At 60.9% G+C, this 113,511-nt stretch carries 106 protein-coding genes, 1 other RNA gene and 1 pseudogene (2 of these 108 only partly in view); 36 read left to right on the top strand and 72 right to left on the bottom strand.

The genetic code is table 11. The features are described 5' to 3' along the window. The 18 genes from serA to rcdA form a co-directional block, all read right to left on the bottom strand. Window positions 1-65: the start of a phosphoglycerate dehydrogenase gene (serA, locus tag IEX27_RS07215; protein ID WP_188720275.1), read on the bottom strand. 1,534 nt of this gene lie to the left of the window's left edge; only the first 65 of its 1,599 coding nucleotides appear in the window; its start codon is at window positions 63-65; the stop codon falls past the left edge of the window. A 119-nt stretch (window positions 66-184) separates the two neighbouring features. Continuing rightward, window positions 185-1,357, bottom strand: coding sequence for a phosphoserine transaminase (locus IEX27_RS07210; RefSeq protein ID WP_188720274.1), 1,173 nt, complete (start codon window positions 1,355-1,357; stop codon window positions 185-187). 149 nt (window positions 1,358-1,506) lie between these two features. Beyond that, window positions 1,507-2,304: an outer membrane protein gene (locus IEX27_RS07205; protein ID WP_188720273.1), complete on the bottom strand. Its 798-nt coding sequence runs from the start codon at window positions 2,302-2,304 to the stop codon at window positions 1,507-1,509. Window positions 2,305-2,488: 184 nt separating this feature from the next. Further along, a complete protein-coding gene (locus IEX27_RS07200) occupies window positions 2,489-3,367 on the bottom strand; it encodes an outer membrane protein (RefSeq protein WP_188720272.1) in 879 nt (292 codons plus the stop codon). A gap of 237 nt (window positions 3,368-3,604) precedes the next feature. Beyond that, window positions 3,605-4,957 (bottom strand): phosphoglucosamine mutase, encoded by a 1,353-nt coding sequence (gene glmM / locus IEX27_RS07195; protein ID WP_188720271.1) that lies wholly within the window; start codon window positions 4,955-4,957, stop codon window positions 3,605-3,607. A gap of 179 nt (window positions 4,958-5,136) precedes the next feature. Then, a complete protein-coding gene (ftsH, locus tag IEX27_RS07190) occupies window positions 5,137-7,074 on the bottom strand; it encodes an ATP-dependent zinc metalloprotease FtsH (RefSeq protein ID WP_188720270.1) in 1,938 nt (645 codons plus the stop codon). A gap of 118 nt (window positions 7,075-7,192) precedes the next feature. After that, window positions 7,193-8,518: a tRNA lysidine(34) synthetase TilS gene (gene tilS, locus IEX27_RS07185; protein WP_188720269.1), complete on the bottom strand. Its 1,326-nt coding sequence runs from the start codon at window positions 8,516-8,518 to the stop codon at window positions 7,193-7,195. Further along, window positions 8,512-9,435, bottom strand: a complete 924-nt coding sequence (ybgF, locus tag IEX27_RS07180; protein ID WP_188720268.1) for a tol-pal system protein YbgF — start codon at window positions 9,433-9,435, stop codon at window positions 8,512-8,514. The genes tilS and ybgF overlap by 7 nt, the downstream gene beginning before the upstream one ends. A gap of 152 nt (window positions 9,436-9,587) precedes the next feature. Then, window positions 9,588-10,115, bottom strand: coding sequence for a peptidoglycan-associated lipoprotein Pal (pal, locus tag IEX27_RS07175; RefSeq protein WP_188720267.1), 528 nt, complete (start codon window positions 10,113-10,115; stop codon window positions 9,588-9,590). Window positions 10,116-10,278: 163 nt separating this feature from the next. Continuing rightward, window positions 10,279-11,589 (bottom strand): Tol-Pal system beta propeller repeat protein TolB, encoded by a 1,311-nt coding sequence (gene tolB / locus IEX27_RS07170; RefSeq protein WP_188720266.1) that lies wholly within the window; start codon window positions 11,587-11,589, stop codon window positions 10,279-10,281. A gap of 21 nt (window positions 11,590-11,610) precedes the next feature. Next, window positions 11,611-12,687: a cell envelope integrity protein TolA gene (tolA, locus tag IEX27_RS07165; protein ID WP_188720265.1), complete on the bottom strand. Its 1,077-nt coding sequence runs from the start codon at window positions 12,685-12,687 to the stop codon at window positions 11,611-11,613. A gap of 5 nt (window positions 12,688-12,692) precedes the next feature. Continuing rightward, window positions 12,693-13,142 carry a protein TolR gene (gene tolR / locus IEX27_RS07160; RefSeq protein ID WP_188720264.1) on the bottom strand — a complete coding sequence of 150 codons (450 nt, stop codon included), beginning with the start codon at window positions 13,140-13,142 and terminating at the stop codon, window positions 12,693-12,695. Further along, the gene (gene tolQ / locus IEX27_RS07155; RefSeq protein WP_188720263.1) at window positions 13,142-13,870 is read right to left on the bottom strand and encodes a protein TolQ; all 729 of its coding nucleotides are present in this window, start codon (window positions 13,868-13,870) and stop codon (window positions 13,142-13,144) included. Before tolQ ends, tolR begins: the two co-directional genes overlap by 1 nt. Window positions 13,871-14,100: 230 nt before the next feature. Continuing rightward, window positions 14,101-14,574, bottom strand: coding sequence for a tol-pal system-associated acyl-CoA thioesterase (ybgC, locus tag IEX27_RS07150; protein WP_188720262.1), 474 nt, complete (start codon window positions 14,572-14,574; stop codon window positions 14,101-14,103). A 21-nt stretch (window positions 14,575-14,595) separates the two neighbouring features. Then, window positions 14,596-15,639 (bottom strand): Holliday junction branch migration DNA helicase RuvB, encoded by a 1,044-nt coding sequence (gene ruvB / locus IEX27_RS07145; RefSeq protein ID WP_188720261.1) that lies wholly within the window; start codon window positions 15,637-15,639, stop codon window positions 14,596-14,598. A gap of 67 nt (window positions 15,640-15,706) precedes the next feature. Further along, the gene (gene ruvA / locus IEX27_RS07140; RefSeq protein ID WP_188720260.1) at window positions 15,707-16,327 is read right to left on the bottom strand and encodes a Holliday junction branch migration protein RuvA; all 621 of its coding nucleotides are present in this window, start codon (window positions 16,325-16,327) and stop codon (window positions 15,707-15,709) included. Continuing rightward, complete coding sequence (ruvC, locus tag IEX27_RS07135; RefSeq protein ID WP_188720259.1) at window positions 16,324-16,839, bottom strand: crossover junction endodeoxyribonuclease RuvC; 516 nt, start codon at window positions 16,837-16,839, stop codon at window positions 16,324-16,326. Before ruvC ends, ruvA begins: the two co-directional genes overlap by 4 nt. Before the next feature lie 67 nt (window positions 16,840-16,906). Next, window positions 16,907-17,401 carry a protease adaptor protein RcdA gene (rcdA, locus tag IEX27_RS07130; protein ID WP_188720258.1) on the bottom strand — a complete coding sequence of 165 codons (495 nt, stop codon included), beginning with the start codon at window positions 17,399-17,401 and terminating at the stop codon, window positions 16,907-16,909. A 506-nt stretch (window positions 17,402-17,907) separates the two neighbouring features. Between rcdA and IEX27_RS07125 the strand changes: the two genes are divergently transcribed. From IEX27_RS07125 to IEX27_RS07110, 4 genes are all read left to right on the top strand, one after another. After that, window positions 17,908-18,561 carry a thiamine phosphate synthase gene (locus tag IEX27_RS07125; RefSeq protein WP_188720257.1) on the top strand — a complete coding sequence of 218 codons (654 nt, stop codon included), beginning with the start codon at window positions 17,908-17,910 and terminating at the stop codon, window positions 18,559-18,561. A 1-nt stretch (window position 18,562) separates the two neighbouring features. Beyond that, entirely contained in the window at window positions 18,563-19,546 is a 984-nt protein-coding gene (locus tag IEX27_RS07120; protein WP_188720256.1) for a tetratricopeptide repeat protein, read from the top strand. A 109-nt stretch (window positions 19,547-19,655) separates the two neighbouring features. Next, complete coding sequence (gene efp / locus IEX27_RS07115) at window positions 19,656-20,219, top strand: elongation factor P (protein ID WP_188720255.1); 564 nt, start codon at window positions 19,656-19,658, stop codon at window positions 20,217-20,219. Between the two features lie 134 nt (window positions 20,220-20,353). Further along, window positions 20,354-21,145: an inositol monophosphatase family protein gene (locus IEX27_RS07110; RefSeq protein WP_188720254.1), complete on the top strand. Its 792-nt coding sequence runs from the start codon at window positions 20,354-20,356 to the stop codon at window positions 21,143-21,145. On the opposite strand, the gene IEX27_RS07105 is transcribed toward IEX27_RS07110, so the two are convergent. Continuing rightward, entirely contained in the window at window positions 21,142-22,056 is a 915-nt protein-coding gene (locus IEX27_RS07105) for an NAD-dependent epimerase/dehydratase family protein (RefSeq protein ID WP_188720253.1), read from the bottom strand. The two genes, IEX27_RS07110 and IEX27_RS07105, sit on opposite strands and share 4 nt — an antisense overlap. A gap of 202 nt (window positions 22,057-22,258) precedes the next feature. On the opposite strand from IEX27_RS07105, the gene IEX27_RS07100 reads away from it, so the two are divergent. Both IEX27_RS07100 and IEX27_RS07095 read left to right on the top strand, forming a co-directional pair. Continuing rightward, window positions 22,259-23,242, top strand: a complete 984-nt coding sequence (locus IEX27_RS07100; RefSeq protein ID WP_188720252.1) for a MotA/TolQ/ExbB proton channel family protein — start codon at window positions 22,259-22,261, stop codon at window positions 23,240-23,242. Continuing rightward, window positions 23,242-24,267, top strand: a complete 1,026-nt coding sequence (locus IEX27_RS07095; protein WP_188720251.1) for a peptidoglycan -binding protein — start codon at window positions 23,242-23,244, stop codon at window positions 24,265-24,267. The genes IEX27_RS07100 and IEX27_RS07095 overlap by 1 nt, the downstream gene beginning before the upstream one ends. Before the next feature lie 17 nt (window positions 24,268-24,284). On the opposite strand, the gene IEX27_RS07090 is transcribed toward IEX27_RS07095, so the two are convergent. Continuing rightward, entirely contained in the window at window positions 24,285-26,090 is a 1,806-nt protein-coding gene (locus IEX27_RS07090) for an ABC transporter transmembrane domain-containing protein (RefSeq protein ID WP_188720250.1), read from the bottom strand. A gap of 190 nt (window positions 26,091-26,280) precedes the next feature. On the opposite strand from IEX27_RS07090, the gene rpmE reads away from it, so the two are divergent. Beyond that, window positions 26,281-26,502 carry a 50S ribosomal protein L31 gene (gene rpmE / locus IEX27_RS07085; RefSeq protein ID WP_188720249.1) on the top strand — a complete coding sequence of 74 codons (222 nt, stop codon included), beginning with the start codon at window positions 26,281-26,283 and terminating at the stop codon, window positions 26,500-26,502. Window positions 26,503-26,631: 129 nt separating this feature from the next. Here rpmE and IEX27_RS07080 read toward each other — a convergent pair whose 3' ends face one another. Further along, window positions 26,632-27,381 carry a YebC/PmpR family DNA-binding transcriptional regulator gene (locus IEX27_RS07080; RefSeq protein ID WP_188720248.1) on the bottom strand — a complete coding sequence of 250 codons (750 nt, stop codon included), beginning with the start codon at window positions 27,379-27,381 and terminating at the stop codon, window positions 26,632-26,634. 175 nt (window positions 27,382-27,556) lie between these two features. Between IEX27_RS07080 and IEX27_RS07075 the strand changes: the two genes are divergently transcribed. Beyond that, a complete protein-coding gene (locus IEX27_RS07075; RefSeq protein WP_188720247.1) occupies window positions 27,557-28,357 on the top strand; it encodes an MBL fold metallo-hydrolase in 801 nt (266 codons plus the stop codon). 11 nt (window positions 28,358-28,368) lie between these two features. On the opposite strand, the gene IEX27_RS07070 is transcribed toward IEX27_RS07075, so the two are convergent. From IEX27_RS07070 to hemC, 10 genes are all read right to left on the bottom strand, one after another. Further along, window positions 28,369-29,136, bottom strand: a complete 768-nt coding sequence (locus IEX27_RS07070) for a TerC family protein (protein WP_188720246.1) — start codon at window positions 29,134-29,136, stop codon at window positions 28,369-28,371. A 108-nt stretch (window positions 29,137-29,244) separates the two neighbouring features. Continuing rightward, on the bottom strand, window positions 29,245-30,069 hold the full coding sequence (locus IEX27_RS07065) for a TIGR00282 family metallophosphoesterase (protein ID WP_188720245.1): 825 nt from the start codon (window positions 30,067-30,069) through the stop codon (window positions 29,245-29,247). Window positions 30,070-30,078: 9 nt separating this feature from the next. Continuing rightward, the gene (locus IEX27_RS07060; protein ID WP_188720244.1) at window positions 30,079-30,666 is read right to left on the bottom strand and encodes a 5-formyltetrahydrofolate cyclo-ligase; all 588 of its coding nucleotides are present in this window, start codon (window positions 30,664-30,666) and stop codon (window positions 30,079-30,081) included. Between the two features lie 175 nt (window positions 30,667-30,841). Continuing rightward, a non-coding RNA gene (gene ssrS / locus IEX27_RS07055) (6S RNA) lies at window positions 30,842-30,997 on the bottom strand. 78 nt (window positions 30,998-31,075) lie between these two features. Then, window positions 31,076-31,861 (bottom strand): glutamine amidotransferase, encoded by a 786-nt coding sequence (locus tag IEX27_RS07050; RefSeq protein ID WP_188720243.1) that lies wholly within the window; start codon window positions 31,859-31,861, stop codon window positions 31,076-31,078. Window positions 31,862-31,867: 6 nt separating this feature from the next. Then, window positions 31,868-32,338 (bottom strand): tellurite resistance TerB family protein, encoded by a 471-nt coding sequence (locus tag IEX27_RS07045; RefSeq protein WP_188720242.1) that lies wholly within the window; start codon window positions 32,336-32,338, stop codon window positions 31,868-31,870. A 170-nt stretch (window positions 32,339-32,508) separates the two neighbouring features. Continuing rightward, window positions 32,509-34,137 (bottom strand): heme biosynthesis protein HemY, encoded by a 1,629-nt coding sequence (locus IEX27_RS07040; RefSeq protein WP_188720241.1) that lies wholly within the window; start codon window positions 34,135-34,137, stop codon window positions 32,509-32,511. Window positions 34,138-34,148: 11 nt separating this feature from the next. Beyond that, a complete protein-coding gene (locus tag IEX27_RS07035; RefSeq protein ID WP_188720240.1) occupies window positions 34,149-35,576 on the bottom strand; it encodes a hypothetical protein in 1,428 nt (475 codons plus the stop codon). Between the two features lie 84 nt (window positions 35,577-35,660). Next, window positions 35,661-36,368: a uroporphyrinogen-III synthase gene (locus IEX27_RS07030; RefSeq protein WP_188720239.1), complete on the bottom strand. Its 708-nt coding sequence runs from the start codon at window positions 36,366-36,368 to the stop codon at window positions 35,661-35,663. Window positions 36,369-36,383: 15 nt separating this feature from the next. Beyond that, window positions 36,384-37,313, bottom strand: coding sequence for a hydroxymethylbilane synthase (gene hemC, locus IEX27_RS07025; RefSeq protein ID WP_188720238.1), 930 nt, complete (start codon window positions 37,311-37,313; stop codon window positions 36,384-36,386). A gap of 96 nt (window positions 37,314-37,409) precedes the next feature. On the opposite strand from hemC, the gene tsaD reads away from it, so the two are divergent. The 7 genes from tsaD (at window position 37,410) to IEX27_RS06990 (ending at window position 43,035) form a co-directional block, all read left to right on the top strand. Beyond that, the gene (gene tsaD, locus IEX27_RS07020) at window positions 37,410-38,498 is read left to right on the top strand and encodes a tRNA (adenosine(37)-N6)-threonylcarbamoyltransferase complex transferase subunit TsaD (protein WP_188720237.1); all 1,089 of its coding nucleotides are present in this window, start codon (window positions 37,410-37,412) and stop codon (window positions 38,496-38,498) included. A 2-nt stretch (window positions 38,499-38,500) separates the two neighbouring features. Then, a complete protein-coding gene (locus tag IEX27_RS07015) occupies window positions 38,501-39,481 on the top strand; it encodes an NAD(P)H-dependent glycerol-3-phosphate dehydrogenase (protein WP_188720396.1) in 981 nt (326 codons plus the stop codon). 11 nt (window positions 39,482-39,492) lie between these two features. Next, window positions 39,493-39,783: a YciI family protein gene (locus IEX27_RS07010; RefSeq protein ID WP_188720236.1), complete on the top strand. Its 291-nt coding sequence runs from the start codon at window positions 39,493-39,495 to the stop codon at window positions 39,781-39,783. Window positions 39,784-39,790: 7 nt separating this feature from the next. Further along, window positions 39,791-40,219: an EVE domain-containing protein gene (locus IEX27_RS07005; RefSeq protein ID WP_188720235.1), complete on the top strand. Its 429-nt coding sequence runs from the start codon at window positions 39,791-39,793 to the stop codon at window positions 40,217-40,219. A gap of 12 nt (window positions 40,220-40,231) precedes the next feature. Further along, entirely contained in the window at window positions 40,232-40,882 is a 651-nt protein-coding gene (locus IEX27_RS07000) for a class I SAM-dependent methyltransferase (RefSeq protein WP_188720234.1), read from the top strand. Window positions 40,883-40,989: 107 nt separating this feature from the next. Next, entirely contained in the window at window positions 40,990-41,262 is a 273-nt protein-coding gene (locus tag IEX27_RS06995) for a helix-turn-helix domain-containing protein (protein ID WP_188720233.1), read from the top strand. Window positions 41,263-41,313: 51 nt separating this feature from the next. Then, complete coding sequence (locus tag IEX27_RS06990) at window positions 41,314-43,035, top strand: SulP family inorganic anion transporter (protein WP_188720232.1); 1,722 nt, start codon at window positions 41,314-41,316, stop codon at window positions 43,033-43,035. Here the strand turns inward: IEX27_RS06990 and IEX27_RS06985 are convergent. The 5 genes from IEX27_RS06985 to IEX27_RS06965 all read right to left on the bottom strand — a co-directional run bounded on the left by IEX27_RS06985 (window position 43,005) and on the right by IEX27_RS06965 (window position 47,358). Beyond that, window positions 43,005-43,655 carry a septation protein A gene (locus tag IEX27_RS06985; RefSeq protein WP_188720231.1) on the bottom strand — a complete coding sequence of 217 codons (651 nt, stop codon included), beginning with the start codon at window positions 43,653-43,655 and terminating at the stop codon, window positions 43,005-43,007. The two genes, IEX27_RS06990 and IEX27_RS06985, sit on opposite strands and share 31 nt — an antisense overlap. Then, entirely contained in the window at window positions 43,656-44,951 is a 1,296-nt protein-coding gene (gene ftsY / locus IEX27_RS06980; protein ID WP_188720230.1) for a signal recognition particle-docking protein FtsY, read from the bottom strand. 12 nt (window positions 44,952-44,963) lie between these two features. Then, a complete protein-coding gene (gene mtaB, locus IEX27_RS06975; protein WP_188720229.1) occupies window positions 44,964-46,241 on the bottom strand; it encodes a tRNA (N(6)-L-threonylcarbamoyladenosine(37)-C(2))-methylthiotransferase MtaB in 1,278 nt (425 codons plus the stop codon). Beyond that, the gene (gene dapF, locus IEX27_RS06970; protein ID WP_188720228.1) at window positions 46,241-47,122 is read right to left on the bottom strand and encodes a diaminopimelate epimerase; all 882 of its coding nucleotides are present in this window, start codon (window positions 47,120-47,122) and stop codon (window positions 46,241-46,243) included. Before dapF ends, mtaB begins: the two co-directional genes overlap by 1 nt. Before the next feature lie 74 nt (window positions 47,123-47,196). Continuing rightward, window positions 47,197-47,358: a DUF1328 family protein gene (locus tag IEX27_RS06965; protein ID WP_188720227.1), complete on the bottom strand. Its 162-nt coding sequence runs from the start codon at window positions 47,356-47,358 to the stop codon at window positions 47,197-47,199. Between the two features lie 184 nt (window positions 47,359-47,542). Here IEX27_RS06965 and IEX27_RS06960 point away from each other — a divergent pair, with 184 nt between their 5' ends. The 8 genes from IEX27_RS06960 (at window position 47,543) to lpdA (ending at window position 58,836) form a co-directional block, all read left to right on the top strand. Next, window positions 47,543-48,079 (top strand): AprI/Inh family metalloprotease inhibitor, encoded by a 537-nt coding sequence (locus IEX27_RS06960; RefSeq protein ID WP_188720226.1) that lies wholly within the window; start codon window positions 47,543-47,545, stop codon window positions 48,077-48,079. Between the two features lie 190 nt (window positions 48,080-48,269). Next, complete coding sequence (zapE, locus tag IEX27_RS06955; protein ID WP_188720225.1) at window positions 48,270-49,442, top strand: cell division protein ZapE; 1,173 nt, start codon at window positions 48,270-48,272, stop codon at window positions 49,440-49,442. 248 nt (window positions 49,443-49,690) lie between these two features. After that, window positions 49,691-50,656 (top strand): malate dehydrogenase, encoded by a 966-nt coding sequence (gene mdh, locus IEX27_RS06950; RefSeq protein WP_188720224.1) that lies wholly within the window; start codon window positions 49,691-49,693, stop codon window positions 50,654-50,656. 12 nt (window positions 50,657-50,668) lie between these two features. Further along, window positions 50,669-51,862: an ADP-forming succinate--CoA ligase subunit beta gene (sucC, locus tag IEX27_RS06945; RefSeq protein WP_188720223.1), complete on the top strand. Its 1,194-nt coding sequence runs from the start codon at window positions 50,669-50,671 to the stop codon at window positions 51,860-51,862. A 105-nt stretch (window positions 51,863-51,967) separates the two neighbouring features. Then, window positions 51,968-52,870, top strand: a complete 903-nt coding sequence (sucD, locus tag IEX27_RS06940; RefSeq protein WP_188720222.1) for a succinate--CoA ligase subunit alpha — start codon at window positions 51,968-51,970, stop codon at window positions 52,868-52,870. Window positions 52,871-53,022: 152 nt separating this feature from the next. Then, window positions 53,023-56,004 (top strand): 2-oxoglutarate dehydrogenase E1 component, encoded by a 2,982-nt coding sequence (locus IEX27_RS06935; RefSeq protein WP_188720221.1) that lies wholly within the window; start codon window positions 53,023-53,025, stop codon window positions 56,002-56,004. A gap of 31 nt (window positions 56,005-56,035) precedes the next feature. Beyond that, on the top strand, window positions 56,036-57,295 hold the full coding sequence (odhB, locus tag IEX27_RS06930; RefSeq protein WP_188720220.1) for a 2-oxoglutarate dehydrogenase complex dihydrolipoyllysine-residue succinyltransferase: 1,260 nt from the start codon (window positions 56,036-56,038) through the stop codon (window positions 57,293-57,295). Window positions 57,296-57,423: 128 nt separating this feature from the next. Further along, complete coding sequence (gene lpdA / locus IEX27_RS06925; protein ID WP_188720219.1) at window positions 57,424-58,836, top strand: dihydrolipoyl dehydrogenase; 1,413 nt, start codon at window positions 57,424-57,426, stop codon at window positions 58,834-58,836. A gap of 76 nt (window positions 58,837-58,912) precedes the next feature. Here the strand turns inward: lpdA and IEX27_RS06920 are convergent, their stop codons facing one another. The 10 genes from IEX27_RS06920 to IEX27_RS06875 form a co-directional block, all read right to left on the bottom strand. Next, a complete protein-coding gene (locus IEX27_RS06920) occupies window positions 58,913-59,323 on the bottom strand; it encodes a hypothetical protein (protein ID WP_188720218.1) in 411 nt (136 codons plus the stop codon). Window positions 59,324-59,402: 79 nt separating this feature from the next. Continuing rightward, window positions 59,403-60,434 (bottom strand): TraB/GumN family protein, encoded by a 1,032-nt coding sequence (locus IEX27_RS06915; protein ID WP_188720217.1) that lies wholly within the window; start codon window positions 60,432-60,434, stop codon window positions 59,403-59,405. Next, complete coding sequence (locus IEX27_RS06910; protein ID WP_188720216.1) at window positions 60,415-61,356, bottom strand: tyrosine recombinase XerC; 942 nt, start codon at window positions 61,354-61,356, stop codon at window positions 60,415-60,417. The genes IEX27_RS06915 and IEX27_RS06910 overlap by 20 nt, the downstream gene beginning before the upstream one ends. A 63-nt stretch (window positions 61,357-61,419) precedes the next feature. Then, window positions 61,420-63,231 carry an ABC-F family ATP-binding cassette domain-containing protein gene (locus IEX27_RS06905; protein ID WP_188720215.1) on the bottom strand — a complete coding sequence of 604 codons (1,812 nt, stop codon included), beginning with the start codon at window positions 63,229-63,231 and terminating at the stop codon, window positions 61,420-61,422. 1 nt (window position 63,232) lies between these two features. Next, window positions 63,233-63,883 (bottom strand): thiamine diphosphokinase, encoded by a 651-nt coding sequence (locus tag IEX27_RS06900; RefSeq protein WP_188720214.1) that lies wholly within the window; start codon window positions 63,881-63,883, stop codon window positions 63,233-63,235. Between the two features lie 57 nt (window positions 63,884-63,940). Further along, complete coding sequence (locus IEX27_RS06895) at window positions 63,941-65,164, bottom strand: argininosuccinate synthase (RefSeq protein ID WP_188720213.1); 1,224 nt, start codon at window positions 65,162-65,164, stop codon at window positions 63,941-63,943. A 145-nt stretch (window positions 65,165-65,309) separates the two neighbouring features. Then, the gene (locus IEX27_RS06890; RefSeq protein WP_188720212.1) at window positions 65,310-65,810 is read right to left on the bottom strand and encodes an invasion associated locus B family protein; all 501 of its coding nucleotides are present in this window, start codon (window positions 65,808-65,810) and stop codon (window positions 65,310-65,312) included. A gap of 250 nt (window positions 65,811-66,060) precedes the next feature. Further along, a complete protein-coding gene (locus tag IEX27_RS06885; protein WP_188720211.1) occupies window positions 66,061-66,444 on the bottom strand; it encodes a YkvA family protein in 384 nt (127 codons plus the stop codon). Between the two features lie 110 nt (window positions 66,445-66,554). Further along, on the bottom strand, window positions 66,555-67,154 hold the full coding sequence (thpR, locus tag IEX27_RS06880) for an RNA 2',3'-cyclic phosphodiesterase (protein WP_188720210.1): 600 nt from the start codon (window positions 67,152-67,154) through the stop codon (window positions 66,555-66,557). Between the two features lie 173 nt (window positions 67,155-67,327). After that, the gene (locus IEX27_RS06875) at window positions 67,328-68,002 is read right to left on the bottom strand and encodes an arylesterase (protein ID WP_188720209.1); all 675 of its coding nucleotides are present in this window, start codon (window positions 68,000-68,002) and stop codon (window positions 67,328-67,330) included. Between the two features lie 59 nt (window positions 68,003-68,061). On the opposite strand from IEX27_RS06875, the gene IEX27_RS06870 reads away from it, so the two are divergent. The 3 genes from IEX27_RS06870 (at window position 68,062) to IEX27_RS06860 (ending at window position 72,284) form a co-directional block, all read left to right on the top strand. Beyond that, window positions 68,062-68,760 (top strand): ABC transporter ATP-binding protein, encoded by a 699-nt coding sequence (locus tag IEX27_RS06870; RefSeq protein WP_188720208.1) that lies wholly within the window; start codon window positions 68,062-68,064, stop codon window positions 68,758-68,760. Window positions 68,761-68,792: 32 nt separating this feature from the next. Further along, window positions 68,793-71,351: an ABC transporter permease gene (locus tag IEX27_RS06865; RefSeq protein WP_244630278.1), complete on the top strand. Its 2,559-nt coding sequence runs from the start codon at window positions 68,793-68,795 to the stop codon at window positions 71,349-71,351. 189 nt (window positions 71,352-71,540) lie between these two features. Next, a complete protein-coding gene (locus IEX27_RS06860) occupies window positions 71,541-72,284 on the top strand; it encodes a Bax inhibitor-1/YccA family protein (RefSeq protein ID WP_188720206.1) in 744 nt (247 codons plus the stop codon). A gap of 282 nt (window positions 72,285-72,566) precedes the next feature. Here the strand turns inward: IEX27_RS06860 and IEX27_RS06855 are convergent, their stop codons facing one another. From IEX27_RS06855 to IEX27_RS06825, 7 genes are all read right to left on the bottom strand, one after another. Beyond that, entirely contained in the window at window positions 72,567-72,968 is a 402-nt protein-coding gene (locus IEX27_RS06855; protein ID WP_188720205.1) for a F0F1 ATP synthase subunit epsilon, read from the bottom strand. Window positions 72,969-73,060: 92 nt separating this feature from the next. Continuing rightward, window positions 73,061-74,518, bottom strand: a complete 1,458-nt coding sequence (gene atpD / locus IEX27_RS06850) for a F0F1 ATP synthase subunit beta (RefSeq protein ID WP_188720204.1) — start codon at window positions 74,516-74,518, stop codon at window positions 73,061-73,063. Between the two features lie 21 nt (window positions 74,519-74,539). Next, on the bottom strand, window positions 74,540-75,415 hold the full coding sequence (locus tag IEX27_RS06845) for a F0F1 ATP synthase subunit gamma (RefSeq protein ID WP_188720203.1): 876 nt from the start codon (window positions 75,413-75,415) through the stop codon (window positions 74,540-74,542). A gap of 13 nt (window positions 75,416-75,428) precedes the next feature. Continuing rightward, window positions 75,429-76,955: a F0F1 ATP synthase subunit alpha gene (atpA, locus tag IEX27_RS06840; protein WP_188720202.1), complete on the bottom strand. Its 1,527-nt coding sequence runs from the start codon at window positions 76,953-76,955 to the stop codon at window positions 75,429-75,431. Beyond that, on the bottom strand, window positions 76,955-77,515 hold the full coding sequence (locus tag IEX27_RS06835; RefSeq protein WP_188720201.1) for a F0F1 ATP synthase subunit delta: 561 nt from the start codon (window positions 77,513-77,515) through the stop codon (window positions 76,955-76,957). The genes atpA and IEX27_RS06835 overlap by 1 nt, the downstream gene beginning before the upstream one ends. A 217-nt stretch (window positions 77,516-77,732) precedes the next feature. Continuing rightward, a complete protein-coding gene (locus IEX27_RS06830) occupies window positions 77,733-78,128 on the bottom strand; it encodes an AGROH133_08824 family phage infection protein (protein WP_188720200.1) in 396 nt (131 codons plus the stop codon). 80 nt (window positions 78,129-78,208) lie between these two features. Next, a complete protein-coding gene (locus IEX27_RS06825; RefSeq protein ID WP_188720199.1) occupies window positions 78,209-80,392 on the bottom strand; it encodes a primosomal protein N' in 2,184 nt (727 codons plus the stop codon). A gap of 107 nt (window positions 80,393-80,499) precedes the next feature. Here IEX27_RS06825 and fsa point away from each other — a divergent pair, with 107 nt between their 5' ends. Next, window positions 80,500-81,153 (top strand): fructose-6-phosphate aldolase, encoded by a 654-nt coding sequence (fsa, locus tag IEX27_RS06820; protein ID WP_188720198.1) that lies wholly within the window; start codon window positions 80,500-80,502, stop codon window positions 81,151-81,153. Between the two features lie 47 nt (window positions 81,154-81,200). Here the strand turns inward: fsa and IEX27_RS06815 are convergent, their stop codons facing one another. The 3 genes from IEX27_RS06815 to leuS all read right to left on the bottom strand — a co-directional run bounded on the left by IEX27_RS06815 (window position 81,201) and on the right by leuS (window position 85,555). Continuing rightward, a complete protein-coding gene (locus IEX27_RS06815; RefSeq protein ID WP_188720197.1) occupies window positions 81,201-82,115 on the bottom strand; it encodes a GNAT family N-acetyltransferase in 915 nt (304 codons plus the stop codon). Window positions 82,116-82,391: 276 nt separating this feature from the next. Further along, window positions 82,392-82,928: an LPS assembly lipoprotein LptE gene (locus IEX27_RS06810; protein WP_244630260.1), complete on the bottom strand. Its 537-nt coding sequence runs from the start codon at window positions 82,926-82,928 to the stop codon at window positions 82,392-82,394. An 8-nt stretch (window positions 82,929-82,936) separates the two neighbouring features. Next, entirely contained in the window at window positions 82,937-85,555 is a 2,619-nt protein-coding gene (leuS, locus tag IEX27_RS06805; RefSeq protein WP_188720196.1) for a leucine--tRNA ligase, read from the bottom strand. A 113-nt stretch (window positions 85,556-85,668) separates the two neighbouring features. Between leuS and IEX27_RS06800 the strand changes: the two genes are divergently transcribed. Then, the gene (locus IEX27_RS06800; protein ID WP_188720195.1) at window positions 85,669-86,346 is read left to right on the top strand and encodes a YggS family pyridoxal phosphate-dependent enzyme; all 678 of its coding nucleotides are present in this window, start codon (window positions 85,669-85,671) and stop codon (window positions 86,344-86,346) included. Window positions 86,347-86,433: 87 nt separating this feature from the next. On the opposite strand, the gene IEX27_RS06795 is transcribed toward IEX27_RS06800, so the two are convergent. Beyond that, complete coding sequence (locus IEX27_RS06795; RefSeq protein WP_188720194.1) at window positions 86,434-86,718, bottom strand: usg protein; 285 nt, start codon at window positions 86,716-86,718, stop codon at window positions 86,434-86,436. Window positions 86,719-86,966: 248 nt separating this feature from the next. On the opposite strand from IEX27_RS06795, the gene acs reads away from it, so the two are divergent. Then, entirely contained in the window at window positions 86,967-88,922 is a 1,956-nt protein-coding gene (acs, locus tag IEX27_RS06790; protein WP_188720193.1) for an acetate--CoA ligase, read from the top strand. Window positions 88,923-89,418: 496 nt separating this feature from the next. Further along, entirely contained in the window at window positions 89,419-89,982 is a 564-nt protein-coding gene (locus IEX27_RS06780) for a GNAT family N-acetyltransferase (protein WP_188720192.1), read from the top strand. 181 nt (window positions 89,983-90,163) lie between these two features. Here IEX27_RS06780 and IEX27_RS06775 read toward each other — a convergent pair whose 3' ends face one another. From IEX27_RS06775 to tesB, 7 genes are all read right to left on the bottom strand, one after another. Beyond that, on the bottom strand, window positions 90,164-90,550 hold the full coding sequence (locus IEX27_RS06775; protein WP_188720191.1) for a DUF2794 domain-containing protein: 387 nt from the start codon (window positions 90,548-90,550) through the stop codon (window positions 90,164-90,166). A gap of 329 nt (window positions 90,551-90,879) precedes the next feature. Beyond that, entirely contained in the window at window positions 90,880-91,563 is a 684-nt protein-coding gene (locus IEX27_RS06770; RefSeq protein WP_188720190.1) for a DUF1223 domain-containing protein, read from the bottom strand. Between the two features lie 172 nt (window positions 91,564-91,735). Beyond that, window positions 91,736-92,533: an exodeoxyribonuclease III gene (gene xth, locus IEX27_RS06765; protein ID WP_188720189.1), complete on the bottom strand. Its 798-nt coding sequence runs from the start codon at window positions 92,531-92,533 to the stop codon at window positions 91,736-91,738. Between the two features lie 197 nt (window positions 92,534-92,730). Next, window positions 92,731-93,387, bottom strand: a complete 657-nt coding sequence (locus tag IEX27_RS06760; protein ID WP_188720188.1) for a LolA family protein — start codon at window positions 93,385-93,387, stop codon at window positions 92,731-92,733. 179 nt (window positions 93,388-93,566) lie between these two features. After that, window positions 93,567-96,155, bottom strand: coding sequence for a DNA translocase FtsK (locus IEX27_RS06755; RefSeq protein ID WP_188720187.1), 2,589 nt, complete (start codon window positions 96,153-96,155; stop codon window positions 93,567-93,569). Between the two features lie 191 nt (window positions 96,156-96,346). Then, complete coding sequence (locus IEX27_RS06750; RefSeq protein WP_188720186.1) at window positions 96,347-97,696, bottom strand: ammonium transporter; 1,350 nt, start codon at window positions 97,694-97,696, stop codon at window positions 96,347-96,349. Window positions 97,697-98,110: 414 nt separating this feature from the next. Next, complete coding sequence (gene tesB / locus IEX27_RS06745) at window positions 98,111-98,977, bottom strand: acyl-CoA thioesterase II (RefSeq protein WP_188720185.1); 867 nt, start codon at window positions 98,975-98,977, stop codon at window positions 98,111-98,113. A 91-nt stretch (window positions 98,978-99,068) separates the two neighbouring features. Between tesB and IEX27_RS06740 the strand changes: the two genes are divergently transcribed. Together IEX27_RS06740 and IEX27_RS06735 are read left to right on the top strand one after the other, a co-directional pair. Continuing rightward, window positions 99,069-100,316: a ubiquinone biosynthesis hydroxylase gene (locus tag IEX27_RS06740; protein WP_188720184.1), complete on the top strand. Its 1,248-nt coding sequence runs from the start codon at window positions 99,069-99,071 to the stop codon at window positions 100,314-100,316. Window positions 100,317-100,387: 71 nt separating this feature from the next. Then, window positions 100,388-100,831: an OsmC family protein gene (locus IEX27_RS06735; protein WP_188720183.1), complete on the top strand. Its 444-nt coding sequence runs from the start codon at window positions 100,388-100,390 to the stop codon at window positions 100,829-100,831. 78 nt (window positions 100,832-100,909) lie between these two features. Here IEX27_RS06735 and IEX27_RS06730 read toward each other — a convergent pair. The 6 genes and pseudogenes from IEX27_RS06730 to IEX27_RS06705 all read right to left on the bottom strand — a co-directional run bounded on the left by IEX27_RS06730 (window position 100,910) and on the right by IEX27_RS06705 (window position 105,746). Continuing rightward, window positions 100,910-101,645, bottom strand: a pseudogene (locus IEX27_RS06730) (succinate dehydrogenase iron-sulfur subunit). After that, a complete protein-coding gene (locus IEX27_RS06725; RefSeq protein ID WP_188720182.1) occupies window positions 101,638-102,513 on the bottom strand; it encodes a glycosyltransferase family 25 protein in 876 nt (291 codons plus the stop codon). Before IEX27_RS06725 ends, IEX27_RS06730 begins: the two are co-directional and overlap by 8 nt. 3 nt (window positions 102,514-102,516) lie before the next feature. Further along, window positions 102,517-104,328, bottom strand: coding sequence for a succinate dehydrogenase flavoprotein subunit (sdhA, locus tag IEX27_RS06720; RefSeq protein WP_188720181.1), 1,812 nt, complete (start codon window positions 104,326-104,328; stop codon window positions 102,517-102,519). Window positions 104,329-104,335: 7 nt separating this feature from the next. Next, the gene (gene sdhD, locus IEX27_RS06715) at window positions 104,336-104,716 is read right to left on the bottom strand and encodes a succinate dehydrogenase, hydrophobic membrane anchor protein (protein ID WP_188720180.1); all 381 of its coding nucleotides are present in this window, start codon (window positions 104,714-104,716) and stop codon (window positions 104,336-104,338) included. Continuing rightward, window positions 104,716-105,123, bottom strand: coding sequence for a succinate dehydrogenase, cytochrome b556 subunit (sdhC, locus tag IEX27_RS06710; RefSeq protein ID WP_188720179.1), 408 nt, complete (start codon window positions 105,121-105,123; stop codon window positions 104,716-104,718). Before sdhC ends, sdhD begins: the two co-directional genes overlap by 1 nt. A 164-nt stretch (window positions 105,124-105,287) precedes the next feature. After that, entirely contained in the window at window positions 105,288-105,746 is a 459-nt protein-coding gene (locus IEX27_RS06705; RefSeq protein ID WP_188720178.1) for a GNAT family N-acetyltransferase, read from the bottom strand. Window positions 105,747-105,904: 158 nt separating this feature from the next. Between IEX27_RS06705 and IEX27_RS06700 the strand changes: the two genes are divergently transcribed. Continuing rightward, window positions 105,905-106,219 (top strand): hypothetical protein, encoded by a 315-nt coding sequence (locus IEX27_RS06700; protein ID WP_188720177.1) that lies wholly within the window; start codon window positions 105,905-105,907, stop codon window positions 106,217-106,219. 2 nt (window positions 106,220-106,221) lie between these two features. Here the strand turns inward: IEX27_RS06700 and IEX27_RS06695 are convergent, their stop codons facing one another. Together IEX27_RS06695 and IEX27_RS06690 are read right to left on the bottom strand one after the other, a co-directional pair. Further along, a complete protein-coding gene (locus IEX27_RS06695; protein ID WP_308642606.1) occupies window positions 106,222-106,605 on the bottom strand; it encodes a Crp/Fnr family transcriptional regulator in 384 nt (127 codons plus the stop codon). 127 nt (window positions 106,606-106,732) lie between these two features. Then, complete coding sequence (locus IEX27_RS06690) at window positions 106,733-107,416, bottom strand: response regulator transcription factor (RefSeq protein WP_188720175.1); 684 nt, start codon at window positions 107,414-107,416, stop codon at window positions 106,733-106,735. Between the two features lie 62 nt (window positions 107,417-107,478). Between IEX27_RS06690 and IEX27_RS06685 the strand changes: the two genes are divergently transcribed. The 3 genes from IEX27_RS06685 to IEX27_RS06675 form a co-directional block, all read left to right on the top strand. Further along, window positions 107,479-108,102, top strand: coding sequence for a L,D-transpeptidase family protein (locus IEX27_RS06685; RefSeq protein ID WP_188720174.1), 624 nt, complete (start codon window positions 107,479-107,481; stop codon window positions 108,100-108,102). 157 nt (window positions 108,103-108,259) lie between these two features. Beyond that, on the top strand, window positions 108,260-112,963 hold the full coding sequence (locus IEX27_RS06680) for an NAD-glutamate dehydrogenase (RefSeq protein ID WP_188720173.1): 4,704 nt from the start codon (window positions 108,260-108,262) through the stop codon (window positions 112,961-112,963). Then, window positions 112,960-113,511: the start of an MFS transporter gene (locus tag IEX27_RS06675; protein WP_188720172.1), read on the top strand. 834 nt of this gene lie beyond the right edge of the window; only the first 552 of its 1,386 coding nucleotides appear in the window; its start codon is at window positions 112,960-112,962; the stop codon falls past the right edge of the window. Before IEX27_RS06680 ends, IEX27_RS06675 begins: the two co-directional genes overlap by 4 nt.

Below are 113,511 nucleotides of genomic sequence, written 5' to 3'. Positions count from 1 at the left end.
TTCTTGCGGAAGATCTCAACGGCGGTTGGCGACAGTGCATCGGAAACGAGAACGCGAGGTGCCATATCAGGGCTCCTTCTGAGCATCCATCATGCCGGGAATAGCCGGATGTACCTGGATGCGGTTTGACAACAGCAGAATTGCGAGGAGTTGATGGGGCTGCGTCGCTACGCAGCCCTCTGTATCAAGCGGCCTGCAGAGCGGCCTTCTGTTCCTGGAATGCCCACTCGAGCCATGGCAGGAGTGCTTCCAGATCAGACTTCTCGACCGTAGCACCGGTCCAGATGCGCAGACCGGACGGTGCGTCGCGGTATGCGCCGATGTCGTAGGCGACCTTTTCCTTCTCGAGGCGGGAAACGATGCCCTTGGCGAAAGCGGCCTGTGCGTCGGCGTCCAGCTTGTTGACGGCTTCGTCAACGATCGTCAGGCAGACCGACGTGTTGGAACGGGTGGCCGGATCCTGAGCAAGGTTTGCGAGCCAGGTGCTGGACTCAACAAAGTTGTTCAGCACAGCAGCGTTTTCGTCGGCACGAGCGACCAGAGCGTCGAGGCCACCGAGCGACTTCGCCCACTCAAGCGCATCAAGATAATCTTCCACGCAGAGCATGGACGGCGTGTTGATCGTCTCGCCCTTGAAGATGCCTTCGATCAGCTTTCCGCCCTTGGTCATGCGGAAGATCTTGGGCAGCGGCCAAGCCGGCGAGTAGGACTCGAGGCGGGCAACCGCGCGGGGCGAAAGGATCAGCATGCCGTGACCGCCCTCTCCGCCGAGAACCTTCTGCCAGGAGAAGGTAACGACATCGAGCTTGGAGAAGTCGAGACGCTGAGCAAATGCAGCCGAGGTGGCGTCGCAGATGGTCAGGCCCTGACGGTCAGCCGGGATGAAGTCAGCGTTCGGAACGCGAACGCCGGAGGTGGTGCCGTTCCAGGTGAAAACAACGTCGCGGTTGAAGTCGACCTGCGACAGGTCGGGCAGCTTGCCGTAGTCAGCCTCGAAGCGGCGGACGTCAGCGAGCTTCAGCTGCTTGACAACATCGGTAACCCAGCCAGAGCCAAAAGACTCCCAGGCGAGCATGTCGACACCGCGTTCGCCAAGAAGCGACCACAGAGCCATCTCGACAGCGCCAGTGTCAGAAGCAGGTACGATACCAATACGGTAATCAGCGGGGACCTGCAGAACTTCACGGGTGAGTTCGATGGCGCGGGCAAGCTTTTCCTTGCCGACCTTGGCGCGATGCGAGCGGCCAAGGGGAGCGTCTTTCAAAGCATCCAGCTGCCAGCCGGGGCGCTTTGCGCAGGGTCCAGAAGAAAAATTGGGATTTGCCGGGCGCGAAGCCGGCGCAGCGAGCGTAGTCATGTTGAACCTATCCTTTCAGATAGCACGCTCCTCGGTGGGGAGGAGTGGCCCGCCGCTGGAAATATAGGAAGGCAGAAATCGGCGCAAGGGCAAAAGTTGAGCCGCCCGAAAATCGCTATGATTTTTCAGAAATGCGCGCAGCGACGAAATCAGAAGGCAATGCGCAGGCCGAGACGGATCTCGTGCGTGGAAATATTGTCGTGCTCAGCCTGTAAACCGGTTGCGCCTGCACTGGCGACGTCCCAGCCGTACATGCCACCGCCGTCGATGTTCAAGTAGCGGTAGCCGATGTCGAGCTTGAGGGTGTCAGTGACGTCGTAAGCAACGCCGGCCATCAGCGCGTAGGTCGGACGCCAAGCTGATTCGCCCGGATGAGACGTTACCGCGCTGCCGTCACAAAGGATGCCGCCGCAGCGATTCTGCGTCTGGATGTCGTCCCATTTCAGATACGTATAACCTACACCCGCTCCTACATAGGGCGTCAGGCCGATGATGGTGCCGAGGTCGACATAGGCGTTGGCGAGGACGGAATAGCCTGCGAAGTCGGCCCGAGCGGTCCGCTCGCAGTCGACGGGGGCGGAAGGATCGCAGGCGCCGCTGCCATCGAAGGCCGCGGAGATACGGCCGACAGTCACATCGGCACGAAACATGTCGGTGAAGGTGTAGCCGACGCCAAGGTTGAGGCTCACATCCTTGGAGAAGTCCCCTGCCCCGGATTGGGTCGTGTAGCTGCTGCCGTCGAATGTGCGATAGCTGGTGTCGGCATTGACCCCAGCGTTATAGCCAATGTCACCGCGCGCGTACCAGCCGGTCACCGTTTCGATGCCGGCAAGTTCCGGAACGTCTTCCATCTCGATATCGGCTACAAGGTCCGCCGCCATGGCCTGTCCGGCCAGCAGAACTCCCCCAAGCACAACAGTTACACCGACATTTCGAAGATAACGCATCCCAAGACTCCACAGCGCGGCAGAGCGCACTTACTGGTTCTGCCGACACACGCAGTGTTAACCATGAGCGTTAATGCACGGTTAAGGATAATAATTCGTTACCAGGCCGAGGACGATTTACGCGCAAAAAAGCCGCCGTGCTGAGAGCACGGCGGCCTTGGTGAGATGCAGATAACGGTAAGTGTCAGTACTTGTAGACCGGAGCCGGCGCTTCGTAGGAAGGCTGCTCGAAGGCAACTTCCTGCGGCTGGGCCGCGCAGTTCAGGCTCGGTCCGCCGAACGAGTAGCGCAGGCCAGCGCGTGCCTCATGGACATTGAAGCCCCTGTCGAAGCCCGGGCCTACCGCGCCAGCAAGGTCAAACGTCCTGCCGCCATGGATGCGGGTGAACCGGTACCCGGCATCAAGCTCCAGCGTGTCGGTGAGGCAGTAAGATGCACCGGCCATCAGCGACCAGGCGAAACGCCAGCCCTTGCCGCCGCGATGCACCCACGAGCCGTCCTCGGTCTCGTTGGTCAGATCGTTCCACTTGACCCACGCGCCGCCGATACCGCCACCGACATAGGGTGTTACGCCAGCATAAGTGCCGAGATCTACGTAAGCGTTCGCCATCACGAGCAGCGCACGATAGGAAGACCAATCGGACGAGGTGCATGGGTCGCCGGAAGCACATGTGCCCGAGGTCGAGCCGCGGAAATCAGACTTGAACCAGTAGTCGGCCGTCAGATCCGTACGCAGGTGGCGGTTGATCTGGTAGCCGACGCCAGCGCCGAGCGACCATGCGCCACTCAGATCGGTCCAGGTGAACTGGTTCGTGCCTGGGGCAACCTCACCGGCGCCATAGGTGATGTATTCGATCCCGCGCACCTGCGACCAGTGATGGTTGAGGTCTCCACGCAGATACCAGCCGCCGGCGGTTGAGTAGCTGTCCTGCACCGATGACTGTGCGAAGGCCTGCGGGGGTACGTCAACCGCCGAATACTGCACCGGAATATCCGCGGCCAGCGCGCCGGATGTTCCCAAGAGCAATGAAGCAACAACGAAGAGTTTGAGTTTTCTGTGCATGTCCTTTTCCCCACGGGGCATGCGCCTACCCAGCGCCCCAAGCCGGTCTGTTATGGTTAATCGTCGGGTAAAAAGGTTAAGTCCGGATTAACCGTAACCAAAAAGGTTAGTCCACGGTCGTCCTTTCGCGGTATACGGGTAAAATTACGGAAGTCGCTCGTGCTAGTCGAGCCGGCACAAAAAAGCGGACCAACCCATCAAGATTGATCCGCTTGATAGAGAGTGTGGCTGGTTCAATCAGGCGACGTTGCGGGTTTCACCCAGAGCGTCGATGATGTCGTCCACCACAGCATTGACGAGATCGAGATCATCGCCTTCCGCCATGACGCGGATCAGCGGTTCCGTTCCAGACGGACGGATGACCAGACGGCCGCTCTTGCCGAGCTTTTCCTCGGCGGCAGCAATGGCCGATTTGACGTTCGACCGCTCCAGCGGCTTGCCGCCCGAGAAACGCACGTTCTTCAGAACCTGCGGAACAGCTTCAAACTTGCGGCAAACCTCGCTCGCGGGCTTATCCTGATGCTTGATGCAGGCCAGGACCTGCAGGGCCGTCACAAGACCGTCACCGGAGGTCGAGAAATCCGACAGGATCACGTGGCCGGACTGCTCGCCGCCAACGTTGAACCCATGGTTGCGCATGTGCTCAACAACGTAGCGGTCACCGACCTTCGTGCGGTGGAGATCAAGACCACGGCCGTTCAGGAAGCGCTCGAGACCGAGGTTCGACATCACGGTGGCGACAATGCCGCCGCCAAGGAGCCGCTCGTCCTCATGCCAGGATTGCGCAATGGCAGCCATAATCTGGTCGCCATCGATGATCGCGCCATTCTCGTCCACGATCACGACGCGGTCGGCGTCGCCGTCCAGCGCAATGCCGAGGTCGGCACGAACTTCATGAACCTTTTGCACGAGGCTGGCCGGATCGGTGGAGCCGCAGTCGGCATTGATGTTGAAGCCGTTCGGTTCCACGTGAATCGGTACGACTTCGGCGCCAAGCTCCCACAGGGCCGATGGTGCTACCTTGTAGCCCGCGCCGTTAGCGCAATCGACAACGATGCGCAGGCCGGCGAGCGACAGGTCCTTCGGGAGCGTACGCTTGGCAAATTCGATGTAGCGGTCATCCACACCGTCGATACGCTTGGCGCGGCCCAGGTTTGAGGAATCTGCCAGCGACAGCTCGATATCGCGGTCGAGCATGGCCTCAATCTGGCCTTCGATGTCGTCGGAGAGCTTGAAGCCGTCCGGGCCGAAGAGCTTGATGCCATTGTCGTGGAAGGGATTGTGTGAGGCCGAGATCATTACGCCGAAATCAGCGCGCAGCGACCGCGCCAGCATGGCAACGGCAGGGGTTGGCACCGGGCCCAGCAGGAACACATCGACACCGGCGGCGCAGAAGCCCGACACCAGGGCGTTCTCGATCATGTAGCCGGACAGACGGGTGTCCTTGCCGATAACAACGCGATGGCGGTGATCACCGTTCTGGAAGGTGAGGCCAGCGGCCATGCCAACACGCATCGCCACTTCCGGTGTCATTGGGAAACGATTCGCCCGCCCCCGAATTCCATCAGTTCCAAAGTATTTCTTAGCCATATCCTTGGTCTTATTCAGCGGTTTCGCATTCCGTGACACAGAATCGCTTCCTTCGAACCTATCCTGCCCCCCCGGCCACAATCGAAACAATTACACGCCAACTGGGTAACGTTCGGTTAACGGTAAAGGCGAGCATGTTCAACACGCTCGCCTTTTAACTCGTCTAACGATCGACTTTGTCAGCCCTGAGGCTGAGGCTCCATGCCGGCTTCAGGCTCTTCTCCGCCCTTCTTGTCTTCCTTGCGGACGCCGGTCTTGGGAACGGCCGAACCACGGGTGGGCGGCGCATCGTCGCCCGTACCGCGGACCAGCTTTTCGCCACGGATCAGGGCGCGGATCTCTTCGCCGGAAAGCGTTTCGTATTCGAGCAGCCCTTCGGCCACTGCGATCCAGCCATCGTGGTGCTGCGTCAGGATTTCGCGCGCCTTGTCGTTCGCCTCATCGATCAGACGGCGGACTTCGTCGTCGATCCGCTGCTGCGTCTCTTCCGACATGTTCTGGGTGCGGGCAACGGAGTGACCGAGGAAGACCTCTTCCTGGTTGTCGCCGTAGGCAACCTGGCCCAGCTTGTCGGAGAAGCCCCAGCGCGTGACCATGGCGCGGGCAAGCTTCGTCGCCTGCTCGATATCCGAAGAAGCGCCGGAGGTGATGTTCTCCTTGCCGAACTTCAGTTCCTCGGCAATACGGCCGCCCATCATGATCGCCAGACGCGACACCATCCACTTGTAGCTCATGGAGTAGCGGTCGCCTTCCGGCAGCTGCATGACCATGCCGAGTGCACGACCGCGCGGGATGATCGTTGCCTTGTGGACCGGATCAGCAGCCGGAACGTTCAACGCCACAACAGCATGTCCAGCCTCGTGATAAGCTGTCAGAGCCTTCTCCTCCGGCGTCATGGCCGTGGAGCGGCGTTCCGCGCCCATCATGACCTTGTCCTTGGCGTCTTCGAACTCCTGCATGGTGACAAGGCGCTTGTTGCGGCGGGCAGCCATCAGGGCGGCTTCGTTCACCAGGTTGGCGAGATCAGCACCCGAGAAACCCGGGGTACCGCGCGCCAGAACCCTGAGGTCGACGTTCGGCGCCAGCGGAACATTGCGGACGTGAACCTTGAGGATGTGCTCGCGGCCCGAGAGATCCGGGTTCGGCACCACGACCTGACGGTCGAAGCGGCCCGGACGCAGGAGTGCGGGATCAAGGACGTCTGGGCGGTTCGTTGCAGCGATGAGGATAATGCCCTCATTGGCCTCGAAGCCATCCATCTCGACAAGCAGCTGGTTCAGCGTCTGCTCGCGTTCGTCGTTACCGCCGCCGAGACCAGCGCCACGATGGCGACCGACGGCGTCGATTTCGTCGATGAAGATGATGCACGGTGCGTTCTTCTTCGCCTGCTCGAACATGTCGCGCACACGGGAAGCACCGACACCAACGAACATTTCGACGAAGTCAGAACCGGAAATCGTAAAGAACGGTACGTTCGCCTCACCCGCCACGGAACGAGCGAGAAGCGTCTTACCGGTTCCGGGAGGGCCAACGAGCAGCACGCCGCGCGGAATCTTGCCGCCCAGGCGCTGGAACTTCTGCGGATCGCGCAGGAACTCGACGATCTCTTCCAGATCCTGCTTGGCCTCGTCCACGCCAGCGACGTCCTGGAACGTCACGCGGCCGTGGGCTTCCGTCAGAAGCTTTGCCTTGGACTTGCCGAAGCCCATCGCACGGCCGGATCCGGACTGCATCTGGCGCATGAAGAAAATCCACACACCGAGGATCAGGATCATCGGCAGCCACGAGATGAAGTAGCTCAGGATCGAGCCCGATCCATCGCTCTCAGGACGCGCGTTGATCGTTACCTTCTTGGACTCCAGCCGCTGAACCAGGGAGGTATCCCCGGGGGAGTAGGTCTGGAAGGTCATGCGGTTGTCCGAATAGGTGCCGGTGATGCGGTTACCCGCAATCGTCACGCTATCAACACGGCCATCCTGCACGTCCTGAAGGAACTGCGAATAGGCGACCTCGTTAGAGGAGCCCCGCTGCTGAGGTGTATCAAAAAGTTGATAAAGCGCGATCAGCAAAACTGCGATCATCGCCCACAACGCGAAATTACGATAATTAGGATTCATGTGCGTTCCGTGTATGCACCCAGACGGGACTTTCGCTTCAGCCTAACATAGGTACCAAGCGCATCATTGCCAAGTTGCCCGACCAGCCAAAAGCCGATTCCAGGCAGATATGGTTATTTCAACCTTGTTTATGGCGGAGCCAAGGCTTTTTCGGCAAATTCGCAATCCCCACAATGGCTGACATGGCCGACGCAACTTCATAGTCAAAGGACGGAACCAGCGTCACCCAAGGACCTAGCACCCGGTCCAATCCGACGCATATCTCGCCCGCCTTCGATCCGTCGATCGTTTCAACCAGCGGTTCGGCCGCCAGTGCCGCACGCGCGATGCTGTTCGGCAAGCCTGCTTCGGCAAAATCCCGTTGCGATGAAAGGGCTGCACCATGAGGTTTGATGACAAAGTCTTGATCGGAGGGAGCAGCAGCGACGCGGAAACGCAGGTCCCAGATCAGCCCGTCTGCGACATTTTCGTGGGGGAGATTTCTGCTCTCGCGATGCACGTAAAGATGATCGCGATTTCTTGCGACGACTGACCGCGACAGTGTGGCGCGCCGAGCGTCCCCCAGCACAGCCTTCAGGAGCTCCAGCGTACTTGCCTCGTCGGGGAAGTGGGCTGCACCGCCCGCAACCGCCAGAAGAACACGCAGGAGATAGAGGCGCGCGTCCTCAGGCATTTCCCGCAGTTCCCGGAGTGGCAGGCGGAAGAGGCCTTGCGAACAGAGGCTGACATGCTGGCGGATCCAGTCGGCCACCACGGCACCCAATCTCTCGCGTTCGTCGGCAGCGGCTCTCGCCCTGGCCAGCAGATGCGCAATGTCGGCCTCGGTCAGCGCCTGCCGCACGCGGACGCGTTCATAGTGTGGGTCCGTGTTGGACGGATCATCAATCCAGCTCACCGCCCTTGATCGGAGGTAATTGCGAAGCTCTTCGCGCCGCATGTTCAGGAGGGGACGGACGAACCAGACGCGGCGATCGTACAAGGTCGCGGGCGCGATGCCGGCAAGTCCCCTGCCCGTTCCGCGTGCGAGACGCATCTGCGTGGTTTCGGCCTGATCGTCGGCGGTGTGCCCAAGAAGAATGATGTCAGCGCCAGCATCGGTGGCAGCTTCAACCAGCAAACGCTGACGGGCCTGCCGCGCGGCGTCGGAAATGCCTGTTCTGGGCTTGGGTTCATCCCAGCGCATCGTGCGGTGTCGGATGCCAAGTTCGGCACATAGCCTGGCTACCTGGCGCGCTTCATCAGCCGCTTCCGGACGCAGACCATGGTCCACCGTCACGGCGAGAATATCGAGCTTGAGGCTGGGTTGCTGCTCTAGAAAATCGCGGAGAAGCAAAAGGAGCGCGAGAGAGTCTCCGCCTCCGGATACGGCCACCACGGCGCAGGACCTGCCTGCAAGATCAATGGCGGAGAAATCGGTCGTCAGATCAGAGGTGCAGTTCAGCAACCGACGGATGCCTGCTCGCGCTTCACACGTTCCTTGAGAACGTTCGAGAGGTCAGGATAGCGCGTACCTACTTCATCGAACGTCGCACAGGCAATGTCCTTCTGCTTCATCGCGGCGAGCGTCACGCCAAGCTTGAGAAGCATTTCAGGAGCCTTGGGCGAGCTCGGATAATCCTTGTTGGCCTTCAGGAAGATCTCGGCCGCTTCCTGGTGACGTCCCTGCTGAAGCACGGAGTCACCCAGCCAGAAGCTGGCGTCTGGAGCCTGCTCGCCTTCCGGGAAGCGCACCAGATAGTTGCGGAAACCCGTTTCCGCGGTCTTGTAGTCCCCCGCCATCAGGAACTCGTAGGCGTTGCGGTAGGTTTCCTGCGGATCATCGGATGACGGCAGGGCTGCAACCGCGGCGTTGTCGTTCTGGCCTGACTGAGCCTCGCCCGGCTGGGCGCCGACGAGATTGCCATTCTGGTCAAACACGATGTTGCCGAGCGAGCGGGGAGGTTCACCCGTACCCGGCTGAGGTTGCTGTTGCTGGGGAGTTACCCCAGCAACATCAGATTGTGCGCTCGGGTTTGTGGCTGGGGCCGCATCTGACCGCTTCCCACCATTTCCCCCGGCGTTCGATCCGCCACCCTCCAGCTCCTGGAAGCGGAACTCGTTGTCTTCCTGCATCTTGCGGAGCTGATCCTCCATCTGCAGGATGAGGAAGTTGAGCTCCTCAACCTTGCCGTTCAAGCGGCGGACTTCCTCCTCAAGCCCGGTTACCCGGGGATCCGTCGCCTGCGCCAGCACGATTGGCGCCTGCGTTGAAGTCCAACTCTTCACCATGGCCGGCTGCGGGCCGGCATGCGCCAAACCGGCCATTCCCAGCAGGGCAAAAGCCAGGGTGGCCACGCTGCTCAAATGGGTTCGCAACAGCATCCCTTTCTCATCATCAGAAAATTGATAGACGGCAGACAGTACCGTCGCTTCAGATTTATCAGGCATCGCGAGTTCGGCCAAATTTTGTTTGAGCCGATTATGAAAATGGGCGGCCCATGGACCGCCCATACTTCGCTTGCCGATGGCAGAGCTTACATTCCGGCGCCGCCGAGAACGGTTACAGCGCGACGGTTCTGCGACCAGCAGGAGATGTCGTCGCAGACGGCGACCGGACGTTCCTTGCCGTAAGCGATGGTGCGGACCCGGTTTGCCGGAACGCCCTGGGAGATCAGGAAGTCACGCGCAGCGGCAGCACGGCGGGCGCTCAGCGCCAGGTTGTATTCACGCGTGCCGCGCTCGTCAGCATGGCCTTCAACGGTGACCGGGTAGTTCGGGTAGCGCTGCAGCCACTGCGCCTGGCGCACTAGGGTGGCCTGGGCATCTGCGCGGATCACGGAAGAGTCCGTGTCGAAGAAGATGCGGTCGCCGACGCTGACCGTGAACTCCTGCGGAGAGCCGGGAGCAGCAGAACCGAGTGCACCGCCAGCGCCGCCGCCTGCACCCAGCCCGAAGTCAGCCGCACTGTTCGGCACTGCCTTCGACTTACAACCAGCAACCGCCAGAGCGGCAACGATAGCGAGGGCAACCGGATTCCTAGTAAGGGCTGCGATACGGCGCATGCCGTCACTCCTTCAGATTTTGAGTGGATCAATCAATGATGATTAACCATGAATGTCGTTAACAAGCATTCAATGGGTATGGTTAACAATTCGTTGCCTTTTGCCGTATGGCCCAATCAGCGAATCGTAAGCTAACGCTGAATTGGGCCTAAAGGTGGCAAAATTATTTCAAAAGTGGCGACCAGGCTGGGTCGGAACCATAGTTCGGCGTCGGAATACGCTGCTCGTTACGGCCTGTCAGGTCGATCGAATAGAGCTGCGGGTTACCGCCGGAGTTGCGGAAGAAGGCGATGACGCGGCCGTTGGGCGACCAGGTCGGACCTTCCTGCAGGTGGCCGGTGGTCAGGATGCGTTCGCCCGAACCGTCCGTGCGCATCACGCCGATCTGGAACGTGCCGCCGCTCTGCTTGGTGAAGGCGATCAGGTCGCCGCGCGGTGACCAGACGGGGGTCGAGTAGATGCCGTCGCCGAAGGAAATGCGGCGCTGGTTCGAGCCATCCGCGTTCATGGCGTAGATCTGGGCGCGACCGCCACGGTCGGAGGTGAAGACGATCTGGCTGCCGTCCGGAGAATAGGATGGCGAGGTGTCGATCGCGTTGGTGTTGGTGAGGCGGGCCGTTGCGCGGGTGCGGACATCCATCGTGAAGATGTTCGAGTTACCGTCCTGGCGCAGGAGGCTCATGATCACCTTGTCGCCGCCGGGCGAGAAGCGCGGCGCGAAAGTCATGCCGGGGAAATTGCCCACCAGTTCACGCTGACCGGTCTCAAGCTGCAGGAGATAGACCTGCGGCTCACCCCGCTCGTAGGACATGTAGGTGATTTCCTGGCGCTCCGGCGAGAAGCGCGGCGTCATCACGATGGCGCGGCCATCGGACAGGAACTTGTGGTTGGCGCCGTCCTGATCCATGATCGCCAGGCGCTTGACGCGCTGGTTGGCGGGGCCGGACTCGTCGACATACACGATGCGCGTATCGAAGTAGCCGGGTTCGCCGGTGAACTGCTTGTAGATCGTGTCGGCGATGATATGCGCGATGCGGCGCCAGTTTTCGTTGTTGGCGAAGAACTGTTCACCCACCAGCTGCTGACCGGCATAGGTGTCCCACAAGCGGAATTCGGTGCGCAGACGGCCATCCGGCTCACGCGTAACGCGGCCAGTGACCACGCCCTGCGCGTTGATGACCTTCCAGTCTTCAAAGCGCGGCGAAGCATCCGGGTTGGAAATCTTCTCGATGAAGGCCGCCTTGTCGATCGGCGCAAACAGGCCTGAACGGCGAAGGTCGGCAGCGATCACGCTGGCGATTTCAGCGCCGCGGGCATCGGCCGAGATGAAGTCGGTTATCGCGATCGGCACCGGCTCGACCACACCCCGGTTGATGTCGATCTCAACCAAAGCCCGAGCTGGCGTGAGTGTCAGTGCGAAAGTACCAAGGGCCATGCATAGGGTGGCCAGGCTTGCTTTCAGGAATTTCTGCATAAGCTCTTGCCTCTCAAGAGATCAGAACATGTCGGACGGATCGAAGTTCAGGATTATGTCCGCCCACGCTTCATATTTTTCGGCAGGCAGAGTGTAGGGACCGCACTTAAGGATAGCGCGCCGCGCCGACTCCACTGCTGCACGGTAAACGGTTGAGTTGCCATCACCCTTGATGACCTCTGGCCTACCCTCAACCTCACCGCTGGGTGAAAGCTTGAACTGGATGGAGAATTTGATGTTCTCAGCATCCATAGCCCCAGCCGGCACATTCCAGCATTGCTGGATGCGAGAGCGCAGCGCATCCATCTCATTCTGGCTGAGCTTCTGGCCGGTGTTCTTCTTGGTGCTGCCGAGCGCTGCCTGCTCGGTGGAGCGCTTTGCGCCGCCACCAGCCGACTGCTCCTTGTTCAGGAGTGCCGCGACCTCATCAAGGACGTCCTTCTTCTGGGACTCGGCCTTCTGCGTCTGCGGCTTTGGCTTTTCCGCGGGCTTTTCAACTGGCTTCGGCTTCTCGGCAACCTTTTCAGGCTGCTTCTGCGGCTCCGGCTTCGGCCGTGCCTGGGGCACCGGCGCGCTGTCGGGCAGCTGCACGTTTTCAGCCTCGGCGGTCTCCTTCGGCGTAGCCTCAGCAGGCGCTTCCGGAGTGGGCTCCTTGGGCGGCACAGGCTTTTCGGCCGGCTTCGGCGGTTCAGGGGGCGTGGGTGTGGGCTGCGGCGGCTCGACCTTCGCCTGCTCTACCGGCTTTTCCACCGGCTTGGGCGTGGGTTCAGGCGCAGGTGCAGGTTCCTCGGCCTTCTGCACGGGCTTCGGCTTAGGCGCAGGCGTGGGCGGCGCATCGGTGTCGATGTCAGCTTCGCCAACCTTCTGCGCGTCAGGAACAGTTTCAGGCCGCTTGGTCGGCAGCGGCGCAGGCTTCTCCGCCATCGGCGCCTTCTTCTCACCGATCTGGGCCTGGGAAATTTCCTCGAACGGAACGATGTCGACCGGCATCGACTCGATGTCGGCCACCTCAAACGCCTTCGGCGCCGACAGCGAGACCATGCCTACGCCCAGCAGCAATGCATGCAGTGTCACAGAAGTGGCAAAGCCAGCCTTCATGGCAACTAGCTGTCCTGTTCTTGAAGGGTTACGAGGCCAAGGTTGCGATAGCCTGCAGCGGAGATACGCGCCATCACGCGCATGACGGTGCCGTAATCGGCCGCCTTGTCGCCGCGAACGTAGATGCGCTCCTCATAGCCGGTCTTGGAAATCGCCTGCAGCTTGGCCACGACTTCTTCCAGCGGGATTTCCGTCTCCTGGATGAAGATCTGCCCTTCGCTATTGACGGAAACCGTGATCGGCTGCGTATCCGAGTTCATCTCCTTCGCCTGCGTTTCGGGCAGGTCGATCGGCACGCCGACTGTCATGAGCGGAGCGGCCACCATGAAGATGATCAGAAGCACAAGCATCACGTCGACGAGCGGCGTGACGTTGATCTCCGATACGGGCCGCCTGCGTCCTCTACGCCGGCCGCGTCCTCCACCAGATTGCCCGCCGGCAACCGACATCCCCATTATGCATACTCCTCGGCACGAGACTTCGATGCCACCTTTTCATCGATCTGGCGCGACAATATGGCTGAGAATTCGTCGGCGAAGCCTTCCATGCGCGAAGCGATGTTGTTCGCGTCGGAAGAGAGCTTGTTGTAGGCGATGACGGCCGGGATTGCGGCGAGCAGACCAATTGCCGTTGCCAGAAGCGCTTCAGCGATACCGGGTGCGACGACTGCCAGGTTGGTCGACTTGGAACCCGCGATGGCCTGGAAGGAGGTCATGATACCGATGACAGTACCGAAGAGGCCGATGAACGGGCCAGCCGAACCGACGGAAGCCAGGAAGCCAAGGCGGCCCTCGAGACGCTCAACCTCACGCGACAGCGCAAGGTCCATGGCCTTGTCGATGCGCATCTGAAGGCCGAGCGGCGAACGGGCGCCCTTCTCGAAGGACTTCTTCCATTCGCGCATGGCGGCGACGAAGATCGCGCCCATGCCGGTCGTCTTGCGTTCCGACAGGGAGCGGTAAAGTTCTTCCAGTGACTGGCCGGACCAGAAAACCTGCTCGAAGCGATCAAGCGCCGCGCGCATACGCGCAAACGAGATCAGCTTGTCCACGATGATCGCCCAGGTCCAGATGGATGCTGCCAGAAGGCCGAGCATCACCAGCTTAACCACCCACCCTGCCTGCCAAAACAGCGCCCAGATAGACAAATCACCACCCGGCGCGGTGAGCGCTACACTTTCCATGGATAATCATCCTCGTAATTCTTGGGCAGCGTTCTGTGCAGACTTGCCCCGCCCGTGTGGCTGCACCGGCGGTCTTGCCTCTGCAGTCCCCTATGCGCCTTTTTCCGGTTAAATTTGGTCAAAGGAAGGCATCGGAGCCCCGAATGCTTCTGTGATGGTATGGTTATTTATAGTTAAGAAGCCGTTACTGCGGCCAACAATCGCATACGTTCAAGGTGAGGTGTGCGGCCTCAGCTTCCGGGCGCCAAAAAGGCAGCGATCCATTCCTTGGGGAAGCGGCGCGGCTTGCCGCTTTCGCCGATGATCGCAGCTTCCACCTTCGCCTCGACCAGGAGCTCAGTATCCCGCAGGAGTTTCTGGTTCATGCGGATACGCGCGCCGGAGATCTCAGCCACTTGCGTCACGACGGTCACGATATCGTCAACGCGGGCAGGCTGACGGAAGTCAATCTCCATGCGGCGGACGATCCAGGAAAGCGCCTCGCCATGTTTGCCATCGGCAAGCTCGGTGTGATGAACGCCGGCAAGGCGGAGAAAGTCAGAACGGCCGCGCTCCAGAAACTCCAGATAGCGGGCATGGTAGACAACGCCGGTGAAGTCCGTATCCGCAAAGTAGACCCGCGCCTTCAGCACATGGCCTTCTGCCGTGAGCTTGCCGGAGATGCCAGCCAGAAGTTCCGGATCGTTTGCTGTTTCTGCTTCCATCGTTGGAACAGCCTTTCGGCCCTAGCCCTCGTCGTCCTGGAACAGGTTGATCTGCGCGTCGGCAACCGCCTTCGGCATAGGCAGGCCGATATGCTTCCAGGCGCGCGCCGTCAACACGCGACCGCGCGGAGTGCGTTGAATGAAGCCCTGCTGGATCTGGTAGGGCTCAATGATGTCCTCGATCGCATCGCGCGGCTCGGAGAGTGCGGCTGCAATCGTCTCGATACCGACCGGACCACCGCCGAAGTTTTCAGCGATCATGTGGAGGTAGCGGCGGTCGAGCTGGTCGAGACCCAGCGCATCGACATCGAGCCGCTTCAACGCCTCATCGGCGACCTTACGCGTCACTATTTCAGCACCGGCAACGGTCGCAAAATCACGCACGCGGCGCAGAAGCCGGCCCGCGATACGCGGCGTGCCGCGTGAGCGGCGGGCGATTTCCTCGGCACCTTCATCGTCCATCGGCAGGCCCAGGATGCGGGCGCCGCGATTGACGATCAGCTGAAGCTCGTCGACGGTGTAAAAATCGAGCCGGACCGGAATGCCGAAACGGTCGCGCAGCGGCGTCGTCAGCAGGCCCAGGCGGGTGGTCGCGGCGACCAGCGTGAACTTCGCCAGATCGATCTTCACCGAACGCGCCGCAGGGCCCTCACCGATGATGAGGTCGAGCTGGTAGTCCTCCATCGCGGGATAGAGAATTTCCTCGACGGCCGGGTTCAGGCGATGGATCTCGTCGATGAAGAGCACGTCGCGCTCTTCGAGGTTGGTCAGGAGTGCAGCGAGATCGCCCGCCTTTGCGATCACCGGGCCGGAAGTCGAGCGGAAGTTCACGCCGAGCTCACGTGCCATGATCTGCGCCAGCGTCGTCTTGCCAAGGCCGGGAGGACCAACGAAGAGCACGTGGTCCAAAGCTTCGCCACGTGAACGGGCAGCCTCGATGAACACCTTCAAGTTGGCGCGCGCGGCCTTCTGGCCCACAAAGTCGTCCAGCGACTGCGGGCGCATGGTAGTGTCAAAATCCTCTCCACGCTTCTCGGCGGAGATGAGGCGGTCTGCCTCGCTCATGAAAGATGCTCCATGCCTTCAGATACCGCACCTGGCGCGGTTACGCGATGGTTCAGCATGCAAATGCCTATTTCGCCAGTTCCTTGAGACCGAGCCTGATCAGTGCGCCGGTGTCCGCGTTCTCGCCCGCCGCCCTGAGTCCTGCCGCTACGGCGTTAGCCGCGATGTCGCGAGAATAGCCAAGATTGGCGAGCGCCGACACTGCGTCAGCAACCGGTGTGGGGGCCACGCCCTCCCCAAGCTCCTGCTTGAGGCCGATGGTTCCCGAAGCCTCACCTGCAAAGGCCGGAGCTTTCGATTTCAGCTCGGTGACGATGCGTTCGGCAACCTTCTTGCCAACGCCCGGCGCGCGCGAAACCATGGCGATGTCGCGCAGCGCGATTGCATTGGCAAGCTCGGATGGCGAAAGCGTGGACAGCACCGCCAGCGCGACCTTGGCGCCAACGCCCTGCACGTTGCCCATCAGCAGGCGGAACCACTCGCGTTCGAGCGCCGTACCAAAACCGTAGAGCCGGATCATGTCCTCGCGGACATAGGTCTCGATATAGAGAGTGGTCGCGGTTCCGACGCGGTCGAGAGCCGACAGGGTGCGGGCAGAACAATGCACCACATAGCCGACGCCGTTCACGTCAATGATGCAATGGTCTTCGCCGATCTCGTCGATGAGTCCCTTCAGTTTGCCGATCATGCTGCAGATTCCCTTGCAAGACGCCAGGCGGGAGACTGTCGGTGATGTGCGTGGCAGATGGCGATGGCGATAGCGTCGGCCGCGTCATCCGTGTCAAAGGTCGCCTTCGGCAGCAGCACCTTCACCATCATGTGGATCTGCTTCTTGTCGCCGTGGCCAACGCCGATCACCGACTTCTTCACGGCGTTCGGCGCATATTCCGCGACTCGCAGGCCGGCGCGCGCGGGCACCAGCATGGCGATGCCCCTCGCCTGCCCGAGCTTCAGCGTTGCGGTGGCATCCTTGTTGACGAAGGTTGCCTCGACCGCCGCCTCGTGCGGCATATGAAAGTGGAGGATTTCGGCCAGGCCATCGTGCAGCTGGCAAAGGCGGGACGCGAGGTCAGCCTTGTCATCGGAGCGGACCGTTCCGGACGCCACAAAGCGCAGCGAATTTCCGAGGCTTTCCACCACGCCCCAACCGGTGCGGCGCAAGCCCGGGTCAATACCGATGATTCGAATCGTCTCTGCCATGGCTCAACATAGCCATGGAGAATCGTATTGAAAGCAGGAGAACAAAAAATAAACAAACGCGGAGGGATTACCCCCGCGCGAAGGCTGTTTCCAGAAGCATGATCTGGTCGGACACCGGATTGACCGGATAGTCGTTGTGGTACGCCAGGCCGTCGCCGTAGATCTCCTGATCCATGCGGCGGACACGCCCTTCCAGACGAATGGAGCGGCGGATCAGGTCGCAGAATTCGTCCGGCAGCTCTTCCCAACCGGGTGCGCCTTCCTCGGGCTCGGCAGTGTCGAGGCAGACCTTGGCCTTTTCGGCAGCCACCTGCTCGCGGCTCATCTCGCCGGAGTTTGCCGCGCGCTGCAGCAGAAGCCAGGAGGCCAGCTGCATCAGGCGCGTGGTGAGCCGCATCGACTCAGCTGCGTATAGCGATGCAGCCGTGCGGGAGAGGCTTCGCACCAGAATGCGGCCGTCGCCATCGAGGAACTCCGCGGCTTCCTCAACCAGACCCATCCCCTCGTCATAGATCGGCTTGAAGGAATGCGAAAAAACCCGCCTCTCAGCGAGTTTCACCATGTTGAAGCTACCTCTAATTCCCATGGAACCCATGTTTCAGCCGATATCCGTTTGCTGCCCGCAAAGAGCAGAACCAATCCCTGTTCACGTCGTTCCACGCAAAATGCTCTGCGAAAGTGGCGATATCAACCCCCTCGCATTTTCAACTTGCGAGACGAAACTGCAGCACTGGACGCGGAGAAGCTGTGCCATTCGGGACCGTAAAAACAAAAAAAGAGCCGCAAAAGCGGCTCTCAGGAGTTTAAACAGGGAGGCGTCAAACAGAATGGCCGAACCATTCAGTCAGATCCAGACGAACTGGATATGCACAGTAATCACCTATAAAGCTTAATTTATGGTTAATATTAACGAAGTTGGTCTCAGCGCCGTTCATGCATCTTCCAGTTTGGATGCTCGCAAATTCTCATTCGTTCCTGTATCAGTCCGGATGACCACAACAATCCGCTGCCCAAATGCAGCCGGAATGGCGGGGCAATAGCCTTCTACAATGCGAGTTCGTACTGATCATGAGTAGCCCAAAGACACCCAACCGTTGCCGCGTCGTGCTCATTGCGCCCCCCGTTGGTCCGGATATTGATGCGCGTCTGCAGAGCGCCCTTTCCGGCGGCGATGTCGCTTCGCTCATCGTGCCGCAGTACGATGCCGACGATGTCTCGTTCCAGGCTCACGCCGAGCGCCTGACGCAGATCGCGCAGGCCGCCAACGTCGCCACGGTCATCGCTGGCGAACCGCGAATCGCCTCTCGGGTCCATGCCGACGGCATGCATCTGGAGGGCAAGGCTGAGGAGCTTGCCGATGCGATCGCCAAGTATCAGTCGAAGATGATGGTAGGCTGCGGCGGCATCAAGACTCGTGATGAGGCCATGGTGCTGGGCGAGATCGAGCCCGACTATGTGTTCTTCGGCAAGTTCGGTTTCGACAACAAGCCGGAGCCGCATTCGCGCAACCTGTCGCTCGGCCAGTGGTGGTCGGAGATGATGGAGATCCCCTGCATCGTGCTTGCCGGCAATGAAGTCGCTTCCGTTGTCGACGTCGCCAATACGGGGGCTGACTTCGTCGCGCTCAGTGCTGCGGTCTTCGCCGAGGGCAGCGACCCGGCAAAGATGGTCGCGGAGGCCAATGCCTTGCTCGATCAATCAGCACCAGAATTTGAAAAATAGCATGACGATCCTCCGGCTTCCTGTTCCGATCCTAGCAGCCATCCTGCTCTGCGGCGGGCCAGCGTTTGCGCAGGATGACGTCGGCAAAGGCCCGCGCCCCGCGCCGCAGGCCGAAGAAGCGTCGCCCGCCGACGCCGGGGAGCTGGAACTCGATCCCTCACGCTTCGGCGAAGTCATCGACGAGGCGTATGGAGCCTACCAGCGTGGCTACTATCTGACTGCATACCGGCTTGCTCTCCCTCGCGCTGAACGCGGAGATGGGGCAGCGCAAACCCTTGTGGCCGAACTTCTGGCCAACGGCCTCGGTATCCGTCAGGATCTGCGGGAAGCCACCAAGTGGTACGAGAAAGCGGCCAATAAGGGGGTTCCTGACGCTCAGCTTCAATATGCCCTGCTTCTGGTCGACGGCCAACTCGTCAAGCCGGACAGGGAAAAAGCTTTCGATCTGATGCGGAAGGCGGCCGACGCCGGCAAGCCGCTGGCTCAGTTCAACCTTGCGCAGATGCTCGTCGACAGCGGGAAGTTCGCGGAAGCCGTCGGTTGGTATGAGAAGGCGGCAAACGCCAAGCTCGCCGACGCGCAATATGCCATGGCGCAGGTTTACGCAGAAGGCGTTGGCGGCAAGCCGCAGGATCTGGCAGAGGCCCGTCGCTGGCTGGAACTCGCCGCCAAGAACAAGTTCGATACCGCTCAGCTCGACTTCGGCACCTGGTTGGTGGAGGGCCGCGGCGGTCCGGTTGACTTCGCGGAGGGCTTCGCCTGGCTGAAGCGGGCAGCAGATGCTGGCAATATCGCAGCTCACAACCGTGTGGCGAAACTTTACCTTGCAGGCGTCGGCGTCAATGCCGACCCGATTGCAGCGGCGGCGTGGTACATGCGGGCGCGGCAGGCTGGACTTATCGACAAGGCCATGGAAGACTTCCTGGAAGGCCTGACAGAAGAGCAGGTCCAGCAGGCAACAGAGCGAATGGAAACGTTGCGCTAGGAACGCTTTTCTCATCCGCCTAAAGGCTACACATCTTGCCTACGGGCGAGAATTGTGGTGTTGAGCAGACCCAAGCTCCGCGACATCAGTTTTACAACGGAAGATCCGTATGAAAATCAACGGCAACGAAATCCGTCCCGGCAACGTCATCGAACATGACGGCAGCCTGTGGGTGGCAGTCAAGACCAACGCGGTGAAGCCCGGCAAGGGCGGCGCCTACAACCAGGTCGAACTGAAGAACCTCCTGAACGGCACCAAGCTGAACGAGCGTTTCCGCGCTGCCGAGACCGTCGAAAAGGTCCGTCTCGAGCAGAAGGACTTCACGTTCCTCTATGAACAGGGCGAAGCTCTGATTTTCATGGACAGCGAGACCTACGAGCAGCTCGAGCTTCAGAAGGATTTCGTTGGCGAGCGTTCCGCGTTCCTGCAGGACGGCATGACCGTCACGGTCGAGCTCTACCAGGAGAAGCCGATCGGCATCTCGCTCCCGGATCAGGTTACCCTCGAGATCACGGAAGCGGATCCGGTCGTCAAAGGCCAGACCGCAGCGTCCTCGTACAAGCCGGCAGTGCTCGAGAACGGCATCCGCGTCCTAGTGCCGCCGTTCATCACCGCTGGCGAAAAAATCGTGGTGGACACGAACGAACTGACCTATCTACGTCGGGCAGACTAGTAAGCTGGAGCGCGGCCCGTTTTAACATCAGGGCCGCTCCGACATTTGGTCTATTCCATTCTGACAAGGCCGGGCGCATCGCGTTGGCCTTCTCAGACAATAGACATGTTATTTGAAACACAGGATCATCAATCATGGCGCGTTCGGCGATCATCAATGTCATGGTTCAGGCGGCGCTCAAGGCTGGCCGTTCGCTCGCACGCGATTTTGGCGAGGTTCAGAACCTTCAGGTGTCCCTCAAGGGACCTGCCGACTATGTCAGCCAGGCTGACCAGCGGGCAGAAGAAATTGTCTTCACGGAACTTTCCCGCGCACGTCCGGGATATTCCTTCCTCATGGAAGAGCGCGGCGAGGTGATCGGCGACGATCCGCAGCACCGCTGGATTGTCGATCCTCTCGACGGAACAACCAACTTCCTCCACGGAATTCCGGTCTTTGCCGTTTCCATCGCTCTTGAGCGTCAGGGGCAGATTGTTGCCGGCATCATCTACAACCCGGCCATGGACGAGCTCTACACCGCCGAACGCGGTGGTGGTGCGTTCCTGAACGACCGCCGCATGCGCGTTGCTGCCCGCCGTGAACTCGGTCACTCGGTGATCGCCACGGGTCTGCCCTTCCTGGGCCACGGCAACCACGGCCAGGCGCTTGTCGACCTGCGCAATGTGATGGGTGAAGTTTCCGGCATCCGCCGTTTCGGCGCCGCCTCGCTGGATCTTGCCTATGTCGCAGCCGGGCGTTTCGACGGTTTCTGGGAAGAGAACCTGAAGCCTTGGGACGTAGCAGCAGGCATCCTGATGGTACGCGAGGCTGGCGGCTACGTCAGTGATCGTCAGGGCGAGCAGACCATGCTCACCAGCGGTTCCATCGTTGCAGGCAACGAAGAGATCAAGGCAAAGCTGCTGAAGCAGCTGCAGATCAAGCGCTAAGCTACACTTTCAGACGATTTCGCGAAGAGGCGACCGGACTTCCGGATCGCCTCTTTTGCTTTTTCGGGCGGCTTCCAGTTGAAAGCCCGCATGAAGGGCGACGGATCGAGCTGCAGGTCATCCAGCAGGGATTCAACCAGCTTCTTCTGGCCAAGTGCAGCAAGCGCAGCACGAAGAATGGCCACAGGGACGGGCAAGAGTGCAGCCTTCTTCCCCATTGCGTCGCGCAGCAGTTCAAGCGTCTCCGCCAGCGAGACCTGATCCTCATCCGCAATCTCGTAGACACCGCTGCCCTGCACTCCTTCCTCTACCGCAGAGACGATGGCGCTGCAGAGATTGTCGATCGAACAGTGCGAGCGACGGTTGTGCACGCTGCCAAACGGCAAGGGTAGACTACCGGCCGCCAAGCGCTGAAGGCGGTGCCAGTTGCCCGGCGCATCGTGGCCATAGATCATCGGCGGGCGCAGGATGATGCCTGTTAGGGAGCCCAGCTCGGCTGCGTGCAGCACATGACGTTCAGACGCAAGCTTCGAACGGCCATAGGCATTGGCCTCTCGCGGAAGTTGTTCGGCCTTGCGCGCCGCAATGCTGCTCAACAGCACGAAGGCGCCCACGCCCGCGCTGCGGCAGGCGTCCACGAGCCGCTCGGTTCCCTGGTCATTCACGGCATGGAACTGCTCGTCCGGAGCCTTCCGGTGAGCAAGGCCCGCAAGATGGATGACGCAATCCATCCCCTCAAGCTTGCCGGACCAGTCCGTTTCTGGTCCGATGTCAGAGATGGCAACGTGCTGCGCTGCGCCAGACCTCCGCCTTCGTCCCGCTTCGACCACAGCATGGCCGCGCGCCTCCAAAGCCGGAACCAGATGGCGTCCCACGAAGCCGGATGCGCCTGTCACGAGAATTTTTGCCATGCATTCCACCCTGAAGGACGCTAAGTTAATTCAATTTCGTCATATTTCCGTTTAGACTCCTGCCAAATAGCCGATGAAGGTTGTGTTTCGCGGCGCGGTACGGGCAAATGGTGTTTGCTGGTTAGGCGTCTGCGGTTAATAAGCCTGAGTGCGAATAATCCTCAAAGAAATTGGGGTTTCAAAATCCGTGGGAACAGATCGAATGACTGACGAAGAAAGATACGCGCCCATCCGGCTCTCGAGCCCACGCATCTTCTTCTACTCGATGCTTATTTTCCTGGTCATTGTCGGTTTTGTGGCTGCGATCCTTTATCGGCAGATCTCTACCGCGTTCGAAAGCAACCCCGGCCTGAACGGGCTGATCCTCGGCGTTCTGCTGATCGGTATCCTGCTTGCCTTCGGCCAGGTGGTCCGGCTGTTCCGCGAGGTTCGCTGGATCAACTCCTTCCTCGCGGGAACTGAGGCAAGCGACCCCGTGCTGCTCGCGCCCATGAAGGCGCTTCTCAGCCGGTCCTCCGCAATCGCTCTGTCGCCGACCTCCATGCGATCGATCCTGGACTCGATCGCGAACCGCCTGGATGAGAGCCGGGATATCTCGCGCTACCTCATCGGCCTCCTGGTCTTCCTCGGCCTGCTCGGCACCTTCTGGGGCCTGCTGCAGACCATCGGCTCGATCAGCAACACGATCCAGTCGCTTGATCCGGGCACGGGCAGCGCCAATGACATACTGAATTCGCTGAAGGAAGGGCTTTCCGCCCCGCTCAGCGGCATGGGCACGGCCTTCTCGTCATCACTCTTCGGTCTTTCCGGATCGCTGATCCTCGGCTTCCTTGACCTGCAGGCGGGACGTGCCCAGACGCGGTTCTATACGGAACTGGAAAACTGGCTCTCGACTGTCACTGACCTCAGCTCCGATCTCGTGGACGCCAAGGACGGCGCGACGGAAGAGCTGCGGGCGCTAGCCAACCGGTTGCGCACAGGAAGTCAGGACAGCGGCGGCAACAACCAACGCACTGCAGCGGCGATGGCTTCGCTCGCCGAAGGCATCTCGGGGCTGGTGAAGAGCATGCGCAACGAGCAGCAGATGATGCGCGACTGGATGGAGGCGCAGGCGGAAGATCAAAAGCAGCTGCGCAAGACGCTTGAGAACATCTCCGCCTCCCTCAAGAGAACGGATGTGCACTGATGGCACTTGGCCGCCGACGCGACCGTCACGTTGACTACTGGCCGGGATTTGTCGATGCCCTGTCGACCCTGCTGCTGGCCATCATGTTCCTGCTCTCGGTCTTCGTGCTGGCGCAGTTCTTTCTCAGCCAGGAAATCACCAGTCGGGACGAAGTGCTTGATCGCCTGAACAACCAGATCAACGAGCTGACCCAGCTGCTCGCGCTGGAGCGCACTAACAATCAGGACGTCGAGGACCAGCTCGCAAGCCTGCAAGCCTCGCTTGCGGCGTCAGAGGCTGAGCAGTCCCGCCTACAGCAACTGCTTTCCAGTGGGTCCGGCCAGGGTGCCGCCGCCGAGGCGCGCATTTCGTCCCTCACCGGCGACCTGGAAAACGAGCGGCAGGTGAGCCAGCGGGCACTCTCGCAAGTGGAGCTACTCAACCAGCAGATCTCCGCGCTGCGACAGCAGATTGCTGCTCTTGAGTCCGCGCTTGAGGCTTCGGAAGCGAAAGACCGCGAGTCCAACGTCAAGATTGCCGACCTCGGCCGTCGTCTGAACGTGGCGCTTGCTCAGCGCGTGCAGGAACTGAACCGCTATCGCTCCGACTTCTTCGGCCGCCTGCGCGAAATCCTGTCTGATCGCGAAAACATCCGCATCGTCGGTGACCGTTTTGTGTTCCAGTCAGAGGTCCTGTTCGCCACAGGCGCCACGGAGATCAACCCGGCCGGTCAGGACGAGATGCGCAAGCTCGCTTCCGCCATTCTCGAGCTGCAGCAGGAGATTCCGCCGGAGATCAACTGGGTGCTGCGCGTGGACGGTCACACGGACAACGTTCCGCTGTCCGGCACCGGCCGTTTCCGCGACAACTGGGAGCTGTCAGCTGCCCGCGCCATCGCGGTCGTCCGCTACCTGGTCGAGAACGGCGTGCCGACCGAACGTCTCGTTGCCGCAGGCTTCGGCCAGTATCAGCCGCTTGACCCGGCGGACACGCCGGAAGCGCGCAACCGCAACCGCCGCATCGAGCTGAAGCTTACTGAGAGGTAGGCGCTGGTTGGCGGGAGTTATTCCGCCGCCCCGCTGAATGCCCCTGCCCCCGCTTCGAACTGCAGGCTCGCGAGGCGCGAGTAGACGCCACCAAGGCGCACCAGATCATGGTGCGTCCCTTCCTCGACGATCATGCCATCCTCGATGACCAAAATACGATCAGCCTTGAGCACGGTCGCGAGGCGGTGCGCGATGATGATCGTCGTGCGGCCTTCCATCGAGTGCGTCAGCGCCTGCTGCACCAGCGTCTCGCTCTCGGCATCGAGGGCGGACGTGGCCTCGTCGAGCAGAAGGATCGGGGCATCGCGCAGGATGGCGCGGGCGATGGAGAGTCGCTGGCGCTGTCCGCCTGAGAGCGTGACGCCACGTTCGCCCAGATGCGTGTCGTAGCCCTCCGGCAGCGCCATGATGAAGTCATGGGCAAGCGCTGCCTTCGCAGCAGGCTCGATTGCCGATCGCGGCGCATCCGGACGGCCAAAGCCGATGTTGTTGGCTGCCGTGTCGGCAAAGATGACGCTCTCCTGCGGGACAATGGCGATGGTGGAGCGCAGCGCCTGAGGGTCAGCCTTGCTGACATCCACCCCGTCGATCAGGATAGCGCCAGACGTCGGATCGTAGAAACGCAGCAGCAGCGAGAAGATCGTGCTCTTGCCCGCTCCCGAGGGGCCAACGATCGCCACCGTCTCACCCGGCGCCACGCGGAATGAAAGATGGCGGAGCGTCAGGCTATCCGGGCGCCCCGGGTAAGCGAAGCTGACATTGGCAAATTCAACCTCGCCGCGCGAGCGCTTCGGCAAGGCGATCGGGTTGGCCGGAGCCTTGATGGCAGGCTGTTCAGCGAGGATCTCCGACATGCGCTCCGCAGCGCCCGATGCCTGCTGCAGTTCGCCCCAGACTTCCGAGAGTGCACCCAGTGCACCAGCCGCCAGCACGGCATAGAGCAGGAACTGGCCCAAAGTACCGCCCGTCATCGCGCCAGAGAGCACATCCTGCGAACCGACCCAGAGCACCACGACAACCGAGGTGAAGACCGCCAGGATCGCAAAGAAGGTGAGGATCGCGCGCGCGGTGATCGACGAGCGGGCCGCCTCGAAGGCGAAGTCCACCGCATCGGCAAAGCGGCTGTTCGCCCGCTCTTCATTCACAAAGGCCTGAAGGATGCGGATGGCGCCAACCTGCTCTCCCGCCATCGCCATCGCGTTGGCGAGCGCGTCCTGAGCGCTTCGCGAACGGCTGCGCACCGAACGCCCGAACACGATGATTGGTAGCACCACAAGCGGAAACGACAGGAGCGCCAGCAGCGACAGACGCGGGCTGGTCACCACCATCATTGCCACCGCGCCGATGCCCATGATGGTATTGCGGAGCGCGATCGAGGCCGTTGCACCAAGGGCAGACTTGATCTGCGTCGCGTCAGCCGTCAGGCGGGAGACGATTTCGCCTGAATGAACGCCGTCGAAAAAGGAGGGCGAGAGGCGCGTCAGGTGGTTGAACACGTCACGGCGGAGGTCAGCAACCACGCGCTCGCCCAAGGTGACGACGAAATAGTAGCGCATCGCCGAGGCGACCGCGAGAACGGAGCCAACGGCGATCAGGAAGATGAAATGGTCGCGGATGGCCGAACCGTCTTCGTTCGAGAAGCCGTGGTCGATCATCTGGCTGACGGCTGTCGGAAGGACGAGCGTCGCAGCGCTGGCGAGGACCAGGAAGAGCAACGCTCCTGCGACCAGTCCGCGGTAGCGGGCCAGATAAGGCAAGAGGCGTCGGAGCGGCGTCAGTGACCGCCGATTACCCGACCTCGGCCCACTAGCAATCTCCGTCATAGCATTCCTTCCGCTGTTTCGAGATTCGCACCGTACGGCCTTGTAACCTAAAGTAGGGTGATGTATAGGCGCAGCGAACCCGTTCAAAGCCGTAGCCTTGGTTGGCTGCAGCTTCAAGTTTCTCCGCATGGGCGAGATGCCGCACTGTAACGGTCTTAGCCTACGCGAACAGAAGAATCAGGACAAAGTGATGAAGGCTGACATCCATCCCGACTACCACACGATCAAGGTCGTAATGACGAACGGCACCGAGTACTACACCCGCTCGACCTGGGGTGAGGAAGGCGCAACGCTGCAGCTCGACATCGACCCGAGCTCGCATCCGGCATGGACCGGCGGCACGCAGACGCTCGTTGACCGCGGTGGCCGTGTTTCCAAGTTCAAGAAGCGCTACGAAGGCCTCGGCATCTAATCTTCGCGGCTTCAGAACGCTTCAATGACGAGGGCCCCGTTTGGGGCCTTTTTCATGCCTATATGCTTTAAAGGAAAACGGCGCAGACCGTGATCTGCGCCGTTTTCGTAAGTCTCTTGAATCTCGATTTTAGGAAGCGCTGAGCTTCGCCATCGTCTCTTCGTCGACTTCGAAGTTCGCGTAGACGTTCTGCACGTCGTCGTCGTCTTCGAGAACGGAAATCAGCTTCAGGATCGACCGGGCACGGTCCTCATCGACCGGCGCGCCTGTCTGCGGACGCCAGACGGTCTTAGTGGACTCGGCTTCGCCAAGGGCCTGCTCGAGCGCCGCAACGACCTGTCCAACATCCTCGAAGGCGCACGTGATGACATGGCCTTCTTCGTCCGATGCAACATCATCGGCACCGGCTTCAATCGCCGCTTCCATGACCTTGTCGGCATCGCCAACAGAAGCCGGGTAGACGATCTCACCGACGCGATTGAACATGAACGACACCGAGCCGGTTTCGCCCAATGCGCCGCCAGCCTTCGTAAAGGCTGCACGAACATTGGAGGCGGTACGGTTGCGATTGTCCGTCAGTGCCTCCACGATAACCGCGACGCCGCCCGGGCCGTAACCCTCGTAGCGGACTTCATCGTAGTTCTCGCCATCACCGCCCGAAGCCTTCTTGATCGCCCGGTCGATGTTGTCCTTCGGCATCGACTGAGCCTTGGCATTCTGGATGGCCAAGCGCAGGCGCGGGTTCATAGTAGGGTCGGGGAGGCCGGCCTTTGCAGCGACGGTAATTTCGCGTGCGAGCTTGGAGAAAATCTTTGACCGCACCGCGTCCTGACGGCCCTTGCGGTGCATGATGTTCTTAAACTGGGAATGACCGGCCATGGGGCTCCTTTATGGGCGGCTGAATGGATGAATGAGGCCTTATATTGAAATTCGTGCCGCAGGTCCAGATTTGCCAAGCGCGCGATCTCAGGCTCATTCACGCAATGGTTACGCGTATCGATGGCCGGGTTCATCTACACTCCGGACGCCTTGTATTGCCGGAGGGACAATACCGATGCTCAGTCGTTACCTGATCCTTGCAATCACATTCCTGCTCGCTCCTCTCACAACCGCCTATGCCCAGCTTGCGGAAAGACCCAGCACCTGCCTGGCCATGGCGCAGTCACTTCCGCGCGTCATCTATGCAAACTTCAGGGTGGCGGCGGCGGGCGATGAGGTGAAGATCACCTACGCCGGGCACTCGACCTATGTGATCGAGACGCCTGCGGGCGTGCGCATCGCTACAGATTTCTCGGGCTACTTCGGCAGCGATCCCCTTCCCGACGTGGTCACGATGAACAAGGCGCACTCCACGCACCACACACTCTACCCCGACCCCGCCATCAAGCACGTTCTGCAAGGCTGGGGCAGCGAGGAGGAGCCCGCAAAGCATTCGCTGGTGGTGGAGGATGTCTACATCCGCAATGTGACAACGGACATCCGGCGCTTCGGCTACGCGGAGAAGGATGGCAATTCGATCTTCATCTTCGAGGTTGCGGGTCTCTGCATCGGCCACCTCGGCCATCTGCATCATCCGCTCGACAACAGCCACTACGCAGCCATCGGGCGTCTCGACGTGCTCATGGTTCCCATCGATGGCGGGCTTACCATGTCGCTTGAAAACATGAGCGAGATCACCCGCCGCCTCTCCTCCTCCATCGTTCTGCCGATGCACAGGAACGCAACACCGCTCAGTGCCTTCACGAGCCGCATGGACAACGAGTTCGACCTCGACTTCCGCGACAGCCCATCGCTCACCGTCTCGATGCGCAACCTGCCCCGGAGACCAACGGTCGTGATCCTGCAGGGCGTGTGAGTTCCCATTGATCAATGCGGCTGGATACCCGCAGCCGCATCCTTCTCACGCTTCTTGCGGGCCATCATGTTGAGGCCCTCCACCAGCGCAGAGAAACCCATGGCCGCATAGATGTAGCCCTTCGGCACGTGGAAGCCCATGCCATCGGCAATCAGCGTCATGCCGATCATCAGCAGGAAGGCAAGCGCCAGCATGACGACGGTCGGATTGGCCGCGATGAAGCGCGACAGGGGCTCAGCCGCGATCAGCATCACGGTCACCGCGCAGATGACGGCAATGAACATGATCGCCAGATGATCGGTCATACCCACGGCAGTGATGATGGAGTCGATCGAGAAAACCAGATCGAGCAGCAGGATCTGGCCAATGGCGGAGCCGACCGTCAGCGTCGCCGTCCTGGCCATCATGTTCTCCTTGGGATCGGCGGGATCGACCGAATGGTGGATCTCCTTCGTCGCCTTCCAGACCAGGAAGAGACCGCCGGCAATCAGGATGAGATCGCGCCAGGAAAAGCCATGGCCGAACAACTCGAACAAGGGCTGCGTGAGCGTAACAATGAAGGCGACCGTGCCGAGCAGCGCAAGTCGCAGAACAAGTGCGCCGCTGATGCCGATGCGCCGGGCCCTCGCCTGGACCTCCTGCGGAAGCTTGTTGGTCAGGATCGAAATGAAGATCAGATTGTCGATGCCGAGGACGATTTCGAGAATGACAAGAGTGACAAGTGCCACCCAGGCTGCCGGGTCATTTACGAAGGCGAAGTGCGAAGCGAGCCAATCCATCGCGGAGGTTCCTGCGGTGAGAGCCTATACGTGTCAGGCAAACCTTACCCGCAATGACAACAGGTTTGCACGCCCGTTGTTTGCCGGCCAAGGAAAGCCCTTCTGCTCTCAACGCCAGAAGGACGGGATCGTTTCCTCAAGCCGTGGTCCGAGGCGGAGCGGCGCAATCTTTTCGGTGAGACCGGTACGGTCGGAAATCTCCAGCGCCACGCCACAGATGGTGGCCGGGCCTTCCGCCGCCTCGAAGCGGCCCTTGGGCAGCTTGCTGATGAAGCGGTTGAGCGGCTCTTCCTTGTCGAAGCCAAGGGAGGAGTCATAGTCGCCGCACATGCCCGCGTCGGTCATGTAGCCGGTGCCGTTGTTCAGGATCTGGTGATCCGCCGTCGGCTGATGCGTGTGCGTTCCCACAACGGCGCTCACACGACCGTCAAGAAAGTGGCCGAAGCACATCTTTTCGGATGTGGCTTCCGCATGGAAATCGATGAAGATCGCGTCGGCCTGCTCGCCCAGCGGACAGGCGGCAATCTGTTCCTCGGCCGCGTGAAACGGGTCATCGAGGTCCGGGTGCATAAAGACGCGGCCCATGATGTTCGAGACGAGAACGCGCGCGCCATTCTTGGCAATGAAGAGGCCGGAGCCCTTTCCGGGCGTACCCTTGGGGAAATTCGCCGGACGCAGGAAACGGTCCTGACGGGGAGCGAAGCTCAGCGCCTCGCGCTGGTCCCAGACGTGATTGCCGGTGGTGACGACGTCGGCGCCGGCCTGCAGCGTGTTCAGGAAAATCTCTTCCGTGATGCCGAAACCGCCGGCAGCGTTCTCGCCGTTGACCACGACGAAATCCAGCCGGAAATCGGAGATCAGACCGGGCAGCCGATTCCAAACCGCAACGCGGCCAACGCGGCCGACCATATCACCAAGAAACAGAAATCTCATTGCCGGGTCTTAACTGCTTAACGGGAAACGGCGCAAGCCGGATTCCGTAATGATCTCTGGAAGAGTGATGTCGTGTGGTTCGTCGGGCACAAGTTCGACCTGCTGGCAGTCGAAGGCAATGCCGATCAGGCGGGGTGACATGCCCTTGTCGACAAGCTTCTCGATCGCACGATCATAATAGCCGCCACCATAGCCAATGCGATGGCCGCGATGGTCGAAGGCGACGAGCGGGACCAGCATCACGACCGGATCGACCACAGGAGCCTCTTCACCCGGACCAAAGGTCTGGAAGCCCATGTCGACCAAAGGCGCACCCGGGATCAACTCACGGAACACCATCTCCGTCTTGCTGAGAATGGCGGGAAGGCAGATGCGGGCGCCAAGATCCTGCAGCGCGTACATCAAGGGCCGCACATCCACCTCGGAGTGCATGGGCCAGAAGCCGGAAACCATTGTGCCGGGCTCCGGCGCCATCTGTTGGGCGGCTTCCGCGAAGCGCTGCGAGGCTTCTGCCCGCCATTGCGGATCAAGCGCGTCCCGGCGGCCAAGAACCGACTCGCGCAGCGTGCGCTTCAACTCCGAAGGTGTCTCTGTCATTGCTAACCCTTTGCCACGACGACAGCCGCAGCACCTGCACAACAATACGTCCAGAGGGTTGATTGTAGAGGTTCCGACGGCCAGGCGGATAAGCCCTCATACTCCGAGTTGCGCCTCCGGGTCTACCCGGAAGCCCGTCTCGGGCGAAACTGTCTCAGAGTGGAAGGAAGAAAAGCGGCGAACCACGGCGACCGATGGAGTGTCGATCCCGGGAACCTACTAAGTAGGTGGGCGTCGTGTAACCAAACCCACGGGTCTGGTCAGGGACAACTCCCTTAAGGATCGATAAGGCCCCGGGGAAAAGTTCTCCTGTCGAGAAGCGCAGAACGCCTAAAGCAAATATAGAGCTGAGGCCGTGGCAGCGCCAGTGCTTGCAGCGTTAGTTTCGAAATATTTACGGGGAGAGACGCTACGCGATGCCGCGTCGGCCAAGCTGGCGCTGACCTGCAGGCTTCACAGCGTCAGCCTCGTCGCCGGCCCTCACCTCGATATCGCCATCAAGACCGAAGATCTTGTCGAGAAACTCGACCAGCCACTGGCGAAGATGGGTGTCCCAGATGAAGCGACCGCCCAGATGATCGCGCGCCGGTTGCGCGCCGGGAAGAACGAAACGCTGCGCGCCGCGGACGACCCAGCGCTGCATCATCGCCCGGGTCAATTCCGCGTGAAACTGGATGCCCCAGGCATTGTCGCCATAGCGGAAGGCCTGATTGGGATAGCTCTCGCCACCGGCGAGCAATTGCGCATCCGCAGGCAGTGAAAAACCTTCGCGATGGAACTGGTAGACCATCTCCGGCCAGTGCATCAGCTTGCGGCCTTCATCGGTTGCACGAAGCGGATACCAGCCGATCTCGACGAGACCGTCATCGTGGCTTTTCACGACGCCGCCCAGATGCTTGACCAGCATTTGCGCGCCGAGGCAGATGCCAAGGAAGGGCTTGTTTTCCTTCAAGGGAACGGAAAGCCAGTCGATCTCGCGCTTGACGAACTCGTCGTGGTCGTTGGCGCTCATCGGGCCGCCGAAGACCACGGCGCCCTTGTGCTCGGCCAGCGTTTCGGGCAACGGATCTCCGAGCGGCGGCCGCCTTATGTCGAGGGTATAACCGCTGCGTTGCAGGATCTGCCCCACCCGTCCAGGGCTGGACAGTTCCTGATGCAGCACGACCAGGATTTTCTTCTCAGCCTCGCCCGCCATATGGGATTAGAGGCCCCCTTCCCGCTGTTTCTGGACTTCCTGACGCATGGTCACGCGCATACGAGAATCGACTCCGATCAGTTCGGCGATCCGCCAGACCAGATTTTCCTCCAGTTCATGCATTTCGCCATCGGAGAGCACAATCTCCCATACCAGCCGGATGAATTCAACTCGGGCGGTTTCATCCAGATGCCGCATCAAGACATTGGTGAAGACATAAATGTCGACTGCCGCGCCTTCAGCCTCCTGCGCGGTTTTCATGAGCGCCTTCAGCTCGGCCCCGTGCACGTTGTAGGCGCGGGAAAGAGCAGCGGTAAGCTCTGCCTGCTCCTCTGCGTTCTTCTGCCCGTCGGCATTGATCACGTGAATCAGGAGCGCTGCGGCAGCAACCCTCGGGTCATCGGCCGTCAATGACTTGGCACTGGTGACTTGCCCCCCAGGCAGATTCTTCAAAAAGGCAAAAATGCTTTCAAACATCAGCGTCTCGCGTAATCGTTACACCAATGTTTGAGGTCTCGGGCCCGACCAAACAAGCAACATTCGTGTGTTAACGAATGCGAAACAGCAAAATGATCTCCGGTGTGTTCGTTCTGGCACAGTTTGCAGTTCTCCTACCCACAAACTGTAACAATCCGAGATCAGGATAATCAGAAGAGCCGGAGGCCGGAGCCCGCGCGGGCCGGAACGTTTTCCGCCTCATCATCGTCAGCATCCGGACCCGGATCATCGGGAATCGGCGGCTGGAACGGCCGGGTGGCTTCCTCATCCTCCACCAGATCCTCGACAAAGGCGGGACGCTTTTCCTCTTCCGCTGGCGCAGGCTCTGCGGCCCTGGCCGGTTCAGGCTGAACGGGCTGCTGCGGAGCAGGTGCTTCGCTCAGCGCCTTCGTTAGAGGCTCATCTACTTTGAGCGTTTCCGGCTCCACAGGGGCAGCGGGAAGGGCCGGCACGGATTTAAGCGCATTCTCGACCTCAATCACCTGGCCGAAACGTTCCATCGGCGGGCGCCACTGGACTCCATCGAGCTGGCCAGTGACCGGGGACGTCGGCGCCCACTTCTCCAGCACGACGCCATCCGCGACCCATGCGGGATCCTGCGGAGCGCGAACCGCCTGAGCAAGCCAATGGCGGATGCGACCCTGATCGCCCGTCTCGGCTTCCTCGATATCGGCGAGCAACAGGAATGCACCTTCGCGCGGCTCCAGTCGGACGGCCGCTTCAGCCGCGGCACGCGCTTCGGCGAATTCACCGGCGTCGAGTGCAGCTCGGGCGACGGCCAGTTCGGACTCGACATTGTTCGAACGAAGCTTGCGCAAACGGCGCGCCCGTTCCAGACGGTCGAAGGTGGAGTCGCCGTGGCGCAGATGAATGTAGACATCCGCCACGTCGGGATGCGGCGAACGCTTCCAGATCGCTTCCAGAACCTTTGAAGCCTTGCGCTGGTCGTTCAACCGGATATCGGCGCGAGCGAGCGTCACGGCAGCGGGGACGAAGTCCGGTTGCAAGCGATGCGCTTCCTGCGCCAGCGTCTTGGCGGCGGACGGGTGAGAATCGAGTTCTTCCAGAGCCTTGGCTGTGAGCAACACCGCGCGCTGGCGAGAGGTGACAGCACGGTCGGCATTCGGAGCACGGCTGCGTGCATCCACGAGCGAGATGGCACCATCCCAGTCGCGCGCGACAGTTTTCATTTCGAGGGCCGCAGCGGAAGCCCAGCCGAGTTGCGGCGAAACGTTTGCTGCTTCAGAAGCAATCTGGCGGGCGGCATTGCGGTCGCCGATGCGTTCGGCTTCGAGATAGAGACCCCGGAGACCCAGGAGGCGCGTCTCGGGGTCCTTGGCCATGGCCTCGAATTTTGCACGGGCGGCTGTATGGTCGCCCTCCAGAAGGGCAGCCTGCGCATCCAGCAGATGGATCAAAGGCTCCTGATCCGAGGAGATCAGCTTGGCCGCCTGCTTGCCCATGCGTCGTGCGGTGCCGCCGTCGCCCGCTCCGGCTGCAATCAGGCCGGTCGAAAGCGCCTGATAGCCACGGTCGCGTCGGCGTACGCGGAAGTAGCGCGTGACGGCATAGGGGCTGCGCCAGACGCCACGGATGATCCACCACGAGATCATCATGGCCGCGAAGGCTGCGACCAGGATCACGGCTGCCGCGAGCAGGGTTACTTGATACTGGTAGCCGCCGAAGGTGACGACGAGATCGCCGGGGCGCTCCGCCAGCCACATGAAGCCCAGACCGAGCGCCAGAACAATTGCCAGAAAGAACAGGGTGCGGATCATGAAAACTGGCCTCAGGCTGGCTTCAACGCGCTGGAAAGGGCTTTGTCGAGGACTTCGTTCGCTGCCTGCCGTGCGCGCAGCTTGGCGGCGAAGTCAGCGCCAAGGTTCTTCATGTTTTCAGGCAAGGTCTCGAATTCACGCAGAGCCACCGGCAGGTCGCCGCGCTGAACTGCGGCTTCCACACGCGCGGCGATCGCGGAAGGCTGCTCGCCCTGCACCTCGCCCACGGGGCGGACGGTGACGACCGACTTGACGCTGGACGTGAAGCGCTCAACCAGCCCGGCTGATTCCGGCACCGCATTTTCCGCCGCAGCGATTTTCGACGCGAAGTCGGAGGCTTCCTCGCTCAGGCTGGCGAGCGTCGGGATGCCGTTCTCGGCGTAAGGCCGGAGGCTGTCCAGTTCGGATGCGTTGGAGGCGATACTGGAATAGGTCTCGAGCTCGGAGGCGAAAGAGTGCCCGCGATCCACTGCCGACTTGAGTGCGGAGGCCGCCACGACGAGCGCGACCTTCGGCCCCTCATCCTGACGCGCTACTTCCGTTGAAAGCTCCTCAAGGCGCTTGGACAGTGCCTCGACCTGGCCAGCAATTTCATCAATCCTGGTCGTGACAGCGGAAACCGCCTCGTTCGAAGCCTCTGTTGCGGCTTCGCGGCTTTCAGTACCGGCGGATTGAACGGTTTCACGCAGGCCGGCCAGTTCACGCTCGGCGCTTTCCAGCCGCTGGGCGAGCTCGCCGTCAGCCGCACCGGACTGGTTCAGACGCTGCGAAAGTTCCTGAAAGGACGTCTCGAGTTCCGAGCGGCGCTGTTCGAGCTCAGCCAGCGCTTGTGTCTGATCGCCGGAGCCGCCGGATGCCACCTGCTGTTCAAGCGATTGGACTGTTTCTCGCAGCTGGGCGATCTGCTGGCGCGGCTCGGCAAGAGCTTCGTCCAGATTGGGTGCAGGTGCCGCCGGCTGATTCTTCAGCTCAGCGATCTGGCTCTGAAGGCCAGAGATTTCGTCGCGCAGTGCCTGGACTCCAGTGTCGGACTGCGGCGCATTATTCAAAGGGGGCAGAACGCCAGAATATTGCAGTCCGCCTGCAAGCAGCAGCGCCACAAGTCCGCCGATCACGCCGCCGGCAATTGCGCCTCCCCTGCCGGAGCGCGGAGCAGCTGGCGGTGGCGTTACGGTCGTTTCCTGAGCGGCATCGGAAGGCGGCAGATCAGAACCGTTACCGGCAGCTTCAGCAGCAACGTCTTCGCGCTCGGCCTCTGCCAGAAGGACATCTTCCGGGTCGGGTTGTGGCTGGGTGACTTCGGTTTCTACAGGAGCTGCCGCTTCAGCTTCGGCCTCAGCCGGCGTTTCGGGTGCTCCTTCGGCTTTCACCGCCTCCAGATCTATCGTCACAGGCTCCCGCTTGGAAGTCGAGTGGCGCGTCCTAGGTGTTTTGACCATTGGGAACTCCGAAGGCAGTTACGTCAATACCGCAGATAAGGTGCGACTTTGAAAACACAATGAAGAGTGAGTCTCACGAAACCTTTAAAGCAGGGAAAGCATCGCCTCCTCATTCGGTTCCGCAGCAACGAGCAGGCGAGCAGCCCATTTCTCCGGAAGGTACGATCCGATGCGCGCAGAAATCCCGATGAAGCGCGCTTTCGCGAAGGTTTCCTTCGCCCCCTGTTCTTCTACAAAGCGCGTGAATTCCTCCGCCGCCAAAGCTGAATAGAGAAGCACCGTATCAACGGGTGTGCCACCCAGCACAGCAGCGGCCTCATCCACAGATGGTCGCAAGGGTACTGTATCATAGGTCTCGACAAGGAGCGGTTCATATCCCGTCTCGCGCAGGCCCTGCTCCAGAACGCTGCGGCGGACACGGCCGCACAGGATCAGGATTTTCGAGCCGGGCTTCACCTGTTCCGCGATGACCCGGCAGAGGCCCGCAGCGTCGCCCGCGCTTTCATCAACAACATTGAGACCGGCTTTCCGAGCAGTCGAGGCCGTAGCGGTGCCCACCGCGTAGGCCGGCAGCGCCTTGAGTGATCCTGTAAATGATACGGGAAGATAACGGGCAGAGTTCGGGCTGGTGAGGGCAATTGCCGCGAACTCAACGGGATCGATCGCCGGCAGGTCCGTCAGCGGCTCGATCCGGGTGAGCGGGAGAACGAGCGGCGTCCAGCCCATCTCAAGCACCTTCGATGCCGTCTTTGAGCTACCCGGTTCAGGCCGGGTGATCAGGACGCGCCGCATGTCACCTCCGGCTGGTTAGCTCCAGCTCTGGAAAAAGGTCTCACCCGCCACAGCGCGGATTTCCTCACCGGCCTCACGACCGATCGCCTGCGCATCAGCCACCGCACCTTCGGCTGAGATCTCGTGCATCTCGCGTCCATCCGGCGTCAGGATCATGCCACGGAAGCTGATCCGGTCGCCTTCGACCTGCGCCAGCCCGGCAATCGGCGTGCGGCAGGAGCCGTCGAGAGCGCCAAGGAATGCGCGTTCGCATTCCAGTTCCGCACCCGTCGCCGCATGGTGGATCGGAGCCAGAAGCTTGGCCACGCGTTCGTCGCCAATGCGACTTTCGATGCAGATAGCACCCTGGCCGAGTGCAGGCGGAAAACTGTCGCCGTCCATGATTTCGGTAGCCACCTGCTCCAGCTTCAGGCGCTTGAGGCCCGCGAGAGCGAGCATCGTGCCATCGACTTCGCCCGCTTCCAGCTTGCGCAGGCGGGTCTGTACGTTGCCGCGGAACACCTGCACATCGAGGTCCGGACGCAGGCGGAGCGCCAGTGCCTGACGGCGGAGCGACGAGGTGCCGAGCTTCGCGCCCTGCGGCAGATCCTGCAGGCGCTTGACCTTGCCGCCGATGAACACGTCGCGCACGTCCTCGCGCTCCAGGAAACAGGAAATCTCCAGTCCGTCAGGCAGGAAGGTGGGCATGTCCTTGGAGGAATGAACGGCGAAATCGATACGACCGTCGTAGAGCGCCTCTTCCAGTTCCTTGGTGAAAAGGCCCTTGCCGCCAGCTTCGGACAACGCGCGATCCTGGATCCGGTCGCCAGTGGTGCTGATCACCACGATTTCGAACGCCTCTTCCGGAAAGTTGTGCGCGGCCATCAAACGGGCGCGCGTTTCCGCTGCCTGAGCCAGAGCCAAAGCGCTTCCGCGCGTTCCAATTCTCACCAGATCGGTTTGCATGAGGCGATGTCCGTGCTAACCCGCATTCTCACATTCTGCGGCTGACCATCACTACTAAGGTTCGGCCAGAACGGCAACAAGGGCAGATCGGGCCGAATGACGCGCGTGCTGGGCATAGAGACAAGTTGCGACGAGACCGCCGCTTCCATCGTGGAGCGCGGGGCAGACGGGGTGCCGCGCATCCTGTCCAACGTTGTTCTGAGCCAGATCGAGGAACATGCGGCCTTTGGCGGCGTGGTGCCGGAGATCGCCGCGCGCGCCCATGTGGAAGCGCTGGATGGCGTGATCGATGCGGCACTGCTGGAAGCGGGCCTGACGCTGGATGATGTTGACGCTATCGCCGCCACCGCTGGTCCGGGCCTCATCGGCGGGCTCATCGTTGGCGTGACGATGGCCAAGGCGATCGCTGCCGCCAAGGGCAAGCCACTGATTCCCGTCAATCATCTGGAAGGCCATGCGCTTACCGCCCGTCTGACGGACAACGTCGAGTTTCCGTTCCTGCTGCTGCTGGTCTCGGGCGGGCACACGCAGATTCTCCACGTGGCGGGGCTTGGCCAATACGAGCGCTGGGGCACGACGATCGATGATGCGCTCGGCGAGGCTTTCGACAAGACGGCGAAGCTCCTCTCGCTCCCCTACCCCGGTGGGCCGAATGTCGAGAAGGCAGCCGCCAACGGAGACCCGAAGCGCTTTGACTTTCCCCGCCCCATGAAGGGTGAGGCCCGGCTCGATTTTTCCTTCTCGGGCCTGAAGACGGCCGTCCGCCGTGCGGCAACGGAGCTTGCTCCGCTTTCGCAGCAGGACATTGCCGATATCTGCGCTTCTTTCCAGCGCGCGGTCACCGAGACGCTGGCAGACAGAGTGCGCCGCAGCCTTGAACGTTTCCGCGCGATGCATCCGGAAATCTCCGCGCCGACGCTGGTGGTCGCTGGCGGCGTAGCTGCAAATCAGGCGATCCGCGCGGAACTCGATCGCCTCTGCGGCAAGCATGGTTTCACGCTCGTGGCTCCGCCCATCAAGCTCTGCGGCGACAATGCCGCGATGATCGGCTGGGTCGGGCTTGAGCGATTCGATGCCGGGATGCTTGAGGACGATCCGTTCACCTTTGCGCCACGACCCCGCTGGCCGCTTGACCAGTCGTCCGCGCCCATGTTCGGTGCTGGCAAGAAGGGGGCAAAGGCATGAGCATGCAGCGCAAGATCGCAGTGCTGGGTGGTGGAGCGTGGGGTACGGCACTCGCCGCCAACAGCCGCCGCGCGGGTCATGACGTCAGCCTGTTTGCCCGCAACAGCGACACTGTCAGTGAGATCAACGAGGCGCGGAAGAACAGTCGCTATCTGGGCGATGTGATCCTTCCGGAGGGAATTGCGGCATCAGCGGATGCCGGGGCAGTGCTTGATCAGGCGGACGCGGTGCTCGCCGTGATCCCCGCCCAGTCGCTAGGCAAGGCGCTCGGCGAACTGAGGCAGGTCATTCCCACAGCTGCGCCTGTCGTTCTCTGCGCGAAAGGCATCGAACAAAGCAGCGGACGGCTGATGTCCGAGGTCGCGCACGATGCACTGCCGGAGCATCAGATCGCCGTGCTTTCCGGCCCGAGCTTTGCCGCCGATGTGGCGCGAGGTTTCCCCACGGCCGTTACCGTAGCGGCTGGAAACGAAAACACGGCCGCTCAGCTTGCGCGCGTGCTCTCCGGCCCCGCCTTCCGCTGCTACTCGAGCGTCGACGTCAAGGGCGTGGAGCTTGGCGGCGCGATCAAGAACGTGCTGGCGATTGCCGCCGGCGCTTCCACTGGCCGGGGCTTCGGCGCGAGCGCGCAGGCCGCTCTCATCACGCGCGGATTTGCGGAGCTACGCAGGTTGGCCAAGACGCTCGGCGCGCGTATGGAAACGATCATGGGGCTTTCGGGCCTGGGTGACCTGATGCTCACCTGTTCGTCCCCTCAGTCGCGCAACTATTCCTACGGCATGGCGCTCGGCAGGGGTGAGGATCTCACCGGACGGCCGCTGGCAGAGGGTGTCGCGACGGCTCCCATTGCCTCCGAGCTTTGCCGCAAGCTATCCGTGAAAGCGCCGATCATCGACGCCACGGCAGCGCTTCTCGACGGCAGGATTTCCATCGATGAAGCGGTCGAAGCATTGCTTCGCCGCCCCCTGAAAAACGAAGATTGAGGAGTAATCCCATGCTCTACGCTATCATCTGCAAGGACAAGCCCGACAGCCTCCAGCTGCGGCTCGACACCCGTCCGACCCATCTGGCCTATATCGAAAGCCTCGGCGACGCGGTGAAGCTTGGTGGTCCGTTCCTCGGAGAGGATCAAAATCCGTTTGGGACCCTTCTCATCGTCGAGGCCGAAAGCCTGGAGAAGGCTCAGGAGATCGCCGATAACGACCCGTACGTTGCCGCTGGCCTTTTCGCATCCCGCGAAGTGACCGCATGGAACTGGGTCCTGAAGAAGTCTGCGGACGCCTGAGGACGACATGGCGTATTGGTTGTTCAAGTCGGAGCCTGATGCCTGGTCGTGGGAGCAGCAGAAGGCCAAGGGTGCTGAAGGCGAAGAGTGGACCGGTGTCCGCAACTATCAGGCGCGCAACTTCATGCGCCAGATGCAGCTGGGCGACAAAGGCTTCTTCTACCACTCCAATCAGGGCCTGGAGGTCGTCGGCATCGTCGAGGTCTGCAAACTCGCGCATCCGGATTCATCCACTGACGATCCGCGCTGGGAGTGCGTGGACATCCGCGCTGTCTGCGACATGCCGAAGCCGGTGAAGCTCGTGGACGTCAAGGCCAATCCCGCGCTCGAAAAAATGGCGCTGGTCACCTCGTTCCGCCTCTCGGTCCAGCCCGTGCAGGAGGACGAGTGGATCGAAGTCTGCCGCATGGGCGGGCTGGACCCAAAGAGCATCTGACAAAGGATTGCGATGATAACACCGGATGGCGCCCGCGAGTTCATTCTGGCAAACACCGCCCTGCAGGCGCCGCCGCATGTTCCGGAAATCCAGCTTCAGCTTGCGCACGAGGCCTATGACCTCTGGCACAAGACCGAAGAGGAGCTGGAAGAAGCCGGGCTTCCCCTGCCCTTCTGGGCCTTTGCCTGGGCGGGCGGACAGGGCCTTTCCCGCTATGTGCTCGACCATCCTGAATCCGTGAGGGGCAAGCGCGTGCTGGATTTCGCCACGGGCTCCGGCCTCGTGGCCATCGCGGCCTGCAAGTCGGGTGCGGCTGCCGTCACCGGAACGGACATCGATCCCTTCGCCATCACCGCCTGCCGGGTGAACATGGAAGCCAATCAGGTGAGCTTCTCCCTTTCCGACGAAGACTTCATCGGCGTGACCGAAGGTTTCGACGTGCTGCTCGCGGGAGACGTGTTCTACGAGAAGCCGATGACGGACCGTTTATTGCCCTGGTTCTCGGCGTTACGCGACAAGGGGGTGGAGGTGCTCGTCGGCGATCCCGGACGGGCCTACCGGCCCAAAGACCGGCTCGAGGAACTTACCGTCTATTCGGTGCCCGTCACGCGGGCGCTCGAGGACGCGGAGGTGAAGCGCACCACCGTCTGGCGGTTCCTCTGATGGAGATGCCTCAACCGCAACTCCTTGTCTGTCAGACAATAACATTGATGTTCTAGACATCAGCTTCGATTGTTGCTATATCAAATCTCATTCGACGAGAGCGCCTCATGATTACCGCTGCACAGCTACGCGCCGCCCGCGCCCTTCTGGGAATTGACCAGAAGACGCTCGCCGAAATGGCCGGGGTATCGCTTCCGACCATCCAGAGGATGGAAGCAAGCGAGGGGAATGTTCGTGGTGTTGTGGACACCCTTACCAAGGTCGTTGAAGCTCTGGACGCAGCTGGCCTGGAACTCATCGGGGACAACGCTCCCAGCACCGGCAGCGGCCGAGGCGTCCGCCTGAAAGAAACTGCTGCGGCCCGGTCCGTCGACAACTGATGCGGGACAGGCTGCTGTCATGCAACCGGCCCCGCGAATTTGGGGCGAAGCATGGTAGCGCGTACGCAGAACGCAGGTTTCATTGAACTTTTCACACCCAAGCTGATCACGGTTTTCCGCGAAGGCTATAACCTCGACAAGCTGAGGGCCGATGCCATTGCCGGTCTGACCGTCGCGATCATCGCGCTACCGCTTTCCATGGCAATCGCCATCGCTTCGGGCGTCTCACCGGAGCGCGGTCTCTACACCTCCATCGTTGGCGGCTTCCTCGTCTCCGCCCTCGGCGGCAGCCGCTTCCAGATCGGCGGCCCGGCTGGCGCGTTCATCGTGCTGGTGCTGGCAACCACGCAAGCTTACGGCGTAGAGGGCCTGATCCTCGCCACCTTCCTTTCCGGACTGATGCTGATGGCGGTCGGCCTGCTGAGACTCGGGACCTTCATCAAGTACATTCCCTACCCCGTCACGGTCGGCTTCACCTCAGGCATCGCGGTCATCATCTTCTCGAGCCAGCTGAAGGATTTCTTCGGACTGACCCTGTCGGAGCCCGAACCGGGACCGCTCCTGCCGAAGCTTCAAGCGCTGGGCGCAGCGATGCCGACGATGAATATTCCGACGGTCACACTCGCCGTACTGGCGGCAGCAGTGATCCTCATCCTGCGCAAGTACAAGCCGCACTGGCCGGGCCTGCTAATTGCAGTCGCTGGTGCAACGCTCGCAGCCTGGGCGCTCAATCTGCCGGTCGAAACCATCGGTACGCGCTTTGGCGGCATCCCGCAGGCGTTCCCGGTGCCGCACCTGCCAAACCTCTCGATGGAGAAGGTCGTGGAAGTTCTGCCCGCCGCAATGTCCTTCACGCTGCTTGGCGCAATCGAAAGCCTGCTTTCGGCTGTGGTTGCAGACTCGATGAGCGGCGGGCGGCATCGCTCCAACTGCGAGCTGGTGGCTCAGGGTGTGGCGAACGTGGGCTCCGCCCTGTTTGGTGGCTTCTGCGTGACCGGCACGATTGCGCGTACAGCTTCCAACATTCGCGCTGGCGCGCGGGGTCCGGTCTCCGGCATGCTGCATTCGCTGTTCCTGCTGGCCTTCATGCTGCTGGCAGCGCCGCTTGCTTTCTACATTCCGCTGGCTGCACTTGCCGCCATCCTGGTTGTGGTCTCGTGGAATATGGCAGAACGCCACCAGTTCGCCGCGCTCGTGCGCAGCTCCAAGGGCGATGCAGCAGTCGTCATCATCACATTCCTGCTGGTGATTTTCCGCGATCTTACCGAAGGCATCGTGATCGGCTTTGCGCTGAGCGCGCTTCTATTCCTGCACCGCATGTCCACCTCTGTTTCGGTGGAGAGCGACGCCCAACCGCTGATCCCCGCAGATGAGGCCGACGAGCTTGGCAATGGGCACCAGCGCTATTCGAAGGACATGCGCACGGACGACAACATCGTCATCTACAAGATTTCGGGCGCGTTCTTCTTCGGCGCAGCAGCCAGCATCGGCAATGTAATGGATCGGATCGGCACCGCGCCAAAAGCCTATGTGGTTGATCTCTCAGAGGCGAGCCTGCTCGACTCCACGGGCGCTTCGACCATCCGGGGATTTGTCACCAAGGCAGCGCGTCAGGGCGCAAAGGTCTATCTGGTCGGCGCTTCAGGCCAGGCCAAGCGGCTTCTGCACATCCAGGAAGTGCGCGAGCCGGAAGTGAGCTTCAATGCCACTGTCGCCAACGCCATTGAAGCTGCGCGTAAAGATCAGGACTTGAACTTGTCGTCGGTCGAATGACGCATGATGAGGGGCATCTGGCTCATGGTGAACAGCACCGTGATCGGCATGATGCCCCAGACCTTGAAGGCCACCCAGGCGTTCGTGGAGAACATGCGCCAGACCACTTCATTGGCGATCGCCAGGAAGATGAAGAACAGGCCCCAGCGGAGGGTAAGCTTGCGCCAGCCCTCCTCATCCAGCTTGAAGGCTGAATCAAACACATAGCCCAGCAGCGACTTGCCAAAGAGCAGTCCGCCCAGAAGCACCGCCGCAAAGAGCGAATTGACGATGGTGGGCTTCATCTTGATGAAGGTCTCGTCTTGCAGGAAGAGCGTCAGCGCACCGAAGACGAAGACGACCGCGCCGGAGACTAGCGGCATGATCGGGATGGTGCGCGTGAGGATCCACGAGGCCAGCAGCGCAATCGCCGTCGCCACCATGAAGAGGGCCGTGGCGACAAAGAGTGGACCACCGAGCGAAGCGAGAGCGGGGAACTTCCCGACGATCCATTCGCCGCGAGAGTTGGCGAAGAAGAAGACGAGCAGCGGCCCGAGTTCCAGCGCCAGTTTCAGGAGCGGGTTGATCTCCTGCCGATTGGGGTCAGAAGGCTCACGCTCAAGAACTGTCTTGTCCGTCATTCACGCTACTCCTGCGATCGCCTTGGCGAAATCGCCAGCCGAGAAAGGTTCCAGATCATCAATGCCTTCGCCAACCCCGATGAAATAGACGGGGAGCTTGTGCTTGGCCGCGATGGCGACAAGGATGCCGCCGCGCGCGGTGCCGTCCAGCTTGGTCATGACCAGACCGGAGACCCCAGCAACGTTGCGGAAGATTTCGACCTGATTAAGGGCGTTTTGTCCGGTCGTCGCATCAAGGGTCTGGAGAACCGTGTGCGGCGCTTCCGGATCGTGCTTGCCGAGGACGCGGACGACCTTTTCCAGCTCCGCCATCAGCTCGGCCTTGTTCTGCAGGCGACCAGCTGTATCGATGATGAGCACGTCAGAACCTGCCGCCTTGGCCCGCTCATAGGCATCGTAGGCGAGACCGGCGGCGTCCGCGCCGAGCTTGGAGGAAACCACCTCGGAGCCGGTGCGCTCGCCCCAGATCTTGAGCTGCTCGATTGCAGCCGCGCGGAACGTGTCGCCAGCCGCCAGCATGACCTTGAGGCCGCCAGCTGAAAGTTTTGCGGCAAGCTTGCCGATCGTCGTGGTCTTGCCGGTGCCGTTGACGCCAACAACGAGAACGACGTGCGGCTTGTGCGAGAGGTCGAGCTCCAGTGGCTTTGCGACAGGCGCCAGCACCTTCTCGATCTCGGTCGCCATGATGGTCTGCACCTCGGCACCCGAAATGTCCTTGCCGAAGCGGCCAGAGGCCAGCGTGTCGGTGATCCGCAGCGCAGTTTCCATGCCGAGGTCGGCGCGCAGGAGCACGTCTTCCAGCTCTTCAAGTGTGTCTTCATCAAGCTTGCGCTTCAGGAAGATGCCGGCAATGTTCTCGCGCAGCTCGCGGGATGAGCGTGACAGACCTTCACGCAGCCGCTGGAACCACGGCTTGCGCGGTTCTTCGGCGGGTGCAGCGGGGATATCTTCCTCGACCTTCTGAGCAACAGTTTCAGACACCACAATCCGCGCAGCAGGCGCAACAACGGGCTCTGGCTCTGGCTCTGGCTCTGGCTCTGGCTCTGGCTCTGGCTCTGGCTCTGGCTCTGGCTCTGGCTCTGGCTCTGGAGCGAGGGCTTCGGATGCAGGTTCCTCAGTCAAGTCTTCCGGAGCAGATGCCGGTTCAGCGTCCGAGGTCGGCTCGGGCTGGGCAGCAACCTCTTCGGCAGGCGCAACGGCTGCGTCTTCCGTGTTGTCGGTCGTCTCCGGAACGTCCTGCTTTTCAGGTTCCGACTTGCCGAACGAAAAAACCTTCTTGATGAAGCCGAGTGCCATTAACCCCTACCTTCAAGCGGCCTGATGGAGCGCAGCGACTAGGCGCTCACCATCATGGCCTGCAATATGTGCGTCGATGATCTCGCCCGGGGTGCCCATCGGCACCGTCGCCAGGGTGAAACCTTCCGTGCGGCCGAGACCTTCCTTTTCCACGAGGATGCGCTGACGCGTTCCCGTGAGCAAGGCCAGGTGATTGCGATATGCCCGGTCACCCACCTCCCGAAGACGGCCAGCGCGTTCCTTTGCAACCTCACGCGAGACCTGCGGCATGCGGGCAGCAGGCGTTCCCTGGCGCGGGCTGTAGGGGAAGACGTGCAGATGCGTCAGGCCGCATTCATCCACGATGCGCAGCGAGTTCTGGAACATCTCTTCCGTCTCGGTCGGGAAACCGGCGATAATGTCCGCACCGAACACGACGTCGGGGCGCAGACGGCGGACTTCCTCGCAGAAGCGGATGGAATCAGAGCGCAGGTGACGGCGCTTCATGCGCTTCAGGATCATGTCGTCGCCCGCCTGGAGCGAGAGATGGAGATGCGGCATCAGCCGCTCTTCCTCTGCCAGTGCGGCCATGAGCTCAGCATCGGCCTCGATGGAGTCGATGGACGAGAGACGCAGGCGGCGCAGTTCAGGAATATTCTTCAGGATCGTGCGGACAAGCTTGCCGAGACGCGGGCTGCCGGGCAGGTCAGCACCGAAGCTGGTCAGGTCGACGCCGGTCAGGACCACCTCGGCATAACCGTTTTCGACCAGCTTGCGGACCTGATCCACCACCGCACCCATGGGCACGGAGCGCGAGTTACCTCGGCCGTAAGGAATGATGCAGAAGGTGCAGCGGTGGTCGCAGCCGTTCTGCACCTGCACGAAGGCGCGGGCCCTGCCCTCGATGGCCTCGACCATGTGGGAGGCCGTCTCGCGCACTTCCATGATGTCGTTGACGCGGACCTTCTCGAACTGGTTCACGCCGAATTCCGGCAGTGCGCGGTAGCTCTGAGCCTTCAACTTCTCCTCGTTCCCGAGAACGAGATCAACCTCATCCATGGCATCGAAGGTGCCAGGCTCCGTCTGCGCCGCGCAGCCAGTCACGATAATTCGAGCGTTCGGGTTTTCGCGGCGGGCCTTGCGGATCGCCTGGCGTGCCTGACGGACGGCTTCAGCCGTCACCGCGCAGGTGTTGACCACGATGGCGCCACCCTCGAGCGCATCGAGACCAGCCGCCCCCGCCTCGCGCTTTATTACCTCGGATTCGTAGGTGTTGAGGCGGCAGCCGAATGTCAGAACGTCTACAGCCATCAGGCGACGCCTTCCGTTTCCCGCTGCCAGTCTCCGGTCAGCGGGTCAAAGCGGCCAGCAAACTCCCATTCCGCCGGTCCGGTCATTATGACGTGGTCGTCCTCGCGCCAGTAGATCTCCAGATCCCCGCCCGGAAGGGTAACGGTGACGCGGCGGCCGGTGCGACCGGTACGAGCGGCAGAAACAGCCGTCGCGCAGGCTGCGGAACCGCAGGCCAGAGTCAGCCCCGCGCCGCGTTCCCATGTGCGCATGGTAAGCGTCTCGGGGCTCGTGACCTGAGCAATCGTGATGTTCGCCTTCTCCGGGAAGATCGGGTGATTTTCCAGCAGTGGGCCGAAGCGATCGAGCTCATATTCATTCACGTCGCCGTCGACCCAGAAGATCGCATGCGGATTGCCCATGGAAGCAACCGACGGGGAATGAACGATCGGCGCATCGATGGGGCCAACCTGCAACTCGATCCTGCTGGTGTCCGCAAATTCCTCGGCGAGCGGAATTTCCTTCCAGCCAAAGCGTGGCTTGCCCATGTCGACGGAGATGCGGCCATCCTCATGCTCTTCAGCCGTCAGGATGCCGGCCTTGGTCTCGAAGGTGAATGTCTTGCGGCCGGTTTCGGCTGCGAGCGCCTGAACAACGCAGCGGGTTCCGTTGCCACAGGCCTGCGCCTGCGTGCCATCGCAATTCAGGATCTCGATATAATTATCGGTGCCGCCGACGACGGGATCGTAGATCGCCATGATCTGGTCGAAGGTGGTGACTTGATCGGCAGCCAGCGCGCGCGCGGCATCCGGGGTCACGCGATCACTGCGTCCCCGCATGTCGGCAACGATGATAGCGTTGCCAAGACCATTCATTTTCGCAAAACGCGCCAATTCAGCCATGAACTCACCTGTCCCATAAGGGTATGGGGGCTATATGGCGGATGACGTGGAAAATTACCAGCGCCAGAATGGCTTCAGAAGATCGCAACCAAGCCCAAAACGACCAGCAGGAACAGAACCAGCATGATCGTGATCAGGATCTTCACGCCGGTCATCGCCGCGCCGGCGAGACTGTTCATGCCGAGCAGGCCTGCAATTGCCGCAATGATCAGAAGAATGAGAATCCACTTGATCATGAGGGGTACCTTTCACCAGCAATACAGCCTAACGCCATTGCAGGATCGGTGTTCCTTAACACATTGTAGAAAAACATTGGCTCTTGTAGAAGCGCGCCATTGGCCCTAACGAGTTGTATTCACCCTAGGTCTTCGACATAATCAGTGTCGGGGGCCATAGATCAGGACAGGTACGGAGAAACGGATGTTCAGTGCGAAGTCCGGAGTTTTTATTGTCTCGCTTCTCTCGCTCGCTCTGGCGGGTTGCGGGTCTTCTCGCTTTTCCCCGGCGCCGTCGGCGCCTCCGCCATTGACGCCCGCTCCGTCTGGCGCAATCAGCAACAGCCAGTTGCCGCCTCCATCCTCGCCGTCTGGCAACCCTTCCACCGCTTTCCCCCAGGCTCCCGCGCAGGGAACGGATGTCGCTGCACTTGATCCGAATGCCGGCGCCGCGCCTGAGGGTCCAGCCATCAGCGCCGGTGGTGTTGCCGGTGTGTGGAACGTAAACGTTGGTGGCGAGAGCTGCCGTGTGGCGACGCCGCAGACCAAGTTCGGTCAGGGCTACCGCGCCGGCCCGCTGCGCTGCCCCGCCCCGATCGATGGCGTGAAGTCGTGGAACGTGAGTGGCAGCCAGCTGACCTTCTACAACGAGAACGGCGAAGTACTCGCTCGGCTCTCCGGCGGCGGCCAGAACTTCAGCGGCTCGACCTCGACCGGCCAGCCGATCTCGCTCTCGCGCTAGGCCATCTTTCGCGTTCCGAGGATTGCTCCGGCGGTCCAGCTATTGATTTTGTGCAATTCCGGACGGAAAACCGCTATCCACTTTTACCGGGATTGCACTAACCAATCCGACTGAACGCTCAATTGCAGCGACAGGCAGCTTTTTCCGGACCGCTACCTGTCGTGATGCGCTGTTATTACGGAACTTGCCAATGCATGTGCGTGATGGCCTCGCCACGCATCTCACGGTCGCGCAACGATACGATCATCTGGTCGAGACGGGTGCTGTCAAACGGGATTCAGCTCAGGAAAGGGTCGTCAAAGAACTCGACCTGCTGATCGACCGGATCCAGGACAAGCGCATGGCGCGGAAATCCCGCGCGCTTGGGTGGCTTTTCGGCAAGGGCAAGAAAACCAGCGACCCGATCATGGGCCTCTACATCCACGGCGAAGTGGGCCGCGGAAAGTCCATGCTGATGGACATGTTTTTCGACATCGTTCCGGCCCGCGCCAAGCGGCGCGTCCACTTCAACGACTTCATGGCCAATGTCCATGACCGGATTTCCCGGCACCGTCAAGCTTTGAAAGACGGCAAGACCATGGAAACCGACCCTATTCCTCCTGTGGCGGCAGCCCTTGCCGAGGAGGCCTGGGTTCTCTGCTTCGATGAATTCACGGTGACGGACATTGCGGATGCAATGATCCTGTCGCGTCTGTTCTCCGCCCTGTTCGAGCACGGGGTTGTGCTGATCGCGACGTCCAACGTCGATCCGGAGCATCTCTACCGCGACGGCCTCAACCGCGGCCTCTTCCTTCCCTTCATTAAGCTCCTCAAGGAGCATGTGAAGGTGCTGAACCTGGTGGCCGACACGGACTACCGGATGGAGAAGCTCAACCGCCTTCCCGTCTACATGACGCCGCTCAGCCCCGAGACCGACCAGATGATGGACGAGGCATGGGACAGCGTGGTCGACGGCGGCAAGGTCGCCGAGGACCACGTCGAAGTCATGGGCCGCAAGATCCTCGTGCCCCGCGCATCGCGCAATGCCGCCCGCTTCACCTTTGCAGAACTCTGCGAAGCGCCTCTCGCCGCACGCGATTATCTGGCGCTTACCCAGCGCTACTCCACCCTCTTCATCGATCATGTTCCGGTCATGGACCTGCCGCAGCGCAATGCCGCCAAGCGGTTCATCCTGCTCATTGATGCCATGTACGAGGCAAAAACCCGCATTTTTGTTTCTGCTGGCGCTCGGCCGGAAGCGCTCTATCTAGCCACAACAGGCGTGGAAAGCTTCGAGTTTGCCCGCACCGTTTCACGCCTCACGGAGATGCAGAGTCGTGAATGGGCCGACCAGAGCGCTGCCGCAGCCATAACTGCTGGCTGAGTGATGAACGTCGTCATCACCATTTTCCAATAGGTGAATTTTGACGATATGCCCATAAAATTTTGACGTTCACGTAAGCCGCAGACGTTATAAACGATTGAAAAATTTAACGCCAAAATAATGCGTTGAATTTTTTGTCGCACGGGGCTATGCCACCATCCGAAACGGATAGACAGCCGTCTTTCCGCGCGCCGCAATTCAGCCGTGGTGTTTGTTACCGTCGGCATGTCGCTAGAGGATTCGACTTTATGGCTCGCAAGAAAATTGCTCTTATCGGTTCAGGCATGATCGGCGGCACGCTCGCCCATTTGGCTGGCCTCAAGGAACTGGGTGACGTCGTTCTGTTCGACATCGCCGAGGGAACGCCCCAGGGCAAGGGACTGGACATTGCCGAGTCCTCCCCGATCGACGGCTTCGACGCCAACTACCTCGGCGCAAACGACTACTCCGCCATCGAAGGCGCCGACGTCTGCATCGTGACCGCTGGCGTTCCGCGCAAGCCGGGCATGAGCCGTGACGACCTGCTGGGCATCAACCTCAAGGTCATGGAGCAGGTTGGCGCCGGTATCGCCAAGTACGCTCCGAACGCCTTCGTCATCTGCATCACCAATCCTCTCGATGCGATGGTCTGGGCTCTGCAGAAGTTCTCGGGCCTGCCGAAGACCCACGTCGTTGGCATGGCCGGCGTTCTGGACTCCGCACGTTTCCGCTACTTCCTGGCTGAAGAGTTCAACGTTTCCGTCAAGGACGTTACCGCTTTCGTGCTCGGCGGCCACGGCGACACCATGGTTCCGCTGACCCGCTACTCCACCGTTGCCGGCATCCCGCTCCCGGACCTCGTCAAGATGGGCTGGACCTCGCAGGAGAAGCTCGACCAGATCGTTCAGCGCACCCGCGACGGCGGCGCAGAGATCGTCGGCCTGCTGAAGACGGGTTCGGCCTACTACGCTCCGGCAGCCGCAGCCATCCTGATGGCTGAAAGCTTCCTCAAGGACCAGAAGCGCGTCCTGCCCTGCGCAGCGCACCTCGACGGCCAGTACGGCCTCAAGGACATCTACGTCGGCGTGCCGGTCGTCATGGGCGCGAATGGCGTCGAGCGCATCGTCGAGATCGACATGGACAAGAACGAACAGGCCATGTTCGACAACTCGGTTGCTGCAGTGGAAAGCCTCTGCACCGCTTGCGCCGAAATCGCCCCAAGCCTCAAGAACTAGGATTTCACCGGCATGAACATTCACGAGTATCAGGCCAAGCAGCTGCTCAAGGCCTACGGAGCACCGGTCGCTGAAGGCGTAGCCATCCTCAAGGCTGACGAGGCTGAGGCTGCGGCAAAGTCCCTCCCCGGTCCGCTTTACGTGGTCAAGAGCCAGATCCACGCTGGTGGCCGCGGCAAGGGCAAGTTCAAGGAACTCGGCCCGGACGCAAAGGGCGGCGTTCGCCTCGCCTTCAGCATTGAAGAAGCTGTTTCCCACTCCAAGGAAATGCTTGGCAACACCCTGGTGACCGCGCAGACCGGTCCTGAGGGCAAGCAGGTCAACCGTCTCTACATCGAAGACGGCGCCGACATTGATCGCGAGCTCTACCTGTCGATCCTGGTTGACCGCTCCGTCGGCCGTGTTGCTTTCGTGGTCTCCACCGAAGGCGGCATGGACATCGAGGCCGTGGCCGAGCATACGCCTGAGAAGATCCTGACCCTGCCGATCGACCCGGAAGCAGGTGTGACGGCTGAGGACGTAGCGAAGATCAACGCGTCGCTGAAGCTTGAAGGCGAAGCAGCCAAGGACGGCGAGACGCTGTTCCCGATCCTCTACAAGGCTTTTGTCGAGAAGGACATGAGCCTGCTCGAGATCAACCCGCTGATCGTCATGAAGAACGGCCGCCTGCGCGTCCTGGACGCCAAGGTTTCCTTCGACGGCAACGCCCTGTTCCGCCACGAGGACGTTCGCGCTCTGCGTGACACGACCGAGGAAGACGCCAAGGAAATCGAGGCTTCCAAGTGGGACCTCGCCTATGTGGCGCTCGACGGCAACATCGGCTGCATGGTCAACGGCGCAGGCCTTGCCATGGCGACGATGGACATCATCAAGCTCTACGGCGCAGAGCCGGCAAACTTCCTGGACGTTGGCGGCGGCGCCACCAAGGAGAAGGTGACGGCAGCGTTCAAGATCATCACTGCCGATCCGGCAGTGAAGGGCATCCTGGTCAACATCTTTGGCGGCATCATGCGCTGCGATGTTATCGCAGAGGGCGTAATCGCTGCTGTGAAGGAAGTTGGCCTGCAGGTTCCGCTGGTTGTTCGACTGGAAGGTACCAATGTCGAGCTGGGTAAGAAGATCATCAACGAAAGTGGCCTGAACGTCATTTCCGCAGACGATCTGGACGACGCAGCCCAGAAAATCGTCAAGGCTGTCAACGGCTAAGGACAAGAGCTGGCGCCAGGCTTCTTCCCAGAGACCAGGCGCCGCTTCCCACTGCCAGACCAGTCAACCTAGCCAGATCAGACAAATTTCAAAGGACCGGAAATAATGTCCATCCTTATCAACAAAGATACAAAGGTTCTTGTTCAGGGCCTTACCGGCAAGACCGGTACCTTCCACACCGAGCAGGCGCTGGCCTACTACGGCACCCAGATGGTCGGCGGCATTCATCCGTCCAAGGGTGGCGAGACGTGGACCGGCTCCAAGGGCGAAACCCTGCCGATCTTCGCTTCCGTCGCTGAAGGCAAGGAGCGCACCGGCGCCGACGCTTCGGTGATCTACGTTCCGCCAGCAGGTGCGGCAGCAGCCATCATCGAAGCCATTGAGGCAGAGATCCCGCTGATCGTCTGCATCACCGAAGGCATCCCGGTCGCGGACATGGTCAAGGTGAAGGCTCGCCTGGATCGCTCCAGCTCGCGCCTGATCGGCCCGAACTGCCCCGGCGTTCTGACCCCGAACGAGTGCAAGATCGGCATCATGCCGGGCAGCATCTTCAAGAAGGGTTCGGTGGGCGTTGTTTCGCGTTCCGGAACGCTTACATACGAGGCAGTTTTCCAGACCTCGAACGAAGGCCTTGGCCAGACCACCGCTGTCGGTATCGGCGGCGACCCGGTCAAGGGCACCGAGTTCATCGACGTGCTGGAGATGTTCCTCGCTGACGAAGAGACCAAGTCGATCATCATGATCGGCGAGATCGGCGGTTCGGCCGAGGAAGACGCAGCACAGTTCCTGCTCGATGAGGCAAAGCGCGGCCGCAAGAAGCCGATGGCTGGCTTCATTGCTGGACGTACGGCGCCGAAGGGCCGCACGATGGGCCATGCTGGCGCTGTCGTGTCGGGTGGCAAGGGCGACGCCGAGAGCAAGATCGCAGCGATGGAACGCGCGGGCATCCGCGTTTCCCCGTCGCCTGCACGTCTCGGAACAACCCTCGTCGAAGCAATCAAAGGCTAACAAACAAGACGATTAGGGTGGAACCAGCAGCACGGTTACGCATCTCGAAATTGGAAGCCTGCCCCGGCAATGCCCGGGCAGGTCTTACCATATCAGCGTGTCGTCTGCTTTACCGGCTAAGAGGAGACCGGGCATAGTCCCGGCTAGATAAAATGGCACGGCAAGATCAGGCCAACGAAGAATTCTCGGTTACGTCGTTCCTCTATGGTGGCAATGCCGCCTATATCGAGGAGCTGCATGCCGCTTACGAGAATGATCCAAATTCCGTAAGCGAAGACTGGCAGGCCTTTTTCAAGCAGCTCAAGGATGACGCTGAAGCCGTCAAGAAGAGCGCCGCCGGCGCCTCCTGGAAGAAGAAGAACTGGCCGGTTACCGCCAATGGCGAACTGATTTCAGCGCTCGATGGAAACTGGGGCGCGATTGAAACCCACATCAAGGGCAAGCTGGAAAAGAAGGCTCAGGCAGGCTCAGGCCAGACGGCCGAACAGATCCGCCAGGCCACGACCGACTCCGTCCACGCGATCATGATGATCCGCGCATACCGCATGCGTGGTCACCTGCACGCGAACCTGGACCCGCTCGGCCTCGCAAATCCCCTCGAGGATTACAACGAGCTTTCCCCGTCGGCCTACGGCTTCACGGAAGCCGATTTCGACCGTCCGATCTTCATCGACAACGTGCTGGGCCTGGAGTACGCCACCGTCCGCCAGATGCTCGACATCCTGAAGCGCACCTATTGCGGCACCATCGGCGTCGAATTCATGCACATCTCCAACCCGGAGGAAAAGGCATGGATCCAGGAACGCATCGAGGGTCCGGACAAGGGCGTGGAATTCACCCCGAACGGCAAGAAGGCAATCCTGCAGAAGCTGATCGAGGCCGAAGGCTTCGAGCAGTTCATCGACGTCAAGTACAAGGGCACCAAGCGCTTCGGTCTTGATGGTGGCGAGTCGCTGATCCCTGCTCTCGAGCAGATCATCAAGCGCGGCGGCCAGATGGGCCTGAAGGAAATCGTACTGGGCATGGCCCACCGCGGCCGCCTGAACGTGCTGAGCCAGGTGATGGCCAAGCCGCACCGCGCAATCTTCCACGAGTTCAAGGGCGGTTCGTTCGCTCCGGACGACGTCGAAGGTTCGGGCGACGTGAAGTACCACCTCGGTGCTTCGTCTGACCGTGAGTTCGACGGCAACAACGTCCACCTCTCGCTGACCGCCAACCCGTCGCACCTGGAAATCGTAAATCCGGTGGTAATGGGCAAGGCTCGCGCCAAGCAGGACCAGCTGTTCGGCCGCAAGCGGGAAGAGATCGTTCCAATTCAGGAACGCGCCAAGGTCATGCCGCTGCTCATCCACGGCGACGCCGCCTTCGCGGGCCAGGGCGTGGTTGCAGAGTGCCTTGGTCTCTCTGGCCTGCGCGGCCACCGCGTTGCGGGCACCGTGCACTTCATCATCAACAATCAGATCGGCTTCACGACGAACCCGTATTTCTCGCGTTCCTCGCCCTATCCGTCCGACGTTGCCAAGATGATCGAAGCGCCGATCTTCCACGTCAACGGCGACGATCCGGAAGCTGTTGTCTACGCTGCGAAGGTCGCGACCGAGTTCCGTCAGACCTTCCACAAGCCTGTCGTCATCGACATGTTCTGCTACCGCCGCTTCGGTCACAATGAAGGTGACGAGCCGGCGTTCACGCAGCCGATCATGTACCGCAAGATCCGCGCGCATCGCACGACCGCGCAGATCTACAGCGACAAGCTCATCCAGGAAGGCCTGATCACCCAGGCTGAAGTCGACCAGATGCGTGCCGACTGGCGTGCCAAGCTCGAAAACGAGTTCGAAGCCGGCCAGTCCTACAAGCCCAACAAGGCCGACTGGCTGGACGGCGCTTGGTCCGGCCTCCGCACGGCTGATGAAGCTGACGAGCAGCGCCGCGGCAAGACCGCCGTACCGCTGAAGACGCTGAAGCAGATCGGCAAGAAGCTGACGGAAGTGCCGGAAGGCTTCGAGCCGCACCGCACGATCACCCGCTTCCTGGAAAACCGCAAGCAGATGATCGAGACGGGCGAAGGCCTCGACTGGGCGACGGCCGAAGCACTCGCGTTCGGTTCGATCCTGCTCGACGGCAACCCGATCCGTCTCTCCGGTCAGGACTCCGAGCGCGGCACCTTCTCGCAGCGTCACTCGGTTCTCTACGACCAGAAGGACGAGAGCCGCCACATTCCGCTCAACAACCTCGGACCTCAGCAGGCCCACTACGAAGTCATCAACTCGATGCTTTCGGAAGAGGCAGTGCTTGGCTTCGAGTACGGGTTCTCGCTGTCCGAGCCCCGCGCGCTGACCATGTGGGAAGCCCAGTTCGGCGATTTCGCCAACGGTGCCCAGGTGGTGTTCGACCAGTTCATCTCTTCGGGTGAACGCAAGTGGCTGCGCATGTCCGGTCTCGTCTGCCTTCTGCCGCACGGCTACGAAGGTCAGGGTCCGGAGCACTCCTCGGCTCGTCTGGAGCGTTTCCTCCAGCTCTGCGCCGAAGACAACATGCAGGTCGCCAACGTCACCACGCCGGCGAACTACTTCCACATCCTGCGCCGTCAGATGAAGCGCGACTTCCGCAAGCCGCTGATCCTGATGACGCCGAAGTCGCTGCTGCGCCACAAGCGCGCCGTGTCGACACTGGCCGAGATGTCGGGTGAGTCCACGTTCCACCGCCTGCTGTGGGACGATGCGGAGTACCTGAAGGATCAGCCGATCAAGCTGCAGAAGGATGCCAAGATCCGTCGCGTCGTGATCTCTTCGGGCAAGGTCTACTACGACCTTTACGAAGAGCGCGAGAAGCGTGGCATCGACGACATCTACCTGCTGCGCGTCGAACAGCTCTATCCGTTCCCGGCCAAGGCGCTCATCAACGAGCTGTCGCGTTTCAAGAATGCGGAGATCGTCTGGTGCCAGGAAGAGCCCAAGAACATGGGTGCCTGGTCGTTCATCGAGCCTTACCTGGAATGGGTCCTGCAGCACATGGATGCCAAGCACAAGCGCGCCCGCTACGCAGGCCGCCCGGCTTCGGCTTCGCCTGCAACCGGCCTCATGTCCAAGCACCTCCAACAACTCGCCGCCCTGCTGGAAGACGCACTGGGCTGATTAACGAGACAGAGCGAACGGAAATTTCAATATGACAACCGAAATTCGCGTACCCACTCTGGGTGAATCCGTATCCGAAGCCACCATTGGCCGCTGGTACAAGAAGGTGGGCGATGCGATCGCCGTTGACGAGCCGCTGGTCGAGCTGGAAACCGACAAGGTGACCGTTGAAATACCGGCCCCTGCAGCAGGCGTGCTGCAGGAGATCGTTGCCAAGGAAGGCGACACCGTTGGCGTCAGCGCTCTTCTGGGCATGATCGGTGAAGGTGCTGGCGCTGCTGCTGCCAAGCCCGCTGCCGTTGCACAGGCTGCAGGTGCTGCTGGTGCAAGCACCACCGCCGAAGCCGCCGAGAAGACCGCCGACATCGCCGGCGAAGGCCCAGTTGAGACGCGCAACCGTCCGCCTGCTCCGTCGGCGGCCAAGCTGCTCGCCGAGAACAACCTCGCCGCTGGCCAGGTTTCCGGTTCCGGCAAGGACGGTCAGGTGCTCAAGGGTGACGTACTGGCAGCCGTTGCACGCGGCACGACCGCTGCTCCGGCGCCGGCTCCAGCTCCGCAGGTTGCCCGCGCTCCGTCCGCTCCGGCAGACGAGGTTCGCGAGGAGCGGGTGAAGATGACCCGTCTGCGCCAGACCATCGCGCGCCGCCTCAAGGACGCTCAGCAGACCGCAGCCATGCTCACCACCTTCAACGAAGTGGACATGACGGCTGTCATGGAGCTGCGCAAGAAGTACAAGGACCTGTTCGAGAAGAAGCACGGCGTGAAGCTTGGCTTCATGGGCTTCTTCACCAAGGCGGCCTGCCACGCGCTGAAGGAAATCCCGGCTGTTAACGCCGAGATCGACGGCACCGACCTCGTCTACAAGAACTACTGCCACGTCGGCGTTGCCGTCGGCACGGACAAGGGCCTGGTGGTTCCGGTCGTTCGCGATGCTGACCAGATGTCGATCGCGGAGATCGAGAAGGAAATCGGCCGCCTCGGTGCTGCTGCCCGCGACGGCAAGCTCTCCATGGCTGACATGCAGGGCGGTACGTTCACCATCTCCAACGGTGGCGTGTACGGCTCGCTGATGTCGACTCCGATCCTGAACGCACCGCAGTCCGGCATCCTCGGCATGCACAAGATCCAGGAGCGTCCGATGGTCGTCGGCGGTCAGATCGTCATCCGCCCGATGATGTACCTGGCGCTCTCCTACGATCACCGCATCGTCGACGGCAAGGAAGCCGTGACCTTCCTCGTCCGCATCAAGGACGTGCTCGAGGACCCAGAGCGTCTGGTTCTGGACCTCTAATTTAAGCGACCGGGACGGCTTCGCCTGCTTCTTCCCCATAGAGGGAATTGCGGATGAAGCCTCCCGGTAGATTATTTTCCAGTTCAGCAGCGATGTTAGCGCTGCCCCAAGACAGGCAGGAAAGAACCATGCCAGAGCAATTCGACGTCGTTGTAATCGGAACCGGCCCTGGCGGCTATGTATGCGCCATCAAGGCAGCACAGCTCGGCCTCAAGACTGCAGTGGTGGAGAAGCTGCCGAACCACGGCGGCACCTGCGTCAATGTCGGCTGCATCCCTTCCAAGGCCCTGCTGCACGCAACTGAAATGTATGCTGAGGCACAGCATTCCTTCGACAAGCTCGGCATCGAGGTGAGCGGCGTTTCCGTCAACCTTGAGAAGCTGATGGCACATCGCGCCCAGACGGTCGATCAGAACGTCAAGGGTCTCGACTTCCTGATGAAGAAGAACAAGATCGCGATCTTCCGCGGCACCGGTCGCATTGCTGCCGCTGGCAAGGTCGTTGTGACGGCTGAGGATGGCGCCGAGCAGACGGTCGAGACGAAGAACATCGTCATCGCCACCGGTTCGGAAGTTGCCGGCATCCCCGGCGTGAACGTCGAGTTCGACGAGAAGGTCATCGTTTCCTCCACCGGCGCACTGGTGCTGGACAAGGTTCCAGGCAAGCTCGTCGTCGTTGGCGGTGGTGTGATTGGCCTTGAGCTCGGTTCGGTCTGGGCACGTCTCGGTGCTGAAGTGACGGTTGTCGAGTACCTCGACAATATCCTCGGCGGCATGGACGGCGAGATCGCCAAGCAGTTCCAGCGTCTGCTTGCCAAGCAGGGCTTCACCTTCAAGCTCGGCGCGAAGGTCACGGCCGTTCAGCGCAGCGAGAACGGCGCTTCCGTCAGCTTCGAGCCTGCCAAGGGCGGCGATAGCGAAACGATCGAAGCAGACGTCGTTCTGGTGTCCACGGGCCGCAAGCCCTACACGGCAGGTCTGGGTCTTCAGGAAGCCGGTATCGAGGTTGATGAGCGCGGCCGCGTGAAGGTCGACGGACATCTGCGCACCAACGTGCCGGGCGTCTACGCCATCGGTGACGTCGTTGTCGGCCCGATGCTCGCGCACAAGGCCGAGGAAGAAGGCGTTGCCGTTGCCGAGATCATCGCCGGTCAGGCTGGCCATGTGAACTACAACGTCATTCCGGGCGTCGTCTACACGAGCCCCGAGGTTGCTTCCGTCGGCAAGACCGAGGAAGAGCTGAAGAAGGCAGGCGTTGAGTACAACGTCGGCAAGTTCCCCTTCAGCGCCAACGGTCGCGCCCGTTCGATGCTGCAGACGGATGGTCTGGTGAAGGTTCTCGCCGACAAGCAGACCGATCAGGTTCTGGGCGTTCACATCCTCGGCTTCGGCGCAGGCGAGATGATCCACGAAGCAGCCGTTCTCATGGAGTTCGGTGGTTCTTCCGAGGACCTGGCCCGCACCTGCCACGCTCACCCGACCATGTCGGAAGCTGTCAAGGAAGCGGCACTCGCAGCTTTCGCGAAGCCGATCCATTCTTAAGCAAGTCCAATTATCGGATATGTAAATGGCCGCGGGAGACCGCGGCCATTTTCTTTTGAGACTTCTCTCGCAAGCCTTACTGTGCAGGTGCTGGCGTCGTCGTTGAACCACCGTCTGCAGGAGGCGTGGTGGTGGTGTCCGGCGTTGCCGGAGGTGTCGTGGTGTCCGGCGCAGGCGTGGTCGGAGCCGGAGCGGTATCGGTCGCCGGCGGAGCCGGTGTTGCGTCGGGTGCAGCTGGTGTCGTCGTCTCAGGCGCCACGGTCGTCGTGGTGTCGGGCGAGTCGTTGCTGCTGAACATCGCGCCACCGCCAAAGACGAGGAACAGGATAACAAGGATCGCTGCCACTACGGCTGCGATAACGAGAGAACCACTGCCGCCAGAGCGAACGACGGTCTGATTGGCTGCCGGCTGTGGTTGAGCGCCGAGCGGAGCGCCCGGATCGCGCGGATCACGCGGTGGTTCACGGGTGGGATCGTAGTTCGTCATAGAACAGGTTCTCCATTCATCATGCCCGCTAGAACGTCGAGCACGCGTATAGAGTTCCGTTATTGTCCAATTACGCGCTTCAGTAGGCCTTCTCGACCGTCCATCCAGCGACCCGGAACAGCTCGATCAGGCCTTCGGAACCGGGCAGATGGAGGGCGCCGACAGCGATGAATGCCCCGCCTTCGTTCAGGTATTTCTGCGCGCGCGCGGCCATCAGGTGGTTGCGCTTCAGGACCACCCGCTCCTCGAATTCGGCATAATCCGCTACCTCCTCGCTGTCATGGGGAACAAGCTCGAGGACAGCGGGTGTGAACATGCCTGTCTCGCCCGAGACATAGAGGTTGACCAGCGTTTCCATGACGTCGTTGATCCGGTCGCCCATGGCGGCGGTGCTGAGCAGCGCCCGCATCTGGATCTCAGTCGAGAAGGAATTGAGTGCCTCGAACTGCTCGCCGAGCGTTTCCAGCCCGCCTACGGTCTTGCCGGCCTCCCTCGCCCGCTGTGCGAGGTCGACGTCGAGGATCTTTGCGCCAGCGGCCTGACGCTTTGACTCGCAGTCGGGCTGCGACGCCATGGAGAGGATCATCCAGGGCTTCATGCGGATCACTGATTGCAGCGGCACGCCCTGGCTTTCAAGCCAGTTGCCAAGCTCCGTCTGCTCATCCTCGGTCAGGTGGTCCGTCAGCTTCTCACCTTCCGGGAACATGGTGAGGTCGGCTCGCTTGGCGAATTCGCGCATGACGATCGATCTGTCGAGTATGTCCGTTGTCTCGATCACGATCGTCTCGGAAGTATCGAAAGCTTTCTCCACCGGCTCCGGCAGGTTCACGATGCGCGTGTCGCTCATGTGCATCGTGCCGAAGAGATAGGAGGGTTTTGCGCCATCGCGCTCGATCTTCCAGAGGAGCCCCTGGCCGTTCGGCGTTTCCTTGGCTGCCTCGCGGATCGCTTCGTACTTCGCCGCGTCCTCTCGCTTGGCTTCCGCAATCAGGTTGGCACCGCAAGCATTGTCTTCCGCAGCGGCGGGGAGGCTGCCCAGTGCCACAAGCCCGCATAAGCCCAGCAGCGTCCTGCGGAACAGTCCTGATATATTACGCTCTCGGATGGGCACTCTGATATATCTCCATCAGCCGCGACGTATCGACCGCCGTATAGATCTGCGTTGTCGAAAGACTTGCGTGGCCAAGCAATTCCTGGATTGCACGCAGGTCACCACCCCGCGCCAAGAGATGCGTGGCGAAGGAATGGCGCAACGCATGTGGGGTCGCGGTATCCGGCAGATCAAGAGCCGAACGCATCTTCTTCATCTCGCGCTGGATTATGGCTGGTTGCAGGGCCCCGCCCTTGGCGCCGCGAAAAAGCGGCGTTGCCGGCTCTATATGCCACGGGCAGAGGCGCAGATATTCCTGCACCGCCTCATGGACAACCGGCAGCACAGGAACGAGCCGGGTCTTGTTGCCCTTGCCGGTGATGCGCAGCGACCCTTCCGTGATCGACGCGACATCCTCTCCCTTTAGCCCCAACGCCTCACTGATACGCAAGCCCGCTCCATAGAGCAGCACCAGAACCGCGGCGTTGCGCGCCGCAATCCACGGCTCCTCGGCAAGCTGTCCTTCGCCTGACGTTACGCGGAGAGCATCCTGCGCGGTGAGCGGTTTCGGCAGACTGCGACCAGCCTTGGGCGCGCGCATGGCGCCTGCACCGGCTGCGTTCGCAAGACCGCGACGTTCAAGAAAGCGCAGGAAAGAGCGGATACCCGCCAGCGAGCGGCCCAGCGAACGGGGGCCAGCGCCCTCATTGCGGCGATGGGCAAGGAAGCTGCGCAGATCCGCCGGGCGAAGCTCCGCAACATCGGAAATGCCGGGAGCGCCGCCGCAGTAGCCTGTCATGAACTGCAGGAACTGGCGGGTGTCGCGCTCGTAGGCTTCCAGCGTGTTGGCGGCGAGGCGGCGCTCATCCTGCAGGGAGGCCAGCCATTCGGCTCGGGCCTTCTGCAGATCAGGCTGGGCGGAAACCAGGAATTCTTGCGACATGTCTAACCTGCTTATGTTTCCAGAAATGGTAAGCCTTGCAGGTTAGAAAGCCGTGAATGTGGCTCAGGCCCCTTCGATCTCCTCGCGGAGCATTTCGAGTTCCAGCCATTCCTCTTCCATCTTCGCGAGATTTTCGCGAAGCTGTTCGAGTTCTGCACTCATCTTCTGGAAGCCATCGAAATCGCGCGAATAGAGCGCCGGATCCGAGAGCTTCTGCTCAAGGGTCGCGATCTTCTTCGTCGCTTCGTCGATCTGCTTGGGCAGGTTCTCAAGCGCAAACTTCTGCTTGTAGGAGAGCTTCTTGGAGGACTGTTTCGGCGCTTCCGAGGAACCGCCCTTGGCCGCACGCTCTTCCTGCGGGCGAGCCTTGCGGCGCTCCAGCTCCTGCCCCTTGCGCTGCGCCAGCATGTCGGAATAGCCGCCGGCATATTCCAGCCAGGTGCCATCGCCTTCCGGCGCAATGGTGCTTGTCACTGTGCGGTCAAGGAAGTCGCGGTCGTGGCTGACGAGGACGACGGTGCCCGGGAAATCCTCGACCAGCTCCTGCAGCAGATCCAGCGTTTCCATGTCGAGGTCATTGGTCGGCTCGTCGAGCACGAGGAAGTTCGCCGCACGCGACAGAAGGCGGGCGAGCACCAGTCGCGCCCGCTCACCGCCCGAAAGTTCACGCACCGGCGTGCGGGCCTGCTCGGGCTTGAACAGGAAGTCCTTCATGTAGGAGACGACGTGGCGCTCCTCGCCGTTGACGACGACGGTCTCACCGCGTCCGTCGGTCAGGAAGTGCGCCAGCGTCTCGTTAGGGTCGAGCGCTGCGCGATTCTGGTCCAGCGTTGCGATTTCCAGATTGGTGCCGAGACGCACCGAGCCGGTATCGGGCTCCAGCGCACCCGTCAGCATCTTGAGCAGCGTCGTCTTGCCCGCACCGTTTGCGCCGACGAGACCTATCCGGTCGCCGCGCTGGATGCGGATCGAGAAATCCTTCACGACCGGACGTTCGCCGAACGTCTTCGAGATGTTCTTCGCCTCAACGACCAGCTTGCCCGAAAGCGACGCGTCGCTTGCGGACATAGTCGCCGTGCCTTCGGCGCCGCGGAAATTACGGTGCTTCGCACGCAGGTCCTGCAGTTGGGCAAGACGACGGACGTTACGCTTGCGTCGCGCAGTCACGCCATAGCGGAGCCAGTGCTCTTCACGGACGATCTGGCGGGCGAGCTTCTGCTGCTCGCGCTCCTCCTCCTCCAGCACCTTGTCGCGCCAGTCCTCGAAATGGGCGAAGCCCTTGTCGAGACGGCGCGTGATGCCGCGATCAAGCCAGACGGTCGCCCGACTTACCTTTTCGAGGAAACGGCGGTCGTGCGAGATCATGACGAGCGCGGAAGGAGAGCGCTGCAGCTCGTCTTCCAGCCATTCGATGGCAGCGATGTCGAGGTGGTTGGTCGGCTCGTCGAGCAGCAGCAAATCCGGCTGGGGAGCCAGAACGCGGGCGAGTGCCGCGCGGCGGGCTTCGCCACCGGACAAGGACTCCGGCTTTTCCTCACCAGTCAGGCCCAGGTGATCCAGCACCATCGCGACGCGGTTGATGTCGTCTGCCGGACCAAGCCCCGCCTCCACATAAGCGCGGACGGTGGCGTAACCCTGCCAGTCCGGAGACTGCGCGAGGTAGCGGATCGTGGCGCTTGGCTGGCGGAAGATTTCGCCGTCCTGAGCCTCCGCCAGACCGGCTGCGATCTTGAGCAGCGTCGACTTGCCCGAACCATTCCGCCCGACAAGCGCAATCCGTTCGCCGGGGCTGACCGAAATCGCCGCGCCGCTCAGGAGAGGCGTGCCGCCGAAGGTCAGATGGATGTTATCAAGGTTCAGAAGGGGCGGCGCCAAATCAATCCTCGCGATTCGCAGCTTCTATGGTGACCAGAAGCAGAGCCCTGCCCTGCTTCAGTGAAATTTTCAACTCGCCGTCTACCACATTGGAAACGGTGAGAGATGATCCGAATGGAACCTCAACCGCATCGAGCGGCCATTTGGCGCCCTCAACGGTAAGCCCCGACAGCGCCGTGAATGGCAGAACGGAAAAGAGCGTTCCAGTCGGATAGTCGAAGGAATGGACCGGACCACAGGTGATCGGTCGTCCGACCTGATTGCCGCTCGTCAGAACGGTTAGAATGCCCGCTTCCCCAAGCTGGATGGCCTGCGTCAGATGCAGCAGTATGTGATCCTGCCGTGGGCCACCGAATGCGCCAACCAGCACCAGCGACGTGGCCCCGCGTGCCAGTGCGGTCTCGACGGCAAGCTCGCCGTCAGTCTTGTCCTTGTCCGAGGGATAGACTTCGCGCGGAATGCCGGGATAAGCCTCCCGCAGGAGGCGAGGCACGGAGTCGAAGTCGCCAAGCCACAGTTCCGGAGTCAGGCCGAGGGTTTCGGCATGGCCTATGCCTGAATCGGCGGCGATCACGCGCGCACCGGCAATTTCGGCGTCCAGTTCAGGCGTGCGTGTCACCGCACCACCGAGCAAAATGGCGAAACGGCTCATCAGGCAGCCTCTGGGTAAGAAAGGAGCCGATCTGCACCGGCCCCTTCATTCAGCAAATTATCCGCGACGGCGGCGGGCAGCGAGCGTGCGCAGACGCAGGGCGTTGAGGCGGATGAAGCCTTCAGCGTCCTTCTGGTCATAGGCGCCGCGGTCGTCCTCGAAGGTCACCAGCGCGTCGGAGTAGAGCGACTTGTCGGAGCGGCGGCCAGTGACGATGACGTTGCCCTTGTAGAGTTTGAGGCGAACTTCGCCCTCAACGTCGGCCTGGCTCTTGTCGATCAGCGCCTGCAGCATCTCACGCTCCGGCGAGAACCAGAAGCCGTTGTAGATCAGCTCGGCGTAGCGCGGCATCAGCTCATCCTTGAGGTGAGCGGCGCCACGGTCCAGCGTGATCGATTCGATTGCGCGGTGTGCCTGCAGCAGGATGGTGCCGCCCGGGGTCTCGTAGACGCCACGCGACTTCATGCCAACGAAGCGGTTCTCGACGAGATCCAGACGACCGATGCCGTTGTCTCGGCCAAGGTCATTCAGCGCCTTGAAAAGCGTTGCCGGCGACATTGCCTGACCGTTCAGAGCAACCGGGTCACCGTTCTTGAAGGTGATGGTGATGTCGGTCGGCTGGTCCGGTGCGTCCATCGGAGAAACCGTGCGCATGTGCACGTATTCCGGCGGCTGCTGCCACGGGTCTTCCAGAACCTTGCCCTCGGAGGAGGAGTGCAGCAGGTTGGCGTCGACGGAGAACGGCGCTTCGCCCTTCTTGTCCTTGGCAACCGGGATCTGGTGCTGTTCGGCGAAGTTGATCAGGTCGGTACGCGACTTGAAGGACCAGTCACGCCACGGAGCGATCACCTTGATGTCCGGGTTCAGCGCGTAGGCAGAAAGCTCAAAGCGAACCTGGTCGTTACCCTTCCCGGTCGCGCCGTGCGCGATCGCGTCGGCACCGGTCGCTTCGGCGATCTCGACAAGACGCTTGGAGATCAGCGGACGAGCAATCGACGTGCCGAGAAGGTAGAGACCTTCGTACTGCGCATTGGCGCGGAACATCGGGAAAACGAAGTCGCGGATGAATTCCTCGCGAACGTCCTCGATGTAGATTTCCTTGATGCCGAGCATCTCGGCCTTCTTGCGGGCCGGCTCGAGTTCCTCGCCCTGGCCGAGGTCGGCCGTGAAGGTTACAACTTCAGCACCGAGTTCGGTCTGGAGCCATTTCAGGATAATTGAGGTGTCGAGGCCGCCAGAATACGCCAGAACGACCTTCTTTACATCTTTGTGCTTGGACATAGTCTTTTCCAATGTCAGTGGCCGGAAACGGCCCGGCGCTGCGGGGGAACTATTAGCAGGAAACGACGAAGGGGCAAGCGCTGAGCGCTGCCCCTTTGCCTGAAACAGCCCTGCAAGCGGGCTGAAAACTACATTTCCGCGTTGTTTAGCGGCAGTTCTGCACTTCCGTCAGAGCAGCCGAAAGACCGCGCAGAGAGAAGGTGTAGCCCGTCTTGTTGCCACGGCCGGAGGTGGCTGACAGCTTCATGTCCGAACCAGCCTTCATCGCAGCGATGACCTGGCCTTCGTCAGCAGGATTCTCGAGCCAAGCCGAGCTACCCTGCACGAACAGCGAGTAGGACTTTCCGCCGATCGTCAGGATCGACTTGGAGCCTTCCTGCATGTTGTAGGAAGTCTTGAACTGGGGCTCGAAAGCGCCAGCCTGGCCCGGCTTCTGGCTGATGAAGAAGAAGATATCGCCGTGGTCGAGGCTTGCCGGCTCCTTCTCCTTCGCTACGGTCATTGCGTAGCAGGCTTTGCCCGAGCTTGTTTGATAACTGTAGGTACCCCAATCGCGATGCTGCCCCATCACCGTTGCTCGCGCGAACGCGGGACCAGCGGCTGCAACCGCGTAGAGAACTACCAGAGACGAAAAAATTCCACGCATTGACCTGACCCGTATCCTGTCTGCCATACGTTCTGAAGCACGTCAGAGACTGTGACTGATTTGCTTCAATTCTATTTAATTTGAGTTACCAAAACGACTAATCCGTCATTTTTTTGAAGAATGAGGATCAAACGACACGGCCTCCTGCCGTGAATGGCACCCAAGCCCAAGTGAGGCAGGTTGACCGAAGGAAAAAGGCGAGAGTTTGTCCCGCCACCAAAGTTATCAGGAAAAGGTAAATAACCCGGGGCTATGCCGCGTCGCGCTCGACATTCATGAGCGCTTCACGCGCAGCGAGGCGGTGAGTTGGCCGGATGTGCGCCTTCACCGAGGTAAGAGCGGCCAGCAGAACCGTCACGTCGTCCGTAAAACCGAAGCCAGCGAGGAAATCGGGCACCACGTCGATCGGCATGACGAAATAAGCCAGCGCTGCAAGGAGAATGCCGCGCACGCGCGGGGGCGTGTCGCGGTCAAGCGCGCAGTAGAAGCCAGCGACGACATCCTCCGCAAAGGGGATCTGGCCGGCAGCCTTGCGCAGCGTACGCCAGAACTTCCGACGAACGGTCTCTTCCTTGCGACGGCTTTCGCTGCCGCTCAAGGGTGCAAGAATTTCGCCGACTTTAACTTCTTCCATCGCTGCTTTCTCCATCGCCCATACGGGCAGGCACTATGTGGTTACCTCCGGGGTGCTATTCAAGAATTTGTCCCACACCCAGCCAAGGGGGGGCGCCTCCCCTGAACCATTCAGCGACCGTAAGGAACGGCAACCGCGCCGAAGCGCGTATCGTCCTCCGGTTCGGCGTTGCTGCTCCTTTCGAGGGGCCAGACCTCCTCGATGACATAGGGGCCACCGCCGACCGAATCGCGCGAGGACATCAGCACGAAGCGGTTCACCTGGAACGGCAGCGTGGCGAAGTTTCCGCGCGTCGAGAGATACTGCGCTACCTGATCGAGGTTGGCGTTCTTGAGCCGCGCCAGCGTCACATGCGGCGTGAACTTGCGTTGATCCTTTGGCAAGCCCAGTCGCTGGCAGATGCGCTCGATCTCCGCCTGCAAGGCGAAGAGGTCAGGTGAAGGCGTCACACCCGCCCAGATGGAGTGCGGTTTCTTGCCGCCAAAGGCGCCGATGCCGGAGAGAGCCAGCGAAAAAGCCGGACGGTTAACCCGGTCCAGCGCGCTCACGATTTCGTCAGCGACATGGCCTTCCACGTCGCCGATGAAACGAAGCGTAAGATGATAGTTTTCGACATCAACCCATCTGGCCCCGGGCAGGCCACCCCGCAGGAGTGTAAGCGACAGCGTGGCGTCTCGGGGAATCTCGAGGGCGGTGAAAAGTCGCGGCATGGCAACCTCCTCGAATCGGCGCATCAGGCCAAGGCTTCAATCCGGCTTGCGGATTCCGATGCTCTTACAATGTCTTAGATCATCTAAAAGTGCTGATGGACGAATAGTGACCTAATGAAAACAAGCGAATCATCGATACGTTCCTGGGGCAAGCGGTTTGTCGCCCTATCCCATCACATGTTCTTTTTCGCCGGAGCGACAAGTGGCTTGAGCACGGGAAGCACGTTTTCGACTATCCGGTCGACGCCTTCCGCATTCGGGTGCATTCCATCGGAGAGCAGAAGGTTCGCGTTGGTCACCACGCCGTCGAGGAAGAAGGGCACGAGCGGTAGCCCGTGCTTTTCCGCCAGACGCGGATAGATGGAGTCGAAGCGACGGATATAGTCCGCGCCAAGGTTGGGCGCTGCGTACATGCCCACAAGCAGGATCTCGATGCCCCGCTCCTTGAGGCGCAGGATCATCTTTTCGAGATTCTGTTCGGTCACTTCCGGCACGAGCCCGCGCAGCATGTCGTTGGCCCCAAGCTCCAGGATCACGAGATCCGTGCCGTCCGGAACCGACCAATCCAGCCGCGAGAGGCCGCCGCTGGTCGTATCACCGGAAACGCCTGCGTTGGTCACTGATATATCATAGCCAAGCTGTTCAAGCTTTGCTTGAAGTCGCTCCGGGAAGCCTTCACCCGTGTTCAGCTGGTAGCCCGCCATAAGGCTGTCACCAAAACCAACGATCTGGAACGGCTCGGCAGCTGCAACATTGCGGCTACCGAGGGTTGCGACGGTGAGGATCAATAAAATCTTCGCGAGGCTGGAGACTCTGCTGCAAAAAACACGCAAAACTTTGTACTCCATAAAAGCAGCCCCATATTCGCTCAAACGCACCCGTCCTCTCCATATAGGAACACAGACCATTGAATGCACAAGTCATCGAGTTGAAGAATGTTTCCCTGCGGCTTGGTGATGGTGCCTCATCGGTGCACGTGCTCAAGGGCGTGAGCCTCACGGTAGAACGTGGCCATTCCACGGCGATCGTCGGGCCTTCGGGCTCGGGCAAATCGACCCTGTTGATGGTGATGGCGGGGCTGGAAAAGATAGACTCGGGCGAGGTCTGGATCGCGGGCGAGCGGATCGACCAGCTTTCAGAAGACGCCGTGGCATCCTTCCGCGGCCGTTCCGTTGGCATCGTCTTCCAGTCGTTCCACCTCATTCCCAACATGACGGCGCTGGAGAATGTCGCGGTTCCGCTGGAGCTTGCCGGTCACCCGGATGCGTTCGCAGTGGCGGAGCGGGAGCTTGCGCTTGTGGGGCTGAAGGACCGCGTTACGCATTATCCCGGAGAGCTTTCAGGCGGCGAACAGCAGCGTGTGGCGATTGCCCGTGCGCTCGCGCCGCAACCGGCCATCATCATTGCCGATGAACCCACCGGCAACCTGGACCAGACGACAGGACGCACTATCGCAGACCTGCTGTTTTCGACCGCAGCCGAGCGCGGCACGACGCTGGTGCTCGTGACCCACGATCCTGCCCTTGCAGCCCGATGCGACCGGCAGGTCACGATGCGGTCCGGCCGCATCGAAGAACCCCTGGCCGAGACGGCAGGCGGCGCGTGAACCAGATGCTCCAGAAGACCCAACCGGATCGAATGAATTCGTCTCCTGCCAAAGGGCTGCGCTTTTCGCTCGCGTTGCGCTTCGCTCTGCGTGAAATGCGGGGCGGGCTTGCGGGCTTCTTCGTGTTCCTTGCCTGTATTGCGCTGGGCGTGGCGGCCATTGGCGGCGTGAACTCTGTCGCGCGCTCGATCTCCACGGCGGTTGACAGTCAGGGGCAGGAGTTGCTCGGCGCGGACATTCGTTTTCGCCTCACCCAGCGTGAGGTGAACGAAGACGAGCGGGCATGGATCTCCTCACTGGGAACAGTTGGCGAGAGCGCGACCATGCGTTCCATGGTGCAGCGGGTGGACGGCAGCGATCAGGCACTGGTTGAGGTGAAGGCGGTCGATTCTTCCTATCCGCTCTTTGGCGAGCTGGTGGCTGAACCGGCGCTCGACCATGCGGCGATGTTGGGTGAGGCGAACGGGGGCTTTGGCGCGGTCGCGCCTGCGCTGCTGCTTGATCGCCTTGGCATAGCAGTCGGCGATGAGATTACGCTCGGCAAGAGCCGTTTCCAGATCCGCGGGGAACTCATCACCGAGCCAGACTCCGTTTCGGAAAGCTTCGGTTTTGCGCCTCGCTTGCTGGTCTCGATGGAGGGTCTGCGCGCTGCGGGCCTCATCCAGCCGGGAAGTCTCGTCCAATATTCCTACAAGGTGCGGTTTGATACACCACGCTCCGGCAGCCAGCTCGAAGCGTTGCGCGATGAAGCATCCGAACGCTTCCCGCTAGCCGGCTGGAACGTGCGCACCTACGACAATGCGGCCCCTGCCCTATCGTCCAATGTCGAACGCTTTTCGCAGTTTCTGACGCTGGTGGGTCTGACGGCGCTGGTTGTGGGCGGCGTTGGTGTCGCCAATGCCGTGCGCTCGTACCTCGAATCGAAACGGGCGGTGATCGCGACCTTCAAGAGCCTTGGTGCTTCCGGCAACTTCGTCGTTATCGTCTATCTCACCCAGATCATGCTGATCGCGCTGATCGGCATCGCCGTTGGCCTCGTCCTTGGCGCACTGATGCCGTTTGCCGCGCGGACTGCCTTGCAGCAGCTGCTGCCAATCTCGAATGAAGTGGGCTTCTATCCCGGCGCGCTGGCGCTGGCCGCCGTATTCGGTGTGCTGACCACGTTGGTGTTTGCGCTTCTGCCATTGGGCCGCGCACGGGATGTGCCGGCGACTGCGCTTTTCCGTGAGCTCGGCTTCGATGCCAAGGGATGGCCGCGCCGTTCTTATGTAATCGCGGCGCTGGTCATTGCCGTTGCGCTCGCAGGGCTCGCCATCTTCCATGCGGAAGAGCGGCGAATTGCCGTCATCTTCGTTGTCTCGGCCATTGGCGCGTTCATCGTGCTGCGGCTCGTCGGTTCCGGCGTGCAGATGCTTGCGCGGCGCGCGCCACGCGTGCGATCCACAGCGCTCAGGCTCGCGATCGGCAACATCCATCGGCCGGGCGCACTCACGACTTCCGTCGTGGTTTCGCTCGGACTGGGGCTGACACTGCTGGCAACGCTTGCCCTCATCGACGGAAACCTCCGCCGCCAGATCGCTGGGAACCTGCCCGAGGTTGCACCGAACTTCTTCTTCGTCGACATCCAGCCGCACGAAGTGGAAGATTTCAGTACGCTCGTGCAACGGGAGCTGCCGGGCGATCTCATCCGCGTTCCCATGCTGCGCGGCCGCATCACGGCGCTCAACGGTGTCGACGTGAAGGAGCTGAATGTTCCGCCGGAAGGCGAATGGGTGCTGCGCGGCGATCGGGGTATCACCTACTCCGCGACGAAGCCGGAGAACTCAACCGTTGTGGAAGGCGAGTGGTGGCCGGAAGATTACAGCGGCGAGCCGCTGGTCTCGTTCTCGGCGGAAGAGGCCCGTGAACTCGGCATCAAGATCGGCGATACGCTAACGGTCAATGTTCTAGGCCGGAGTGTCAACGCGAAGATTGCCAACTTCCGGCAGGTGGAGTGGGAAACGCTGGCGATGAATTTCGTCATGGTCTTCTCGCCCAACACGTTCGCCGGCGCGCCCCATGCGTGGCTGGCGACGCTGACCGCGCCTGATGCAAAGCCCGCGGATGAATCGCGGGCACTCAACGCAGTCACCCGGGCCTTCCCGACCATCACCTCGGTGCGCGTGAAGGATGCGCTGGACGTGGTCAACGATCTCGTCAGCCAGCTTTCCACAGCGATCCGGGCGGCGGCGTCCGTGGCGCTTATCGCGTCGGTGCTGGTGCTGTCGGGCGCGCTTGCCGCCGGCAACAAGGCGCGTGTGCATGATGCCGTGGTGCTCAAGACCCTTGGAGCCACCCGCAGAACCCTGATTCGGGCCTTTGCCTATGAATACATGCTGATCGGGCTTGCGACCGCGGTGTTCGGGCTCGCGGCCGGAGCCGTTGCCTCCTGGTACGTGGTGTCGCGGATCATGAAGCTGCCGTGGTTGCTGTTGCCCGAAGTTGCACTTGCCACGGTCCTGACCGCACTCATCCTTACGGTGGCTTTCGGCCTCATAGGCACATGGCGGGTGCTAGGACACAAGGCAGCTCCGGTGCTACGAAACCTGTAACTTGCGGGACATTGTCCCCACAGATGGCTCGCTAAGCTGCCGGATACAATTCGGCGTTACATCGAGATAAGGTCTTGTTCTCGCCGGCAAGTAACATCATATTTCAGGTACGCAAAGCTGGGCTTCCGCCAGCGGCGTTCGGCTGACGAGCCGTCACCCGACGGAAGGAATAGCAAAGAAGAGGAACACATGGCAGACCTTCGCAATTATCAGGCTCGCATGGCGACCGGCGCCCGGGCCGACGCGGCCATAGACGAGGGCCTACGCGCCTATATGATCCGCGTTTACAACCTCATGGCTATCGGCCTCGCCATCACTGGTGTTGCCGCCCTGGCTGCATTCAATTTCGCATTCGTTGACGGACAGCTAACCGCGTTCGGCCAGGCGATCTACCTCAGCCCGCTGCGCTGGGTAGTGATCCTTGCTCCGGTTGCGCTGGTGTTCTTCATGAGCTTCCGCATCGACAAGCTGAGCGTATCGGCTGCGCAGACGACCTTCTGGATCTATGCCGCGCTGATGGGCCTCTCGCTGTCGACGGTGTTCCTGGTCTACACCGGTGAAAGCATCACCCGCACGTTCTTCATCACGGCGGCTTCGTTCGGCGCGCTCTCGCTTTACGGTTACACCACGAAGCGTGACCTGTCCGGCATGGGCTCGTTCCTGATCATGGGCCTGTTCGGCCTGATCATCGCCTCGCTCGTGAACATGTTCCTGGGCTCATCGGCCCTCCAGTTCGCGATCTCGGTGATCGGCGTGCTGATCTTCGCTGGCCTTACCGCCTACGACACGCAGCAGATCAAGGAAATGTACTACGAAGGCGACAGCACCCTGGTTGCAGGCCGCAAGGCCATCATGGGCGCCCTGCGTCTCTACCTCGACTTCATCAACCTGTTCATGTTCATGCTCCAGTTCCTGGGCAGCAACCGCGAATAGTCAACAGGTACACGGAAACGAAAAAGGCGGTCTTCGGGCCGCCTTTTTTGTTGGCTCGATTGCGCCTCGCACGGCAGGGTTACTGAACGCTTTTTCGCTCCTCTTATAGCGCCTACTGGAGCCCTCGCCCTTCGACGAGCTCAGGATGAGGCTGGAGTGACTGTCACCTCGCTCCTGTGCGAGGCGGTCTGTGCCAGCTCCCAATGGCAGGCCAACCGCGAAAAAGAAAAAGCCCCGCTCCGGAGAGCAGGGCTTTTCAACTCGATACCAGGCTGGCCGGTATTAGCTCAGCACGTGGTTCAGCGTCGTGAGGTGTCCAAGGAACTCCTCAGCCTTTGTCCGTGCCTCGTGGTCGAGGTTGCTGTCGATCTCGGTACGCAGCTCAGCGATACGACGCTGAAGGGCGGCCTTGTCGAAATCTTCCACGGTGCTGGCCGACTCAGCGAGCAACCGGCAGGTTTCCGGCGTGATGTCGGCGAAGCCGCCGAGCACGACGAAGCGAACGGTCTCGCCGCTTGCACGCTTGACCGTAACCAGACCCGGCTTGATCGTCGTCATGGTTGGTGCATGGCCCGCCATGACCGTCATCTCGCCCTCAGTCGCTGAGATAACAACCTGCTGAACTTCCTCGGAAATGAGGAGACGCTCAGGGGAGACCAGTTCAAAGTTGAAGTTTTGGGCCATATGTCGCTAGCAAACAGGGAACGGCAGCTGCGTGATCACACTGCGTCTGCCGTCCGTCTATCCGCTACTCCCTAACGCTAGTCGCTGATGGATCAGGCTGCTTCCGCTGCCAGACGCTGAGCCTTCTCGATCGCATCCTCAATGGTGCCGACCATGTAGAAAGCAGCTTCCGGCAGGTGGTCGTAGTCGCCATTCACCAGGCCCTTGAAGCCCTTGATGGTGTCCTGGAGATCAACGAGCTTGCCCGGTGAACCGGTGAACACCTCAGCAACGAAGAACGGCTGCGAAAGGAAGCGTTCGATCTTACGAGCGCGAGCAACGGTGAGCTTGTCTTCTTCAGACAGCTCGTCCATGCCCAGGATCGCGATGATGTCCTGCAGCGACTTGTAGCGCTGAAGCGTCGACTGAACCGCACGGGCCACCGAGTAGTGTTCTTCACCGACGATCATCGGGTCAAGCATACGCGAGGTGGAGTCGAGCGGATCCACTGCCGGGTAGATACCCTTTTCAGCGATCGAGCGGTTAAGCGTCGTGGTTGCGTCCAGGTGGGCGAACGACGTAGCCGGCGCAGGGTCGGTCAAGTCGTCGGCGGGAACGTAAATGGCCTGAACCGAGGTGATCGAACCCTTGGTCGTGGTCGTGATGCGTTCCTGCAGGGCGCCCATGTCGGTTGCCAGCGTCGGCTGATAACCCACAGCGGAAGGAATACGGCCCAGCAGAGCCGACACTTCCGAACCTGCCTGCGTGAAGCGGAAGATGTTGTCCACGAAGAACAGAACGTCCTGGCCCTCGTCGCGGAAGTACTCAGCCAGCGTCAGACCGGTCAGAGCAACGCGAGCGCGAGCACCCGGAGGCTCGTTCATCTGGCCGTAAACGAGAGCGGCCTTGGAGCCTTCGCCACCACCGTGCTTGTTCACGCCGGATTCGATGAACTCGTGGTAGAGGTCGTTACCCTCACGGGTACGCTCACCAACGCCAGCGAACACCGAGTAACCACCGTGCGCCTTAGCGATGTTGTTGATCAGTTCCTGGATCAGAACCGTCTTACCCACGCCGGCACCGCCGAACAGGCCGATCTTACCACCCTTGGCGTAAGGAGCCAGAAGGTCGAGAACCTTGATGCCCGTGACCAGGATCTCGGCTTCCGTCGACTGCTCGACGTATTCCGGAGCCGGCTGGTGGATGCCGCGGGTCTGCGTTGCGGTGATCGGACCAGCTTCGTCAACCGGCTCACCAATCACGTTGATGATGCGGCCGAGCATTTCTGGGCCAACCGGAACGCTGATGGCCGAACCCGTGTCGCGCACTGCCTGACCACGGACCAGACCATCGGTCGAGTCCATGGCGATGCAGCGTACGGTGTGCTCGCCAAGATGCTGTGCAACCTCGAGAACCAGGCGCGTGCCCTGGTTGTCGGTCTCAAGGGCGTTCAGGATTGCAGGCAGATGGTCACGGAACTGGACGTCCACCACCGCGCCGATAACCTGCGTGATGTTTCCAACCGCTCCACCGGCCGCGACTTCCGCAGTCCCTGTCGCTGCTTTAGCCATTCGTTGTACCTCTTCGATCCGTTAGAGCGCTTCCGCGCCCGAAATGATTTCGATCAGTTCCTTGGTGATCTGGGCCTGACGCTGGCGGTTGTAGGTGATGGTCAACTTGTTGATCATCTCACCTGCGTTGCGCGTTGCGTTGTCCATGGCGCTCATCTTGGCGCCCATCTCACCAGCTACGTTCTCGAGCAGAGCGCGGAAAATCTGAACCGCGATGTTGCGCGGGATCAGGTCTTCCAGGATTGCCCCGGCGTCGGGTTCGTATTCGTAAACCGCGCCCGTATCCACAACGGTCACGTCAGCCGGAACTGCTGCAGGAATGATCTGCTTTGCAGTCGGGATCTGGCTGATGACGGACTTGAACTGCGAATAGAACAGCGTGCAAACGTCAAACTCACCGCGCTCGAACGAACCGATCACCTTGGCAGCGATCTCGTTCGCATTGGCAAATCCAATCTGCTTCACCTCGCGAAGCTCAACCCGATCGGAGATCAGATTGGGGAATTCGCGGCGGAGAATGTCATAACCCTTGCGGCCTACGCAAAAGATCTTGACCTGCTTGCCCTTCGCCAGAAGCTCGCGAGTGTGATCACGCGCAAGCCTGGCGATCTGGCTGTTGAAGCTGCCACACAGACCACGTTCGGCCGTGCAGACGACGAGCAGATGCACGTCGTCCTTTCCCGTCCCCCGCATCAGCGCGGGGGCGTCGTCACCTGAAATGGACGCGGTGACATTGGCTAGCACCGCACCCATGCGTTCAGCATAGGGACGAGCAGCCTCGGCCGCTTCCTGAGCACGACGCAGCTTCGCCGCGGCGACCATCTGCATCGCCTTGGTGATCTTCTGCGTCGCCTTAACGGAGGCGATCCGGTTGCGTAAGTCCTTGAGTGAAGCCATGCCCGCTCAGTCCTTAGGCGAAGTTCTTCGCGAAGGTTTCAATCTCGTTCTTCAGGCGGCCACGGAGGTCGTCAGAAAGAGCCTTCTCCTTGCGGATTGCCTCGAGGATCGAGCCTTCAGCGCGCAGGTGGTTCAGCAGACCCTGCTCGAAGCGAGCAACGTCCTTGACCGCCAGCTTGTCGAGGGAGCCCTGCACACCTGCGAAGATCACAGCAACCTGCTCTTCGGTCTTCAGCGGCGAGAACTGCGGCTGCTTCAGGAGCTCGGTCAGACGTGCACCGCGGTTCAGCAGGCGCTGCGTTGCAGCGTCAAGGTCCGAACCGAACTGCGCGAACGCAGCCATTTCACGGTACTGAGCCAGCTCACCCTTGATGGAGCCTGCAACCTGCTTCATGGCCTTGACCTGAGCGGCAGAACCCACGCGGGAAACCGACAGACCAACGTTCACAGCCGGGCGGATACCCTGGAAGAACAGGTTGGTTTCGAGGAACACCTGACCGTCGGTGATCGAGATCACGTTGGTCGGGATGTAGGCCGAAACGTCGTTTGCCTGGGTTTCGATAACCGGCAGAGCGGTCAGCGAGCCAGCGCCCAGCTCGTCGTTCATCTTGGCCGCACGTTCCAGCAGACGGGAGTGCAGGTAGAAAACGTCACCCGGGTAAGCTTCGCGGCCTGGCGGACGACGGAGCAGCAGGGACATCTGACGGTAGGACACGGCCTGCTTGGACAGGTCGTCGTATGCGATCACGGCATGCTTGCCGTTGTCGCGGAAGTATTCGCCCATCGCGCAGCCTGCGAACGGTGCAAGGAACTGCATCGGAGCAGGATCGGAAGCCGTAGCAGCGATAACGATCGAGTACTCAAGAGCGCCACGCTCTTCGAGAACCTTCACGAACTGTGCAACGGTGGAGCGCTTCTGACCAACAGCGACGTAGACGCAGTAGAGCTTCTGGCTCTCGTCATCGCCCTGGTTCAGCGGCTTCTGGTTGAGGAAGGTGTCGAGGATGATCGCGGTCTTGCCGGTCTGGCGGTCACCGATGATCAGCTCGCGCTGGCCGCGGCCAATCGGGATCAGGGCGTCGATTGCCTTGAGGCCGGTGGACATCGGCTCGTGAACCGACTTGCGGGGGATGATGCCCGGAGCCTTCACGTCAACGCGGCGGCGTTCCTTGGCGTTGATCGGGCCCTTGCCGTCGATCGGGTTGCCGAGACCGTCGACCACGCGGCCGAGCAGCTCCGGACCAACCGGAACGTCAACGATGGCGCCCGTACGCTTGACGGTGTCGCCTTCCTTGATGTCGCGGTCGTTACCGAAGATCACGACGCCGACGTTGTCGACTTCGAGGTTCAGCGCCATACCGCGGATACCACCGGGGAATTCGACCATTTCACCAGCCTGGACGTTGTCCAGACCGTAAACGCGGGCAATACCGTCACCGACGGAAAGCACCTGGCCTACTTCAGAGACCTCGGCCTCCGCCCCGAAATTCTTAATCTGATCCTTGAGGATTGCGGAAATTTCCGCAGCGCGGATATCCATCAGCCGACCTCTTTCAGTGCAACCTTGAGAGAATTAAGTTTTGTCTTGAGCGACGTATCGATCTGGCGGGAGCCAACCCGAACGACGAGACCGCCGAGCAGAGAAGGATCAACCGTCACCTTAACGGTGACATCCTTGCCAACCAAATCGTTCAGCGCGGCCTTGAGGGCCTGCTCCTGATCGGCTGTCAAAGCATGGGCAGCAGTCACTTCCGCCGTCGCCTCGCCACGGGCATCGGCAGCAATCTCGCGAAATGCGCGGATCATCTGGGGCACAGCGAACAGACGCCTGTTCTGGGCCACAACTCGAAGAAAATTACCTGTGAGGCCACCGATCTTCGCACCATCAAGTACGGCGCCGATCGCCTTCTGTTGCTCTTCCGAAGAAAAGACAGGGCTTTCAATCAGGCGTCTCAGATCAGCACTGCCTTCAAGCAATGCCTCAAAGCGACCCAGATCCTTCTCGGTCGCGGAGGTTGCGCCTGCTTCTTCGGCCAACTCGAAGAGCGAGCGTGCATAACGCGCTGCCACCCCGGAGACCATTGAGCCAGTTTGTGCCACGGTCCTACTCACAGCTTTAGGTCGCGAGATCGGACGCTAGAGTTTTGGAAACTCGGGCTAATCCCAGACCTTGTTGAAATCCTTATGGCGCTTAGGCTTGGAGAAGCCAAAGCTTAGAGCCGTGAGCCGTCTAGCACAGGCTTTCTCGACTCGCAACATATCGAAACCGCAACTTTTTGGCAGGTTTGTCGCATCCCCGCCGATAGGGTTGTTATGCTTAAGGAATAATCCCGAAGGCATAGACGAGCGGCAGGGCAGCCATGGCTGCCGAAACCAGCAACCGCCCGAAATTCCTGAGAGTTAGCGCCCTGTCAAAGAGGGCTGAGAGAATCCGCCCGATGGCGGCCACGGCCCATCCGAAACCCAGCGCCATATAGACCCAAGGCTGGGCAAAAAGAATCGCCGCGATTCCGATGCCGACATAAAAGCCGCCGAGTTGCGCGCGCGATTCTGCCAGCGCCTCAGGATGTTGCGCAACGTCGCTTCGGCCAAGAGCAGTGAGCCGCAGACGTGGCGTCAACATCGCGACAAGGCCGATAAAGATAGTCACGAGCGCGGAAGCCCATGCCAGCCATTCGCCTTGGCTATAGGGCCAGGGGAAAGCAAACTCCATTTTCACCTCTTCAATGGTTGGCGGGCGTATAGCGCTTTTGAACGCCTCACGCCATGACGGCAAAGACACATCCGCGATGTTTAAAGGAAGCTCTGCGGGTCGATGTCGACCTGCACACGTATACTTCCGCGAGGCTTTGGACCCTTGGCGAGCCAGGCGCGGATGTAGGACTGGATGTCCGACCGACGGGAAGCGCTGACGAGGAGCCTGAAGCGATAACGTCCTGCAACGAGGGCCATCGGCGCTTCTGCCGGACCAAGGACGTCGATCTCGGATGCGTGGGTCGCCGCCCGCCGGAGTTCACGGGCGTAGCCTTCCGCCTCGGGCTTGGTGGAAGCGCTGATGATGATCGAAGCCAGGCGGCCGAAGGGCGGAAGGCCGGATTGACGGCGTTCCTGCACCTCGCGCTCGTAGAACGCTTCCGCATCGCCCGAGACGAGCGCCTTCATCACCGGATGTTCCGGCTGATAGGTCTGGATCAAGCCCTTACTTTTCAGGCCCGTACGACCCGCGCGGCCGGTCACCTGATGCAGGAGCTGGAACGTTCGTTCCGCAGCGCGGGGGTCACCGTTGGTGAGGCCAAGATCAGCGTCGACGATTCCAACGAGCGTCATGCCGGGGAAGTTGTGGCCCTTGGCGACCAACTGGGTGCCCACGACAATGTCGGCTTCACCATTGGCAATGGCCTCCAGCTCCAGCCGCAGGCGCTTCACGCCGCCCAAAAGGTCTGACGAGAGGATGATCGTGCGAGCATCCGGAAAATGCTGGTCGATCTCTTCCGCGATTCGCTCCACACCGGGACCGCAGGGGACGAGGTGGTCGAGCGTCCCGCATTCCGGGCAGGCATCCGGCTGCGGCTCGTGGTGGCCGCAATGGTGGCAGACGAGCTGTTTCCTGAAGCGGTGCTCGACCAGCCAGCTCGAACAGTTGTCACACTGGAAGCGGTGACCGCAGACACGGCAAAGCGTCAGCGGAGCATAGCCGCGACGGTTGAGGAACAGGAGCGACTGCTCCTTGCGGTCGAGCGTTTGCGAGATCGCCTCGATCAGCGCAGGCGAGATGAAGCCGCCGGGTCGCGGAGGCGAGCGGCGCATGTCGAGGGCCGCGATGTCGGGCATGGCCGCCTGTGCAAAGCGGACGGGCAGCACGAGCCGCTCGTACCTGCCCTGCTCCGCATTAACCCGGCTTTCGAGCGAGGGCGTTGCCGAGGCGAGGACTACGGGAAAGTTGCCGATTCGCGCGCGCACCACGCTCATGTCGCGGGCGTTATAGAAGACGCGGTCTTCCTGTTTGTAGGCAGGATCGTGCTCTTCATCGACCACGATGAGGCCCAGTTCGTTGAACGGCAGGAAAAGTGCGGAGCGAGCACCCGCCACCACGCGCACCTGCCCCTCGGCTACCTGCCGCCAGACCTTTTCACGCTTGCGCGGAGCAAGATCCGAGTGCCATTCAGCGGGCTTCGCGCCGAACCGATCATGGAAGCGGTCGAGGAAGGCCTGCGTCAGCGCAATTTCAGGCAGCAGGATCAGGACCTGCTTGCCCTGCTCAAGCGCTGCGGCCACCGCCTCGAAATAGACCTCCGTCTTGCCGGAGCCGGTAACACCGTCGATCAGCGTCGCGCTGAAGCTGCTTTCCGCGATCTTTTCCCGAAGGCGGTCGGCGACGCTCTGCTGCTCGGGTGTAAGCTGCCCCTTACCGAAGGTGGGATCCGGCATTGCAACGATGGGTCGCGCGGCGATTTCAACGTGCTCGAACACGCCTTGGGAAATCAGACCGTCGATGACGGACGATGAAACACCGGCGGCATGGGCAAGGCCGGAGCGGGTCCATGCCTGTCCATCACCTGCGTATTCCAGCACGCGTTTGCGTGCCGGGGTCAGCCGGTCAGGCTGAAGGTCGGTCAGCACCAGACCTTCGGTCATGGGTTCCGGATCGAAGGCGGCAGGAGCACGAAGCGCCATGCGGGCGACCATGCCGGGCGGGGAAAGCGTGTAATTCGCCACCCAATCAACGAATCGGCGCATCTCTTCCGGTAGCGGCGGACAGTCGAACGCGTGGCAGATCTTGCGCAGCTTCGAAGCCGCCACCTGCTCTCCCGGACCGTCCCAAACCACGCCCGCGACCTCGCGCGGGCCCAAGGGCACGCGCACGATCGATCCCGGCTCCACATGCATGCCAATGGGTACCCCATAGGAGTAGGGGCGCTCCGCAGGCATGGGGACCATCACAGGAACAACGCGTTCTACGTTCGATTCTAGACTCATTGGGCGTGACCTTGCCGGATTCTTGGATTAGAGCAAGGCCAAGTTTCCATTCCCGCGCAAATCACCGAACCGGCGATGGAAGACCGGTAAAGTTCAGGAGAAAATCGATGAAGTTTTTTGTCGACACCGCAGACGTCAACGACATTCGTGAGCTGAATGACTATGGCTTTCTGGATGGCGTGACGACCAACCCGTCCCTCATCATGAAGGCCGGACGGCCGATGCTCGAAGTCATCAAGGAGATCTGCGAGGTCGTTAAGGGCCCGGTTTCCGCCGAAGTGACCGCGACCGAATACGCGGAAATGATGCGCGAGGCCGACATTCTTTCCAAGCTCGGCGACAACATTGCCATCAAAGTGCCGCTCACGCTCGACGGCCTCAAGGCCTGCAAGGCGCTCACCGGCGACGGCCGCATGGTCAACGTGACGCTCTGCTTCTCGGCCAACCAGGCGCTGCTCGCAGCCAAGGCAGGCGCGACATTCATTTCGCCGTTCATCGGTCGTCTCGATGACATCAACATCGATGGCATGCAACTGATCGCCGACATCCGGACGATCTACGACAACTACGACTTCAAGACCGAGATCCTGGCTGCCTCGATCCGCTCGGCCAACCACGTCAGGGAAGCTGCCCTGATCGGCGCCGACGTCGCGACCGTTCCGCCGGCAGTGCTGAAGGATCTCGTGAAGCATCCGCTTACCGACAAAGGACTTTCGGCATTCCTCGCCGACTGGGCCAAGACCGGCCAGAAGATCGGCTGAGTTCAGGCATTATAGGTACGAAAAAGGCTCCCCTCGCGGAGCCTTTTTCATTTGCAGGAACGGAATTCTGCGTCCGCATCCTGCGCCAGCACCTCCACTGCATGGCGCTGGAGCTGCGAGGCGACTTCGGCGGGCTCACCATCGCCGATGGCGGCGGGTGCGATCGGCTTGCCGACGACGATGTCGAAGCTTCGCCCCTTCTTGTTCAAGAGCTCGTGGAAGAGCGTCATGTCTCTCAGCTCGGTCGAGTGCTTCGACAGGAAATAGAACAGGCCAGAGTTGCGCGCCGTAAGCTTTACCGGAACGATCGGCACTTCATAGCGGCGGGCAAGAGCTACGACGGATGGCTGCCATGGCCGTTCGGTGAGCTTGTCCTCATGCCAGTAGGCGATACGGCCTGACGGGAAAAGGATCACGGCCTTCTCCTCGGTGAAAGCCTTGGCAGTCATGGCGAGCGTGTCGCGGCTCTTGGCGTGGGACTTCTCCCCTGCCCGCCACTCCACCGGGATGATGAGATCGCGGAAGCGCGGATTGACCCGCAGTGCGTCGCGATTGGCGAAGATCGCCATGTCGGGGCGCAAACCCTTCATCAGATCAAAGATCGCTATTCCGTCGGCGATGCCCGTCGGATGCGTGGGCGCGAGGATGAAACAGCCGCTGCGCGGGATATTCTCGGTACCGCGAACGGAGACATTGAGCGACAGAAGCTCGCTCAGGTAGGACATGGCGTCCCAGCCGGAGAGTTCGGCAATTTCGTCGGCCATGCCGATCGCTTGCCGGTAGTGCAGGAAACGGTAAAGCAGCGGGCGGAGGACAGGCCAGGCAGGGTGCTTCGAGAGGTGGATCGTACGTTCGGAGATCAGCTGGTCGACGATGTGTGGCTCACCGTCCTGCACTTCACGCTTCAGGATGCGTCCTCCAAGACCCCCTGCGACCGACAGTATCGTCGTTTGCAAATCCATAAGGAGGCACTCCGTTCAAGCCTGCTGACCAACTCGATCAATTCTGCCGGACCAACTTGGTTCCTGCCAGAGGAACTAAGCCAATCCGGTACTGCTACCTGAAACTCAAAACGCCCAAACTCGATACTGCGCCAACTACCCTTTGTGCCTAGACCAGTTCAGACTTTCACAGAAACTCTGAACTGCGCTGACTCTTTGCTTTCTCGCGGTTCCGGACGGAAAACCGGTTTCCACTTTTCCTGGAACCGCTCTAAGCCGCCCAGTTCTGAAACCAGTTTATTGCCCGCTCACCCGCACAAAATCCTGCGCGAGTGACAGCCTGATGAACTCCGCCAGCTCGCGAGCTGCGCGGTTCTCGGCATCCCGTTCCGCCCGAAGAACGGCAAACTCCTGCCGCGGTCGGTCGAAGGAGGCCGTCGCCTGCTGGTTGCCGGTTGCGACCGTCTTGCCGGTTGCTGCATCGACCAGCGTATAGCGGCCGGTCAGTTGCACGCTGCCGGCAGTCGGCTCATCCACTCCGCCAGACTGAACCTGAACTGAGGAAAACACCGATCGGGTCACATTGAGGGTGAGCCTGTAGGCCGGGTTGGCCGGTTGTCCCGCGCCGCCGTTCATCAGGAAGATCAGGTGATTGCGAACCTCCTGCGCGTAGCGGGTGTTCACCTCGGCAATGCTGACGGAAGGCAGGGCCGAGTTTTGCTCACCAAATGTGGTGGACGTGGTTGCAAGCATGGGCCTTACCGTGCAGCCCCCGACGAGGGCTGCAGCAAGTATCAAGCCGGCAATAGCCGAGGCGCGGACTTTGGGATGCACGGGGCCTCCTAGACAACCACGTTGACGATGCGCTGGGGTACGACGATGATTTTGCGCGGCGCACCACCATTCAATGCACTCTGAACAAAATCAAGGGCCAGCACAGCCTGTTCAACCGCAGCTTGGTCTGCATTGCGGGCGATTGTCAAATCTCCGCGCTTCTTTCCGTTGATCTGGACAGGCAGAACCACCTCGTCATCCACAACAAGACGCGCGTCGAATTCCGGCCAGGCAGCTGCCGCAACCAATCCCTCGCCACCGATCTGCGTCCAGCACTCTTCCGCCAGGTGCGGCATGAAGGGCGCGATGATCTGGATCAGGATCTCAACGGCCTCGCGGGCTGCGCCACGGACGTCTTCCGAAGAGGTGTCGGAGACCGAGGCAAACTGGCCCTGCAGCATGTTCGCGAAGGAATGCATGTGAGCGATCGCGCGGTTGAAGGCGAGGCTTTCGATCGCTTCGCTCACCATCTTCAGCGTCTTGTGGGCGGACTTGGAGATCGCCGCTGCTTCGCCCTCGTAGGCGGACTTGGCAGCTACGCCGGAGATCGCCGGAAGCACATCGGTCACCAGGCGCCAGACGCGCTGGATGAAGCGATGGGCGCCAGCTGCGCCGTCGTCGGTCCACTCCACATCGCGCTCGGGCGGCGAATCGGAGAGCATGTACCAGCGCGCCGTATCGGCACCGAAGGAATCGATGATGTCTTCGGGGCTGACGGTGTTCTTCTTGGACTTCGACATCTTCTCCAGCGCGCCGATCGAGGCCGGCTTGCCGGTTGCGATCTCGAAGGCCTTGCGGGATGCGTCAGCGCCCTCGATGCGGACCTCGTTCGGAGCCAGCCAGTGGCCGTCTTCCGACTTGTAGGTCTCATGCACGACCATGCCCTGGGTGAACAGGCCCTTGAACGGCTCGTCTATATCCAGATGGCCAGCCTTGCGCATCGCGCGGGTGAAGAAGCGCGAATAGAGCAGGTGCAGGATCGCGTGCTCGATACCGCCGATGTACTGGTCGACCGGCAGCCAACGGTTTGCGACGTCCGGCACGGTGGGGTTTTCGGCATGGGGAGCCGTGAAGCGGGCGAAGTACCAGGACGAATCCACGAAGGTGTCCATGGTGTCCGTCTCGCGGGTCGCATCGCCGCCGCACTTGGGGCACTTAACGTGCTTCCAGGTCGCGTGACGGTCGAGCGGGTTGCCCGGCTGGTCGAAGGTGACATCGTCCGGCAGCTTGACCGGCAGATCCGACTTCGGCGTGGGCTGAATGCCGCACTCCTTGCAGTGGATCATCGGGATCGGGCAGCCCCAGTAGCGCTGGCGCGAAATGCCCCAGTCCCGCAGGCGGAAGTTGACCTTGCGCTCGCCGACGGGCGCGCCGTTCAGCTGCTGCTGCGCCAGACGCGATGCCACTTCCTCGAAGGCTTCCCGGTTCGGCATGCCGTCCAGGAAGCGCGAGTTGATCATCACGCCATCGTCCGTGTAGGCCTCGTCGCCGATCTCGAAGGTAGCGGCGTCCGCGCCTTCCGGCATGACGACAGGAACGACCGGCAGGTCGTACTTGCGCGCGAATTCCAGGTCGCGCTCGTCGCCCGACGGGCAGCCGAAGATCGCGCCCGTGCCGTAGTCCATCAGCACGAAGTTTGCGACGTAGACCGGCAGCGTCCACTCCGGATCAAAGGGGTGACGGACGCGGATGCCCGTGTCGAAACCCTTCTTCTCCTGCGTCTCGAGGACGGCGACGGAGGTTCCCGCGCGACGGCACTCTTCCTGGAAGGCAGCCAGTGCCGGATTGTTTTCCGCAGCCTTCTTGGCCAGCGGATGGTCGGCTGCGATCGCCATGAAGGACGCACCGAAAATCGTGTCCGGACGCGTCGTGTAGATCTTCAGCTCGGTCTCGCCTTCCGGCGCAGTCTCCTGCACCAGCTCCCAGCGAACCAGCAGGCCCTCGGAACGGCCGATCCAGTTGCGCTGCATGAGGCGCACCTTCTCCGGCCACTGGTCGAGGCCGTCGATCGCCTGCAGCAGATCCTCGGCATAGTCCGTGATGCGGAAGAACCACTGGGCCAGCTCGCGCTGCTCAACCAGAGCGCCCGAACGCCAGCCGCGGCCGTCGATCACCTGCTCGTTGGCGAGCACGGTGTTGTCGACCGGGTCCCAGTTCACCTTCGACGTCTTGCGGGTGATCAGACCCTTTTCGTAGAAGTCGATGAACAGCATCTGCTGACGGTGGTAATAGTCCACGTCGCAGGTGGCGAACTCACGGCTCCAGTCGAGCGAGAGGCCCATCATCTTCAGCTGATCGCGCATTACCGCGATGTTCTGATAGGTCCAGTCCTTAGGATGGACCTTGTTCTGCATCGCAGCGTTCTCGGCCGGCATGCCGAACGCATCCCAGCCCATCGGGTGCAGGACATTGAAGCCCTTGGCGCGCTTGTAGCGAGCCACCACGTCACCCATGGTGTAGTTACGCGTGTGGCCGATGTGAATGCGGCCAGACGGATAGGGGAACATCTCGAGGACGTAGTAGGTCGGACGGGGATCGTCGTTCGATGCCTCGAACAGACGGGCCTCCTCCCAAGCTTTCTGCCAGCGAGGTTCGGAAGTGCGGGGATTGTAACGTTCAGTTGCCATGCCGGGAATTTCCCATAAAAGGGACATCATGATTTTGGCGGACCTTCACCACGGTTTGCCGCACTCGTCAACACCGGCACTCAAAAAGGGTGCCGTAGTCCTGAGCAAGATCCATGACCAATGTCACCGAAAATCTCCAAAAAGTGAAAGCCGAAATCGCGAAAGCAGCCCGCGAAGCGAGCCGCAATTCCGATGATGTGACACTGGTGGCGGTCTCAAAGACCTTCGATGCGGACGAGATCCGGCCAGCACTTGCCGCCGGCCAGCGCGTGTTTGGCGAGAACCGCGTTCAGGAAGCGCAGTCCAAGTGGCCGCAATTGCGCGAGGAGTTTTCGGGCATCGAACTGCACCTTATCGGCCCGCTGCAATCCAACAAGGCCAAGGAAGCAGTTGCCCTGTTCGATGTGATTGAGACGGTCGATCGTGAGAAGATTGCCGCAACACTTGCCGAAGAGATCAAGAAGCACGGCAAGCACCCTCGCCTCTACGTGCAGGTCAACACGGGGCTTGAGCCGCAGAAGGCGGGCATCGATCCGCGCGAAGCGGTTGCCTTCGTTAAGCGCTGCCGCGAGGTTCACGGGTTGGAAATCGAGGGGCTGATGTGCATCCCGCCCGTCGACGAGAATCCCGGTCCGCATTTCGCGCTGACGGAGAAGCTTGCGCGGGAGGCCGGTGTGGCGAAGCTTTCGATGGGCATGTCCGGCGACTACCCCATCGCAATCGCCTTCGGCGCGACGAGCGTGCGCGTCGGCTCGGCAATCTTTGGCCACCGCGACTACAGCGCGCAGTAGGTTCAAGCTCCTCGGCGTGCTGGTCTAACTCTTTGTTTTCTCGCGGTTCCGAACGGAAAACCGGTTCCCACTTTCCCTGGAACCACTCTAGTGCAGGATCAGCTCGCCGGTGACGTTCCGCCACTCACCGGGTGATATCAGCCGCTTGTGGGTGTAGACGACGGAATACAGCCTCCCCTCGATCTCCTTCTTCCAGAACTCGATGAACTGATGCAGCTCTGGAAATTTCGGCGCCAGGTCATAGTGCTGCCATATGAAGCTCTGCAGTAGATGGGGATGATCCGGCATGCGGTAGAGAAGCTCTGCCGTGATGAGGCCGTATCCTTGCAGCTGCAGTTCCAGGTCGCTCTTGTTGGTCGTCAAATCGCTCATGATGGTCCTGTAGTCTGTTAGAGCTTGAAGTAAATCATGACCGACAATCATTATCCTGACCAGTTCCAAATCGCCTTATTCCAGTAAATTCTGGTTTATTTACAAGCAGTTAGCATCCACCTTGCGCTAGTGCTGCCAAGCAGATGCATGGCTTGCGTTTGATCTTGCACAAAATGATAGTATTCGTTGACGACTATAGATGCTGCAGACACCCCAAAAACGGGCCAGCACTTCGGAGGAAGAGAGCCATGTCGGACACGCATATCCATAGAACCAAGCCAGAGTGGAAGGAGAACGCGCTTATCGATGCGCAGACATATGAAGCTTGGTATCAGGAGAGCGTAGAGAATCCAGATGCCTTCTGGGGTCAGCACGGACAACGGATCGACTGGTTCAAACCCTTCACGAAGGTCAAGAACACGTCATTTGACGGTAATGTCTCGATCAAATGGTTCGAGGACGGTGAGCTAAACGTCTCATACAACTGCCTTGACCGGCATCTGGAAAAGCGCGGCGATCAGGTTGCGATCCTGTGGGAGGGTGACAATCCGGCGGAAGACCGCAAGATCACCTATCGCGAACTGCATGCAGAAGTCTGCAAGCTCGCCAATGTGCTGAAAAGCCGGGGCGTGAAGAAGGGCGACCGCGTCACGATCTACATGCCGATGATCCCGGAAGCGGTGGCTGCCATGCTCGCCTGCACCCGCATCGGCGCGGTGCATTCGGTGGTGTTCGGTGGCTTCTCGCCGGATTCGCTCGCCGGACGCATCATCGACTGCAAGTCCGATTTCATCATCACGGCTGACCAGGGCCTGCGCGGCGGACGCGCGGTTCCGCTCAAGGAAAACGCCGACAAGGCGATCGCCATCGCGGAAAAGGCCGGCGCCAAGGTCAAGAACGTGCTGGTCGTGAAGCGCACGGGCGGAGAGATCAGCTGGGCGGACGGACGCGACCTTTGGTATCATGACGAGATGGCAGGCGCTTCGGCTGAATGCGAACCTGAACGCATGAACGCGGAAGACCCGCTGTTCATCCTCTACACTTCCGGCTCGACCGGTTCACCCAAGGGCGTGCTGCACACCACCGGCGGTTACCTCGTCTTCGCCTCGATGACGCATCAGTACGTCTTCGACTATCACGATGGCGACATCTACTGGTGCACGGCGGATGTCGGCTGGGTCACCGGCCATAGCTACATCGTCTACGGCCCACTCGCCAATGGCGCCACGTCGCTCGTCTTCGAGGGCGTGCCAAACTATCCGGACTCCTCGCGCTTCTGGCAGATCATCGACAAGCACCAGGTCAACATCTTCTACACCGCGCCGACCGCTATCCGCGCGCTGATGGGTGCTGGCGACGAGTATGTCACGAAGTCGTCGCGCAAGTCGCTGCGGCTCCTCGGTTCCGTTGGTGAGCCAATCAATCCGGAAGCCTGGGAATGGTATTACCGCGTGGTGGGCGAGGAGCGCTGCGCCATCGTGGACACCTGGTGGCAGACGGAAACCGGCGGCATCCTGATCACGCCGCTGCCGGGCGCAATCGACCTGAAGCCCGGATCGGCAACCAAGCCGTTCTTCGGCGTGAAGCCGCAGCTGGTCGATGGCGAAGGCAGCGTGATCGAGGGTGCCGGTTCCGGTAATCTCTGCATCATCGACTCCTGGCCGGGCCAGATGCGCACGGTCTACGGCGACCACGACCGCTTCGTGCAGACCTACTTCTCGACCTACAAGGGCAAATATTTTACGGGGGATGGTTGCCGCCGGGACGAAGACGGGTACTACTGGATTACCGGCCGCGTGGATGACGTGCTGAACGTCTCCGGCCATCGCATGGGCACGGCAGAGGTCGAGTCAGCGCTGGTATCGCATCCGAAGGTTTCGGAAGCCGCCGTTGTGGGCTACCCGCACGACGTCAAAGGCCAGGGCATCTACTGCTACGTGACGCTGATGGCTGGCGAAGCGCCGTCCGAAGAGCTGAAAAAGGAACTGGTCGCCCATGTGCGCAAGGAGATCGGCCCGATCGCCGCACCCGACAAGATCCAGTTCGCTCCGGGCCTGCCAAAGACCCGTTCCGGCAAGATCATGCGGCGTATCCTGCGCAAGATTGCCGAGGACAATTACACCGCGCTCGGCGATACCTCGACGCTTGCCGACCCTGCCGTGGTCAACGACCTCGTGGAAAACCGGCAGAACCGCCGGGCGTAAGATGAAAGCTTCGGAAGGGCCGCCATGGAGCGGCCCTTTTCTATTGTGCCGATCTCAACGGTCGATCCAGCGTCGGCAAATGGGGCTACTTTCGGCAAGCGAGCCCAGCTGGCTGAGAATATTTCGAACAACCTCCCGGCTCGGGCAGACATTTTCGCAAGGAATACCGTCTGAATCACCGTCAGCACGGGCATAGCCCGAGCACCACATTACAACGGCTTCATAGCAGCTCGACACGGCCTTGCAGCTCTGCCGCTGAGCCATCTGAAACTGTTCGGTGAAATCTTCGTTGGCTGCTCCCGGCTGTACCAGTGCAACGGTGAGGCCAATGGCAAGAGCCGCCGGCAATCCAGTTCCCCGCATCCATGGGCAAAGTATGGAAAAGCGCGGGTAGGAATGCAATCAATAATGCTGCTGCTTTCCATCAGATTTCGAAGCTTTTCAAGCAGCAAAGATAGTGCGATGTACGTCGCATCTAACTATCGGATGCAATCCCATGACAGTCACGATCCGCCCAGCAGAGGCTTCGGATATCGCCGTAATTACGGCGATCTACGCACACGCGGTCAACCACGGTACAGCAACATATGAGCTCGAGCCACCGAGCGAACAGGAGATGACAGCCCGCTACGAGGGGCTCGTTTCCATGGGCTATCCCTATCTGGTAGCCGAGCTTGATGGCGCTGTCGTCGGCTATGCCTATGCCGGGCCGTTTCGGACCCGCAAGGCCTATCGCTTCATGGTTGAGGATTCGATCTATCTCGCGCCCGACGTCCAGGGCCGCGGGATCGGCAAGCGTCTGCTCAAGGCGCTGATCGATGAGTGCACGCGCCTCGGCTTCCGGCAGTTTACGGCAGTGATCGGTGACGGTTCGCCCAAGAGTGCTTCCGTGAAGCTGCACGCGGCGCTTGGCTTCGAACATTCCGGTGTGCTCAAGGGCAGCGGCTACAAGTTTGGCCGCTGGCTGGATACGGTGTTCATGCAGCTCGAGATGAACAGCGGAGCGACAACCCAGCCCTCGCCCGACAGCTTGCCGGAGCGGATGTACGCAGACAAATAGTTTGCCGCTAGATTCCATGCCGTAGACCACACTGGTCGTCCAATGAGAAATCTTTATCCCCTTATCGAGGCATATTGGTCGGTTAAATTTTGCGATGATCGATTACCCATGGCGCAAGCCATGGTGTTCCCGTGATGAGCTCCTGCAGCTTCCGGAGCTACAGCCGCTTTAGTCGACAGCTTCAGGCCCGGACAACACCGATCTTCTTGTCGAAGATCCTCAAGACGCGGTCGAGATCCTGGCCCCGCTTCAGGATCAGGCCCGCGGCATTCACCACGCTGTACTCGCCCTGCTTGCGGGCGAGTTTCGGACACTTCACGATCTGAAACATTGGCGCTTCGCTGGCGCGGCGGTAGACCGAGAACAGGGCCTGATCCGGAAGGTGGTCGATTGCATAATCGCGCCACTCGCCTGCCGCGACCATGAACCCGTACAAGTTCAAAATTCGATCAAGCTCACGCCGACTGAATGTTACAGGCAGTTCCAGCTTTTCCTTGCGGTACTCCGCCAGCTTGACCAGCTTACTAGAACCTTTGGTTTCGTCACCATCGCCTGTGAACTCCGCCATGGCCTCAATCTCCCAGCTGAAAAGGTCCTTCAGGAAAGGTGGCGCAGCAGGACGAAAAAGACAAGGTGTTGCTATAAAGCCATCACGCGCGGGTAATAGTCTACAGATTTGGTGATCGTCCGCCTTAGTTTCGCCATGTTGTGCTCAAGCTGCCGCCTGAATTTAAAGCGAACCTCTGATCGTTGCCTGAGACGGTTCGATCCGGAAGCGGCCTCGTACCCCAAGCCCCCCCGCCCACGGGGCTGTGCCGGATCGAACCAACTCTCTTCAGGAAACGTTTTCCTTACAGATCCGACGACTTCACCAGCGCAAAAAAGCGCGCTGTGGTTCTACCAGTCTGCCTCGGTAGACTTCGCCGCGCCGAGGATCTCGCCCGGACGGCCGTCAGCGTCGACACGCTGCAGGAGGACGGCGCAACGTCCACCTTTTTTCTCCATCTCGTTTTTCGGGATTTCGATCCGCATGGCATCGCCGTGCCACATGCCGACGGTCTGAAAGCTCGTTACAATGTTGCGGTAATCCATCTGGCGACCGGCGTTCTGGCCGCGCTCGATTTCCACCACCCTCTCGGGCTGAAAATAGATGAGCACGATGTTGGCAGCGCCTGACACGGTCTCGCTCTTGTCGATCGAGATGAGGACGCTGCTGGGCGTGGATGAAATATCCACGCCGACGCTCAGTCCGCCCCGAAGAGCTGCCTTAGAAACCGCAGCTTCCACCTTGTCCCGTTCTGATCCGACAACATGGCCTGATCCGTCGATCACCAACTGTGGTGTATAGACCGAGCCGCCGAACACCTCGGCATAGGCCTGTTGGCGGTTGGTGTTCTCGGAGGTTGCGAGGGCGTCCTTCCAGCCAAGATAGTCCCAGTAGTCGATGTGATAGGCGAGCGCGACGACGTCATCCCGCTCAGCCAGATCGCGAAACAAGGCATCTGCGGGAGGACAGGAATTGCAGCCCTGGCTGGTGAAGAGCTCGATCACGGCGCGCGGTTTGTCCGCCGCGTTTGTCACTGCCACAGACCCCAGGAAAACGAACGCAGCCAATATGCCAGGAGCAAGCCCCCTATTTCCACGTTCGTTCATGCCTGCGCGATCCGGTTTAGTGGTGAGTGCAAAATTCTGAGCTTGTTCTACAGTCAGCCATCAGGCGATGCAAAGTCACGTTCAGGTGAGTTTCAACAGCTCACGCAAACTCTGCAATCACCGGGACGTGATCGGATGGACGCTCCCAGCCGCGCGCTTCGCGCAGCACCTCAACCTTGCCGAGAACAGGCGCGAGATTGGGTGAAGACCAGATGTGGTCCAGACGGCGGCCCTTGTCAGCGGCGTCCCAGTCACGCGCCCGATAGCTCCACCAGGTGTAGAGCTTTTCTGACGGAGGAATGTGCTGGCGCATCAGATCCACCCAGCCGCCCCTCGCCTGCACGCTCTTCAGGCCATCGGTCTCGATCGGCGTGTGGCTGACGATGTTCAGCAGGGCCTTATGTGACCAGACGTCGGTTTCAAGCGGCGCGATGTTGAGATCACCCACAAGGATCGTCGCCGTATCCGCCTCGGCGGAGGGGACAACCTGGTGCATCTCCTCCAGGAAATCGAGCTTATGCCGGAATTTCTGATTGATTTCAGGATCAGGCTCGTCGCCACCAGCCGGCACGTAGAAGTTGTGGATCACCACCTTGCGGCCAGCCACATTCACCGAGGTCGAGATGTGCCGGCAATCATCCTTTTCGCAGAAGGAGCGCTTTTCGACCAGATCGAGCTGGATACGCGAAACGGTTGCCACGCCGTGGTAACCCTTCTGGCCGTTGATCTGGACGTTGTAGCCAAGCTTCCGAAAGGCTGCCGTCGGAAACTGGTCGTCAGGGCACTTGGTCTCCTGAAGGCACAGCACATCCGGCTGGTGCTCCTCAAGGAACCGCTGGACAAGCGGCATGCGCAAGCGAACAGAGTTGATGTTCCAGGTAGCAACTTTCAGCGGCATTCAGAGAGATCCGGGTATGTCTGTTGGTTTGCAACTCCGGACGGAAAACCGGTACCCACTTTTCCTGGAATTGCTGCTGTTGTGGTCGCAATTCCGGACGGAATTGCTGCGGAGGTGCGCGCAATAAACAGCATAAGCGGAGGGCTGGCAAGCGCCAGCCGCATCCGCATTCGTAAGGTACCTGAGCGAACGAAGTTCTACTTGTTCTGGCTCATCGCGTTGACACGACGGTAGTCGATATTGAACACGCTCGGGTCGAACTTCACGCCCTGCTGGACCTCGTAGACGACGATTGTCGTGTCCTTGCCCTGGGCGTCCGTGACGGTCCACTGGCGCAGCTCGTAGGTCTTGCTGTCAAAAGTCATGGTGATGGTCGAGTTGCCGAAAACCTGCTTGTCGACCATGCGGATGACGGTTGCATCCTCATCCTGCTGCACGCCCTGAAGCTTGCCGCCGGAGAGATCAATCCTCTCCGCGAGAAGCAGCTTCAGCGGGGTCTGATTCAGCGAATAGATGTCGGCCGTGTTCATCTTGCGGTTCTCAAGCACCACCGTAGTGCCATCGGAGATGACACGGAACTTGGCATTGCCTTCGTAGTCGAAGCGCAGCTTGCCGGGACGCTCGATGTAGAACTTGCCTTCCGACTGCTCGCCGCGCGGGCCGAACTGGGCGAAGCTGCCCATCATCGTGCGCACGTTGGAAAAGTGGTTGGCGATCTGCTGAGCCACCTGCGTCGAATTCTGAGCCTGAGCCGCTCCCGTAGCGAGGAGCCCCATGGCGCCGACTGCCAGCCCGATGAAGGCCCTTCTGGTGCGGGGGCCCGTTGTGCGGAGATCTTTACCCAATTCAGTCATCTTCTTCCGTTGGGACCACGAGAGCGCGGTCGATCCTTAACTTTTTTCCTGCGACGGACCTTTTCAGTGAGGTCAAACGCCGTTCTCCAGGAAGGTCTCAGCAGAAATACAGTTCCAAGAGGGCCGAATTTTGTTCCGTGGCAGGACGGCTCGCCCTGCCCCGGATCATTTCTCGCACGTTACATCTCATCCCGCTCGGTGGGGACAAGAATTTCGCGCTTTCCGGCATGGTTGGCGGGACTGATGACGCCTTCCTGCTCCATGCGCTCGATTATCGATGCAGCGCGGTTGTAGCCGATGCCGAGGCGGCGCTGGATGTAACTCGTGGAAGCCTTGCCGTCGCGCAGCACGATTGCCACCGCCTGATCGTACGGATCGTCGGATTCCGCCAGGTTGCCGGTGCCAGCCGGACCGCCGGAAGAGGACTCGCCACCCTCTTCGTCATCGTCTTCCGTAACCGCTTCGAGGTAATCGGGTGCACCCTGCATCTTCAGATGCTGGACGATCTGCTCGACTTCCTGGTCGGCCACGAATGGACCGTGAACGCGCTGGGTGCGGCCACCACCGGCCATGTAGAGCATGTCACCCATGCCGAGCAGCTGCTCGGCGCCCTGCTCTCCCAGAATGGTGCGGCTGTCGATCTTCGACGTCACCTGGAAGGAGATACGGGTCGGGAAGTTCGCCTTGATCGTACCGGTGATGACGTCGACCGACGGGCGCTGCGTTGCCATGATCACGTGGATGCCGGCTGCGCGGGCCATCTGGGCCAGACGCTGGACAGCGCCTTCGATGTCCTTGCCCGCCACCATCATCAGGTCGGCCATCTCGTCGATGATGACCACGATGAAGGGCATCGGTTCGAGATCCAGCTCCTCGGTCTCGTAGATCGCCTCGCCCGTCTCGCGGTCAAAGCCGGTCTGGACGGTGCGCTGGATCACCTCGCCCTTCTTCTTGGCGGCAGCCACGCGCTGGTTGAAGCCTTCGATGTTACGAACGCCGACCTTGGACATCTTGCGGTAGCGGTCTTCCATCTCCCGCACGGTCCACTTGAGCGCCACAACTGCCTTCTTGGGATCGGTCACGACGGGCGTCAGCAGGTGCGGGATGCCGTCGTAGATGGAAAGCTCCAGCATCTTCGGATCGATCATGATCAGGCGGCACTCTTCCGGACGCAGGCGGTAGAGCAGCGACAGGATCATGGTGTTGATCGCCACCGACTTACCCGAACCCGTGGTACCAGCGACCAGCAGGTGAGGCATCTTGGCCAGGTCCGCGATCACCGGCTCGCCATTGATGGTCTTGCCGAGCGAGAGCGCCAGACGATGTTTCGAAGTCTTGAAGTCGTTGCTCGCCATCAGTTCGCGCAGGTACACGGTCTCGCGACGCGAGTTCGGCAGTTCGATACCAATCGCGTTGCGGCCGGGAACAACGGCGACGCGGGCGGCAATCGCGCTCATGGAGCGGGCGATGTCATCCGCAAGGCCGATGACGCGCGAAGACTTGATGCCGGGAGCCGGCTCCAGCTCGTAAAGCGTGACCACCGGGCCGGGGCGAACCTGCAGGATCTCTCCCTTGACGCCAAAGTCTTCGAGCACGCCCTCGAGCCTGCGCGCATTCTGCTCCAGCACGTCCTTGGAAAGGCTCGGGTCCTTGCCAGCGGCCTTGGGCTCGGCCAGCAGGTTCAGCGGAGGAAGCTCAAATGACCCGTCGTGAGCTGCACGAGTGGCCTCGCGCTGAACGCGCGCCGGCTGGGTGCGGACGGGCTCCTCCACGCGACCAGAGGCGGCGGAAGTAGACCCCTTACGCGAAGGCGCGCTACGCTCCACCGGCTGCATGACGATGTCATCCAGATCCTCGTCGATGTCATCGTTGTCAAAGTCGTGGAAGCCGGGCTCGATACGGCGCTCACTAACGGCGCGCGGCTCGATGCGTCGATCCTCGAACTCGCCAGGCTCCAGACGGCGATCATCGCGCCTGGAGACGACGGGGAAATCATCCTCAAAGTCATCCTCGTCGTCGGCTACGTGCGGAAGCTTCCGGCGCACGAAGGCACGGGCGGAAAGCCACCAATGGGTGACAAAGCCAACGATGACGGCGCCCTTGCCGATGCGATCGTCCTCCTCGTCCAGGTCTTCGTCCTCAAAATCGGAGAAAGCTTCCTGGACGTCTTCGTCGGCGACAGCGGCAACCGGGCGGCGGCCAATGAGGCCCGCGCCAAAGAACATGAGCCAGAGGCCGGGGGCAAACAGCAGGGCGGCAACGACAATGCCCAGCACACCCTGCGGATAGCCGCCGGTGAAATAGGCGGGGACGCTCAGCAGGAAGTCACCGAAGACGCCGCCAAGCCCGGTCGGCAGCGGCCAGGTGGCCGGAGGCGTCATGCAGCCCGCGATGCCCGCAGCAATGACAGATCCGGCGAACCAACTGATGATGCGCAGCGGAATGCGGTCGATGCGATAAGCCGCGATCAGCAGGATGCCCCAGATGACGGCCGGCACGAGGCTTGCGACCGCAGCCAGGCCGAAGAATTGCATGGCAATGTCGGCATAGGCAGCGCCTGCAAAGCCCATCATGTTCTTGACAGGGTTGCTTGTCGCGTAGCTGAAGCTCGGGTCCGTCACGTTCCAGGTGGCGAGACTCGCAATGCAAAAGGTGACCAGCGCCAGCAGAGCCAGTCCGTGTGCCCGTGAGGTCTGCCGTCGCAGAAAGTTCTGCACCCCGAAGTTGCTGCCATGCATGGCAAATGCCGCGGAAGACCCGGAACTCATTCTATTTCCCCGTCCAAACGTCATGTGCGCACCGAGCGCTGCTTAACAGATGAGTCGACCCTAGCCGGCGGAAGGTTAAGGCGGCATTAACCATGGGCGTTTGGTGTGACTGCCCACATGAAATTGCGGTATCCCAAATGAGAAAGGGCCGGTACGAGACCGGCCCTTCGATGCATTTGCGTTGCCAGATCTTACTGGTGGTAGGCAGCTTCGCCGTGCGAGCTGAGGTCGAGACCCTGACGCTCGTCATCAGCGGTCGGACGCAGGCCGACGAGAACGTCAACGAGCTTGTAGAGAACCACCGAAGCGATACCGCACCAGACGATCGTGATCACAACGGCGACGATCTGGATCCAGACCTGCGAAGCGATCGAGAAGTCGTCGCCACCGGTGCCGCCCAGCCAGGGAGCGGTAAAGATGCCCGTGCCGATTGCGCCGACGATACCGCCGATGCCGTGGATGCCGAAGACGTCGAGCGAGTCGTCGTAGCCAGCCTTAATCTTCACGACTGCCACGAAGTAGTAGCAGATGGCGGAGGCAATAGCGCCGAGCGCGATCGCACCGATCGGACCAACCGTGCCGCAGGCAGGGGTGATGGCAACCAGGCCAGCGACCACACCGGAGACTGCACCCAGCATCGAAGCCTTGCCGCGGTGGACAACTTCAATGAGCACCCAGGCGAGGATTGCACCAGCCGTTGCGGTGAAGGTGTTGATGATGGCGAGAGCTGCACCAGCGGTTGCTTCGAGGTTCGAACCACCGTTGAAGCCGAACCAGCCGATCCACAGGATCGATGCACCGACCATCGTCAGCGTCATGGAGTGCGGAGCAAGGATTTCCTTGCCGTAGCCGATGCGCTTGCCGACCATGATGGAGCCGACGAGAGCCGCGATACCGGCGTTGATGTGAACAACCGTGCCGCCCGCGAAGTCAATCGCACCGAGGTTGAAGAGGTAGCCGGCGCCGTCCCAGACCATGTGAGCGACCGGGAAGTACACGACGGTCAGCCAGAGAGCGACGAAGAGCATCACGGCGGAGAACTTGATGCGCTCAGCGAAGGCGCCAACGATCAGAGCCGGGGTGATGACTGCGAAGGTCATCTGGAAGCAGATGAAGACATATTCAGGAAGGACGATGCCATCCGTGAAGGTCGCAGCCGTCGTCTCCAGGTTCACGCCGGAGAGGAAGACCTTCGCGAAGCCGCCGAAGAAGGCGCTATCGCTGCCACCGAAGGCGAACGAGTAGCCGTAGACCACCCAGATAACCATCGCCAGTGCGGCAATCGTCGTACACTGCATGAGCACGGAAAGCATGTTCTTGGCGCGGACCAGGCCGCCGTAGAACAGTGCAAGGCCAGGCAGCGTCATGAACAGAACCAGCGCCGTGGCAGTCATCATCCACGCCACATCGCCTTTATCAATAATGGGCGCAGCCTCGGCCGCTGCTTCCTGCGCAAATGCTGCATCAAATGCAATTAAACTTCCGGCAAGAGCCACAAGGCCAGAGCCTAGCGCCGCCGTTATAGTACGCGGAACACTCATCTTATTCTCCTTGACGTAGCGCTGGAGGTCACAGGGAGGCGGCGGCATTCAGTTCGCGGGAGCGAACGTGAACAGCTTTCTGGATAGCTGGATTGTCAGACCGCGTGAAAACGACCCGGGCGCCAGGCCCCACTTCCGGAGAAAAGCCCGTCGGTCCCGCATCTGCGAACGGAAAAACTCTAGATCCAATGAGTCTCATTCGTGTCCCAACCCTTTGCTATGCGGCCCCAGCCGCTGCACCGCCGGTGCCCTGAAAAAGCAACAGCTGATTGGGTAAGAACAAGACCCGTGCCAACCTGTGAACAGTACGTCTAACTTATTGTAAGGAAAGATTATTTTTTAAAAATGATTGGCTATGAATGAGCCGCCCCTCCTATGCCAATGACTAAAAAATGTGCAAAATCTAAAAATTGACTACTTTGTGCGCAGGCGCATGAGACCTTCCTGCGCAACAGATGCTACCAGAATTCCATCGGCTGTGTATATGCTCCCGCGAGACAGGCCGCGGCTGCCCTGCGAGGAAGGGCTATCCTGCGAATAAAGCAGCCATTCGTTGAGGTTGAAGGGCCGGTGGAACCACATGGCGTGGTCGAGACTGGCAGACTGAAGATCGTCGTCGAACAGCCGTCTGCCGTGGGCATAGGTTGATGCATCCAGAAGCGTCATGTCTGATAAATAGGCAAGCAGTGCCGCGCTCAAGGCAGGATCGTCAGGCAGCGGTTCGGTGATGCGCATCCAGACGTTCTGGATCGGCGGGAGCTTCTGCTGGGTCGTGAAATGCTCGATGCCCGTGGGGCGGATATCCACCAGGGTCTGATTTTGCCAGAAAGCCTTCATCTGGTCCGGCATGGTGTGCCGGATCTTTTCAAGAATTTCCTCTCGCTCCGGCAACTCGGCCGGCGTTGGCACATTTTTAGGCATCTCGATCTGATGGCTTAGGCCCTCTTCGTGCTTCTGGAAGGAAGCCATCAGGGAAAAGATGGGCCGGCCATGCTGGATAGCCGTGACACGGCGCGTGGTGAAGCTGCCGCCGTCGCGGATGCGCTCTACGTGATAGACGATCGGGATCGATGGATCGCCGCCGAGGAGGAAATAGCAGTGCAGAGAATGCACGAAACGCTCGGGGTCGACGGTCTTCTGCGCCGCCGTCAGCGCCTGTCCGATTACCTGGCCGCCGAAAACGCGCTGCAGGCCGGTTGCCGGACTTTGTCCCCGAAACAGGTTGAGTTCCAGTTCTTCAAGGTTAAATATTCCCAGAAGCCCCTGTATGGTGAACGACATACGAACTATCTCCGCGGCATTACGGCTTATCAACGATCCTCATCATAGCTCTTAGTTAAGTCGGCCACAGTAGGAAAGACGGGAAAGCGACATGCCCTTGGACTCAGGAAACACCAACGACATCGACCGTTATGATGTTGTCATCGCAGGGGCGGGCTATGTGGGGCTGGCGATCGCGGTTGCAATCAAGGGCGCTAGGCCCGGAATGCGCCTGCTGGTAGCCGATGCCGCTCCCGAAGAGGTCTGGAAGAAGGACGGTCGCTCCGCAGCCATCGCTGCCGCTGCCTGCCGCATGCTGCGCCAGATGCAGTGCTGGGACGAGCTCGAGGCGGAAGCACAGCCCATCAACGAGATGATCATCACGGATTCGAAGCTCTCCGATCCGGTGCGGCCCGTGTTCCTTACCTTCGGTGGAGAGGCTACGCCGGGCGAGCCCTTCGCCCACATGCTGCTCAACAAGGATCTGAGCGCGGCCCTTCGCAAGCGCGCGACCGAGCTCGGCATCGAGATCCGCCATAGCGCTGCGGTGACCAGCTTCGAGACGCTGCCCGCTTCGGTGCGTGTGCAGCTCGCGAACGGTTCAGAGCTGCAGACGAAATTACTCGTCGCGGCCGACGGCAAGCGTTCCGCCCTTCGGGCGATGGCGGGCATCAAGACCGTCGAATGGGAATATGGCCAGTCCGGCATCGTCTGCACCGTGGCGCACGAACGCCCGCACAATGGCGTTGCCGAAGAACATTTTCTGCCTGCCGGACCGTTTGCCACCCTCCCCCTCAAGGGCAACCGCTCTTCGATCGTCTGGACCGAGCGGACAGAGGATGCCGAGCGGCTTGTCGCCGAGGACGATCTCGTCTTCGAACATGAGCTGGAGCAGCGTTTCGGCCTGAAGCTTGGCGAGATCCGCGTGGAGGGCTCCCGCAAGGCGTGGCCGCTCGGGCTACTTCTCGCGCGTGACTTCGTGAAGCCGCGGTTTGTGCTTGCAGGCGACGCAGCGCACGGCATTCATCCGATCGCCGGCCAGGGTCTCAATCTCGGCTTCAAGGATGCCGCCGCACTCGCCGAGGTGATCGTCGAGGCGGACCGGTTGGGCGAGGACATTGGCGCGGTCAACGTGCTGCAGCGCTACGAGCGCTGGCGGCGCTTCGACACGGTCCAGATGGGTGTCACCACGGATGTGCTCAACCGACTGTTCTCCAACGACATGGGGCCGCTCAGGGCAATTCGCGATCTTGGTCTCGGTCTCGTGGATCGAATGCCGGGCATGAAGAGTTTCTTCGTCCGTCAAGCATCCGGGCTGATGCCCGGTATCCCACGCCTTCTGCAAGGGGAGGCAATCTGAAACACGTCCATCGTTAACGCAATTCCGGGCGGACCACTTTTCCTGGAATTGCTCAAGAGGAGAAGCATGAGATGAAGCGCCACGCCAACGTCGTATGGAAAGGTTCACTCACCCAGGGCTCTGGCACGTTGAACACCCAGAGCTCAGCACTCCAGGAAATACCGCTGACCTTCAAGGCTCGCTTCGAGGATGAAGCCGGACGCGCCGGCACAAACCCCGAAGAGCTGATCGCGGCGGCGCATGCCGGATGCTTCTCCATGGCGCTTTCGCACATGCTGGCCGAGAACGGCACCCCGGCAGAACGCCTTGAGACAACCGCGGAAGTTGAAGTTCGTCCAGCAGCGGGCGGCGGTTTTGAGATCTCAGGTAGCGCACTGAAGCTGAACGCACGCGTTCCGGGGCTTGATGAAGCTGCGTTCCGCGAGATCGCCGGCAAGGCCAAGGAAGGCTGCCCCGTTTCCAAGGCGCTCAAGGCCATCAACATCACCCTGGACATCACCTTCGCGCAGGGATAGGCGAGCCAGCCGAAGCAGGAAATAAAAAGGCCCGCAGGATCGCTCCTACGGGCCTTTCTTGTTCATTGCAGCAGCCGGTTAGACCTGGCGCTCGACCATCATCTTCTTGATTTCCGCAATTGCCTTGGCAGGGTTGAGGCCCTTCGGGCAGGTCTGCGTACAGTTCATGATGGTGTGGCAGCGGTAGAGGCGGAACGGATCCTCGAGGTTGTCGAGGCGCTCGCCCGTCGCTTCGTCGCGAGAATCCGCAATCCAGCGGTAGGCCTGCAGCAGAACGGCAGGTCCGAGGTAACGCTCGCCATTCCACCAGTAGCTCGGGCACGACGTCTGGCAGCAGAAGCAGAGAATGCACTCGTAGAGACCATCGAGCTTGGCGCGGTCCTCACGGCTCTGCTTCCACTCGGTGGCGGGCTCCGGCGTGACGGTCTGCAGCCACGGCTGGATCGAGGAGAGCTGCGCGTACGGAACCGACAGGTCCGGCACGAGATCCTTGACCACCGGCATGTGCGGCAGCGGGTAGATCTTGATGTCGCCGCCGATCTCGTCGCAGGACTTGGTGCAGGCCAGCGTGTTCGCGCCGTCGATGTTCATCCAGCGTCGGATCGATCTTGTTCTTGATGTAGATGAGTGCGTCGAGCACCATCGGACCGCAATCGTCCATATCGACATAGTAAATGTCGGTACGCGGGTTCTGATCATCGTCGGGCGACCAGCGGTAGACCTTGAAGGCGCGCACGTTGGTTGCGCCCTCCGGCTTCGGCCATACCTTGCCTTCAGTGACCTTGGAGTTCTTCGGGAGGGTGAGCTCAACCATTGTACACGCCTCTTAGTGCCTGATAATTGGCCAATATTGATGGATAAGGTGCAATCACACGTTTTTCCGCGACCCAGGGCAGAACAATCTTGGCAATGCCCACCGCGAGCTGTGCCTTGATTCTTCTGAAGCCCGTCAGCGGATGCCTGATGTAGGACAGCATTTTCTCCGCCCGTGAGCGCTTCCTGTTCGCAATGCTGGAACTCGCGCGGTTGGCTTGTTCCAGTCCAAAGTACGACTGCATCACGTCTAGACCCATGCAATAAGCAGGATCTGCCTGGAGGCGTACAATGCGTCTGTCCCCCCAGATGTAATTGTCTGCCAGACCTGCTCGGCCAGGCAAACCCTTTAGCAACACCTCAGCGGCCGCCGGTGTGATCATGTAAGCCGCAGCGCCGGCAACGGCAGTAAGCACCTTGCGGAAAGGAAGCTCACCACTCTCGACACCCTTTGCCAGGAACGAGATCGTTCCTCGCGTCTCGAGATTTATGGCCAAGCAACCCTCAAGGCCGGATGCAATCGCGAGAAAGTTGTAGATCTCGGGAGAGACGACGGCATCGTCCTCCATGACGAGGACATTGCACCGATTCTCCAGTGCGTACTGCCAGCACTTGGCGTGGCTCAAGAGACACGCCACCTCGTTGCGCGTAAGCGTACGCTGCCAGCTGAAGGCATGGCGGCGATAGACATCGTCCGTCAGTTCCATGCCATCAACAGCCACAATGCGCGTAAAGCCCAGACCCAGGCGATCTGCCTGGGCGCGCTGAAAAGCCAGCCGCTCCGAGGAGCGATCCAAGTTGATGACAAGGATCGCACATCCGGAATTGGCGGCTTTGCTGTCTGGTACGCTTACGCCACTCTGAAGCATTGGCTAGTACACTCGGGCCTTCGGTGCGATCTTTGCCGGATCGATGCCACCGTCCTCATGCTTGAGCATGGGTTCGGTGTGCACGCCACGGTAGTCGAGACGCACGTTGCCAGCCTCATCGACCCACGACAGCGTGTGCTTGCGCCAGTTGGCGTCGTCACGGGCAGTGAAGTCTTCGCGGGCATGCGCACCACGGCTCTCCTTGCGAGCTTCCGCCGCGTAGACGGTGGTGATCGCATTGGCCATGAGGTTCTCGAGTTCCAGCGTCTCCATCAGGTCCGAGTTCCAGATCATGGAGCGATCCTGAACCTTGACGTCCGGCAGTTCCTTCCAGATCGCGGAGATGCGCTGGCAGCCCTGCTCGAGCGATTCCTGCGTGCGGAACACGGCGGCGTCTTCCTGCATGGCGCGCTGCATCTTCTCACGGATGACCGCGGTCGGCGTGCTGCCATTGGCGTGACGCAGACGGTCGAAGCGATCCATGATCTTGTCGCAGGCAGCGCGGTTAAGCGGCGGAACCTTCGAGTCCTTGTCGACAACCTGACCGGCGCGGATTGCAGCGGCGCGGCCGAAAACAACGAGGTCGATCAGCGAGTTGGAGCCGAGGCGGTTTGCACCGTGAACCGATGCGCAGCCAGCTTCGCCCACTGCCATCAGGCCCGGAAGCACGGCATCCGGATCGGCGGCGGTCGGGTTCAGCACTTCGCCCCAGTAGTTGGTGGGAATGCCGCCCATGTTGTAGTGGACGGTCGGCAGAACCGGGATCGGCTCGCGGGTCACGTCCACGCCAGCAAAGATCTTGGCGGATTCAGCGATGCCCGGCAGGCGCTCGTGGATCACAGCCGGATCAAGGTGATCCAGGTGCAGGAAGATGTGGTCCTTGTTCTTGCCAACGCCACGGCCTTCACGAACTTCGATGGTCATGCAGCGAGAAACAACGTCGCGCGATGCGAGGTCCTTCGCCGTCGGTGCATAGCGCTCCATGAAGCGCTCACCCTCGGAGTTGACCAGGTAACCGCCCTCACCGCGAACACCCTCGGTGATCAGGCAGCCTGCACCATAGATGCCGGTCGGGTGGAACTGCACGAACTCCATGTCCTGCAGCGGCAGGCCAGCGCGGGCAACCATGCCGCCGCCGTCACCCGTGCAGGTGTGAGCCGAGGTGCAGGAGAAGTAGGCACGGCCGTAACCACCGGTGGCGAGAACAACCATCTTGGCGGAGAAGCGGTGGATGGTGCCGTCGTCCAGGTTCCAGGCAACGACGCCGGTGCACTGGCCGTCGTCGGACATGATCAGGTCAAGTGCGAAGTACTCGACGAAGAACTGCGCGTTGTTCTTGACCGACTGGCCGTAGAGCGTGTGCAGGATCGCGTGGCCGGTACGGTCGGCCGCGGCACAAGTGCGCTGTACGGGCGGACCATCACCGAAGTTCTGCATGTGGCCACCGAACGGGCGCTGGTAGATGCGGCCATCGTCAGTACGCGAGAAAGGAACGCCGTAGTGCTCGAGCTCGTAGACGGCAGCCGGGGCTTCGCGCGCCAGGTACTCCATCGCGTCCACGTCACCCAGCCAGTCCGAGCCCTTGACGGTGTCGAACAGGTGCCATTGCCAGCTATCCGGGCCCATATTCTGCAGCGAGGCCGCGATACCACCCTGCGCCGCAACCGTGTGGGAGCGAGTCGGAAAGACCTTGGTGATACACGCAGTCTTCAGGCCCTGCTCCGCCATACCAAGCGTTGCACGGAGGCCAGCGCCGCCGGCACCAACGACGACGACGTCGTAGGAGTGATCTAGATAGTTATATGCTTGCGCCATTTGGGGTTCAGCCTCCGAAGGCGATCTTGACCAAGCCGTAGAGCGCGATCGCGCCAACGACGATGGGATAGAAGGTGTTCAGGATGATGAGGACGTACTTCGACGGACCATGAACATAGTCCTCGATGATGACCTGCATGCCGATTCGCATGTGCTTCAGCACGGAGAGGAATGCGAAGAGGATAAGGATTGCGACAACCGGGTGCGCGAGCGAAGCGCGGACATCCTCATAGGAGGCGCCGGTGTGGCTGACCACGAAAGCGAGGAAGAAGAGGACGAGCGGGATGTTGGCGATGGCCGTCAGGCGCTGCTGCCAGAAATGCTCGGTGCCCATCTTGGCGGAGCCGAGGCCACGGGCGCGCTTCAGGGGGGTCTTCAGGTTGGACATCAGAACGAACCTCGCACAGCGTATGCAACAACCCAGACCACAACAGTCAGCACGACAGCGGCGACCGCGGAGATGATCGACATGCGGCGGGACTGGTCTTTCTCAAGACCATGAATGGTGTCCCAGATCAGGTGGCGGATGCCGCCGAGCATGTGGTTGATCAGGGCCCAGGTGAGGCCGAACAGAACCAGCCGACCAAGGATCGAACCGAAGAGACCGTTGACGAAATCAAACGTTTCTCTGGAAGACGCTGCAGCCGCAATCCAGATCGCGAAAAGAAGCACACCGAAGTACAGAGCGCTGCCGGTTACACGATGCAGGATCGACATCGCCATGGTCGGAGTGAAACGATAAATTTGCAGATGTGGCGAGAGCGGCCTCGCTCGAGTGGCTGTGGACTTGCTCATGGCTTCCCCATTTCGTGGCCGCCAAGACGCTCGCGATAAAGGCGTGATGGAACCGCCCCCCGTGCGCTGGCTGGCCGTCTTCTAATGCTCTTTCTGCACTGCGTCAAAGGCGCTGACACAATCATGACGCATTGAATCGATTGAAGATTGATCGTTTCATCATCTCAACGGACATCGAAGCGTAGAACGTAGCTGTTCCAGTCTGCTGGTCCAGCAAGCTGTTCGTACAGCTTGCGGCCTTCCAGCTGACGCGGCGCGTTGAGAACGAGCCGTCCCCAGCCCCGCTCTTCAGCCTGATCGGCGATCACATCGATAATGGCGCGCGCGATTCCCTTGCCGCGATGGTCATGGTGTACGTAGACGTGCTCCAGAAGCGCGTAGCGCAGCCCCGTAACGGGATCGGGAAGATCGTAGTAGATCGCGAAACCGACCAGCTCGTTGTCGACCCAGGCGCCCATCACCTCCACCACACGATCCTGCAGGAGGGTCTCGGCGTAGTAGTTGTCGGGCCTGCGTGGCGCGCCGCGCTTCAGCGATTGCGTGTAAGCGGCGAGCAAAGGAGCGAGCGCGAGTGCATCCTTCAGGCGCAGCGGTGAAATGTCTGTCAGGTGGTTCTCGGTCATGGTGCCTCCGGGCCTTTCCTTTCGGCAAAAAGCCGTTGCTGTCAATGTCCGCAAGCACGCGCGCGCAAAGCAATGCTCGTCGGGACCAAGGAACCAGGCTGAACCATCGGCGTTCATCAGCAAGAATGCCCTGCTTCTTCCAACCAGCGAGACATGCGATGGCCGACACAATCACGCTCATTGATCACGACGAGATCCGCGACTGGGCGGCGGCAAGAGCGGGCCAGCCAGCCATCAGCGATCCAGCGCCCGGCATGGAGCAGTCGCAGCCTGTGCTGCGCTTCGTGTTCGGACAGCATTCCTATCAGGATACAGACGAAGGACCTGACCGGCCCGGTGGCGTGACGATCATCGAGTGGGATGAGTGGTTCCAGATGTTCGATGAGCGCGAGCTCGCGCTTGTGGTCCAAGAGGACGTGCCCGGCCAGCGGGACGAGTTTCACGAACTTATCCGACGCGCGGACGCTTCGTAGATCTATTCTTCTTCCACCAGACGTCCCATGACCTTGGCCATGCGGTTCAGCATGGCCTCGAGGTCGGCGGTGATACGGCTGTGGAGCTTCACGGCCAGGTCTGGATATTCCTCCAAAACCTTCAGGAACATGCTGCGGCCAAGCCGGATCACCTGAACATCGGACTGCGCCAGTGCGCCGGTAAGCCTTTCACCGTCGGCAATCAATGCGAATTGGCCAAGGATAGAGCCGCGGCGTTCAACGGAAATGATATGCTGCGATCCGGCAACAGTGCGATAGAGAGCGACCTCGCCACGCGCGACGACAAAGGCGCAGTCAGCCGGCGCCCCCTCGACATAGAGCTTCCGCCCTGCCGCCAGCGAGATCGTTTCGGCCCCGAAAGCCATTAACCTCAATTGTTCTCGGGAGAACCCCCTGAAGAGTTCTACGCCGGACAAAATCCGCATATCTTCGTCCAGCGTCATCGGACTATCCTGTTGCGCCCCCTCGCGAAAAGCAGCCCTGAGTTACAACTCACGGTACGAGTTTGTAACCGCCACTCTCTGTCACAAGTATTTCAGCTTTGGAAGGATCCCTCTCTATCTTCTGGCGTAATCTGTACACATGCGTTTCCAGCGTATGAGTCGTCACGCCAGAGTTGTATCCCCACACCTCCTCCAGCAGCACGTCGCGGGTGACCACCTTCTGCTCGGCGCGGTAGAGGTACTTGATGATCGCAGCCTCCTTCTCGGTCAGCCGGATCTTGCCACCCCGCTCGTCGAGCAGCAGTTTCTGGCTCGGCTTGAACGTGTAGGGGCCGACGGTAAACTTCGCATCTTCCGTCTGTTCGTGGTGACGGATCTGGGCGCGGATACGGGCGAGCAGCACGGCGAAACGAAAGGGTTTCGTGACATAGTCATTGGCGCCCGCTTCAAGGCCGAGGATCGTGTCGGAGTCCGTATCCTGGGCTGTCAGCATGATGATAGGCGCGCGGAAGCCGCTCTTGCGCAAGACCTTCACCGCCTCGCGGCCGTCCATGTCGGGCAGGCCAACATCCATGATGACCACGTCGACCATCGAATTGCGCGCCGCCTGGATGCCCTTGGTTGCGGTTGCCTCCTGTAGGAGGTCAAACTCTTCGTAGAGAGCCAATTGCTCCACAAGCGTTGAACGAAGATCGTCGTCATCATCAACTATCAGAATGGTGCGAGACGTCATTTGGCTTCCCGTGGTTAATCGAACAGTTGACCCGAACCGCGAACTCGCGGAACCTTACCGTCATGCAAGCTGCAGCAAGAGGTTTCCGCAAGTTGCACATTGAAACAATCATACTCAGGAAATCCCGCAAAGCTAGCACATCGCCTGTAAAGAGGGCGTGTACGCCGACACTGGCTGTCCGGGCACAGGCGACGAGCCAGAAAAAGGGGATCATCCGGGCTGGTGCACTTACGATTCCATGCGCTCTGGGGAAAGGTGGCATAAGCGCCAACAAGCGCGAAGGGGATGGCGCAACGCCGCTTGCCACCATGCGTCCGCTGGCGGTTTACTTCCGAGGCGACCGGCGTCTGCCGGGGCTGTCAGAGGTGCGACTGCCGAAGATCCTGATCCGTGAGGATGATGGCTGGTGCGATGCGCCAGGTGACCGGCGCTACAACAAGCCTGTTCGCACGCCCTACCCTGCCAGCCACGAAAAAATGCTGCGGGAGGATCGTCTCTACAACGTTTGCATCGTGCTCGACTGGAACATGCGGCCCGCGATCCGTAACCGGGGCAGCGCGATCTTCATGCACATCGCCCGTCCCGGCATGAAGCCGACCGAGGGGTGTATCGCGCTCAAGCCCAAGGATATGAGCAGACTGCTGCCGCTCCTGTCGCGGTACACGCGTATAAGAATTTTACGCTGAGCGCCTTTACGAAGTTACTCCTTCCGCATTAAAGCTCTCGCTGTTTTTAGTACATCGCATTTCTATTGAACTATTTTTGCCCTTTTTGCCTTTGGTCACAAAATGGGCTTTGATTACATATTAGAACTATTCCTTCTGTGAGGACGTGTTTCATTTCATGATGAAAACTTCGAACGCCGCCAAGACTTCCACTTCAGCGCAGAGCCAGATCGAGCGTCTTCAGGAACTGCTGGTGTCAGGCATCCCCCAAGAGGACCTCTCCGGCTATTCCGCCGATGCGCCGGAAAGGGCTGCCAGGATAGCCCTTGAGAGCCTCGGCAAGCACGAGCCGGGTCAGTGCGTCATCGACGTCAGGACCGACAGCGGGATCGAATTCGAAGGCCGCGCGGTGACGACCGTCACGCTCGTCAATGACAACATGCCGTTCCTGTTCGATTCAGTGATCGGCGAAATTACGGAGACGATTGGGGAGCCGTCCTTCGTCGCGCATCCGATCGTGACGCTGGAGGGCGAGCACAAGATCAGCCTGATCCATATCCACCTGAAGCGCCTATCCGCCGACGACGCGAAGGCCCTGGAGGACCGGCTTCTCAACATCCTGAGCCAGGTTCGGGTTGCGGTGAATGACTGGAAACCCATGCTGGCGCGGGTAGAGGATGAGATCGCGCGCCTGCGGACCAAACCGCCTGCGCTCGAGGCAAAGGCAGTCGCCGAGGCCATCGCCTTCCTCGAATGGCTGCGCGACGAGAACTTCACCTTCCTCGGCATGCGGGAGTTCCGCTATACAGGCAGCGAAGAAAGCGGCACCCTCGAGCGGACCGAAACGCCGGGCCTTGGCATTCTCTCCAACCCGGGTGTCCAGGTCCTGCGCCGGGGTGGCGAGGCGACCACGACAACGCCGGAGATCCGAGCTTTCCTGCACGGGCCGGAGCCCCTCATCGTCACGAAGGCGAATACGAAGTCGATCGTTCACCGCCGGGCTTACCTGGACTATATCGGCCTTAAACTCTTCCATGACGATGGCTCGCTCAAGGGCGAGTTGCGCATCGTCGGCCTCTTCACCTCGACGGCTTACACACAGTCGGTGCTGAACATTCCCTATCTGCGCTCGAAGGTGAAGGCGGTCATCGATGCCTCCGGCTTCTCGCGCTCGGACCACTCCGGCAAGGCGCTGATCAACATCCTGGAATCCTTCCCGCGGGATGAGCTGTTCCAGATCAGCCTGCCGCTGCTGCGCGAGTACACGACAACCATCCTGGCGCTGGGCGAAAGGCCACGCGTGCGGGTGCTCTACCGCATCGACCAGTTCGATCGGTTCGTTTCAGTCATCATTTTCGTGCCGCGTGATCGCTTCAATTCCGAGGTGCGCGATCGGATAGGCAACTATCTCACCTCCGTTTTCGACGGACATGTTTCCGCATATTACCCGGCCATCGGCGGACCGCTGACGCGGGTGCACTTCATCATCGGTCGCTCGGCCGGCAAGACGCCACAGGTGCCTGCAGCCGATATCGAAAGCGCCGTCCGGGCGTTCATCCGGACGTGGGACGACTCGCTCAACGAGATGGTCGAGGATACGGCAGCGCCGAACGATATTGCCGCCATCGCACGACGGTTCCCCGGCAGCTACCGCAACAGTTTCGACGCGCATGCCGCCCTGATCGATGCGGCGAACGTCGCCAAGCTTTCTCCCGAGTCACCTATCCTGATCGACTTCTACCGCCGGGCAGGCGATGAGGAGCGCCAGGCGACGCTCAAGATTTTCCATACAGGCACCCCGGTCGCATTGAGCCAGCGCGTCCCCGTACTTGAGAACATGGGCTTTCGTGTAATCAGCGAGCAGACGTTTGAGCTGGGCGAGTTTGATGGCGAGCAGGTCTATCTGCATGCCATGGAGCTTGAAAGCGCATCCGGCGGCGCTATCGACCTTGCCGATGACGGAGTGCTCTTCGAGCAGGTGTTCGCCTCCGTCTGGCACCGTGAGCAGGATAGCGACCGGCTGAACGCTCTGGCGCAGAACGCGCGCCTGACGGTCGGGCAGATCGCAGTGCTGCGAACCTACAGCCGCTACCTGCAGCAAGCGGGCATCACCTATAGTCAGGGCTACATTGCCGATACGCTCAACCGCTATCCAGCCATCGCGGCCCTGCTCTATCGCCTGTTTGAGACACGCCTTGCGCCAAGCGTGGCGGAGGACGCCCGCGCCGGCACCGAGGACCAGATCAGAGCCGAGATTGAAGCCGCGCTGGAACAGGTGCCGAGCCTTGATGACGATACGATCATCAGGCGATTCCTGGTTCTCATGGGCGCAACACTGCGGACGAACTATTTCGCGCCCAAGAAGGAGGGTGCGCCGATTGTTCTCAAGCTTTACCCGCATGCGATCGAGTGGCTGCCGCAGCCACGGCCGTGGCGCGAGATCTTCGTCTATGGCGCCGAGGTGGAAGGCGTTCACCTGCGCTTTGGACCGGTTGCGCGTGGCGGGCTGCGCTGGTCTGATCGGGCTCAGGATTATCGTACGGAAGTGCTGGGGCTGGTGAAGGCACAGCAGGTCAAGAATGCGGTGATCGTGCCGGTGGGCGCCAAGGGCGGGTTCTTCCCGCGCCAACTGCCTGCGGGCGGAAACCGGCAGGAGATCTTTGAGGCGGGCCGCGCGGCCTACATCACCTTCATCTCCAGCATGCTTTCCATCACCGACAATCTGGATGGCGAGACGGTCATTGCACCGGAAGGAGTGGTGCGCAGGGATGGGGACGACCCGTATTTCGTCGTCGCAGCGGACAAGGGCACAGCCACATTCTCCGACACGGCGAACGCCATCAGCCAGGAACACGGCTTCTGGCTGGATGACGCTTTCGCTTCCGGTGGCTCGGCGGGCTATGACCACAAGGTCATGGGGATCACCGCGCGCGGCGCGTGGGAGGCCGTGAAGCGGCACTTCCGCGAAATGAACCGCGATATCCAGACGGAGCCTTTCACCGTCGTTGGTGTGGGCGACATGTCGGGCGACGTGTTCGGCAACGGCATGCTGCTGTCACGCCAGACGAGGCTGGTCGCGGCCTTCGACCATCGCGACATCTTCATCGATCCGGATCCAGATCCGGCAAAGTCGTTCGAGGAGCGGCAGCGGCTCTTCAACCTGCCCCGCTCCAGCTGGCAGGATTACGATCAGAAGCTCCTCTCCAAGGGTGGCATGATAGTGTCGCGCACGGAAAAGCATGTGACGCTTTCCGTCGAAGCAGCCGCATCACTTGGCATCGAAAAGACCGTCGTGACGCCCAACGAGCTGATGAGCGCTATCCTCCGCGCGCCGGTCGATCTGCTCTGGTTCGGCGGCATCGGCACCTACGTACGGGCCTCCACGGAGACCAACCAGAGTGCTGGCGATCGTGCCAACGACGCCATCCGTGTCGCGGCAAGGGATCTGCAGGCGCTGGTCGTCGGCGAGGGTGCCAACCTCGGCATGACCCAGCTTGCGCGCGTGGAGTTCAACCGTATAGGCGGCCGCTGCAACTCGGATGCGATCGACAATTCGGCCGGCGTTAATTCGTCTGACGTCGAGGTGAACATCAAGATTGCGCTGGCAAGTGCCGTGCGCGCAGGCAAGCTGGACGTGCCGAGCCGCAACAAGCTGCTGGCCGACATGACGGATGACGTCGCGCATCTGGTGCTCGCCAACAATTATCAGCAGTCGCTTGCCATCTCCATGATCGAGCGGCGCGGAGTCGCCGACCTGCCCCATCAGAACCGGCTGATGACGCTGTTCGAGGGCCGTGGCCTGTTGGACCGGGCGGTCGAATTCCTGCCGGGGCCAGATGCGCTGGCCGAGCGCCAGGCGAAGAGCGAAGGGCTGACACGGGCGGAGATCGGCGTGCTGCTCGCCTATGCAAAGCTCGTGCATTTCAACGAGCTGGTGGCAACGGAAGTGCCCGACGAGGCGCATTTCGAGACGGATCTCCTCGCCTATTTCCCGAAGGCGATGCGCGAGCGCTACACGGATGAGATTCGCAGCCACCGGTTGCGGCGGGAGATCATCGCGACCGTCCTCATCAACGACATCGTCAACCGGGGCGGTGCCACCTTCATCTCGCAGCTGCAGGACATGACGGGCCGCAGCACGGGCGAAATCGTCGAAGCTTATACGATCATCAAGGACGGCTTCGGCCTGCCGGAACTTTATGCGCGCATCGATGCGCTGGACACCAAGGTCGACGGCCAGCTGCAGCTCTCGCTCTATGAGCGGGTGCGCAAGCTTGTCGTGAACGGCACGAGCTGGCAGCTGAAGCAGGGAAAGAAGGGGCTTCCGCTCGACCAGCGGATCAGCCGGCTGCGCGGTGCGGTGAAGGAGCTTGAGCCGATCCTCCAGGATAGGCAGCCCGACGACCTGCGCAATCGCACTGAATCGGCTGCGGCTGAAATGGTAGAGGCCGGCGTTCCGCTGGATCTCGCCCGCAAGCTGGCGCTGCTCGATGCGCTGGCGCTCATCCCCGACATCTGCCTTGCGGCGGATGTCGCCCAGGCCGACCTGCTCGCGACCGCGAAGGCCTATGTCACGGTCAGCGAAGCTTTCCAGCTGGGCAAGATCGAAGCAGCGGCCGAGACCATCGCACGGACGGACTACTACGACGAGCTCGCGTTGGTCCGCTCGCTGGATTTGATTGACACGGCCCGACGCAACATTACTGTCGCGGCGCTTGAAGCCTATCGCGGTGACGAAGACCCCGCCGCGGCCTGGCTCAGCGAGGGAGGAGAGCGGGTGGAACGGGTGATCAGGGATCTCGCGTCCCTCACCGGCAGCGGTGACATCACCCTGTCTCGTCTCAACGTGGCAGCAGGGTTGATGGTGGACATGACTGGATGAACGATGTAGGGGCGGCAGCGCATCAGGATACCCCGGCCTCAAAACGGGGTATCTGGGGCTGGATCTTTTTCGACTGGGCAACCCAGCCCTTCCATACGCTGATCTTCACCTTCGTCTTCGCCCCCTATTTCGCAGCTTATGTGGCCCCTGACCCTGCCAAGGGGCAGGAACTCTGGGGCCTCGCCACCGGCATAGGTGGCCTTCTCATTGCCTTCACCTCGCCAGTTCTGGGTGCAGTCGCGGATGCCGTTGGCCCGCGAAAACCGTTCATTTTCGCATTCTCGGTAATCGGCGTCATCGCCTGCGCGGCGCTGTGGTTTGCAACGCCCGGCATGGAGAACATGACGCTCATTCTGGTGGCCATCGCCTTTGGCGTGTTCGGCATGGAATATGCCGCCGTCTTCAACAATGCGATGATGCCCTATCTGGTGCCGCGCTCGGAGCTCGGCAGGCTTTCAGGAAGTGCCTGGGGGTTCGGCTATGTGGGCGGGCTTCTCTCGCTTGTGCTGGTGCTGGGCTTCATGTCGGCCCCGCCGGACGCGACGCAC

Source organism: Nitratireductor aestuarii, assembly GCF_014641695.1.
GTDB lineage: Bacteria > Pseudomonadota > Alphaproteobacteria > Rhizobiales > Rhizobiaceae > Chelativorans > Chelativorans aestuarii.
Note: the sequence above shows the minus strand (reverse complement) of the source record. Positions and strands in the feature narration are given on the sequence as shown.

Coding starts and splice junctions, on each gene's coding strand:
- IEX27_RS07210 (WP_188720274.1), bottom strand. CDS start 1,357: ATGACTACGCTCGCTGCGCCGGCTTCGCGCCCGGCAAATCCCAATTTT.
- IEX27_RS07205 (WP_188720273.1), bottom strand. CDS start 2,304: ATGCGTTATCTTCGAAATGTCGGTGTAACTGTTGTGCTTGGGGGAGTT.
- IEX27_RS07200 (WP_188720272.1), bottom strand. CDS start 3,367: ATGCACAGAAAACTCAAACTCTTCGTTGTTGCTTCATTGCTCTTGGGA.
- glmM (WP_188720271.1), bottom strand. CDS start 4,957: ATGGCTAAGAAATACTTTGGAACTGATGGAATTCGGGGGCGGGCGAAT.
- ftsH (WP_188720270.1), bottom strand. CDS start 7,074: ATGAATCCTAATTATCGTAATTTCGCGTTGTGGGCGATGATCGCAGTT.
- ybgF (WP_188720268.1), bottom strand. CDS start 9,435: ATGCTGTTGCGAACCCATTTGAGCAGCGTGGCCACCCTGGCTTTTGCC.
- pal (WP_188720267.1), bottom strand. CDS start 10,115: ATGCGCCGTATCGCAGCCCTTACTAGGAATCCGGTTGCCCTCGCTATC.
- tolB (WP_188720266.1), bottom strand. CDS start 11,589: ATGCAGAAATTCCTGAAAGCAAGCCTGGCCACCCTATGCATGGCCCTT.
- tolA (WP_188720265.1), bottom strand. CDS start 12,687: ATGAAGGCTGGCTTTGCCACTTCTGTGACACTGCATGCATTGCTGCTG.
- tolR (WP_188720264.1), bottom strand. CDS start 13,142: ATGGGGATGTCGGTTGCCGGCGGGCAATCTGGTGGAGGACGCGGCCGG.
- tolQ (WP_188720263.1), bottom strand. CDS start 13,870: ATGGAAAGTGTAGCGCTCACCGCGCCGGGTGGTGATTTGTCTATCTGG.
- ybgC (WP_188720262.1), bottom strand. CDS start 14,574: ATGGAAGCAGAAACAGCAAACGATCCGGAACTTCTGGCTGGCATCTCC.
- ruvB (WP_188720261.1), bottom strand. CDS start 15,639: ATGAGCGAGGCAGACCGCCTCATCTCCGCCGAGAAGCGTGGAGAGGAT.
- ruvA (WP_188720260.1), bottom strand. CDS start 16,327: ATGATCGGCAAACTGAAGGGACTCATCGACGAGATCGGCGAAGACCAT.
- ruvC (WP_188720259.1), bottom strand. CDS start 16,839: ATGGCAGAGACGATTCGAATCATCGGTATTGACCCGGGCTTGCGCCGC.
- rcdA (WP_188720258.1), bottom strand. CDS start 17,401: ATGGTGAAACTCGCTGAGAGGCGGGTTTTTTCGCATTCCTTCAAGCCG.
- IEX27_RS07125 (WP_188720257.1), top strand. CDS start 17,908: ATGAGTAGCCCAAAGACACCCAACCGTTGCCGCGTCGTGCTCATTGCG.
- IEX27_RS07120 (WP_188720256.1), top strand. CDS start 18,563: ATGACGATCCTCCGGCTTCCTGTTCCGATCCTAGCAGCCATCCTGCTC.
- efp (WP_188720255.1), top strand. CDS start 19,656: ATGAAAATCAACGGCAACGAAATCCGTCCCGGCAACGTCATCGAACAT.
- IEX27_RS07110 (WP_188720254.1), top strand. CDS start 20,354: ATGGCGCGTTCGGCGATCATCAATGTCATGGTTCAGGCGGCGCTCAAG.
- IEX27_RS07105 (WP_188720253.1), bottom strand. CDS start 22,056: ATGGCAAAAATTCTCGTGACAGGCGCATCCGGCTTCGTGGGACGCCAT.
- IEX27_RS07100 (WP_188720252.1), top strand. CDS start 22,259: ATGACTGACGAAGAAAGATACGCGCCCATCCGGCTCTCGAGCCCACGC.
- IEX27_RS07095 (WP_188720251.1), top strand. CDS start 23,242: ATGGCACTTGGCCGCCGACGCGACCGTCACGTTGACTACTGGCCGGGA.
- IEX27_RS07090 (WP_188720250.1), bottom strand. CDS start 26,090: ATGACGGAGATTGCTAGTGGGCCGAGGTCGGGTAATCGGCGGTCACTG.
- rpmE (WP_188720249.1), top strand. CDS start 26,281: ATGAAGGCTGACATCCATCCCGACTACCACACGATCAAGGTCGTAATG.
- IEX27_RS07080 (WP_188720248.1), bottom strand. CDS start 27,381: ATGGCCGGTCATTCCCAGTTTAAGAACATCATGCACCGCAAGGGCCGT.
- IEX27_RS07075 (WP_188720247.1), top strand. CDS start 27,557: ATGCTCAGTCGTTACCTGATCCTTGCAATCACATTCCTGCTCGCTCCT.
- IEX27_RS07070 (WP_188720246.1), bottom strand. CDS start 29,136: ATGGATTGGCTCGCTTCGCACTTCGCCTTCGTAAATGACCCGGCAGCC.
- IEX27_RS07065 (WP_188720245.1), bottom strand. CDS start 30,069: ATGAGATTTCTGTTTCTTGGTGATATGGTCGGCCGCGTTGGCCGCGTT.
- IEX27_RS07060 (WP_188720244.1), bottom strand. CDS start 30,666: ATGACAGAGACACCTTCGGAGTTGAAGCGCACGCTGCGCGAGTCGGTT.
- IEX27_RS07050 (WP_188720243.1), bottom strand. CDS start 31,861: ATGGCGGGCGAGGCTGAGAAGAAAATCCTGGTCGTGCTGCATCAGGAA.
- IEX27_RS07045 (WP_188720242.1), bottom strand. CDS start 32,338: ATGTTTGAAAGCATTTTTGCCTTTTTGAAGAATCTGCCTGGGGGGCAA.
- IEX27_RS07040 (WP_188720241.1), bottom strand. CDS start 34,137: ATGATCCGCACCCTGTTCTTTCTGGCAATTGTTCTGGCGCTCGGTCTG.
- IEX27_RS07035 (WP_188720240.1), bottom strand. CDS start 35,576: ATGGTCAAAACACCTAGGACGCGCCACTCGACTTCCAAGCGGGAGCCT.
- IEX27_RS07030 (WP_188720239.1), bottom strand. CDS start 36,368: ATGCGGCGCGTCCTGATCACCCGGCCTGAACCGGGTAGCTCAAAGACG.
- hemC (WP_188720238.1), bottom strand. CDS start 37,313: ATGCAAACCGATCTGGTGAGAATTGGAACGCGCGGAAGCGCTTTGGCT.
- tsaD (WP_188720237.1), top strand. CDS start 37,410: ATGACGCGCGTGCTGGGCATAGAGACAAGTTGCGACGAGACCGCCGCT.
- IEX27_RS07015 (WP_188720396.1), top strand. CDS start 38,501: ATGCAGCGCAAGATCGCAGTGCTGGGTGGTGGAGCGTGGGGTACGGCA.
- IEX27_RS07010 (WP_188720236.1), top strand. CDS start 39,493: ATGCTCTACGCTATCATCTGCAAGGACAAGCCCGACAGCCTCCAGCTG.
- IEX27_RS07005 (WP_188720235.1), top strand. CDS start 39,791: ATGGCGTATTGGTTGTTCAAGTCGGAGCCTGATGCCTGGTCGTGGGAG.
- IEX27_RS07000 (WP_188720234.1), top strand. CDS start 40,232: ATGATAACACCGGATGGCGCCCGCGAGTTCATTCTGGCAAACACCGCC.
- IEX27_RS06995 (WP_188720233.1), top strand. CDS start 40,990: ATGATTACCGCTGCACAGCTACGCGCCGCCCGCGCCCTTCTGGGAATT.
- IEX27_RS06990 (WP_188720232.1), top strand. CDS start 41,314: ATGGTAGCGCGTACGCAGAACGCAGGTTTCATTGAACTTTTCACACCC.
- IEX27_RS06985 (WP_188720231.1), bottom strand. CDS start 43,655: ATGACGGACAAGACAGTTCTTGAGCGTGAGCCTTCTGACCCCAATCGG.
- ftsY (WP_188720230.1), bottom strand. CDS start 44,951: ATGGCACTCGGCTTCATCAAGAAGGTTTTTTCGTTCGGCAAGTCGGAA.
- mtaB (WP_188720229.1), bottom strand. CDS start 46,241: ATGGCTGTAGACGTTCTGACATTCGGCTGCCGCCTCAACACCTACGAA.
- dapF (WP_188720228.1), bottom strand. CDS start 47,122: ATGGCTGAATTGGCGCGTTTTGCGAAAATGAATGGTCTTGGCAACGCT.
- IEX27_RS06965 (WP_188720227.1), bottom strand. CDS start 47,358: ATGATCAAGTGGATTCTCATTCTTCTGATCATTGCGGCAATTGCAGGC.
- IEX27_RS06960 (WP_188720226.1), top strand. CDS start 47,543: ATGTTCAGTGCGAAGTCCGGAGTTTTTATTGTCTCGCTTCTCTCGCTC.
- zapE (WP_188720225.1), top strand. CDS start 48,270: ATGCATGTGCGTGATGGCCTCGCCACGCATCTCACGGTCGCGCAACGA.
- mdh (WP_188720224.1), top strand. CDS start 49,691: ATGGCTCGCAAGAAAATTGCTCTTATCGGTTCAGGCATGATCGGCGGC.
- sucC (WP_188720223.1), top strand. CDS start 50,669: ATGAACATTCACGAGTATCAGGCCAAGCAGCTGCTCAAGGCCTACGGA.
- sucD (WP_188720222.1), top strand. CDS start 51,968: ATGTCCATCCTTATCAACAAAGATACAAAGGTTCTTGTTCAGGGCCTT.
- IEX27_RS06935 (WP_188720221.1), top strand. CDS start 53,023: ATGGCACGGCAAGATCAGGCCAACGAAGAATTCTCGGTTACGTCGTTC.
- odhB (WP_188720220.1), top strand. CDS start 56,036: ATGACAACCGAAATTCGCGTACCCACTCTGGGTGAATCCGTATCCGAA.
- lpdA (WP_188720219.1), top strand. CDS start 57,424: ATGCCAGAGCAATTCGACGTCGTTGTAATCGGAACCGGCCCTGGCGGC.
- IEX27_RS06920 (WP_188720218.1), bottom strand. CDS start 59,323: ATGACGAACTACGATCCCACCCGTGAACCACCGCGTGATCCGCGCGAT.
- IEX27_RS06910 (WP_188720216.1), bottom strand. CDS start 61,356: ATGTCGCAAGAATTCCTGGTTTCCGCCCAGCCTGATCTGCAGAAGGCC.
- IEX27_RS06900 (WP_188720214.1), bottom strand. CDS start 63,883: ATGAGCCGTTTCGCCATTTTGCTCGGTGGTGCGGTGACACGCACGCCT.
- IEX27_RS06895 (WP_188720213.1), bottom strand. CDS start 65,164: ATGTCCAAGCACAAAGATGTAAAGAAGGTCGTTCTGGCGTATTCTGGC.
- IEX27_RS06890 (WP_188720212.1), bottom strand. CDS start 65,810: ATGCGTGGAATTTTTTCGTCTCTGGTAGTTCTCTACGCGGTTGCAGCC.
- IEX27_RS06885 (WP_188720211.1), bottom strand. CDS start 66,444: ATGGAAGAAGTTAAAGTCGGCGAAATTCTTGCACCCTTGAGCGGCAGC.
- thpR (WP_188720210.1), bottom strand. CDS start 67,154: ATGCCGCGACTTTTCACCGCCCTCGAGATTCCCCGAGACGCCACGCTG.
- IEX27_RS06875 (WP_188720209.1), bottom strand. CDS start 68,002: ATGGAGTACAAAGTTTTGCGTGTTTTTTGCAGCAGAGTCTCCAGCCTC.
- IEX27_RS06865 (WP_244630278.1), top strand. CDS start 68,793: ATGAATTCGTCTCCTGCCAAAGGGCTGCGCTTTTCGCTCGCGTTGCGC.
- IEX27_RS06860 (WP_188720206.1), top strand. CDS start 71,541: ATGGCAGACCTTCGCAATTATCAGGCTCGCATGGCGACCGGCGCCCGG.
- IEX27_RS06855 (WP_188720205.1), bottom strand. CDS start 72,968: ATGGCCCAAAACTTCAACTTTGAACTGGTCTCCCCTGAGCGTCTCCTC.
- atpD (WP_188720204.1), bottom strand. CDS start 74,518: ATGGCTAAAGCAGCGACAGGGACTGCGGAAGTCGCGGCCGGTGGAGCG.
- IEX27_RS06845 (WP_188720203.1), bottom strand. CDS start 75,415: ATGGCTTCACTCAAGGACTTACGCAACCGGATCGCCTCCGTTAAGGCG.
- atpA (WP_188720202.1), bottom strand. CDS start 76,955: ATGGATATCCGCGCTGCGGAAATTTCCGCAATCCTCAAGGATCAGATT.
- IEX27_RS06830 (WP_188720200.1), bottom strand. CDS start 78,128: ATGGAGTTTGCTTTCCCCTGGCCCTATAGCCAAGGCGAATGGCTGGCA.
- IEX27_RS06825 (WP_188720199.1), bottom strand. CDS start 80,392: ATGAGTCTAGAATCGAACGTAGAACGCGTTGTTCCTGTGATGGTCCCC.
- fsa (WP_188720198.1), top strand. CDS start 80,500: ATGAAGTTTTTTGTCGACACCGCAGACGTCAACGACATTCGTGAGCTG.
- IEX27_RS06815 (WP_188720197.1), bottom strand. CDS start 82,115: ATGGATTTGCAAACGACGATACTGTCGGTCGCAGGGGGTCTTGGAGGA.
- leuS (WP_188720196.1), bottom strand. CDS start 85,555: ATGGCAACTGAACGTTACAATCCCCGCACTTCCGAACCTCGCTGGCAG.
- IEX27_RS06800 (WP_188720195.1), top strand. CDS start 85,669: ATGACCAATGTCACCGAAAATCTCCAAAAAGTGAAAGCCGAAATCGCG.
- IEX27_RS06795 (WP_188720194.1), bottom strand. CDS start 86,718: ATGAGCGATTTGACGACCAACAAGAGCGACCTGGAACTGCAGCTGCAA.
- acs (WP_188720193.1), top strand. CDS start 86,967: ATGTCGGACACGCATATCCATAGAACCAAGCCAGAGTGGAAGGAGAAC.
- IEX27_RS06780 (WP_188720192.1), top strand. CDS start 89,419: ATGACAGTCACGATCCGCCCAGCAGAGGCTTCGGATATCGCCGTAATT.
- IEX27_RS06775 (WP_188720191.1), bottom strand. CDS start 90,550: ATGGCGGAGTTCACAGGCGATGGTGACGAAACCAAAGGTTCTAGTAAG.
- xth (WP_188720189.1), bottom strand. CDS start 92,533: ATGCCGCTGAAAGTTGCTACCTGGAACATCAACTCTGTTCGCTTGCGC.
- IEX27_RS06760 (WP_188720188.1), bottom strand. CDS start 93,387: ATGACTGAATTGGGTAAAGATCTCCGCACAACGGGCCCCCGCACCAGA.
- IEX27_RS06755 (WP_188720187.1), bottom strand. CDS start 96,155: ATGAGTTCCGGGTCTTCCGCGGCATTTGCCATGCATGGCAGCAACTTC.
- IEX27_RS06750 (WP_188720186.1), bottom strand. CDS start 97,696: ATGAGTGTTCCGCGTACTATAACGGCGGCGCTAGGCTCTGGCCTTGTG.
- tesB (WP_188720185.1), bottom strand. CDS start 98,977: ATGTCGTTCACCATACAGGGGCTTCTGGGAATATTTAACCTTGAAGAA.
- IEX27_RS06740 (WP_188720184.1), top strand. CDS start 99,069: ATGCCCTTGGACTCAGGAAACACCAACGACATCGACCGTTATGATGTT.
- IEX27_RS06735 (WP_188720183.1), top strand. CDS start 100,388: ATGAAGCGCCACGCCAACGTCGTATGGAAAGGTTCACTCACCCAGGGC.
- IEX27_RS06725 (WP_188720182.1), bottom strand. CDS start 102,513: ATGCTTCAGAGTGGCGTAAGCGTACCAGACAGCAAAGCCGCCAATTCC.
- sdhA (WP_188720181.1), bottom strand. CDS start 104,328: ATGGCGCAAGCATATAACTATCTAGATCACTCCTACGACGTCGTCGTC.
- sdhD (WP_188720180.1), bottom strand. CDS start 104,716: ATGTCCAACCTGAAGACCCCCCTGAAGCGCGCCCGTGGCCTCGGCTCC.
- sdhC (WP_188720179.1), bottom strand. CDS start 105,123: ATGAGCAAGTCCACAGCCACTCGAGCGAGGCCGCTCTCGCCACATCTG.
- IEX27_RS06705 (WP_188720178.1), bottom strand. CDS start 105,746: ATGACCGAGAACCACCTGACAGACATTTCACCGCTGCGCCTGAAGGAT.
- IEX27_RS06700 (WP_188720177.1), top strand. CDS start 105,905: ATGGCCGACACAATCACGCTCATTGATCACGACGAGATCCGCGACTGG.
- IEX27_RS06695 (WP_308642606.1), bottom strand. CDS start 106,605: ATGGCTTTCGGGGCCGAAACGATCTCGCTGGCGGCAGGGCGGAAGCTC.
- IEX27_RS06690 (WP_188720175.1), bottom strand. CDS start 107,416: ATGACGTCTCGCACCATTCTGATAGTTGATGATGACGACGATCTTCGT.
- IEX27_RS06685 (WP_188720174.1), top strand. CDS start 107,479: ATGCAAGCTGCAGCAAGAGGTTTCCGCAAGTTGCACATTGAAACAATC.
- IEX27_RS06680 (WP_188720173.1), top strand. CDS start 108,260: ATGATGAAAACTTCGAACGCCGCCAAGACTTCCACTTCAGCGCAGAGC.